This window comes from Chryseobacterium cucumeris, from assembly GCF_016775705.1.
Lineage (GTDB): Bacteria > Bacteroidota > Bacteroidia > Flavobacteriales > Weeksellaceae > Chryseobacterium > Chryseobacterium cupriresistens.
On the sequence record NZ_CP068760.1, the window covers coordinates 2,652,890 to 2,768,232 of the forward strand.

Annotated in this window: 97 protein-coding genes and 1 pseudogene (2 of these 98 running past the window's edge); 43 read left to right on the plus strand and 55 right to left on the minus strand. The window is 35.5% G+C overall.

Annotation, left to right across the window (positions count from 1 at the left end):
- The 8 genes in view from traM to JNG87_RS11975 are tightly spaced (at most 24 nt apart) and all read right to left on the minus strand, a layout consistent with a single transcriptional unit that may run on beyond the window.
- Positions 1-841, minus strand: partial view of a conjugative transposon protein TraM gene (traM, locus tag JNG87_RS11940; RefSeq protein WP_202838634.1) — the 5' portion only. 461 nt of this gene lie to the left of the window's left edge; only the first 841 of its 1,302 coding nucleotides appear in the window; its start codon is at positions 839-841; the stop codon falls past the left edge of the window.
- Positions 822-1,106 carry a hypothetical protein gene (locus JNG87_RS11945; protein ID WP_202838635.1) on the minus strand — a complete coding sequence of 95 codons (285 nt, stop codon included), beginning with the start codon at positions 1,104-1,106 and terminating at the stop codon, positions 822-824. The genes traM and JNG87_RS11945 overlap by 20 nt, the downstream gene beginning before the upstream one ends.
- Positions 1,107-1,116: 10 nt before the next feature.
- Positions 1,117-1,740, minus strand: a complete 624-nt coding sequence (gene traK / locus JNG87_RS11950) for a conjugative transposon protein TraK (protein WP_202838636.1) — start codon at positions 1,738-1,740, stop codon at positions 1,117-1,119.
- Positions 1,741-1,755: 15 nt separating this feature from the next.
- Positions 1,756-2,748, minus strand: a complete 993-nt coding sequence (gene traJ, locus JNG87_RS11955; protein WP_120231302.1) for a conjugative transposon protein TraJ — start codon at positions 2,746-2,748, stop codon at positions 1,756-1,758.
- 1 nt (position 2,749) lies between these two features.
- Positions 2,750-3,382, minus strand: coding sequence for a DUF4141 domain-containing protein (locus JNG87_RS11960; protein ID WP_120231301.1), 633 nt, complete (start codon positions 3,380-3,382; stop codon positions 2,750-2,752).
- A gap of 24 nt (positions 3,383-3,406) precedes the next feature.
- Positions 3,407-5,917, minus strand: a complete 2,511-nt coding sequence (locus tag JNG87_RS11965; RefSeq protein ID WP_202838637.1) for a TraG family conjugative transposon ATPase — start codon at positions 5,915-5,917, stop codon at positions 3,407-3,409.
- Positions 5,914-6,246 carry a DUF4133 domain-containing protein gene (locus JNG87_RS11970; RefSeq protein WP_120231299.1) on the minus strand — a complete coding sequence of 111 codons (333 nt, stop codon included), beginning with the start codon at positions 6,244-6,246 and terminating at the stop codon, positions 5,914-5,916. Before JNG87_RS11970 ends, JNG87_RS11965 begins: the two co-directional genes overlap by 4 nt.
- A 10-nt stretch (positions 6,247-6,256) precedes the next feature.
- Positions 6,257-6,553: a DUF4134 domain-containing protein gene (locus JNG87_RS11975; RefSeq protein WP_120231298.1), complete on the minus strand. Its 297-nt coding sequence runs from the start codon at positions 6,551-6,553 to the stop codon at positions 6,257-6,259.
- 306 nt (positions 6,554-6,859) lie between these two features.
- On the opposite strand from JNG87_RS11975, the gene JNG87_RS11980 reads away from it, so the two are divergent.
- A complete protein-coding gene (locus tag JNG87_RS11980; protein WP_120231297.1) occupies positions 6,860-8,242 on the plus strand; it encodes a T9SS type A sorting domain-containing protein in 1,383 nt (460 codons plus the stop codon).
- Positions 8,243-8,547: 305 nt separating this feature from the next.
- On the opposite strand, the gene JNG87_RS11985 is transcribed toward JNG87_RS11980, so the two are convergent.
- The 3 genes from JNG87_RS11985 to JNG87_RS11995 are packed head-to-tail and all read right to left on the minus strand — an operon-like array spanning position 8,548 to position 10,362.
- Positions 8,548-9,180, minus strand: a complete 633-nt coding sequence (locus JNG87_RS11985) for a conjugal transfer protein TraD (protein WP_120231296.1) — start codon at positions 9,178-9,180, stop codon at positions 8,548-8,550.
- Positions 9,181-9,183: 3 nt separating this feature from the next.
- Positions 9,184-9,582 carry a DUF3408 domain-containing protein gene (locus JNG87_RS11990; RefSeq protein ID WP_183037383.1) on the minus strand — a complete coding sequence of 133 codons (399 nt, stop codon included), beginning with the start codon at positions 9,580-9,582 and terminating at the stop codon, positions 9,184-9,186.
- Positions 9,583-9,597: 15 nt separating this feature from the next.
- Positions 9,598-10,362, minus strand: a complete 765-nt coding sequence (locus tag JNG87_RS11995) for a ParA family protein (RefSeq protein ID WP_120231294.1) — start codon at positions 10,360-10,362, stop codon at positions 9,598-9,600.
- Between the two features lie 599 nt (positions 10,363-10,961).
- Here JNG87_RS11995 and mobA point away from each other — a divergent pair.
- Both mobA and mobB read left to right on the plus strand, forming a co-directional pair.
- Positions 10,962-11,393 (plus strand): conjugal transfer protein MobA, encoded by a 432-nt coding sequence (mobA, locus tag JNG87_RS12000; protein WP_202838638.1) that lies wholly within the window; start codon positions 10,962-10,964, stop codon positions 11,391-11,393.
- A 7-nt stretch (positions 11,394-11,400) separates the two neighbouring features.
- Positions 11,401-12,690, plus strand: coding sequence for a conjugal transfer protein MobB (mobB, locus tag JNG87_RS12005; protein WP_202838639.1), 1,290 nt, complete (start codon positions 11,401-11,403; stop codon positions 12,688-12,690).
- Positions 12,691-12,698: 8 nt separating this feature from the next.
- On the opposite strand, the gene JNG87_RS12010 is transcribed toward mobB, so the two are convergent.
- Positions 12,699-13,706 (minus strand): YhcG family protein, encoded by a 1,008-nt coding sequence (locus JNG87_RS12010; RefSeq protein ID WP_202838640.1) that lies wholly within the window; start codon positions 13,704-13,706, stop codon positions 12,699-12,701.
- A 177-nt stretch (positions 13,707-13,883) separates the two neighbouring features.
- On the opposite strand from JNG87_RS12010, the gene mobC reads away from it, so the two are divergent.
- Positions 13,884-15,884 (plus strand): conjugal transfer protein MobC, encoded by a 2,001-nt coding sequence (gene mobC / locus JNG87_RS12015; protein WP_202838641.1) that lies wholly within the window; start codon positions 13,884-13,886, stop codon positions 15,882-15,884.
- 198 nt (positions 15,885-16,082) lie between these two features.
- Here mobC and JNG87_RS12020 read toward each other — a convergent pair whose 3' ends face one another.
- From JNG87_RS12020 to JNG87_RS12035, 4 genes are all read right to left on the minus strand, one after another.
- Complete coding sequence (locus tag JNG87_RS12020) at positions 16,083-18,152, minus strand: type IA DNA topoisomerase (protein WP_202838642.1); 2,070 nt, start codon at positions 18,150-18,152, stop codon at positions 16,083-16,085.
- A 22-nt stretch (positions 18,153-18,174) separates the two neighbouring features.
- Entirely contained in the window at positions 18,175-19,572 is a 1,398-nt protein-coding gene (locus tag JNG87_RS12025) for a DUF3945 domain-containing protein (protein WP_202838643.1), read from the minus strand.
- Between the two features lie 239 nt (positions 19,573-19,811).
- On the minus strand, positions 19,812-20,030 hold the full coding sequence (locus JNG87_RS12030) for a hypothetical protein (RefSeq protein WP_202838644.1): 219 nt from the start codon (positions 20,028-20,030) through the stop codon (positions 19,812-19,814).
- Between the two features lie 30 nt (positions 20,031-20,060).
- On the minus strand, positions 20,061-20,840 hold the full coding sequence (locus tag JNG87_RS12035; protein WP_202838645.1) for an XRE family transcriptional regulator: 780 nt from the start codon (positions 20,838-20,840) through the stop codon (positions 20,061-20,063).
- A 61-nt stretch (positions 20,841-20,901) separates the two neighbouring features.
- Between JNG87_RS12035 and dinB the strand changes: the two genes are divergently transcribed.
- The 3 genes from dinB to JNG87_RS12050 are packed head-to-tail and all read left to right on the plus strand — an operon-like array spanning position 20,902 to position 25,761.
- Entirely contained in the window at positions 20,902-22,050 is a 1,149-nt protein-coding gene (dinB, locus tag JNG87_RS12040) for a DNA polymerase IV (RefSeq protein WP_202838646.1), read from the plus strand.
- A gap of 19 nt (positions 22,051-22,069) precedes the next feature.
- Positions 22,070-25,123: a DNA polymerase III subunit alpha gene (locus JNG87_RS12045; protein ID WP_202838647.1), complete on the plus strand. Its 3,054-nt coding sequence runs from the start codon at positions 22,070-22,072 to the stop codon at positions 25,121-25,123.
- A 26-nt stretch (positions 25,124-25,149) separates the two neighbouring features.
- Positions 25,150-25,761 carry an alpha-ketoglutarate-dependent dioxygenase AlkB family protein gene (locus tag JNG87_RS12050; RefSeq protein ID WP_232720565.1) on the plus strand — a complete coding sequence of 204 codons (612 nt, stop codon included), beginning with the start codon at positions 25,150-25,152 and terminating at the stop codon, positions 25,759-25,761.
- A gap of 312 nt (positions 25,762-26,073) precedes the next feature.
- Here the strand turns inward: JNG87_RS12050 and JNG87_RS12055 are convergent, their stop codons facing one another.
- The 4 genes from JNG87_RS12055 to JNG87_RS12070 are packed head-to-tail and all read right to left on the minus strand — an operon-like array spanning position 26,074 to position 34,562.
- The gene (locus JNG87_RS12055; protein ID WP_202838648.1) at positions 26,074-26,442 is read right to left on the minus strand and encodes a hypothetical protein; all 369 of its coding nucleotides are present in this window, start codon (positions 26,440-26,442) and stop codon (positions 26,074-26,076) included.
- A gap of 1 nt (position 26,443) precedes the next feature.
- Positions 26,444-29,998, minus strand: a complete 3,555-nt coding sequence (locus JNG87_RS12060) for a DUF6443 domain-containing protein (protein ID WP_202838649.1) — start codon at positions 29,996-29,998, stop codon at positions 26,444-26,446.
- Between the two features lie 2 nt (positions 29,999-30,000).
- Positions 30,001-32,985 carry a hypothetical protein gene (locus JNG87_RS12065; RefSeq protein ID WP_202838650.1) on the minus strand — a complete coding sequence of 995 codons (2,985 nt, stop codon included), beginning with the start codon at positions 32,983-32,985 and terminating at the stop codon, positions 30,001-30,003.
- On the minus strand, positions 32,982-34,562 hold the full coding sequence (locus JNG87_RS12070) for a T9SS type A sorting domain-containing protein (RefSeq protein WP_202838651.1): 1,581 nt from the start codon (positions 34,560-34,562) through the stop codon (positions 32,982-32,984). The genes JNG87_RS12065 and JNG87_RS12070 overlap by 4 nt, the downstream gene beginning before the upstream one ends.
- A gap of 325 nt (positions 34,563-34,887) precedes the next feature.
- Here JNG87_RS12070 and JNG87_RS12075 point away from each other — a divergent pair, with 325 nt between their 5' ends.
- The 4 genes from JNG87_RS12075 to JNG87_RS12090 all read left to right on the plus strand — a co-directional run bounded on the left by JNG87_RS12075 (position 34,888) and on the right by JNG87_RS12090 (position 39,773).
- Positions 34,888-36,318, plus strand: a complete 1,431-nt coding sequence (locus JNG87_RS12075) for an exodeoxyribonuclease VII large subunit (protein ID WP_202838652.1) — start codon at positions 34,888-34,890, stop codon at positions 36,316-36,318.
- A gap of 186 nt (positions 36,319-36,504) precedes the next feature.
- On the plus strand, positions 36,505-37,050 hold the full coding sequence (locus JNG87_RS12080; protein ID WP_202838653.1) for a hypothetical protein: 546 nt from the start codon (positions 36,505-36,507) through the stop codon (positions 37,048-37,050).
- A 988-nt stretch (positions 37,051-38,038) separates the two neighbouring features.
- Entirely contained in the window at positions 38,039-39,319 is a 1,281-nt protein-coding gene (locus JNG87_RS12085) for a DUF3945 domain-containing protein (protein WP_202838654.1), read from the plus strand.
- Positions 39,320-39,359: 40 nt separating this feature from the next.
- Positions 39,360-39,773 (plus strand): hypothetical protein, encoded by a 414-nt coding sequence (locus JNG87_RS12090; RefSeq protein WP_202838655.1) that lies wholly within the window; start codon positions 39,360-39,362, stop codon positions 39,771-39,773.
- A 99-nt stretch (positions 39,774-39,872) separates the two neighbouring features.
- On the opposite strand, the gene JNG87_RS12095 is transcribed toward JNG87_RS12090, so the two are convergent.
- Complete coding sequence (locus JNG87_RS12095) at positions 39,873-41,072, minus strand: hypothetical protein (RefSeq protein ID WP_202838656.1); 1,200 nt, start codon at positions 41,070-41,072, stop codon at positions 39,873-39,875.
- A gap of 403 nt (positions 41,073-41,475) precedes the next feature.
- Here JNG87_RS12095 and JNG87_RS12100 point away from each other — a divergent pair, with 403 nt between their 5' ends.
- Positions 41,476-43,107 (plus strand): reverse transcriptase domain-containing protein, encoded by a 1,632-nt coding sequence (locus JNG87_RS12100; protein WP_202838657.1) that lies wholly within the window; start codon positions 41,476-41,478, stop codon positions 43,105-43,107.
- A 94-nt stretch (positions 43,108-43,201) separates the two neighbouring features.
- On the opposite strand, the gene JNG87_RS12105 is transcribed toward JNG87_RS12100, so the two are convergent.
- Complete coding sequence (locus JNG87_RS12105) at positions 43,202-44,341, minus strand: DUF3800 domain-containing protein (RefSeq protein WP_202838658.1); 1,140 nt, start codon at positions 44,339-44,341, stop codon at positions 43,202-43,204.
- Positions 44,342-44,562: 221 nt separating this feature from the next.
- Between JNG87_RS12105 and JNG87_RS12110 the strand changes: the two genes are divergently transcribed.
- The 4 genes from JNG87_RS12110 to JNG87_RS12125 all read left to right on the plus strand — a co-directional run bounded on the left by JNG87_RS12110 (position 44,563) and on the right by JNG87_RS12125 (position 51,307).
- The gene (locus JNG87_RS12110) at positions 44,563-45,462 is read left to right on the plus strand and encodes a COG2958 family protein (RefSeq protein WP_202838659.1); all 900 of its coding nucleotides are present in this window, start codon (positions 44,563-44,565) and stop codon (positions 45,460-45,462) included.
- A gap of 356 nt (positions 45,463-45,818) precedes the next feature.
- Complete coding sequence (locus tag JNG87_RS12115; protein ID WP_202838660.1) at positions 45,819-48,212, plus strand: restriction endonuclease subunit M; 2,394 nt, start codon at positions 45,819-45,821, stop codon at positions 48,210-48,212.
- On the plus strand, positions 48,199-49,707 hold the full coding sequence (locus JNG87_RS12120; protein WP_202838661.1) for a restriction endonuclease subunit S: 1,509 nt from the start codon (positions 48,199-48,201) through the stop codon (positions 49,705-49,707). The genes JNG87_RS12115 and JNG87_RS12120 overlap by 14 nt, the downstream gene beginning before the upstream one ends.
- Positions 49,708-49,729: 22 nt before the next feature.
- A complete protein-coding gene (locus JNG87_RS12125) occupies positions 49,730-51,307 on the plus strand; it encodes a hypothetical protein (RefSeq protein WP_202838662.1) in 1,578 nt (525 codons plus the stop codon).
- A gap of 224 nt (positions 51,308-51,531) precedes the next feature.
- Here JNG87_RS12125 and JNG87_RS12130 read toward each other — a convergent pair whose 3' ends face one another.
- Positions 51,532-51,840, minus strand: coding sequence for a helix-turn-helix domain-containing protein (locus JNG87_RS12130; protein WP_202838663.1), 309 nt, complete (start codon positions 51,838-51,840; stop codon positions 51,532-51,534).
- A gap of 701 nt (positions 51,841-52,541) precedes the next feature.
- Here JNG87_RS12130 and JNG87_RS12135 point away from each other — a divergent pair.
- The 3 genes from JNG87_RS12135 to JNG87_RS12145 are packed head-to-tail and all read left to right on the plus strand — an operon-like array spanning position 52,542 to position 59,707.
- On the plus strand, positions 52,542-55,730 hold the full coding sequence (locus JNG87_RS12135) for a SusC/RagA family TonB-linked outer membrane protein (protein WP_238349579.1): 3,189 nt from the start codon (positions 52,542-52,544) through the stop codon (positions 55,728-55,730).
- Positions 55,731-55,755: 25 nt separating this feature from the next.
- Positions 55,756-57,159: a RagB/SusD family nutrient uptake outer membrane protein gene (locus JNG87_RS12140; RefSeq protein ID WP_238349580.1), complete on the plus strand. Its 1,404-nt coding sequence runs from the start codon at positions 55,756-55,758 to the stop codon at positions 57,157-57,159.
- Positions 57,149-59,707 carry a S9 family peptidase gene (locus JNG87_RS12145; protein ID WP_202838664.1) on the plus strand — a complete coding sequence of 853 codons (2,559 nt, stop codon included), beginning with the start codon at positions 57,149-57,151 and terminating at the stop codon, positions 59,705-59,707. The genes JNG87_RS12140 and JNG87_RS12145 overlap by 11 nt, the downstream gene beginning before the upstream one ends.
- 87 nt (positions 59,708-59,794) lie before the next feature.
- Here JNG87_RS12145 and JNG87_RS12150 read toward each other — a convergent pair whose 3' ends face one another.
- The 6 genes from JNG87_RS12150 to JNG87_RS12175 all read right to left on the minus strand — a co-directional run bounded on the left by JNG87_RS12150 (position 59,795) and on the right by JNG87_RS12175 (position 65,428).
- Positions 59,795-60,916 (minus strand): aspartyl protease family protein, encoded by a 1,122-nt coding sequence (locus JNG87_RS12150; protein WP_202838665.1) that lies wholly within the window; start codon positions 60,914-60,916, stop codon positions 59,795-59,797.
- A gap of 93 nt (positions 60,917-61,009) precedes the next feature.
- Complete coding sequence (locus JNG87_RS12155; protein ID WP_202838666.1) at positions 61,010-61,258, minus strand: hypothetical protein; 249 nt, start codon at positions 61,256-61,258, stop codon at positions 61,010-61,012.
- A 1,002-nt stretch (positions 61,259-62,260) separates the two neighbouring features.
- On the minus strand, positions 62,261-62,944 hold the full coding sequence (locus tag JNG87_RS12160; protein WP_202838667.1) for a hypothetical protein: 684 nt from the start codon (positions 62,942-62,944) through the stop codon (positions 62,261-62,263).
- Positions 62,945-63,200: 256 nt separating this feature from the next.
- Positions 63,201-63,464 (minus strand): hypothetical protein, encoded by a 264-nt coding sequence (locus JNG87_RS12165; protein WP_202838668.1) that lies wholly within the window; start codon positions 63,462-63,464, stop codon positions 63,201-63,203.
- A gap of 26 nt (positions 63,465-63,490) precedes the next feature.
- Positions 63,491-65,002: a DoxX family protein gene (locus JNG87_RS12170; protein ID WP_202838669.1), complete on the minus strand. Its 1,512-nt coding sequence runs from the start codon at positions 65,000-65,002 to the stop codon at positions 63,491-63,493.
- A 207-nt stretch (positions 65,003-65,209) separates the two neighbouring features.
- Positions 65,210-65,428 carry a hypothetical protein gene (locus tag JNG87_RS12175; RefSeq protein ID WP_202838670.1) on the minus strand — a complete coding sequence of 73 codons (219 nt, stop codon included), beginning with the start codon at positions 65,426-65,428 and terminating at the stop codon, positions 65,210-65,212.
- Between the two features lie 282 nt (positions 65,429-65,710).
- Between JNG87_RS12175 and JNG87_RS12180 the strand changes: the two genes are divergently transcribed.
- The 3 genes from JNG87_RS12180 (at position 65,711) to JNG87_RS12190 (ending at position 68,768) form a co-directional block, all read left to right on the plus strand.
- Positions 65,711-67,417 carry a helix-turn-helix domain-containing protein gene (locus JNG87_RS12180; protein WP_202838671.1) on the plus strand — a complete coding sequence of 569 codons (1,707 nt, stop codon included), beginning with the start codon at positions 65,711-65,713 and terminating at the stop codon, positions 67,415-67,417.
- A gap of 44 nt (positions 67,418-67,461) precedes the next feature.
- Positions 67,462-68,307: an RteC domain-containing protein gene (locus tag JNG87_RS12185; RefSeq protein WP_202838672.1), complete on the plus strand. Its 846-nt coding sequence runs from the start codon at positions 67,462-67,464 to the stop codon at positions 68,305-68,307.
- Positions 68,308-68,471: 164 nt separating this feature from the next.
- The gene (locus tag JNG87_RS12190; RefSeq protein WP_202838673.1) at positions 68,472-68,768 is read left to right on the plus strand and encodes a helix-turn-helix domain-containing protein; all 297 of its coding nucleotides are present in this window, start codon (positions 68,472-68,474) and stop codon (positions 68,766-68,768) included.
- A gap of 103 nt (positions 68,769-68,871) precedes the next feature.
- Here the strand turns inward: JNG87_RS12190 and JNG87_RS12195 are convergent, their stop codons facing one another.
- A complete protein-coding gene (locus JNG87_RS12195) occupies positions 68,872-69,279 on the minus strand; it encodes a winged helix-turn-helix transcriptional regulator (RefSeq protein WP_202838674.1) in 408 nt (135 codons plus the stop codon).
- A gap of 82 nt (positions 69,280-69,361) precedes the next feature.
- Here JNG87_RS12195 and JNG87_RS12200 point away from each other — a divergent pair, with 82 nt between their 5' ends.
- The 3 genes from JNG87_RS12200 to JNG87_RS12210 are packed head-to-tail and all read left to right on the plus strand — an operon-like array spanning position 69,362 to position 71,121.
- Positions 69,362-69,616, plus strand: a complete 255-nt coding sequence (locus JNG87_RS12200) for an NmrA family NAD(P)-binding protein (protein ID WP_202838675.1) — start codon at positions 69,362-69,364, stop codon at positions 69,614-69,616.
- Between the two features lie 44 nt (positions 69,617-69,660).
- The gene (locus JNG87_RS12205) at positions 69,661-70,242 is read left to right on the plus strand and encodes a hypothetical protein (protein WP_202838676.1); all 582 of its coding nucleotides are present in this window, start codon (positions 69,661-69,663) and stop codon (positions 70,240-70,242) included.
- A 12-nt stretch (positions 70,243-70,254) separates the two neighbouring features.
- Entirely contained in the window at positions 70,255-71,121 is an 867-nt protein-coding gene (locus JNG87_RS12210; RefSeq protein ID WP_202838677.1) for an alpha/beta fold hydrolase, read from the plus strand.
- A gap of 765 nt (positions 71,122-71,886) precedes the next feature.
- Here JNG87_RS12210 and JNG87_RS12215 read toward each other — a convergent pair.
- The 5 genes from JNG87_RS12215 to JNG87_RS12235 all read right to left on the minus strand — a co-directional run bounded on the left by JNG87_RS12215 (position 71,887) and on the right by JNG87_RS12235 (position 76,731).
- Entirely contained in the window at positions 71,887-73,248 is a 1,362-nt protein-coding gene (locus tag JNG87_RS12215; RefSeq protein ID WP_238349581.1) for a chloride channel protein, read from the minus strand.
- Positions 73,249-73,567: 319 nt separating this feature from the next.
- Positions 73,568-73,900, minus strand: a complete 333-nt coding sequence (locus JNG87_RS12220; RefSeq protein ID WP_202838678.1) for a hypothetical protein — start codon at positions 73,898-73,900, stop codon at positions 73,568-73,570.
- Positions 73,901-74,126: 226 nt separating this feature from the next.
- On the minus strand, positions 74,127-74,801 hold the full coding sequence (locus JNG87_RS12225) for a DUF6973 domain-containing protein (RefSeq protein WP_202838679.1): 675 nt from the start codon (positions 74,799-74,801) through the stop codon (positions 74,127-74,129).
- A 33-nt stretch (positions 74,802-74,834) separates the two neighbouring features.
- Positions 74,835-76,034, minus strand: a complete 1,200-nt coding sequence (locus JNG87_RS12230) for a LicD family protein (protein WP_202838680.1) — start codon at positions 76,032-76,034, stop codon at positions 74,835-74,837.
- Positions 76,018-76,731, minus strand: coding sequence for a 2-C-methyl-D-erythritol 4-phosphate cytidylyltransferase (locus tag JNG87_RS12235; protein WP_202838681.1), 714 nt, complete (start codon positions 76,729-76,731; stop codon positions 76,018-76,020). Before JNG87_RS12235 ends, JNG87_RS12230 begins: the two co-directional genes overlap by 17 nt.
- Positions 76,732-76,856: 125 nt before the next feature.
- Between JNG87_RS12235 and JNG87_RS12240 the strand changes: the two genes are divergently transcribed.
- Both JNG87_RS12240 and JNG87_RS12245 read left to right on the plus strand, forming a co-directional pair.
- Positions 76,857-79,073 (plus strand): peptidase domain-containing ABC transporter, encoded by a 2,217-nt coding sequence (locus JNG87_RS12240; protein ID WP_202838682.1) that lies wholly within the window; start codon positions 76,857-76,859, stop codon positions 79,071-79,073.
- Positions 79,033-80,325 (plus strand): HlyD family efflux transporter periplasmic adaptor subunit, encoded by a 1,293-nt coding sequence (locus JNG87_RS12245; RefSeq protein ID WP_202838683.1) that lies wholly within the window; start codon positions 79,033-79,035, stop codon positions 80,323-80,325. Before JNG87_RS12240 ends, JNG87_RS12245 begins: the two co-directional genes overlap by 41 nt.
- A gap of 642 nt (positions 80,326-80,967) precedes the next feature.
- Here JNG87_RS12245 and JNG87_RS12250 read toward each other — a convergent pair.
- From JNG87_RS12250 to JNG87_RS12330, 17 genes and pseudogenes are all read right to left on the minus strand, one after another.
- On the minus strand, positions 80,968-81,642 hold the full coding sequence (locus tag JNG87_RS12250; protein ID WP_202838684.1) for a hypothetical protein: 675 nt from the start codon (positions 81,640-81,642) through the stop codon (positions 80,968-80,970).
- A gap of 333 nt (positions 81,643-81,975) precedes the next feature.
- Positions 81,976-82,391: pseudogene (locus JNG87_RS21690) on the minus strand (transposase); the annotation flags it as partial.
- Between the two features lie 607 nt (positions 82,392-82,998).
- Positions 82,999-83,295 carry a hypothetical protein gene (locus JNG87_RS12260; RefSeq protein WP_202838686.1) on the minus strand — a complete coding sequence of 99 codons (297 nt, stop codon included), beginning with the start codon at positions 83,293-83,295 and terminating at the stop codon, positions 82,999-83,001.
- A 138-nt stretch (positions 83,296-83,433) separates the two neighbouring features.
- The gene (locus JNG87_RS12265) at positions 83,434-83,790 is read right to left on the minus strand and encodes a hypothetical protein (protein ID WP_202838687.1); all 357 of its coding nucleotides are present in this window, start codon (positions 83,788-83,790) and stop codon (positions 83,434-83,436) included.
- Positions 83,791-83,843: 53 nt separating this feature from the next.
- Positions 83,844-85,022, minus strand: coding sequence for an SIR2 family protein (locus JNG87_RS12270; RefSeq protein ID WP_202838688.1), 1,179 nt, complete (start codon positions 85,020-85,022; stop codon positions 83,844-83,846).
- Between the two features lie 22 nt (positions 85,023-85,044).
- Entirely contained in the window at positions 85,045-85,269 is a 225-nt protein-coding gene (locus JNG87_RS12275) for a hypothetical protein (RefSeq protein ID WP_202838689.1), read from the minus strand.
- Between the two features lie 50 nt (positions 85,270-85,319).
- Entirely contained in the window at positions 85,320-86,801 is a 1,482-nt protein-coding gene (locus JNG87_RS12280; RefSeq protein ID WP_202838690.1) for a caspase domain-containing protein, read from the minus strand.
- A 96-nt stretch (positions 86,802-86,897) separates the two neighbouring features.
- Positions 86,898-87,926, minus strand: coding sequence for a hypothetical protein (locus JNG87_RS12285; protein WP_202838691.1), 1,029 nt, complete (start codon positions 87,924-87,926; stop codon positions 86,898-86,900).
- A gap of 83 nt (positions 87,927-88,009) precedes the next feature.
- On the minus strand, positions 88,010-88,801 hold the full coding sequence (locus JNG87_RS12290) for a DUF2971 domain-containing protein (RefSeq protein WP_202838692.1): 792 nt from the start codon (positions 88,799-88,801) through the stop codon (positions 88,010-88,012).
- 277 nt (positions 88,802-89,078) lie between these two features.
- Positions 89,079-89,489, minus strand: a complete 411-nt coding sequence (locus tag JNG87_RS12295) for a hypothetical protein (RefSeq protein ID WP_202838693.1) — start codon at positions 89,487-89,489, stop codon at positions 89,079-89,081.
- Positions 89,490-89,993: 504 nt separating this feature from the next.
- Positions 89,994-90,695, minus strand: a complete 702-nt coding sequence (locus JNG87_RS12300) for a hypothetical protein (RefSeq protein WP_202838694.1) — start codon at positions 90,693-90,695, stop codon at positions 89,994-89,996.
- A 30-nt stretch (positions 90,696-90,725) separates the two neighbouring features.
- The gene (locus tag JNG87_RS12305) at positions 90,726-92,234 is read right to left on the minus strand and encodes a hypothetical protein (RefSeq protein WP_202838695.1); all 1,509 of its coding nucleotides are present in this window, start codon (positions 92,232-92,234) and stop codon (positions 90,726-90,728) included.
- 52 nt (positions 92,235-92,286) lie between these two features.
- Positions 92,287-93,483 (minus strand): hypothetical protein, encoded by a 1,197-nt coding sequence (locus JNG87_RS12310; protein ID WP_202838696.1) that lies wholly within the window; start codon positions 93,481-93,483, stop codon positions 92,287-92,289.
- Positions 93,484-93,547: 64 nt separating this feature from the next.
- Positions 93,548-94,303, minus strand: a complete 756-nt coding sequence (locus JNG87_RS12315) for a hypothetical protein (RefSeq protein ID WP_202838697.1) — start codon at positions 94,301-94,303, stop codon at positions 93,548-93,550.
- 9 nt (positions 94,304-94,312) lie between these two features.
- A complete protein-coding gene (locus JNG87_RS12320; RefSeq protein WP_202838698.1) occupies positions 94,313-95,221 on the minus strand; it encodes a hypothetical protein in 909 nt (302 codons plus the stop codon).
- A gap of 682 nt (positions 95,222-95,903) precedes the next feature.
- Positions 95,904-96,065 carry a hypothetical protein gene (locus JNG87_RS12325; RefSeq protein ID WP_202838699.1) on the minus strand — a complete coding sequence of 54 codons (162 nt, stop codon included), beginning with the start codon at positions 96,063-96,065 and terminating at the stop codon, positions 95,904-95,906.
- A 169-nt stretch (positions 96,066-96,234) separates the two neighbouring features.
- Positions 96,235-96,495: a helix-turn-helix transcriptional regulator gene (locus JNG87_RS12330; RefSeq protein WP_202838700.1), complete on the minus strand. Its 261-nt coding sequence runs from the start codon at positions 96,493-96,495 to the stop codon at positions 96,235-96,237.
- A 1,371-nt stretch (positions 96,496-97,866) separates the two neighbouring features.
- Here JNG87_RS12330 and JNG87_RS12335 point away from each other — a divergent pair.
- The 12 genes from JNG87_RS12335 (at position 97,867) to JNG87_RS12390 (ending at position 109,710) form a co-directional block, all read left to right on the plus strand.
- Complete coding sequence (locus JNG87_RS12335; protein WP_202838701.1) at positions 97,867-98,433, plus strand: hypothetical protein; 567 nt, start codon at positions 97,867-97,869, stop codon at positions 98,431-98,433.
- A gap of 89 nt (positions 98,434-98,522) precedes the next feature.
- Positions 98,523-99,791 carry a hypothetical protein gene (locus JNG87_RS12340; protein WP_202838702.1) on the plus strand — a complete coding sequence of 423 codons (1,269 nt, stop codon included), beginning with the start codon at positions 98,523-98,525 and terminating at the stop codon, positions 99,789-99,791.
- Positions 99,792-99,909: 118 nt separating this feature from the next.
- The gene (locus tag JNG87_RS12345; RefSeq protein ID WP_202838703.1) at positions 99,910-100,347 is read left to right on the plus strand and encodes a transposase; all 438 of its coding nucleotides are present in this window, start codon (positions 99,910-99,912) and stop codon (positions 100,345-100,347) included.
- A gap of 12 nt (positions 100,348-100,359) precedes the next feature.
- Complete coding sequence (locus JNG87_RS12350; RefSeq protein WP_202838704.1) at positions 100,360-100,686, plus strand: helix-turn-helix domain-containing protein; 327 nt, start codon at positions 100,360-100,362, stop codon at positions 100,684-100,686.
- Positions 100,687-101,023: 337 nt separating this feature from the next.
- Positions 101,024-101,566 carry a peptidoglycan-binding protein LysM gene (locus tag JNG87_RS12355; RefSeq protein WP_202838705.1) on the plus strand — a complete coding sequence of 181 codons (543 nt, stop codon included), beginning with the start codon at positions 101,024-101,026 and terminating at the stop codon, positions 101,564-101,566.
- 203 nt (positions 101,567-101,769) lie between these two features.
- Positions 101,770-102,315, plus strand: coding sequence for a peptidoglycan-binding protein LysM (locus JNG87_RS12360; RefSeq protein WP_202838706.1), 546 nt, complete (start codon positions 101,770-101,772; stop codon positions 102,313-102,315).
- Positions 102,316-102,514: 199 nt separating this feature from the next.
- A complete protein-coding gene (locus tag JNG87_RS12365; protein ID WP_110011201.1) occupies positions 102,515-103,060 on the plus strand; it encodes a peptidoglycan-binding protein LysM in 546 nt (181 codons plus the stop codon).
- Between the two features lie 334 nt (positions 103,061-103,394).
- Positions 103,395-103,940 (plus strand): peptidoglycan-binding protein LysM, encoded by a 546-nt coding sequence (locus tag JNG87_RS12370; RefSeq protein ID WP_202838707.1) that lies wholly within the window; start codon positions 103,395-103,397, stop codon positions 103,938-103,940.
- A gap of 85 nt (positions 103,941-104,025) precedes the next feature.
- Positions 104,026-104,571, plus strand: a complete 546-nt coding sequence (locus JNG87_RS12375) for a peptidoglycan-binding protein LysM (protein WP_202838708.1) — start codon at positions 104,026-104,028, stop codon at positions 104,569-104,571.
- An 80-nt stretch (positions 104,572-104,651) separates the two neighbouring features.
- Positions 104,652-105,452, plus strand: a complete 801-nt coding sequence (locus JNG87_RS12380) for a WxL protein peptidoglycan domain-containing protein (protein ID WP_227944132.1) — start codon at positions 104,652-104,654, stop codon at positions 105,450-105,452.
- Between the two features lie 9 nt (positions 105,453-105,461).
- Positions 105,462-108,266, plus strand: coding sequence for a hypothetical protein (locus tag JNG87_RS12385; RefSeq protein ID WP_238349582.1), 2,805 nt, complete (start codon positions 105,462-105,464; stop codon positions 108,264-108,266).
- A gap of 10 nt (positions 108,267-108,276) precedes the next feature.
- Positions 108,277-109,710 carry a hypothetical protein gene (locus tag JNG87_RS12390; RefSeq protein WP_202838709.1) on the plus strand — a complete coding sequence of 478 codons (1,434 nt, stop codon included), beginning with the start codon at positions 108,277-108,279 and terminating at the stop codon, positions 109,708-109,710.
- Between the two features lie 49 nt (positions 109,711-109,759).
- On the opposite strand, the gene JNG87_RS12395 is transcribed toward JNG87_RS12390, so the two are convergent.
- Positions 109,760-109,897: a hypothetical protein gene (locus JNG87_RS12395; RefSeq protein WP_202838710.1), complete on the minus strand. Its 138-nt coding sequence runs from the start codon at positions 109,895-109,897 to the stop codon at positions 109,760-109,762.
- A gap of 415 nt (positions 109,898-110,312) precedes the next feature.
- Between JNG87_RS12395 and JNG87_RS12400 the strand changes: the two genes are divergently transcribed.
- Positions 110,313-111,047, plus strand: coding sequence for a sensor histidine kinase (locus JNG87_RS12400; RefSeq protein WP_202838711.1), 735 nt, complete (start codon positions 110,313-110,315; stop codon positions 111,045-111,047).
- The gene (locus JNG87_RS12405) at positions 111,044-111,691 is read left to right on the plus strand and encodes a response regulator transcription factor (RefSeq protein WP_228406558.1); all 648 of its coding nucleotides are present in this window, start codon (positions 111,044-111,046) and stop codon (positions 111,689-111,691) included. Before JNG87_RS12400 ends, JNG87_RS12405 begins: the two co-directional genes overlap by 4 nt.
- A 275-nt stretch (positions 111,692-111,966) precedes the next feature.
- Here the strand turns inward: JNG87_RS12405 and JNG87_RS12410 are convergent, their stop codons facing one another.
- Positions 111,967-112,971 carry a terpene synthase family protein gene (locus JNG87_RS12410; protein WP_137906124.1) on the minus strand — a complete coding sequence of 335 codons (1,005 nt, stop codon included), beginning with the start codon at positions 112,969-112,971 and terminating at the stop codon, positions 111,967-111,969.
- A gap of 47 nt (positions 112,972-113,018) precedes the next feature.
- Positions 113,019-114,032, minus strand: a complete 1,014-nt coding sequence (locus JNG87_RS12415) for a terpene synthase family protein (protein ID WP_137906123.1) — start codon at positions 114,030-114,032, stop codon at positions 113,019-113,021.
- A gap of 332 nt (positions 114,033-114,364) precedes the next feature.
- On the opposite strand from JNG87_RS12415, the gene JNG87_RS12420 reads away from it, so the two are divergent.
- Positions 114,365-114,940, plus strand: coding sequence for a Crp/Fnr family transcriptional regulator (locus JNG87_RS12420; RefSeq protein WP_202838712.1), 576 nt, complete (start codon positions 114,365-114,367; stop codon positions 114,938-114,940).
- A 64-nt stretch (positions 114,941-115,004) separates the two neighbouring features.
- Positions 115,005-115,343 carry the start of an NAD-dependent epimerase/dehydratase family protein gene (locus JNG87_RS12425; protein WP_202838713.1) on the plus strand. Its footprint extends 672 nt past the window's final position, so only the first 339 of its 1,011 coding nucleotides appear in the window; the start codon lies at positions 115,005-115,007; its stop codon lies beyond the right edge, outside the window.

Genomic DNA, 115,343 nt, shown 5'->3' on the forward strand with positions numbered 1-115,343 from the left:
TACTGTTTCTGGATTGTGATTCCTGGAACTGCCATTCTTCAATTCCTGTAAATCTTTGAGCATAAATACTGCTATGAGTGATGCTGTCTGAGATACCGCGGTATAAACTTGAAACAATAGGATGAATGACAGGCTTTGCAATGGTAACCATAGCTTGAGCAGAAGCTGGTCCTTCTTTTATTTCACTTCTATTTTCTGAAACTTCCGGTTTAGAAGTTGGAAAATATTTGGCCGCCATCTGGTAAGATTTCTCCATCAGTTCCAGCTGGTTATTGATACTGGTGCTGGCCGGTATTGGCTCCCGCTCCGCAGCTTCTGTTTTTAACCGATGGATTTCTTTTTTAAGATATTCCACTTCCTGATCATCCCTGCTGTAAAATGAGCCTAAGACTTGCCGGGTATTCTGATAACTGCCCATCGAATTCCGGGTGGATAAAATAGATTCAGATTTACCTTGTAAAGATAGTGGGTCCGAGGGTAATATTTCTGAAGAAGAATCCGTCCAATAGTCTGATAAGGTTGTGAGAGCATTTTTTTTCTCTTCATTTTTCTGTTCAAGCAACTGCTGTTCATACGCTTTTTGCTTATCAGACTGCAACTGGCCGTCAGACGCCTGCGGAATAACTGAATTGAAGCCCGCCTTTTCTACATTAGCATTCTCTTTTTCCGGTTTAAAGAGTAAGAACAGGAAGCCCGCACATGCAATAGCCATTAATAGGTAAATGAATGGTTTTTTCAACTGCTCAATCGTGAGATTTCGGTTTTCAGGCCCGTATTCGGTACTATTGCTTTGGCTGCCTTCCGTGACTCTGATATTGGTGTTATTTTGGACTTTCATCATGATTATTTTGTGGGGAATAGATTGAATTGCCTGCCTGAGGTTTGATTTTGAGATCTGCAGGTGCAGTATTGATATGCCTGATGAGTGGTATATCTTTGCCGTGAGGTCCTTTTGCCCATAGTCGAAAGATAATCAATAGGGTCAAAAGTGTATATCCTGTAAAAAAGAGTTTTGTCAGTACGCGCTGTTTTTTTATAGGAATTGCTTTCCACCGGCTTTCCGTTTTTTCTATCCACCGGTCAATTCGTAGGGTTAATTTTTTCATGTTTGTTCATTTATCGGTTAACGGTTTCCAGATCTTTATTTTCAAGTACATTGAATTTTTCAATTGTAAACCCCTGTGGATTACTGTCAGATCGTACCGAATTAACTAGGAAGCAGTTGGTGATCAGGTTTCGGATCGTAAGGTTACTGGACCGGATAATAAACTGCCTGCCATAAGTTTTTACGGCATAAGGATAGCTGCTGAAATCCGCAGCGATACTGTCAACTTCAATTCTTTGCTGTATATTTCCGCTGATTATCCGGTTATAATATCCTTTTTCAGAAAGGTCTTTGTAGTAGTTGAATGCGGATTGATCAGCCAGATTAAATGCCCTTTTAACATTGCTTTCAATTGCATTTTTATCGGGGGCAATCGTAAAAAACAGTTCATGAAAACGTCTTACGTGCTCCCTTGCTTCCACGGGTCTGTTAATGGACATATCCTGTGACAGTGCAAGCATAAGTGATTTGCCGTTATCGAGGACATATATTTTTTGCCTCTGTTCTTCGGCAAAGCTATATGATTGATAGACAACAATGCCAACCACCCCAAAGCATAGCAGAGCGAAAATGAAGGTGAATAGCCTGATCTGCTTAAAGCTGTTTTCTATATTTCTTAAGATTTTAAATTCCATGGTTTGATGATTTTGTTATTTAAGAAGCCTTCCTGATATATTACCCACTGCAGAACCCGCCGCCGCACCGGCAATATTTCCTGACCTTTGTGCCATCTGACTGACATTACGCATAAAGTTACCAGCGCCGCCAGCCTGAATGACCCAACCTGTCACAGTAGGTACCGTAAAATATCCTATAATACCAATAATCATATAGATGATATACACCGTATTGGATGTATCAGGAATGAAATTGGGATCAGCAAGCATTTCCATATCTTTTTTGATAATCAATGACTGGATCTTGGCAAGGATCGCACTGAACATATCTGCCACCGGAAGCCATAAATAAACACTGATGTATCGCGTCAGCCATTGCGTCAATGTAGATTGGAATCCGTCCCAGACGGATATTGCAAATGCAATCGGCCCGAGAATTGATAATACGATCAGAAAAAATGTCCTTATAGTGTCAATAACCAATGCGGCAGCCTGAAAGAGTATTTCCAGAAATTCACGGAAACCGTCTCTGATTTCCTTTTTGATAGCAAACATCTCTCTTTCAATATACATTCCAGACATCGTTACCAGATCTGATGGCGACCAGCCAAGCTCTTCCAGCTTTCTATCAAACTCCTCGTCCGAGATCAGATAGGCCATCTCAGGGTTTCTGAGCATCGCTTCTCTTTCCAAAAGATCTTTTTTCTGCTGCAATTCGTTGAGGTCTAAAACCTGGCCCTCCAACATTGCATGGCTTCCCTGGACAATCGGATTCAACACACCATTGATGCTTCCCAGTACAATAGTGGAAAAGAACATGATACAGATACCTATGGCAAATGGACGTAACATAGGAAAGAGGTCAACTGGCTCGGCTCTGCTTAATGACTGCCATACCTTTAATGAAACATAAAACAATGCTCCAAGCCCTGCCAGACCTTTGGCTACCCCAGCCATATCAGCACATAATGGCAACATCTCTTCATATACTGAGCGAAGGACCTCATGTAAGTTATCTGACTCCATCTTACCAGTATTTTTGATTAGCAGTTCCATACAGATCCAATACCCGCTTGGTATTATTCTGCTTTTTAGCTCTCAGATAGCTGACAGAGATATTCTTATTGGTATAATACCGTACCAGATTATGGTAGTCCTTCACTTCTTTATATACCCGGTCAATAATATCCATTCTTTCTTTGTCATTCAATGATAAATTGGTTGAAGTGACAATCTGCTTTAATTCTTTAAGCAGTTCTGTGCTCTCAGTGAGTAATGTGGAGTAGCCATTGGCAATAGCAGTCAGTTCCTGAGCATTGAAGTTGGGGTCGCTGAGCATTTTCCCGAAATTTTTCACATACATCTCAGAAACATCACCCACCAGTAAAACTGTCTGCTGAACCTTTCTGGCGTCCTTAACCAGATTGTTCACTGCTTTAAGCTTATCATAATATTCTTTGCCTTGCTCGTACACCTTTTTCACCTCGTTGAAGTTCTTCACCACATTGGATACTGTCGAGGAAGTCTGTACAATTTCATTGGCGGAATTTAAAATACCTGAGGCGAGGTTCGCAGGGTCAGTAACTACAAATTGTGCTTTAGCAAATGATGTTATGGTAAGTACCATAACCATAGCTGTTGTAATGATTGAATTTTTCATTTTTGTAAAATTTAAATTGATTTTTTAATCTTGTTTTTTGCTCGGTTTGATTTTCCTGAGCGCAATTCTCTTGATGGCATTTTCAATATTGCCGTCAAGCTCCACGGCAAGATTCATAACTTCCAATTTTTCAGTTTCTTCAGTAGTATAAGTAAGGTATTCTTCTGTAGATACTTCTGTAGCGTACACTGCGGAGTGGGTACCGCCTAATCCGATCCAGACTTCTTTATAGAGCCTTTTAGGATCATTGTTCATATTGATCGATAAAACCTGGGACTTTTCTTTATCAGTTAACCCCAGCATAGCCTGGATATCATCAAACTTGTTCATGTATTTACGTTGATCCAGAAGGATCTTACAGTCTGAATTATTGATAATACTTTCCTTAACAATAGGCGAATGAATGATGTCATCTACCTCTTGCGTTACAACAATCGCCTCCCCGAAGAATTTTCTTACCGTTTTGAACAGATACTTAATATACTCTGCCATACCTTCTTTGGCAATGGCCTTCCACGCTTCTTCGATCAGAATGAGTTTTCTGGTTCCTTTGAGTCTCCGCATCTTGTTGATAAAGACTTCCATAATGATGATGGTGACAACCGGAAAGAGGATCTTATGATCTTTAATAGCATCAATCTCAAAAACAATGAAACGCTTGTTCAGAAGATCCAGCTGCTTGTCGGAATTCAGCAGATAATCATATTCGCCGCCTCTATAGTAAGGCTCCAGAACATTGAGGAAATTAGCAATGTCAAAATCTTTTTCCCTGACCTTTTTCTCTTGCAGTACTTGCTGATAATCATTTTTTACATATTCATAAAAACCATTGAAGGAGGGATTCTGCTCATCGTTTTTGATCTGCCCGATATATCCGGCAACTGCATTGGATAAGGCAACTTCTTCGGAGCGGGTAGGTGGCTCATCATCTCTTTTCCATAGGGTCAGAATAAGCGTTTTAATGCTTTCCCTTTTCTCAATGTCAAAAACACCGTCATCGGTATAGAAAGGATTAAAAGCAATAGGATTGTCTTCAGTATACGTGAAATATACACCATCTGTGCCCTTGGTTTTTCCTTTAATCAGTTCACATAATCCCTGGTAGGAATTTCCGGTATCGACTAAAAGAACATGAGCTCCCTGTTCATAGTACTGCCTCACCATGTGATTGGTAAAGAAAGATTTACCGCTTCCCGAAGGACCAAGAATAAACTTGTTTCTGTTGGTAATAATTCCCTGTTTCATGGGAAGATCAGAAATGTCCAGATGAATGGGTTTTCCGGTCAGCCGGTCAGCCATCTTGATGCCTAAAGGAGAGGGCGAATTCTGATAGTTGGTTTCTTCTGTAAAAAAGCATAAAGCAGGTTCTATAAATGTGTAAAAGCTTTCTTCACTCGGGAAATCTCCCGCATTTCCGGGAATGCCTGCCCAGTATAAGGTGGCGGTATCGGTAGTGTTATGCCGGGGTTTGCATTCCATGAGTGCCAAAGCGCTCCCGGTATCATTTCTTAGCTGCCTGAGTTCAGCCGGATTATCCGACCAGGCCATGACATTGAAATGGGCACGGATCGATTGGAGCCCGTAAGAATGGGCTTCATTCAGATATTTTTCGATCCATTCCTTGTTGATCTGGTTGGCCCTGCTGTACCGTGCCAGAGAATGCATATTTCTGGCTGATTTTTCAAACTTCGAAAGGTTTTCATCGCTATCGTCAATGAACAGATACTGATTGTAAATGTGATTGCAGCTTAGCAGCAGTCCCAACGGAGATGCAAATGAAAGCAGACAGTCACTTCTGTCCGTGCTGAGCTTTTCATACCGGCTGTGAGACGAAACGGTTCCCGGAAGATCATCGGTATCAGATAAGGTATGCATACTGATGCGGTTGTTTCCAATTCGCATTTCTTCGGCCCCCAGATGTAAATCCTGTAAAGAAGGATTAACTTCTCTGGAAAGCGTAAGGTATTGTTCCAATAGTCCTGACTCTTTGTCTCTACCGGTAATTTCATCTGCAGTCATTCTTTCCAGAAATAGATATCCACTGTCGTTGATGATCCTTTCAAACTGATCCACGGCTTCCATAAACCGGCTGACCAGTTCTTTATCCCTGATTTCTTTGGGAATCAGGACTCCTTTGCATAGAGACGAAAAATTACTCTGTATTTTCATTCTTTTTTTAGTGGTTTTAGTAATGAACAAATAGCAGTAATGATTCAAAAAGGGTCTTTCATTAAAATGCCGCTCAAAAGATTTGGAAAGGAAGCTTTGATGATCACTGGACAAATCAGGTCGGTAGTTTTCTTTGATAAACCAGTCCTGCTTATGCACAATACTGTAGTCCGGTAATGTTTTTACGGCTTTGAACCAGGCTGAATGTATGGCTTCATATTCAGCTGAAGCAACGGTAAAAAGTTCTGGCAGCCTGACTTTAAAGCACGCCGTAACATCAGCATCTTTTGAGATAATACAGTTTTCCTCAACTGCCAATAGCGGAAACCTGCTCTCCAGTGTAGCTATTTTTGATTGGTTTCTCATAATAAAGCTTTTTGGGGGTTCACTTTCAGAAACCTGAAAATTGATTTTCTGCTGATGATATATCGGGGATGCTTCTTTTTCGCACTGAGTTTCATGAGCCCGTACTCTCCATATTTTCTGTTAAAAGAGAAGGTTAGCCATATCAAGATACCGGCGCCGGCACTTCCCAGAAAAAGACAGAGATACGTTTGTACACCAGCCATATACATGATCATTACCAGTACAAATACAGCCAATAATCCGCCTGCGAAAATAAACAGGTATTGCGCTTTCAGCCCTTTGAACTCAACGGTTCTTCCTATGCCTTTGTTGATGTGATAGGTATTCATTATTGATTGTTTAAAGGAAGAATGAGCGTAGGATTGTAGCTGCCACTATTAAGAAGATACATGCTCCGAACCAGCTTGCAGCAGTTTTACTGGTATCAGGATCTCCACTGCTGAATTTGTTGTAGACTTTGACGCCTCCGATCAGGCCTACCACAGCGCCAATAGCATAAATAAGTTTTGTGGCAGGATCAAAATAGGAAGTAACCATCTGCGTGGCTTCAGTGATTCCGGCGGAACCGTTGCCTTGTGCATTGAGACTCCAGCTGATTACCAGGAGCAATGTTGTGAAGATTCTTTGTCTTTTCATAATGATAGGTTTTTGATTTTGGAACCCGTGCTTTACGGGTGGTGAGACAAAGATCTAGGGTAGAAGAATAGTTTATCGGAATGTGGAGTTGGGAGGAACTGTTTAGCGTTGAAAAGCTTTAGAGTATAAAGTAGCAGAAAAATAATTATATGTGATGATTGTTTGATGCAAGCACATTAAATATTTAATGTTTTTTCTACAATATTTTATATATACATAAAATAGCATTTTGCTTTCAATGCTCATTCTTTGGCATAAATATTTATTTCGTTAATTTTGTAGTTGTATATAGTACATAATAATTATATGAAAAATAAATTTATCTATTTGTCTGTTCTATCCTCAATGGCTGTCAATTCTTTATTGTTTGGACAATGCTTTAAAAAAATATCTACACAATGGGAAACAGTAATTGCTTTAAATGAAGATGGAAATATATGGGAATGGGGAAGCAATAATGACGGGCAGTTAGGATTAGGAACCTACAACTATACAGATAAAAATATACCATTCCAATTGACGACATCCAATGACTGGAAAGATGTAATAAGTAGTCACAGCGGTACGATGGCTTTGAAAAATGATGGTACACTTTGGGGGTGGGGATATGGAGGACATGGCGAGCTTGGGAATAATTCAGCATCATATGTTTTTATCCCTTCTCCTACGGGAACTAATGAATGGGATAGGATATTTGCTGGGCTGTTTACTAATTGTGGCATCAAAACCAACGGAACTTTATGGATGTGGGGTACAGGCTTTAATGGGCAATTAGGAAATGGAGCTACACCAATTAATACATTAGTACCAGTACAAGTTGGAACAGACACAGATTGGAAATTAGTTGCAATGGGCCAATACCATACCATTGCTTTGAAAAATAATGGAACTTTATGGGCATGGGGAGGTAATGCACTGGGGCAACTGGGTATAGGAAATAATATAGATGTATCAATTCCCCACCAAATAGGAACAGAGAATGATTGGAAGGCAATCTCAACAACAATATACCACAATCTTGCCTTAAAAACCAATGGAACTTTATGGGCATGGGGAGGTAATGCCTACGGTGAAATTGGAGATGGTTCTACTGTACCTAAAAATATGCCAATACAAATTGGAAATGACAATAATTGGAAAGCTATTGAAACCTCATCATACGGTAGCTTTGCTATTAAGAATGATGGAAGTTTATGGGCTTGGGGCGACAATAGTTTGGGGCAACTAGGAGATGGAACAACTATATCAAGGTCAGTGCCAGTGAAAATTGGAAATTCTAATGATTGGAAAAGCATTGAATGTGGAGGTGGTAATTGTATTGGAACTAAACAAGACAATTCATTATGGACATGGGGTTTCAATGATGCAGGACAATTGGGAAATGGAACATTTGTTAATAGTGGTACACCTAGTATGATCATGAATGCCTGTTCTTTTCTAGGTACAAAAAATTCGATTTCCTCAGATCAAAATATAATAATTTACCCAAATCCTGTTTCAGATATTTTATATTTTTCTAAAGAGATTAAAAATCTTAAGATTTATACTGTGACCGGAATATTAATAAAAAATATTTTGAACGTAAATAGCCGTACTATAAATCTGCAGCCACTTCATTCAGGAATATACTTTATAGATGCACTTACCACTGAAGGAAATAATATGAAAGAAAAAATTATAAAAAAATAACGCTATATTCTCGCCATTCAGAGTTTCTTGACTTTGATCCAATAAATAAACAATATCTATTTTCTCTAATGAGTAATGGTTTATCAATGTTTCCGTAGGTTAATATGTAGTGATTATGTAAAGTTGAAACTTTTTATGTGCATATTATATTGTGATTTCAGATTTAATACAAGACGTATCATATTTTAAAATCTATTGATGGGAAGATGGATTTCTGCTTGCGGGCATTTATAACCATAAAATCTAGTAAATAAAAAATATAAATAAGTTTTATATATATAATTGTATCTAATAATATTGGAGAGCTAAAGAAACTCTCCAATATCAAAGTTCTTTATTTTACTTTTCCGCATATTGGAAGAACCGTTTACTTCTACATCATTAAAACTATAATCTAATAGTTCAGCTATTTTATGGGAAGCATTTTCCATAGAATTTTCCAGTAAGGTGTATAATTCGGTTCCGTATATTTTATGAGCTGCCGCTGCTGCTGGTCCCTTTTCAGACATTTCACAGACTTCCTGCTGTAAGAATGTTGTCACAGCGCTTAGCTCTTCAAAGGTAGCTCCCTGGGCAAAACCGTTATCTTTACCAATTATTCTATATTTCTTCCATTCTTCTTCCTCTTCAGTAAAATCAAGGCTGCTGCCAAAACCATATTCCGGTTCTTCCTGCGGATTTTGAATATGGATATTTTCACCGATATCATATTCTATCTCTAAAGTAAAAGGATCGAACAGAGGTTCTTCTTTTTGTTCTTCTGGAGAAGCTGTTGTCACTGCATGGCTTAGTGATGTTTTGGTTTCTCCCATAATAGGATAGGGTGTATCACTATTTTTTTGTTTTTCTATAGAAGGAGGAGGTCTTTTAATAACAATTTTATCTTGCAGTAATAACAAAATGATGACGATTAAACCTATAATGATGAGAATATCCATGGCTTATAAAATGGGTTTGAAATGTCTATTAAAATACTCGGTAATGTCATTTCCATATTCAAGGAAATGCTGTTCCAGAATATTGTCGATATAGGAGTATAACGTTGTTCTTTCCTCCCGGCTGAGTTGCACGATTCTCAGGAGTCTTTCATGATATTCCGGACGTATATAAACTACCTTTCCATTGCGTCCCGAAGGAAATCTATTGATAAGGAAAGTTTCTTCATAGCCCGCTTTTTTAGATGAACTGGTTTTTGCTTTTTCCCTCGGCTTTTGATGAATCGGTTCTTTTGTTTCATTGTTGTTAGCCTCAGAAGAAGGCTGTTCCCCACTGATTACCCGCATCAGGTACTCTTCGTCTACATAAGGCTTTTTAAAATCATTTTTTTTATCAGTTGTCATGATGTATTCGGGTTTTTATAATTGTGTGATGCTTAAAAATTCGTCAATAAACAGGTTCATTCTGGTCGCTTTTAATAATGAAAGATCTGCAGGTAATAGCGTAGATCTGAAAATACTATTTTGGATATCATCCAATTCCTTACGAAACCGTTTGCTGTCCATAATCCTGGTATCCATGATATTGAGCCGGAGCGCTGAAATAGCCTTTTCATAAATTTCATATAGACCTGTTTTTTCTCTTCCGTCGGTTTGATTCCAAAACAGCCAGATGCTTTGTTCTTTATGATTCGCAGAAGAAGGAAGCCCCAGGAATGCTTTGGTAAAGCCCAATGTACTTTCCACAACCAGCCGGTCAGCGGTTAAAGGGGCAAAAATAAAATCCATGTCTTTTAAGGTTGTCAGAACCCCTTTGGTATTGGCGGTACCCGGCAGATCAAACAAAATAATATCAGGAACCGCATCAGTTTCGTGTATGTATTCTGAACTTTCTTTGAGTGCATTCTCTGCTTTACACCGTATAATAGGATAAGCTTTCTTATTGATCAGATGAAACTGTTTCATGGCGGCCTTTTTATGGTATTCATTCAACATGATCGTTTTTTTATCCCGTTCCCTCATATTGCTTATACTGTACTGAGGAAAATCGCAGTCTATGACTACAACATCAAAACCTAGCCGGTAATGGAGCACACTGGCCATTAATGTGGTTATCGTTGATTTTCCAGCACCTCCTTTTTGAGTGGAGAAACTTACTTTTAAAGTTTTTTTTGTTGCTTTCATGATGCATATTTTTATTGTTGTTTTATAATTTTTATTGTTAAGAATCAGTATAAGTTGGTGTATATATAGGAGTATTCCTGTATTATCTTATCTAATGATGCACAGGTTTACATCATTTTAACTGGTCATATTTGCAACTGCTTTGTTGAGAGTATACCTTTTTTTGAACATGTTTAACTGCTTTTTTGCTTTTGCGCTTTTATAGTTTTAAAACTTTACATTTTTATGATTTGCCCGTTTTGTCATCAGCTTTATATTTTGCTATAAAGGAAAGAATCTTCAAAACCAGTGCTGATTTTCAGGTAATTGATGGTCTTATTTGGCAGCAATTGGAAGGCTGTAATATTGTATATATCCGGTTGCTTCTGTTTACCTTGTTATTGATTTTAAGGAGAGCTGATGTTTAATATAACATCTGAAATCTGTCGATCACTTGTTATAATAATTTTTGTAACGTGGTAATATGGTGTTCACCGGAACACGGCAAGTTGTGTTTTGAGTGCCTCATAACTGTTTTTGGTGCCTCAAAACAACTTGCCTTGCCGGGAGCCTGAAAACGCTCTCCGAAGTCGAGGTTATTAACCATTAATACATATGCAATGAATGATCAGAGTAAACGACAAAAGAATAAGGGTGGGAGAAAGCCGAAGACAGATCCCTGTGTTCACCGGTATGTTTTTCGGCTGAATGACAACGATAACAATAAATTCCTGTCTCTTTTTGAAGCGTCTGGAATGGATAATAAGGCTCAATTTATAACATCTTTACTTTTTTCAAGAGAAATAAAAACAGTAAAAATAGATAAAGGAACCGTTGATTTTTATATGAGACTGACTTCTTTTTACGCTCAGTTCAGAGCCATTGGCGTCAATTATAACCAGGTAGTGAAATTATTGTATACGCATTTTACTGAAAAAAAAGCAGCAGCATTTCTGTATCGCCTGGAAAAAAATACTGCCGAACTGGCGGTTTTATGTCATAAAATTATGGAGCTGGCTCACGAATTTAACAGCCAAAACTTAGAAAAATAACATTAGCATGGTTGCAAAGATTGGCAGGAGCAATAATTTGCATGGAGCATTAGTTTACAATCATAATAAGGTTGAACAGGAAAAAGGAAAGATTTTATTCATGAATAATATGATAGAAACTCCAAACGGCAAATATACCGTACATCAATTAACAAGCTCTTTTGAATCTTATTTAGCCGCCAACAAAAATACGGAGAAACATACTGTACATATATCGCTTAACCCGGATCCCGGGGACACGGTCAGCAATACGGATCTGGTAAAGATGGCAGAAGAATATATGATGGAAATGGGCTACGGAAAGCAACCTTATATTGTGTTTAAGCATACCGATATTGAACGCACTCATGTGCATATTGTTTCCGTCTGTGTGGATGAAAATGGCCGTAAAATCTCTGATATATTCGAAAGAAGACATTCGATGGAAGTATGCAGAAAATTGGAAAAGACCTATGGATTATTGCCGGCAACAGAGCAGAAGAACTCTAAAAAAGACATGATTTTCAGTCCTGTTGATTATCATACAGGAAATGTTAAACATCAGTTGACCTCTGTAATCCGGAAGATATCGGAAGGGTATTCGTTTAAGACATTTGGAGAATACAATGCTTTACTTTCACTTTTTAATATAGCCGCTGAGAAAATTGAGGGCGAACTGCACGGAAAGCCTCAGAAAGGTCTGGTTTATTTTGTGCTGGATCAGAATAAAAAGAAGATCGGATATCCTTTCAAGGCTTCTAGGATTGGAAGGTACGTTGGACTGGCTGCATTGGAGTTGCGCTTTTTGAAAAGTAAAGAATTGCCTCTGAATCATTCATATAAATCAGAACTAAAAAAGGTCATTGATAATGCCCTCAAATCCGGTATTAATGAAAACAATTTTGTTCAGAAGCTAAAGTCTAAAGGTATTGATACCGTTATAAGAAGAAATGAATGCGGCCGCCTCTACGGAATTACATTTATTGATCACCGTTCAAGAACGGTTTGGAATGGTTCCAACTTGGGAAAGGAGTATTCAGCTAATGTTTTTAATAACTTATGGAAGGGTCAGCAAAACCTGAAAGAAACTTCTGAGTTAAAACTTCCCGCAGCTGAGCCTTTGTCCGGGGATCAGTTATTGTCCGATCAACTTCATCCTTTATTCGGATTTTTGAAAGTTGACGATAGCGATGATCCGTGTAGTGGAGAATCTTCATACTTATTCCCGGGATTGCTGCCGGCGATTCAAGGAGAAGACTATGAAGAAGAGATTTTTGCCCGACAGATGAAAAAGCATAAAAGGAAAAGAAAACCCTAAAGGAACGTTTATCCTTCTTTTTCCAGTATCGCCTGAACCTTGCGCTGTAACTCCTTTTTATCCGGTAAATACAACTGGTATTTGGAAACAAATATTTTATTGGAAATTCCGCCAGTGGCATATTCTACCAGAACCTCATCTTTTTCTGCTGAAAGAATAATTCCTATAGGTTCGTTGTCGTCAGCAACATTTTCCTCTGATTTAAAATAATTAAGATACAGGTTCATTTGCCCGATATCATTATGCTCAACCTGCTTTATTTTTAAATCAATCAGAACAAAACATTTTAAGATGCGGTGATAGAAAACGAGGTCAATATAAAAATGCCGGTTACGAAGTGATATCTTATACTGTCTTCCCACAAATGCAAAGCCTTTTCCCAGTTCTAAAAGGAACATCTGCAGATTGTCAATAATCTTTTGTTCCAATGCTTTTTCCGTGACACGGTGGCTTTGTGGTAATTTAAGAAAATCAAGTACATAAGGATCTTTGATGGCTTCAGTGGAATCTGTAATGATATGGCCTTTTTCTGCCAGCTGCAATACACCTTTCTTATCCTTGCTAAGGGCAAGCCTTTCAAAAAGAGAGGAGTTAATTTGTCTTTCCAGTTCACGGTATCCCCAGTTTTCCAATACAGCCTGTTTTTCATAGAATTTTCTGGCCGTATCGTCTGAAATTCCCAGTAAAGTAACTAGGTGAGTCCAGCTTAATTTGGCAGGCACTGCCTGCCATTTTTGATAGGTCAGATAAAACCTGCGCATATCCAGAATATTACGCCTGCCAAAACCTTTGCCATAACGCTGTCTCAGGTCTTTTGAAAGTGTGGCTAATAGGTTACTTCCGTACTCGGCACGTTCTTCACCATGCTGTTCATATTCAACAATGTGCCTGCCAATTTCCCAATTCGCCTTCACCAGCTCAGTATTGACTGCTTTCACTGCATTTTGTCTTGCAACTTCAATAGTAGATCCTATACTGTCGAGCAGATCTGTGTATTTTGACGGAATGGGTTTCATAGGCATTTTGTTATAGGGCAAATTTATAAATTCCTGATACAGGAATCTATATTGATCCTGATAAAATCGATTTTCTTACGGAGCCAAATGATTCCATCCAATGCCATTATATACCACTTTTGAAACAAGAACTCAACAGACCGGTACATTCATGGTCCCAACCAATACGAATTGTTTATGCAAGGTGAAGATGATCTCAGAGGACTGGCCAGAATTATGGCATTCATGCGGGCGGTCAGTATTGTCATACTGCTGATGCATTACTATTGGTACTGTTACTCCTTTTTTCTGGACAATGGGTGGACACTGGAAGTCATGAATGCCATACTGAAGAATTTCCAGAGAACGGCAGGACTATTTTCTCATCCTTTATATACGAAGGTCTTCATCATTCTCTTGCTCGCTTTAAGCTGCCTGGGAACCAAAGGGGTAAAAAATGATAAAATCACACGGACTCAGATTATGGGTTTTCTGGGAATGGGTTTCGTTTTGTTTTTCTTCAGTACCTTTCTTTTAAGGTGGCCTGGAGGTATAGGAAACATCCTCTACATGATTTCAATGTTGGAAGGGTATATCTTTTTGATGATGGCAGGGACATGGGTAAGCCGGTTATTAAAAAATAATCTGATGGAAGATGTCTTCAATAATGAGAATGAAAGTTTCATGCAGGAAACACGGCTGATGAAAAATGAATACTCAGTCAATCTTCCGACTAAATTCTATTATAAAGGAAAATGGAATCAAGGCTGGATTAATATTGTGAATCCATTCCGGGCAACCATAGTCCTGGGGACGCCCGGATCCGGGAAATCCTTCGCCATTGTCAATAATTATATCAAACAGCAGATTGAAAAGGGTTTTTCTATGTACATCTACGATTTTAAGTTTGACGACCTCTCGACCATTGCCTATAACCATTTACTTAAACATCATAACAAGTATAAAGTAAAACCCAGGTTTTATGTGATTAATTTTGATGATCCCCATCGAAGCCATCGGTGTAATCCTTTGCATCCCGGTTTTATGACGGATATATCGGACGCTTATGAAGCAGCATACACCATCATGCTGAATCTGAACCGGAGCTGGATCCAGAAGCAGGGGGACTTCTTTGTAGAATCGCCCATCATTCTCTTGGCAGCGATTATCTGGTTTTTGAAAATGTATGAAAATGGCAAATACTGTACTTTTCCGCATGCTATTGAACTGCTGAATAAAAAGTATTCCGATGTTTTTACCATTTTGACTTCCTATCCTGATCTGGAAAATTATCTTTCCCCTTTTATGGATGCATGGCAGGGCGGGGCGCAGGATCAGCTCCAGGGACAGATTGCCTCTGCCAAGATTCCTTTATCACGGATGATATCCCCTCAGCTATATTGGGTAATGACCGGTGACGATTTTTCACTGGATATCAATAATCCTGAAGAACCTAAGATATTATGTGTCGGAAATAATCCTGACCGCCAGAATATTTATTCAGCGGCACTAGGGTTGTATAACTCCAGGATTGTAAAACTCATCAATAAAAAAGGAAGGTTAAAAAGTTCAGTCATTATTGATGAGCTTCCCACTATTTATTTCCGGGGACTGGATAACCTCATTGCTACGGCAAGAAGCAATAAGGTAGCGGTATGCCTGGGGTTTCAGGATTTTTCGCAGCTGACAAGAGATTACGGGGACAAAGAAAGTAAAGTGATTCAAAATACCGTAGGCAATATATTCAGCGGACAAGTGGTAGGAGATACTGCTAAAAATCTCTCAGAACGTTTTGGAAAGGTCTTACAGAAAAGACAGAGCATGACCATCAACCGGAATGATCAATCCATGTCCATATCTACTCAATTGGATAGCTTAATACCAGCATCCAAAATCTCAACATTAAGTCAGGGAATGTTTGTAGGAGCTGTATCTGATAATTTTGATGAGCGTATAGAACAGAAAATGTTTCATGCCGAGATTGTTGTTGATCATGAAAAAGTAGCTCAGGAAATGAAGTCTTATCAGCCGATACCTGAGATTTTATCATTTGTGAACGAAAAAGGAGAAGATATGATGAAACAGCTGATTGAAGAGAACTATAAAAAAGTGAAATTTGACATTTTTAAGATTATTGAAAAAGAAATGGAACGAATTAAAGCTGATCCTGACTTACAGCATTTGATACCTAAAGAATAAAGTAAAAATCCCCGGATACCGGGGATAAAAACTAATAACCATGAAAACTCAAATTAAACATGAGAATCAGGTGCAAATTTAAAACAAATAATTCTTTTTTCCGATTTACTGTATCTATGCGTTGTATTGTTAATCAGGTTTGCTTTTTGTTAGATTGTTTTGAGATTAGAAAATAGGTAGTATTTAATTGCTTTTTCATCATTTTTCTTCAAACTCTAATACGCTTTCAGCTTTTTCATTAAGGATGATACAAGCATTGAAAGTTTTACCTGATCTGCTTTTCATATTTTTGATCAGTGAGGTTCTGCCATTTTTAATAAGCCTTTCGACATCGGATATTTCGATCCGGACACTACAGATATTTCGGAGTTGATGCCAGCTGCAATGCATATCGGGACATTTAACAATGTGATCATCAATAATCAGTGGCTGGGTTTTACATTTGGGACATACAATGCCGGGGAGCTGAGGTCTTTCAATTTTTATCTGCAGTAGCTCTTCCGTAATAGTCTTCGTGTGATTTTCTATGTTCTTTTGAAATTCCACAGCACTTAGCTTATTATTCTCAATATTCTGCATGAACAGTTCCCATTCTGCAGCTATCGAAACGTCTGCGATTTGTTTATCCTTTACTAAGTCATAGACCTTTAAACCTTTGTCAGTTGGAATAAGCAATCTTTTTTCTCTTCTGATATAATCCTCTTCAATCAGTGTTTCAATAATGGAAGCTCTTGTTGCCGGAGTGCCGATTCCGATATTCTTTACAACTTTTCGTTTTTCTGTGCTTTCAATGTCTTTTCCTGCACTTTCCATGGCAGCAAGCAAGGCTCCTTCGGTATAAAGGCTGGGAGGCTGGGTTTTATTTTCCAGAATCACCATTGTTTTGATTTTTAGTTCTGCTCCTGCCTTTAATTCAGGAAGTTGCTGGAGCGGTTCAATGTCATCAGAAAAGATTCCATTGATGCTGCGCCAGCCCGCTTGTAATATTGTATATCCTTTAGCAGTAAAGTCATAATGAAGTACCTGTAGGCTGACCGCTGTGGTTTCCTTGATACAGGATTGTGAAAGGGACTCAAGTAACCGAAAAGCAATAAGATCATAGATCACCTTTTCTTCTGCAGTAAGTGCTGAAGGAATTTTTTCTGTAATAAGCAATCCATGATGATCGGTTACTTTATCATCATTGACAATGTTTTTATTGAAGTTTCCCGAGATAATACAGCTTCTGATTTTTCTATAAGGCTCTTGTTCCTGCAGTATTCTTACAAGGTCGTGGATGTCCGTCCATAGATCTTCCGGAATGTATTGGCAGTTCGTTCGTGGATAGGTAATGAATTTTTTTTCATAGAGGCTTTGGGCAATGTTAAGCGTTTTTTCAGCACTAAAATTGAATCTTTTATTCGCTTCTTTTTGAAGGCCGGTCAAATCAAACAAAAGGGGAGCATGTTCGGTTATAGTTTGTGAATGAACGGAGTTGACTGTTGCTGTCACTCCGTTTCTTTCTAATGATTTTACAAAGTCTTCAGCTTGTTTTCTCCCGCTGAATTTGAGCACTCCAAAACTTTTGAACTCCATAAAATCTTTTTGATGCATGAGCTCAATCTGCCAGTATTGCTGGCTTGTGAACTCTTTATGTTCCTGGTAACTTTTACAGAGTAGGGACAGTGTCGGAGTCTGAAGCCTTCCGAGTGAGTACAAGCCATCACCTGCTGCTATAGTTAATGCATGCATGGTATTGATTTCTAGTAACCAATCGGCTCTGTTTCCGCACCGGGCGGCATGAAACAATCCATCATACAGATGACCCGGCTTCAGGTTTTGAAAACCTTTTTTTATGGCTTTTTCGGTGAGGGAACTGATCCATAATCTTTCAAATGGCAGTGTACAGTCCAGGTACTCATAAATGTACCGGAAAATCAGTTCCCCTTCTCTTCCTGCATCTGTAGCAACAATGATGCTGTCGCATAATGTAAACAGTTTTTCTATGACTTTTAGCTGTTTGGATGCGCCAGGGTCAGCTATCAGTTGTTTACCCTTTCTTACTTTTCTGATGGTCAGCTTGAAGGGATCAGGTAAAATAGGTAAAGTCTGTTTTCTAAACGCTGAAATACCATAATCTTCAGGCATACCCAGTGTAATCAAATGACCTAAAGCCCAGGTAACGGCAAAGCCATTACCTGTCAGATATCCATCTTTCTTTTCTGTTGCTCCCAGGACCATCGCTATTTCTCTGGCAACACTTGGTTTTTCTGTTAATACTGCTTTCATATAATATTAATTGAAGTGGGTATTATAGGCGTTTTCTTGCGCGGGGCTGAGCTTTGCCCTGTTTTATCTGGCTTTTGTCTTTAGGTGTCTGCTGGCCTTTCTGTAAAGGCTCTTTCAAATGCTTGGTCGCTTCGTTGGTTTTACCTTCCGAATTCACTGCTGTCTGAGTTGCATGCTCGTGAGTAGGTTTCGCCTTCTGTTGGATTTTATCAGGGTTCTGAAATGAGAAGTCGATCTTTCCGTTCTCCTTATTAAGGGTGATATACCCTTGGTATGGTTGACTCTTTTTATCCAGAAGCCCATCAATATAGATCGTTTGCCCGGTTTTAAGTCGTTCATATTGATCGTCATCTAAATTTTTGCCTCTGAATGTTTTTGGAATCTCAGTCTGTGAATAGATTTGAGATTTTTGCTGATCCTGATTATGATCAAAAAGAAATTCGACATACTTTTTATCAGCATTAAACTGGACATGGGCATTGAAAGGTTCCCCTTTAGTAGAGATCATCCCTTCCAGATATAATGCTTTGCCCTCTATCAGCGTTTGCTTTTGGGCTTCATCTAACCGGATTCCCTTAATTTCATCAGGAATTCTGATGTTTTCTACTTTGTAGGCAACGAGTTCATTTGTCAGCCGGTCCCTGCTGATAAGGGAAGGGATGATTTCTTGGGTCTTTGGATTGACAAGATCCACAACACGTCCCATATTTCCGGTTTTCATTAAATTTTTCCGGTCTTCAGGGGTAAATTCATGACCCAGGAACTTAAAATTGAAATTAGGCTCTTTTCTGATACCGTGGAGATTAATCATAACATCACCGGCTTCATTGGTATTGAGCGAAAGGCGGGCATCTATCCGGATAAGCGCTGTTCCGAGATTAAGACTGATGGGAACGAGCCCATTGGTTTTGAATCCTCTTAACATAGGTTCCAGGGCATTAGCCTTTTCTAATTTTTCCTGTGTCAGTCCAAATTTTGACATCATATCCCAGTCAATCTGCTCCGGGGAATACTGATATTCTTTTTCTGAGAATTGATTTGTACTCATTGTATTGGTGTTTGGGTTTACTATTGTATAGGTATTCAGAAATTTCTCACCCTCAGTGCTGGGATGTTTGAGGTGATGCTCAATTTGTTTTCCAATGTTTTCAGATTCTTTGAGTGGAGAGGTAAAAAAGGAGAATGAAGTCGGATTTTTGAGCTGGCTGAGGAAGTTGGAGAAAAAATTGGAGAACAGATCGCCTTGTTTATCAATTTTTAAAAACTGATTTTGGTTTTTCTGTGTATTGGGTACTGTTTTCAGATCGCCTTTTTCATCAACTGTCTTTACTGCTTCAATCTTGTGGGTCTTAGGGTTTAAGACGAGTAGAGTATTGATTAATGCAGGATCAGGATTTTGAGTATTTGCTATATCTTCCATAATGTTAAATATTGATTTAACATTGAAGTTAGGGGTATCAGATGGTATAAGCTTAAAATGGAAGTGGGTGGGAATATTTGGCTGTAATTGTCTGGTAAATAGAGGTAAGTACTATTTTATTTTACTAGTATTTTTTGTTATTATAAAAAAATAATTAATTTTAAGCTGTCTCGATCGAGACGTTTTTTTTCATCATTTGTGTTTTTTTATCCTGTTTCATGAATAATGAAACAGGATTTTTATCTATACCTGGAGTGCTTTTCAAAAAGATTCATACCAATAATTTTATTATGAATGTTGTCATAGATCAGCTCTACCGAAAAATTTGAAATTTCATACAAAACATATCTTGATTGGGAAACCATTCTTTCACTGATGATGCGTCCATGAGTTAGTACAAGTTCATATTGTGTCTGACGATCGGTTAAATTCTGAAAATCGTAATAGGAGATATTCATAGTTATAATAATGGGATAGTGTAAATTGTTTTAATCTAATTTTTTTGAAAACTTTTCATCAAGTATCTGGATATCTTTTTGAATCCCAAGCAGTATTTCCTTCACATTATAGTTTTCAAAAAGCTCAGGTTCAAAATCTTCAGGAAATATTCCAGAAGCATACTGCCATACTTCAACGATTTCTCCGAAAGGAATATCATAAGGTGTATAAAATGAATTGTCAGCTGCTACGGTTATTGATTTTTCATTCAAAGAGATAAGTCTTTTATAAGAGATCCCATCATTCAGGGTGACGAAAACATAACTTTTGCCGGACTTTAAATCCTTGATATTTTCTATATATTTCCCGACAATGTAAGAACCGTCTTTAAAGGGCGGCATGGAATCGCCTTTTGCCGGAAACGCTCTGTATTTTCCGTTGGTCAGAAAGGGTAGTGAAATTCTCTGTAAGCTTTCAATATATTCAGGATCACTGTATCCTGATAAATATCCCATGGAGGCTTTTTGGGGAACAATTTCAATACTGTTGTTACCTAATTGATCAACGACAACCGGTAGAACAATTCTATTATCCGGAAGTCTCAATACATCTTCTAAAGGATATTTCCTGATATCCACTGTAAGGAGCAGATCAATACTGAGATTGAAATATTTTGAAATTCTGATCAGTATTTCGTAGGGGGCTTCCGAACGCCCGTCCTCATATTTTGAATACCGGACCCTGCTCAGTAAAATTTTATCCGCCAGTTCCTGCTGGGATAATTTTTTCTGAGTCCTTAAAAACCTGATGTTATCTGAAAAAATTGACATTGATACAAATTGTATCTGCAAATATATAAAAAATGATACAATTAGTATCTAATTTTGTAACGTGAACCGGGCGATTGTACATATGGACCTGGATACTTTCTTTGTATCCTGTGAGAGACGTAATAATTCTCAGCTTAACGGAATCCCCCTGATTATTGGAGGTGGTGACCGTGGAGTGGTAGCATCGTGTTCCTATGAAGCAAGGAAATTCGGAGTGCGTTCTGCTATGCCGATCCGAATGGCACTCCGGTTGTGCCCTGATGCAAAAGTTATTCGGGGAGACCATGAGCTGTATTCCAATTTATCACATACGGTGACTGAAATTATCCAGGAAAGAGTTCCGGTAATGGAAAAGGCGAGTATTGATGAATTTTATCTGGATCTTTCAGGTATGGATAAATTTTTTGGCTGCTATCAGTGGACACAGGAAATTGCGTCAGCTGTTACCAAAGAAACAGGACTTCCCATAAGCTTTGCCTTATCTGCCAATAAAACCGTTTCAAAGATAGGCACAGGAGAAGCAAAGCCGGTGGGCAGGCTGGAAATTAAAGATTTGGAGATCAAACCTTTTTTAAATCCATTATCCATTAAAAAGATTCCGATGGTGGGAGACAAGACTTTTCAGTTACTATCAAGAATAGGGATCCGGACGATTCACACGCTATCTGAAATGCCTGTTCTGGTTTTACAACAGATGATCGGTGTTAATGGGAAAGAACTTTGGAAAAAAGCCAATGGAATTGATGAAAATCCTGTAGTTCCTTATTCTGAAAGAAAATCCATTTCTACGGAAAGGACCTTTACGAATGATACCATGGATGTCCTGGAGTTGAAAAGGCTGATATCGGGAATGGCGGAACAGTTAGCGTATCAGCTTAGAAAGGAAAAATGGCTGACATCCACAGTAGTTGTAAAAATTCGGTATGCCAATTTTGATACCGAAACCAAACAATGCAAAGTTTGCTACACTTCTGCAGATCACACTCTGTCAAGAGTGGCTCTGGAATTATTTAATAAAGTGTATACCAGAAGAATGAGGCTACGCTTGGTGGGACTTCGTTTTACAGGCCTCGTTCATGGAAATCACCAGATGAATCTGTTTGAAGATACCGAGGAACAGATGAATTTATACCAGACCATGGATTATCTGAAAAACCGCTATGGTATGGGAGCAGTTGGCAGAGCATCAGGTTTTGATTTTGAAAAATAGAACTTTAAATTTTTAAGCAATGTTTTTGAATTGTCATTCTTTTCATAGCCTCCGATATGGGACCTTATCCATAGAGGAATTAGTGCAGCAGGCTTTTGTATCAGGGTGTACAGAGCTGGTACTGACGGATATCAATACCGTTACTGGTATTTATGATTTCAAGAAAGAATGTGAACGGGTGGGTATTAAACCTATCGCAGGCGTTGAGGTGCGCAAGGAAGGCAAACTGCTGTATATTGCTGTTGCAAAAGAGTTTTCAGGAATAGGAGAGGTCAATAGGATTATTACTCAGCATAACTGTGACGGCAAGGAACTTTCAGAAACAGCGCCGGAATTTAAAAATGTCTTTGTTGTGTATCCTATGAGTAATATTCCTGGGTCATTAAAGGAAAATGAATGCATAGGAGTAAGAATCGAAGAGCTGAATTTTTTAATAAGACCCGAGTACCAGAAACTGATTCCCAGGATGGTGGTCCTGCATCCCGTTACTTTCAGTACTGGTGAGGAATATAAGCTGCATAAAATACTCAGGGCCATTGATCATAATACCTTATTGTCAAAACTCACTAAAAGAGATATTTGCAGAGAATCGGAATATTTTATTCCTGAAAAGGAGATTGTAAAGGCATTTGAAAGATATCAAGAGATTGTTTCAAGAACAAAAGCAATGCTGGCACAATGCAACTTTGAATTTGATTTTAAGAAGGTAAAGAATAAACAGTTTTACACAAAATCAAAATCAGATGATGTAAAATTACTTCGTAGGCTGGCGTATTCAGGACTGGAAAAAAGATACGGAACTCATCATGAAATGGCCAGATTAAGAGTGGAAAAAGAACTGAAAGTGATTGATGAACTGAATTTCTGTTCTTATTTTTTAATAACCTGGGATATTATCCGCTACAGCAATAGTTTGGGACTTATGCATGTGGGAAGGGGAAGCGGTGCCAATTCTATCGTAAGCTATTGTCTGGGAATAACCGACATCTGTCCTTTGGAATTGGACCTGTATTTTGAACGTTTCTTAAATCTTAACCGGAAATCTCCTCCTGATTTTGATATCGACTGGAGCTGGCAGAACAGGGATACGATATTGGAGTATATTTTTGACCGGTATGGAAAAGATCATGTAGCCTTTTGCGGAACCAATGTGGAGTTTAAATACCGGTCTATTTTCAGAGAAGTGGGAAAAGTGTTTGGACTGCCTAAAGAAGAACTGGATGATCTGGCGACAAAGCCTATGGAAGACCATGACAGGAACAAGGTAGTGCGGATGGTACAAAAGTATGGTAAGCTGCTGGAGAAATTTCCCAATCTGAGAAGCATGCATTCCTGTGGAATTCTGATTTCTGAAGAACCCATTACAAGTTATACGGCACTTGAAATGCCTCCCAAAGGCTTTCCGATTGTTCAGTTTGATATGAATGTGGCAGAAGATATCGGGCTGGAAAAATTTGATATTCTTTCCCAGAGAGGACTGGGCACCATCAATGATACGGTAGCTCTTATTAAGAAAACAAAAGGAATCGCTGTGGATATCCGCGATACATCACTGTCAAAAGATGAAGCAAAAACCAATGAATATCTGGCGATAGGAAGAACCATCGGCTGTTTTTATATAGAATCTCCTGCGATGCGCGGTCTTTTAAGAAGACTGAAATGTGATAATTACAGAACACTGGTCGCTGCTTCCTCCATTATCCGCCCGGGAGTGGCTCAGAGCGGAATGATGCGGGAATATATTTTCAGGCATAACCATCCGGATCAGTTTGAATATTTTCATCCGGTATTTGAAGAGCATCTGAAAGAAACCTATGGCATTATGGTATATCAGGAAGATGTGATTAAGATTGCCCAGTACTTTGGAGGATTATCATTAGCGGACGGGGATATCTTACGAAGAGCCATGAGCGGAAAAGGAAGATCAATTAAAAAGCTTCAGCAGGTGAAGGATAATTTCTTTGCATCCTGTAAAGAGAAGGGCCATTCAGAACTGTTGACCGCTGAAGCCTACCGGCAGATTGAATCGTTTGCAGGGTATTCTTTCTGTAAGGCCCATTCGGCATCGTATGCAGTAGAGAGTTATCAGAGTTTGTATTTAAAGGTATATTATCCTTTGGAGTTTATGGTGTCAGTGATTAATAACCAGGGAGGATTTTACAGAACTGAAGTCTATATTCATGAAGCAAAAATGTCAGGCGGAAATATCCAGGTTCCCTGTATTAATACCAGTGAATATCAGACAACACTGAAAGGGACGGATATCTACCTGGGATTAATGCTTTTGGAGGGGCTGGAAACAAGGATTGCCCACGGAATTATTGAGGAAAGGGAAACCAATGGAGTATATACCTCATTGGAAAACTTTATAAGGCGCGTTCCCATTGGTATTGAAACTGTACAGACCTTAATTTTTATCGGGGCATTCCGGTTTACAGGTAAACCTAAAAATGAACTCCTTGTGGAGGCGAGAGTCCTGCTTGTTAACTTTAAGCCTGAAAACAGAGGGCTTATGCTGATTGAGGAACCGGTTCAGGAATTTAAGCTTCCTGAATTAAAACGGGAGCAGTTTGAGGATGCTTTTGATGAAATTGAACTCATTGGGTTTCCTGTTTCATGCAGCCCTTTTGATCTGTTACAGAGCCGATACCGGGGTTCTGTTTTGGTGAAGGATTTATTGAAGTTTCATAAACAGCAGGTTAAAATGCTGGCGTATCTGATTTCAAGAAAGCATGTACCCACGAAGAAAGGCACCATGTATTTTGGAACATGGATCGATGTTAACGGAGATTATTTTGATACGGCTCATTTTCCTGACAGTCTAAAGAAATACGATTTTCAGGGCGGCGGATGTTATCTGCTCCTGGGAACCGTGGAAGTCGATTTTCATTTTCCTACCGTTACCATTCATAAAATGGCAAAGATGCCCATGATTCCTGATCCAAGGTATGCTTATGATAAAGAAAAACAATATGATATCCACAGGCAGATCAGGGAAGATGTAAGCATGACCTATAGAGAACCTTATCCGCAGGCCCATGAGATTGGATTGCCAAGACATAAGATACAGTAGTAATAGTAAAATTTTTGATAATAAGAATGATGAATCAGTTGAGTTTATTCGATACAGAAGCGTTCTATGAATTTCCAAAGGATCTTTTGGAATACAGGGAGCATTTTCTAAGTAAAGAGCAAGCTGATCAGTTAAAAGATAAGCTGCTCAATACCGCGCCATGGGAACAGCGTACACAGAAAATGTATGATAAAATGATATTGACTCCACGGCTAACAGCATGGTATGGGGATTCAAAAGATTATAGTGCTCAAGAAAAACAAAGGGCGAGGAATCCATGGACTCCTGAACTGTTCTTGCTCAAGGAAAGGATAGAAAAAGAGTTTAACTGTAAGTTTAATGGAGTTTTATTAAATCTCTACAGAGACCATAATGATTCGGTGGCATGGCATAGAGATAAAGAAAGCCGGTATGGCAGACGGCCTGTGATTGCCTCTATCAGCCTTGGGCAAACCAGAAACTTTGATTTCAGGAAAAAAGATCATCATGCCAGTAAATATAGTTTACCGCTTCCACATGGTTCTCTGCTTATCATGAAAGGCGATTTGCAGGAGAACTGGGAACATCGGATAGCTAAATCTATAATACCCATGAAAGAGCGGATTAATCTTACGTTCAGGTTAGTTCTTGATTCTTAATTTTGCTTAAATATTGAATTAATGCTTCATTATTAGTTCCGTCTGTTTTCAAGATAGAAGCCTTGAGATTGCTGCTTGACAAATTGCTTCAAAAGATACAACGATATTGTGCAAGATAAATAAAATGATGATAACTGTTTTTAAGTATCATCAATATGCCTATATATAAAGTCCTATAGAAACAAGATGTCTAATTGTCAACAATGAAGGATGCTTTTAGGCACCCCTCATTTTATTGATCTCTTCCGTGGATTTCTCTGCTGAAAAACTGCTATGTCACTCCATTAATTAATGTTATAAATAATTAAGATATTAGCACCATCTCGATAAGTTTTGATCTAAACACACCATAATTTGTTCAACACTATTGTTTAGTACAGAGATTGATTCATCAGGGATTTTTTTTGTTAAATTTTGCCAGGAACTAGGATTAAATATTACAAACACTATCTCCTCACTATTGGATAACTCATCTTTATCAACAAAAATTGATGAGATATCAACAACCCCAGTATCCCAAAACATAATATTAATACTCAATTTATTAGACTCATATTTAAAATTAAATCCTGAACTCCCAAGTATTGTTGTATTTAATGTCTTGATATTTGCTTTTTCTGTAATGCTATATTTATTTATATAGTCCATTAGGTTTTGAAGTGTCTTTAAAGCTTCATCCATATTATTTTGTAATTAGTGGTGGTGTAATATTAAAAGCTGGTGGAGTAACAAAGCCTCCTTGTTTTTGAAGTAAATACATTTGACTGCCTCCTGCTTCTGGATGAACTGCTTTTAACCAATTAGCCTGGCCTCCATCTATTAATGCACTTGAAGGTATATCCATTTCCGAATACACCCATCCTTTTGGAGCAGCATTCCAACCATTAGGTCCATCGATAGCAAAAAATGTCATCCCTCCATCTTCTACAATGGTTGAGCCTGAAGCAACCATTTGATTATAAGATGATAAAGGAGACCAATGTCCAACCCTTGTTGTTCCTAAAGGAATACGCATTTGAACTCCTAATCCTTCCAGCGCTCCACCTCCTGAACCAGTAAGTAATGCTGTAGGTGCTGGCTTATAAAGCAGGATACTTCTTAATCCGTTAAATGCAGATTTACCCGCCAGATAATCTACATAATATCTGAACATTTTTGCACTTGGGTCCATTAAGGCGGGGCTTGGAAGCCGAAATGGTGATGGTTTTTCATATTTTGTTGTATCAAAGCTTGAAAGAAAAACATTAAATCCTTTTGTACTGATTATTGGTCCTCCCATAGCTGCATTTGACATTTTACTTGGTAAAAGCAATAAGGATGTAACCCCTCCTTCTGTAACAGTACCATTTTCATTAAGAACTGTTAATCCACCATTGACATTAACATATGAACCTGACTTTCCAAGTCGATTAAGAGTTTCTCCATTACTGCCAGTGATTTGATCCTCTTGGCTATCATGCCAGGAGACATTTCCCAAACTATCATTATACCAGTCATCAACCATTCCTGTAGGATCATTGGCATTAATGGGATTATTAAAGCTATATCTGAAAGGAGTCATTTCAGGATATTTTTCAGCTAACGGATCAACAACACCCCATCTTCCTATATCAGGCATATAAAACCTAGCACCGTAATCATACATTTTTGTGTCTTGTAATTCTTTTCCATTAAACATATATTTGTAACTGCTATTTCCATTTAAATTATTATATCCTTCGTGTCTTAAACCGAAAGGATAATAATTATTTTCACTTAGAACGTCTACTCCTGTTCCATTAGCATTCTTTGTATAGCTAAGTCTGATATTGCCAAGATGATCAGTATAATTATAAATATACTTATTCTTTACAAAATCATAATATCCTTCTGAAGTAGGAATAAATTGCAATATTCCATTTTCATATTGAAAAGCATCTATGTAATCTCTGGTTGTAATTTCATTGGTTTCAGTCATAATATTCATTGAAGATAATTTCTCTCCATACGCTGAATAAATATACGTAACAGCACCTTCAAATCTTTCAATATCATAAGGAAGATTTAAATGGTTATATTTTATTTTGTAAATAAAATGTGCATTATCTGATATCATATTTCCGTTGTCATCATATCCCATCATATCTCCTCCGTCAAGACCTAAACCATTACCACTGGAATCCCAAACATCGCTTAGTTGATTTCCGCTGTAAGTATACGCTATATCATCAATTCTCATTTTATTCCCATTATCAGTACCGCCAAACCTTAACATTGTTTTAATGTTTCCATTAATATCATAGGTAGCACTTTCATTATAATGTTCACCAGGAGCAGTCGTTATAGTAGGCTTACTGTATGTTGCCTTTAGCAGTCTGTTTAGTTTATCATATTGAAATCCATATCGTCTTTTCGTATCATCATTTGAAGTACGCCAGTCAATTTCCGAAATTAATCCATTAAATTTTGATGGACCCGAAACATTATTTTCTGGATTCTGATATTTTATGGAGTAAGCAAAAAGTTTACTATTTAAATCATTGGTGTTATTAATTTGCGTCAGAAGTCCATGTATATTATATTTGTAATCAATATCTTGTAAAGGGGCTGATATTGTTCCTCCAACTTTCTTATTGGATAGCTGCAAAATATCATTATATGTATTTTGAGTTAATATCTCTTCGGTATTGTTTCCAACCTTATGTTTATGAACAATCAATCTATTTTGATTATCATAAATAAAAGACTCATTAATAACGACTTCTGGATTAGAGGGCCTTAACTTGTGAGTCGTCGTCGTATGGGTAGCTAATCCTGCAAAATTAAGTTCGCTTTCTGTTTTAGTATAACCATCCTGATAATTTATACTATATCTGCTGATAGGACGGCCTTTCACGTCATAGTACATATAGTTTTTAGTCCAGCGGTCATCCTCAATATTTTTAACAAAGCTCATTACAGGAAAGCCTTTAGTACTTATTTTCTTAAGCACAAAATCATCTTTAACGGCATTGGATGGAGTAGGAGGATTAAAACTATACAAAGGGTAGCTGTCATAATAATTAATAGTTAAAAGCGAGGTAATGGAATTTGGATAGCTTGCAGAATTATTATAATAATACACATCCATACCGGTAGAAGTAAAGCCGACAGTACTGTTTGAATAGGTCCTTGAAGTGTTATTACTGCCTCGGGCATCAACATTAGCCTGTTCTGCTGATCTTCCAGTGCTGTTATAATTTTGTGTACTTGTATAAATTCCAGTATAAACAACCCTTCCAAACTGATCATATTTTTTAAAAAGCCATTTTTTTTCAGCCCCTAAATTTGCATCCTGAGTTAATACCAATCTATCCTGCCTATCATATACCATATATTCCCATCCTTTACCAGGTAACTTTTTCTCTACTAAACGACTCTTATTATCATACCTGTATTGATAACATAAGCTGTTTAGTATATCGGAAGGAATTTCTTCATCTCCTCCTGCAGACATCTCCTGAAAGAATTTAAATGCGGCATTGGGAGGAATAATAAAAGCCAGCTGATTATATTCATTATAGACATAGTAAGTGTCGGCATTTTCTGTTGGAGATAATACTTTTCTCCTTAAAATTATCTGACCTGATCCATTTTTGAATTCAATTATAACATTTCCGTCTTCATCTGTTATGGAGGTTTTAGTTAATTGTCCTGTGGAATATATCAAAGTATCACCAGTCTTGACGATTGATTTTGTGGCATTATCTGGCCAGGTACTTAACGTGATAAGTTTCTTTACACTGTCTCCATTACCATTCGTATCATAATTGTATTGAACAGGGTGTGATTGCCAATCTAGACCTGGCTTCTTTTTAGACAAGATGCGATCTAATGGAGATTTTTCAACATCCAAATGAGAAAAAGAAAAACTATCTCCATAAAAAGCTGCTGCCTGTCCGTCAACTCCCGATTGAATTCCTCCATTTAAGGAATTCATCGGAACGGGAAACCAAGTATCTACTTTTCGCCCAAATTCATCATACGGTACTTTCACCACTAAATCTTTTCCTGATGGGGCAGATTTCACACTAACAATTTGTTTCGATCGGCCTAAACCGTCAAAGTACTGTACAGTCTCTTCTACTTTGGCATTTTGGCCCGCAGGATAATCGAGGTATGTTTTAATCTGAACATAATTTTCAAGAGGAGAAAGTTGTCCATAGGCAAATTCATTCACTAATAATATACCTATAGGAATTAATATTTTTTTCATCATTGTTAGTTTTTATAATGGTAATTGAATTCTTGTGTTGTCCTATAGGTATAATTATTATCATTATTTATATCTCTTTCCAGAACCTTGATTTCTTTAAGTTTATTTGCAGAATCATAAATATATCTTTCTCTTGTACCTGACGGTAATGTTTTTGAAGTGATACCAACAAGAGGATCATAAGTAAATGTCGTAACTTGGGTACCTGTTAAAAATTGGTTCTGACGTATATTATCTAATGCATAAATTAGGGCATCTTCACTAGCGTTATCAATGTCATTATTTGATTTCTGACAAATCTCAAGATTATTATAATTTACAATGTTATCATCCATTCCCAGAACATCCATCAAGCCCGTATAAGAAATCCCTTCAACTTTAAGGATTGGCAGGGTCTGATTATAACCATAAATTATGGTTACAGGGATACCATCTTTGGTCGTATACTGCAATAAATTACCTTTAGTATCATATTGGTCATAAGTAATTTCATTTTGATATACTTCGTTGGAACCATTAATTGTATTTAATAAAACTGATTGCTTTTGTAGTGGCAATAACTTTTCGTGTCCTAACCAATCCTTACTAAAGCTTACTTTTGATTTTGAAATAGGAACATTATTATGGTAGTTAGTGGTTACAATTGGTAATCCTATCATATTCCTTTGTACCAGATCTCCCGTCCCATAGAGATCCTTCGCATATTCATATTGTTCCTTATCGGTGCTTCCATCCTGATAAGTAGTCGTCTGGCTTTTTAAGTTGTTGAAATTATCTGCGTTAAAGTACTCTTTTACACTGTTAGTAATAATTTTATTTCCATTATCCAAAATTACGGTTTCTTTTTGACCAACATTATTGAGCCATCTGCTTGTTAAATTGTACCTGCTTATTGAAAAAGCGTCAAAATTTAAAAAATAATATTGATCAGAAAAATAAGTTTCAGGAATATAATCACGATCAACAACATAGTTTTCAATATTCAAAATATCTGTATAATTATAACTGTAATCAGTAGTTCTTTTAATAAGATAATCTCCATTATTAATTTCTCCCTCAATTTTATTAAACATTAAATTAGCATTCCAATGGTTAGCATAAGAAGGAAGATATGTATTACTGAACCCCAACATTGGTGCAGCAGGAAAATCCTCCATTACAGCAAATTTTTTTGTTTCAAACCGGGTATTATTAATGATTTCGGTAACTGCTTGATAAGCAATAAAATCACCTTGGAAAGCGTTGATGTCGTATCTCTTATCTGAATTCATTTTATAATATTTATATTTATAGAAACATGGAAATCCACCTTGGTTACATGGCCAGTATCCTGTAACATAACCTTCTGTCAGATACCCCCCAAAGCCGTCATCTTCGGAATAAAAAGATGAAATATTACCTAATTCAAGTTTATTTGTTGAAGGATTAACTTCAGCTTTCTTATACAAATACGATTTAATTGTTTTGTTTCCGGTTAAATCACTTATTTCAATTCTCTGTGGACGAACTCCGTAGTGAATACTCTCTATTGTATCAGGATCCTTTATAATGGTATTGGGTTCGTAAAAAATCTCTTCCGTTCCTTTGGTAGGATAGGTAATACGGCTTAAAAGCCCATATTGGGAATGTGGAAATTGAGTTTTCCTTATACCTGTTGCAAAATTTATTTGTTGGGTAGTTGGGTTTACCTGTCCTAAAACCTGGGAATAATATTCTTTGGGTAATAAACTTTCATTGGTATATCCATTATAAATACCTGCCATATCCTGACCTCTTGTAAATCGTGGTGCTAAACCACCGGGATTGTTATAATCAAATGTGTAAATTTCATCCTGATTTAAACCTAATATTATATTCTGTAAAAAATATCTTACTGGAGTAGAATTCCCCAATTCCGCGATCTCAACATTTTGAAGGTAATTTCCAACCTTCAAATAATTGAATTTTACCTTATCTACTATGACGCCGTTGGTATTTTTAATTTCTATTTTATCAAAAAAGAACCCTCCTATTTCATCCCTGCTTTTGTAGGAAAAGTCTACAGTAAAATCTGGAGATTGAATTTTTTTGATGTACTTAGTTTTAACATCTTTTATCGTAACACAATGACCATCTCTTAAAAAATACTCTAGATCATAGCCATATGGATATCCAGCTGGAATATCACCTCCATATACTACAGTTTTAATATTTTTGGATTCTGAGTAATTCTCAGGATAATTACTATAGAAAGTATCGTATGTAAAATTGATACTTTTTGCTAGATTTGTATCTTCTATTTTAGTTAAAAACCAGGCTGTCTTAACAGGAGTCTGTGGGCTTGAGTCAGGATCACAATATGAAGTTATGGAAGCATATTCTGCACAGTCATTTTGTCCATAATAATACTTTCTGCCCTGTTTGTCTGTTATTATAAATGATTCAAGATTTGTTGCTATTTCTATTTTGACTTTTTCACTGTAATTCAGCAAATAAACTTGACTATTTTTAATAAAAAAACTCCCCTTCAGATTATTTATATTGTAATAAAAAATATCACATTCACCATCTTTGCCTGAAATATTATTATTTATTTTCGCTTCGTAGATATCGCGTATGGCATGATACTCATTTAAATTGAAGGCTCCCAGATAATCTACTTTCTGAGAGTTGCCATCGGGGATTCCCCGAACGACTCTATAAATCAAGGACGTAAACTGAGGTTGCCACAATAATCCCAAGGCACCTCCCCAATCATTAAGCCTTAATCCGTTGCTCGAATAAGAAACAGATAAGTCGTAATTCAAATCACCGCTCTTTAAACTCGCGATATCAATTATTTTATTAAAACGTCCTTTATTATCTACAGTTGAATAATTATTAATCTTTCCAAAATATTCTGTAGAAACTGATGGCTTTAAGGTATTATCTGTAAAGACTTTAATTTGTGAAAATAAATAATTCGTTGCTAAAATAGATATGATAACTAAAATGCTTATTTTATTTCTCATTGTTTTATTAATTTGGCGTTAGCAGTTTTATTTATATCGGTTTTAATAACAACCAGATAGGCTCCCTGAATAAGTGCCTCAGTATTAATCTTGGTCACCCTGTTCTTTGTTTTTATATTTTGAAGTTGTCTACCACTCATATCATACAAAAGAATATCTGCTTCTTTGAAGTCAAAGCCGATTTCTACATAAGCATAATCAGAAACAGGATTTGGATAGATCTTGATATCGTATTTTTCAATCAGCTGATCCACTTGTTTATCTCCTAACTTTACAATTTTCCAGTTCTCTTTTCCTAATTCCTCACCACTAATACCTGCTAAAATAATTGAGCCATCATTATTCAGTTTTAAATCAGACAGTCTTTCTTTTCCTTTTCTCGATTCTCCAGTAACATATTTTCTCCACTGCTCTGTACCATTTTGATCCACATATAATATCCAAAATGTTTCATCATCATTTTCTATATTATTTTCAGCCTGAGTATAACCGCCTAACAAAATACCTTTTGAAGATGTGTTATCAGAAGAGTATAAAATACTCATCCCCATCAATATATCACGGTTTCCAAAATTGTAGGATTTTTGCCATTGTTCTTCACCGTTATCATTCAAAGAAATGAGCCAAAGATCTGTACCTTTTTCAACACCTGTCGTCTTATTTCCTGACTTTTCTGACCGGGACTCTCCACCAATGATGTAGCCTGTTGAAGTTAAGGACAACGTTCTCAAATGATCATCACCAATTCCTCCAAAATTTCTTTCCCATTCAACTTTTCCGTTTTTATCCAATTTCACGATCCAGTAATCGCCTTCTCCAAAATTTTCTGTCTTTTTGGTACCTCCGTCATTACTTCTGGAATAAATTCCCAATAGCGCTCCTCCGTCCTTTGTGGGGATCATTTTTTCTACTTCATCTAGACCTTTTCCTCCCATTAGAATACGAGATAATTCTTTTCCATTCTTATTCATTCTTATAATTAGGATATCTTTTGAACCATATCCTTTTTCTGAATTTTGAACATTTCCGGCAATAAAGAATCCCAGATCTGTAGTTTGGATAACCGCTCTGGCTTCTTCATCAGAAGGACTGCCTATAGTTTTTTGCCATTGTTCTTCTCCAAATTCATTGATCTTTATAACCCAGATATCAGATCCTCCTATAGAATCTTCCATTTTATCAAGTCCTTTTTTTGAATATGAAGTTCCTGCAAGGAAAAAACCTCCTTCCTGAGTGCTCACAGTTGCAGATAAAAAATCGTGATTATTACCGGAAAAAAATTTTTCCCACACTTGCTCGCCCTGCTGATTGAGTTTTATCAGGTGGAAATCATAGCCATTATTTTGCTTTGGAGTTTCCAATTGAACAGGCCTTACATTTAAACTGCGGTTTTTTATTTTCTGACTGCCTCCCTGAATTGAGCTCCCGCTAATTAAATGTTGCTTGTCAATTGTAGTTGTAATCTGGCTTAAAAAATCCTGGGTAGAGGATTGTATATCTTTTTGCCAAATTACTTCTTGAGCAGATAAGCCCAAAATTGTACACAAAGTAAGTGTACTTACATAGAGTTTTTGCATGGTTAATTCTTTTCAATGTTTTTCCGAAATTAACACTTTGAAAAAAGATTGAATGAAACCCAATATTATCTTTCTTTTAAGACAATATTAATTCTTAATATGTAGGAAAGTAACAAGCTCTGAGATAGATAGAGCTTAGAAAAGAGAGGGTTGAAATTATTAAATGATGATGATTTGAAATTTTAATCTTTGTTACGCTCAATAAGTTGATTGTCCTTAGATTCGAAAATCAATGTGTTAATAAAAGCACTAATTACAATTATATGATCTAGGTTGTATTTGATAAAATAGTAATACCTTTGGCATCATTTAATTTTGAGGATATATGCACGGAAATGAACCCACTTATCAGATTTATTCTCCGGGATCAGTGCTGGGACTATTTAACAATGCATTAAAACTGAATGCAACTGTTAATCTTATTTATCTTAAGGGAAGATATTCATTCGGAGGGGGAAAAGCCTATGGGAATTACTATTATGATCATCTGTTTTCGGAGTCTGATACTATTTCTATTGGTATTAGAATATCAGCATTACTCAGGAGTAAAATTGAAAATAATGATATATATACTCTTAGAGGATATATTGAAAAAAGCATTAAAAACTCATCTGTAGAACTGCGCTTCGTCGTGGATGAGATTATCCAGCAGGAAGAACGGGCAATTTCAGAAGAAGAACTACAGAGATATGAACTTATCCAGAAAAAGCTTGAAAAAGGATCTAAAGATCTTGAGTCAATCATCAGGAACAAACTTCTCAAAGATGAGCCGATCAGAATTGCTAATATTTATGGAAATAATGCCATTGTACAAAAAGACTTTGCAGAGGGATTGGATATTTCACAGAAGTATTTTCAGATCTCGGAATATACCTGCAGTATAACTTCATCAACATCCATTGCTGAAAAAATTGAGGAGGTTTCAGAGTCAGGATATGATATTATTGCGCTGGTAAGAGGTGGAGGCGACCGGCAAAGTATGGAGGTTTTCAATGATATAGTGCTTTCAGAATTGTTCATTACTTTGGAAGCGATTACTGTAACTGCAATAGGGCATACAGTAGATGAAACTTTGCTGGATAAGCTTGCAGATAAAAGATTTCATCTTCCGCATGATTATGGAGCAGGGCTGCATTCCATTGCTGAAAAATTATCTCATGAAAAATCAAATTCAAGGGCATTACTGATTGATGAAGTTAAAAAGGATGTGAGCAAACAGTTTGCACAACAGGTATTGACACTGGAGAAGCAGCTTAAAAAGAAAAATGATGAATTCACAGAAGCTCAGAAGACTTTTAAAGAACAATCAGAAAATCAGGTGAAAGCTTTTACTGAGCAGCTTAAAGTTCGTAATGAGGAAGTAGAAAGGTTAAAAAAGGATCTCTCTGAAAAGCACGGTCAACAGGTTAAAACCTTGACTGAACAGCTTTCAAAAAAGAATGATGAATTCCAGAAGTTTCAGGAATCTGCATCTAAACAGCTTCAGGAAATGCAGAAAAATTTTTCAGAACAACAGAAACAGAGACAGCAGGAAATGGAAGATTATAAAAAGGAACTTGCGGTATTGCATGAAAAAAATTTGCAGGCCCTCATTAATGAGAAGACAGCAACTTTAATGGCTGGAATGGAATCCTTGCACCAGGAGAATGTAAGACTGAATACAGAGGTTAAAAATCGTAAGACAGATTATATAAAGATTGTAATCGCTGGTGTTATAGCTTTAATGACAGGGTATTTATTGGCAAAGATATTTTAACGCCACAGACTCATTATGGAAAATAGTAAAATAACAGAAGTTAATAGTATTATTAATACATATTTAAATTTTGAATCCCTTTCAGTCAAGTGGATAATAAGTAAAACATTTTATTCATAACCTTTTGACAATATATCAAATAGATGATATCAATACAAGAAAGGGTAGGATGTATATACGATAATTATGAGAAATATTAAAATCTTAACAGTACTGTTATTCTCAGTTGTTTTGTATCAATGTCAGAAGAAAGACTCCCAAATAGAAGGAGTTTCTTCAACAATCAAGAAAAGCGATCATAGTCTTGTCCTAAATGTGGGCAAAGATCTTTTTTCAATCGCCGTACATTATATGAAACTTTATAAGTTTAATGAACAAAACTATTGTAATCAAAATAAGGCGGTTTCAGTAATCTACGATAATCAGCTATCTTCTTGCTTTGATTACGTAAAAACCATTAATGGAAAAGATATTGATGATTTTCTGGGAACTATTAAAAATCCAAAAACCTACGGAGGAGAAGATGTAGCATGTTTTGATACTGATTATTCATTGATCCTTTATAATATAAAAGATGAAGTTGTAGGATATATAAATATAAGTGAAAGTTGCAATAAATTAATTTCTAATCCTGAGATTAAGGAAAGAGAGTTTTATTCTAAAAATGGATTAAGAAAAGTTGGATTTTCGAAAAAAGGAAAAGAAAAAATCAAAAAGATTTTAAAGATCTAGTTTTAAAATGCAAAACCATTGATATTGTTCGGCTATTATTGTTGCTTAAAAAGAAACACTCCACTATTTAATGTGGAGTGTTTATAATATAAATTAATGTCTTCCCTGCTCTTTTTTATTCCCCTTATAGTAGATGTTTCTGATTAAGATAATACTACTTATGGCAAAAGGGCCAATATGTGATAGCTGTTTAAGTAAGGCAGTACCGGAATAAGCTTTCTCCTCTATGATAGTTTCAATACCGAGCCCTATAAAAAAAAGGGAGATCAGTAATAATACAAACTGTATTTTTAAACTTATTTTTATCATATTATTTATTTTTTTCTGCATGCAGCAACCCATTCTCCGCTAGCCCAAACATATCCTGCACATGTTAATACTGTTGCAGAACCCCAGGAACCAACTTCAACAGTGGCTAAGCAGGCAGCAGCAATTCCAAAACCAATTGTGGCAGAGAGGCATGAAATAGTCTGCCAGTTGTAGAAGGAGCTACCTCAAAATAACCAGGGGTATTATAATTTATTAATGTTAAGGCATCAACAAAATTAGCGAAAATTTCTTTTTTCTTATCTGATAATTCCAATTTTATGGCGAGCCTGTTTGCCAGGAAGAATCATATAAGGGTTGCAAATTACTAAATACTTTGTTGGCTTCTTCAAGATCAGAATTACTTATTCTTTGAGCGTTTAATTATATTTTTTCACTTAATATTTCCACATTCATATCAATCGATGGCTAAATGCATAATGTGTACATTGTTATGTTTGATATGTTGTTATTTGTATTACAAACATAACAAAAAGATTATTTATTTTATTGAACTATGATTTTAATTCATATTTAATATGTGTTAAAATTTGTTGTCCTTTGGCTGTAATATTATACAGAAGAAGCAGAACCTTTACTGCCAAATAGAGCCTTCAGCTGCCATCATTTTTAAGAAACTTGCCTGACTTTATATCTTACGAGTTACGTAGTAATTGAAGTCATGGATAACAATATAAACGAGAAAATGGATATAGTTGAAAGGACTGGCGATACCTTACTGGTGCTTCATCATGAAACGGGTACCGTTGGGATTGTTAAGGGATTGGATGATCATGGGGAAGTAAATAGAATAAGTCCTGAAGATCTGAGCGGTGATGAAATGCTGAGTATTGAGCGTAATGAGAATTCTTTTACTGAGTTTTATTCGGTGTTTTATCATCAGCTGAAGGAGCCTTCGGAGTTTTCGTTTTTTAAGGTAACAGAATATGAAGCAAAGCAGACGGCTGTAAACCTTCAGAAGTATATGGATAAGGCTACGGATGAAGAGAAAAAAGAGCTGAAGAAGTATGAGATTTCTATTGATGTGGTGGAGGCACATAGAAAGATGGGAGAGGAGAAAACAGCAGGTAAGGGAGAGGATGTTCGAAATAGTTATCTATATAAGACTGAGCAGGTGGACTGGAAGATGATGGAGAAGCTGGGGTGGGATAAGGAAAGATTGGAAGAGCTGGGTGCTTTGGACCCGATGCTGAAAGGATATAAAACTCCAATGCTTGTTCCTGTACGCATTGAACTGGGAACAGTATCGGGTACAATTGAAGCGAGGCTCTCTCTTCAGGCTAATGATTTTGGAGAAGTGGAACTCAGGTTTTATCCGGTAAGAAGAATGCCTGATTTTTCCAAGCCTTTCTTTGGACATACATTTTCAGAAGAGGATAAAAGAAATCTGATGGTAAGTGGGAACATGGGAAGGGTGGTGGATCTGGTGCATGGGATTACAGGAGAGATCTTGCCTTCTCTTATCAGCAGGGACAGGCTGACCAATGAGCTGGTGCAGGTAAGGGCAGACAGGGTAAGGGTTCCACTCGTGATCAAAGGAGTGACTTTGGATGAAGAACAGAGAAAGATCTTAAGGGAAGGAAAACCGCTGTATATTGAAAATATGCTTTCAGCTCGGGGGACCTTGTTTAATGCTGCGGTTCAGTATAATGCGGATAAGAGGTATGTGGAGTTTTTGCTGGATAAGAAGGTAAGGAGGATGGGAGTGGGAGATTTGAGAGAGGTTCCGGAGGTGTTCAGAGGGAAGAGGCTTAAGAAATGGCAGGTGGAGAAGTTAAAGAACGGGGAGGTGGCATATGTGGATGGACTGGTGGATAGCAATGGGAAGGGGTATCAGGGATATTTGAGGTTTGATAAGGGAATTGGGAAGTTTGAGTTTTCTTTTAAGAATGTGTGGAAGGAAACAGCTGGTCTGTCGAAGAAAAGGAGAAGAGGTATTTAATTTTAGTTAATAAAAAACATTTCATATAATTGTAAAAAAAATGGTAGAAATACAAAGAAATAGCACAGGCCTTTCTGGCGAGTACTTTGTCGCGGCTGAACTTCTTAGGAGAGGATTCAGTGTAGGAATTACTATGGGTAATGCCAAAGCAATAGACATTCTTGCAGAGAAAGACGATAAAAAGTTTGTCATTCAGGTTAAAGCAATTTACAAACGAAAAAATAACGGTTGGCCAATAATGAAAGAGAGGATTAACCTTAATCACTACTATATATTTGTTAACCTGAATGCTGATCAAATGTCAGCACCAGATTTTTATATCGCAACGGGACAGGAAGCATATGATCAGTGTAGACAATATTCGACAAGAGGAATTATTACAATTTCAACACTTAATAATCCTCTATTTCTTTCAAATTGGGACAAACTTAATAAAGATTCCTTTACAATATAGTAGACATTAAATAACATCTATTGAATTAATCATTGACCTGACAATTAAATCAACAGTTTGCTTTTCAAGAAATAACGAGAGATCCACATTTACAAAATATTATAGTAGAAATCTTTTGACCGAAAGAATATTTTCGTGATTCAAAATAAAATGACGTTTATCACCATTTCTCAAAAGACAGTAGGCCTCAATATAGCAATGCAAATCATGAAGTGTTTGTGTTTTCGATCTTTGAGTAGGAGTCAATGTTACTTTAGTAAATGATTTATTAAAAGCTATGATATCAATTACGTATATCATTCTTTCTGTTATTTTACCCATTTTGTCTTTATAAACGATTTTATAAAAAGCTCCTTTTTTAAATGTTGATGGTGTTAATTGTTTAAATATCCTTTGAGGATTTATTCCAATAAGTTCGCTTGAAAAAACATCTTCTCTTGGTATTTCTTGAATCGCAGAAATATTATCTTGTGTCAATATCATATTATTAATTTTTTGAGTAAAAATGTTTTTATAGACAAACTCATAGTAATATGTATTAAAGGAGATATTTAACAATTCAACAATATCTTGTACTTCATAAACTTTGTCTTTCACTGTGCTTTCCGGAAAAAGATAATAATTATCTTTATCAAAGGAAAATTCACTCTTTGAAATATCGAATTGTTCCACATTTGTAAGTACATTTGAGGGGATAAGGTCTTCTGAAAATGTTTGTTTAGTGGCGTTAAACCATTTACATTTAAAAAGGATGGCAGAACGTAATTTTGTACCAGTTATATTGTCGAAAACTTTTTTATTTTCATTTGAAAGAACTTCTAAAACTGTTAAAATAGGTGATACAAAATCTAAATGTGCAGTGATTTTAGTTTTAACATTATCAGTTTTTTCAAAATTAGATTTTAATTTTTTAAGCTCAACATCTACTGATTTTAGTATAAATTTTTTATTAACATACTGCTGAGCGTCACATAAACTTATAGTTTCAAATTCATTACCACTACCATTTTCATGATCTGAAACAAATTTTAGCTCAGTTTCTTTAAACCACTTTCTTTCAAACAAACATGTTTTGCTATTAAAGAAAATACAATTATACTGAACGTCTTTTTTGCCTGTTTGTTCATTAAAATTTTTAGGATTAGTGATTTCAAACACCACCAAAACTGGAGGTGTGTATTCAGACTTTGCCTTAAGAACTAATTCATTAACAGACTTTAAAAATGGGTTTGTTAAATATGTTACCAAATCCCCTAGTTTGTATAAGGGTTCATTCGAATTTGTTGAGTTTTGTTTCAAGTTATTAATTTTATTACAAATATATAATTATATTTGTAATGCTTACTTCTGATCGAGGATTTTTACAACTAGGAAGGATAGAAGAATTTTAAGAAACTTAAAATTTTACTTACCGTAAAAAGACGGTATTGGACTATGATTTACTAATCAGCAGCATTAACCCACTTAGGGGGTCAGGCAATAAGCCTACCAGTTCTGCCGAAAGAAGAATTGTTTCAAACCATAAATCTAGTGAATTTGAATTAATTTCTACCATATCTTTTGTATTAGATGTTATTTTGCTATAAAGGTTAAACAATAATTTAGGAAAAATAAACAATGACTCAGTATTGGGTACTTATCCGAATAAATATGTATGTAAATATTGCATCCTCTATTGTAAATTTCAGAAGTAAGTTTATTTATGATTAAAAAGAAGCCTGATTGGTTAAAAAGTAAAGGATATATACATATAACTCCATCATTATCGCTCGAAAACGATTGGAAAGCATATGAACAAAAGATTACTAATAAAAAGTATATTGAAAAATATGCTTTTTTTCCTTTGATGCACGATTCAATTAGTGAGAGAAAATATAAAAGATTTGATGAGAGAAAGCATCTAAACACCAATCGGTCTGGTCGTACACATTGTTTTAAGATTAGTAAAGGAAAAAGTAAACAAACTGTAAAATCTCGACCCATTCATTACGCCAGCCATTTTGATTCATTGATCTATAGTTATTATGGAAATATTTTAAATTCAAAATATTTAGATATAATAAAAGAAGATATTGAGCTTGATAAATGTATAATCGCCTACAGGAAGATTGATTTAGAAAATGAAACAAGAGGTAAAAGTACAATTCATTTTGCTAAGGAAGCATTTGACGAAATTGAAAATCGTTCACAATACAAAAATGTAGCTGCATTGACCTTTGATATAGAAAATTTCTTTTCTGGATTAGACCACAAAATATTATATGGCAAATGGTGTGAAATAATAAACAAGAATTATCTTCCTGAAGACCATTATAAGGTTTTTAGAGCTTGTACGAATTTTAGTTATATTTTACGAGATGATCTAAGAGTAAAAAACACACTTGGTCTTAGAAGATCTGGCTTTGATGAAAAAAAACTCCATCTGATAAGAAAATCTAAGGGGTACAAATGTTTTTATCACGATATAAATGAGTTGAGAGACGAAATTAAGAATGGTCGTCTAAAGATTTATAAGAACCCTTTTAGCAAAAAACTAAAAAATGGGAAACTTGTTAAAATTGGAATACCTCAAGGTCTTCCATTGAGCGCAGTATTAGCAAATATTTATTTACTAGATTTTGACAGAAATATTATCAAAGAAGTTGTTAGAAAATATGGTGGATATTATAGAAGATATTCTGATGATTTATTGATAATCTGTGATTCAACCCAAGTAAACGAAATAAAACAATTTGTATTGTCTGAGATTTTGAAGTATGGTTTAAATATAAGTAGTCATAAAACTGAGGAGTTCTTGTTTGAAAATCTAATTTATAACAAAAATTCTGATAAAAGACTGACGTCAGTAAAAATTGAAAATAATCAAAGAAGAATTGCAAAACCTCTTATTTATCTAGGCTTTGAATATAGAGGATTTAATACCAGTATTAAGTCTACCAACTTATCGAAATATTTTAGAAGACTTATTTATATTGTAAAAAGGCGAGCAAAAAGAGCGGGACAAAATATGACCCCTGAAAGCAGAAGGGCAATTTTTAAGCACCAAATAAAAAAGCTATATAATGCACCATTAAAAAATTTTGATAACGATTCTAAAGAATTAAAACAAAAGTTTAGAATAAGATATAAATTTGTAAAAAATGAAATGGACGAGTATTATTTAGAGCCCGTGAAAATGCCTATAAAACATCAATCTAACTATATATCTTACCTAAAAAGATGTGATAGGATATTTAATAGAGATGTAGATAGTTCTTTCTTGAAACAAATAAGAAAAAGACATAATGTACTGAATCATGCAATCAAAAAAAATCTTAACAAGAATTTCAACTAATTTTTGATATAGTCTATTTCGGTGATTATAAAAATTCTATTGTTTAAAACTAAAGATTTATTATTTATAGTAATTTCATAATCTCCTAAAAATGCTAGATGCCAGCTACCAATTCCTTAAGTTTTTGCATGTTAGGATCTTTTTCGATAGGATTAATATCATTGAAAGAATTTTGTGACAATGTTTGATTCAAAATTTTTACCTTTTGAAGCATAGGTACAACATATTTTAAAAAGTGATTAAAGTGCTCAGAAACATCAGAATATTTCGTAGCAAGTTTGTAGCCGGGCTTTCCTGAATGACTTACAATAAATAATCCTTCATATCTAAGATCTCTTATTAAGGTTCTTATCCTTTCATTTTTTATATTTGGAAAGAAATTATTGAGATAGATTAGTAATTCTCTTGTTGATACTAAGCGGTTAGGATTTAATTCAGACTGAAATCTAAGATATTCTAATAGCCTTGCTTTTTCCTTGCTTTTCTCACTTTTTGAAGAGTCAAAAAACTTTTCTATCAACTGATAGTTCATTTTCATAATTTGCCTATCAAGTTCGGGCTTATTCTCTATTTCTTTCGTGATATAGCTCTCAAAAGGAAAGTAAGAAATTGAGGTTCTTGCATGCAGCAAATTAAACAGTTCAATGTATTGTTTATCAAAGTGGCTTGTGCAAAATACTTTTCCTAAGCAGCCAGAGATAAAATCAGAAATTTGAATCAGTTTTTCATCTTTGTCATCAAATATTTCAAAATTTCTGTCAGGGTTAAATAAATCACGACTAATGCTTTTCTTTCTCACATAATCCTGGAGTTCAATTTTAAATTCTTCTCCAACTTTATCTGCATTAATTGAGTAGCTCTCATATATATTATTATATTTTTCAACAAATAAAGACTGGAAATATTTGTAAAATGTTTTTTTAATCTTTAGTCCATCACCAGATAAATTTGACTTATCAACTACCATTACGTCCACTACAAAATCTAACTTTTCAAGAAATTCTATTAAAATATCTTTTCTCTTTTTAAAGTTTTTACTTTTAATATTCTTTGATTTTAAATCATCACCTAATCTATATTTGAAGCATATTTCTTTCAGAATTTTTCTTGCTTTTTCTGTGTCAGTTTCTTTGATGATGACAGAAGTGTAGATAAAATGTGAAAATGTACCTTTCTTGGATAAATCAAGATGTGTATTACCAAATTCGTCAATAAAAATTTTAGCGGGAATCATCAGTTTAAGTGAGTTTTATATATCTAGATAGTAAAGTTACGGATACAATTTGTATATTCAATGGTAAAGAATTTTTTTCAAGGTGCTTTAAAACTCAAATCACTGTTGTAAGTTTTTTGTGTAGTAAATCTCACTAATTTTTATTCTTTTCTTATTTTAGCATAAAATTATAATATTACATAGTGATATCTATGTTATTTGGGAAATAAAGACAAACTACCATGACCTTTCTAGAGCTAGCTCAATCCATATTAAAAGAAGAAAAGAAACCATTGACAGCCACTGAGATTTGGAACCTTGCTGTCGAAAAAGGATATAATAAAAAATTAAATTCACAGGGAAAGACTCCATGGTCAACATTGGGAGCTCAGATCTATGTGAATAGCAAAGATAATCCGAAATCAGTTTTTGCTAAAACAGATTCAAGACCTAAAAGATTTTATTTAAAATCAATGGAAGGGGTATTGGAAGATTATGAAAATACAATTCCAGAAGATCTTCCACCACTGAAAAAAAAGAAGTTTGATTTTTTAGAAAAAGACCTTCATAAGTATCTAAGCTACTTTGTTTATTATCATTTGAATTGTTATACCAAAACAATAAGGCATCATATTTCTAGTAAGAAAGAGTTTGGCGAATGGGTACATCCTGATATGGTAGGCTGTTATTACCGTATGGAAGACTGGAAACAAGAGATCAATGAATTTAGCAGGGCTGTTGGTGTAAATTCAGTCGTTTTGTATTCATTTGAAATCAAAAGAGAGTTGAGCTTTGCTAATTTAAGAGAAAGCTTTTTTCAATGTGTTTCTAATTCCTCTTGGGCAAATGAGTCTTATTTGGTGGCCGCCAGAATATCAGAAGATGAAGATTTTATGAATGAATTGTCTAGGTTAGCAGCTTCCTTTGGTATAGGTGTGATAGAGCTTGATCTAGACGATCCACATTCTTCAGATGTGATTCTTCCAGCAAAATATAAGAAAGATTTGGACTTTGAAACAATGAATAAACTTGCTATGAATAATGATTTTAAGGACTTTATTGAAACGGTTAAGATTGATTTAACGAGTAAAAAGATTCATAAGAAGGAATATGATGTCGTTGAAAAGATTGAGAATTTTTAATTGTTTAGTTTTTAGCTAACTGATATTTGCAGTACAGATAAATCTATGTAAATACTAAAACAATTAGTATTGAGCTCCAAGCTTTCGTATCTTTGAAGGTTAGTATTATACAAAATAAAAGACGATATATAAAGATGAGATTATCTGAGTTTTTAAAGGATTCTAATTATAAATTATCTCAGTTTGAAGGAGATATGATCAGCAAAATTGAAGATTCTATTTTTTTAATTAATCTAAGATAACATTCATAGGATGGCGTCATAATTAATCTAAACCATACTTTGTAGACTATCATGGCTAAAATTGCCAACTTACTAGTCAAAAACATTAAAGAAATAAATTCAATAAAATAAAACATGAGTTTACTACAAGAAGGAATCAATAAAGGTTTGATTTCCATTTCAGAAGATCAAAGAACTATAAAATATTTATTCCAAGATAAATCAAGAAATTTTTCAAATCCTGAAGAAAAAGTTCAAGCAGAGATTTTTCTACGTTTGGTGTTAGAGTATGGTTATCCTGTAGAACATATAGAGCAATTCAGGATGGTTACAATGGGATCTGATAAGAGAGAAGCAGATATTATAGTTCATGAAGATAAAAATTGGGATAGTCCTAAAATTATTGTTGAGTGTAAAGAACAAAAAGTTTCTCAACAGGAATTCAACCAAGCCGTAAATCAAGGATTTAGCTATGCAAATGCACTTTCTGGAACTATCAAATATATTTGGGTCACTTCAGAATTATTAAACTCCATATATCGTTTTAATAAGGAAAAAGATCTTCGTGAGGAATTGCCGGATTTACCTCACTATGGGTCAGATGAAGTTGCTCCATATCAATTTGTTAAAGGTGGTGGGGTTCACGAATATGTTGATAATAAAGACGGAAAGAAAAAAAAACAAATTTTCAAAGAATTAAAAACTGTTTCTGAAGAAGAGTTAACCCGTCGTTTTAAACAAGCACATGATGCTTTATGGGCGGGTGGTCAACTAAATCCTTCTGAAGCATTTGATGAATTGGATAAGTTAATCTTTTGCAAAATTTGGGATGAGCGGTATAATGTTGAAGGAGGGCAATTAAAAAGAAGAAGAAAAGGAGAAGTTTATCAGTTCCAAATTATAATTGAAAAAGGAAAAAACAAAGATGAAATAGAATACAACACCAATAAATCACTTGCGAAAAGAATAAAAGCAATTTATAGTGCAGGTAAAAATTTTGATAAAGAAGTTTTTAAAGATGATATTCGATTAAGTGATGAGCGGATTCGTACAATTACCAACTATTTGCAAGAAATAAATCTGAATGAAACAGATTTAGATAGTAAGGGTCGTGCTTTCGAGACTTTTATGGGATCATTTTTTAGAGGTGAGTTCGGACAATATTTTACACCTAGAGTTATTGTACAATTTATAGTTGAAGCCTTACCAATTAAAAATACTTCTTTAGTATTAGACACCTCTTGTGGCAGTGGTGGTTTCTTGCTTCATGCATTAGACAAAGTTAGAAGACAAGCTGACTTAGAGTTTCCCGAACATAAGGATGATAAGGACGATTATAATGGTTGGCATGATTACTGGCATAATTTCGCAGAGAAAAACCTATATGGTATTGAAATAAATGAACAGATTGCCAGAACTGCAAAAATGAATATGATTATCCATGATGATGGTCACACAAATGTTGTGGCTGTTGATGGACTCGTGGATGATTCAGATATCTTCAAATTTACCAGTAATAAAGGATTTAAGTATAATAAATTTGATTTTATTATCACTAACCCACCTTTTGGTAGTGCTATTAAGCAAAACGAAAAAGCATACCTCAAAAAGTATTTTTTGGGTAACAAACAACCTGATTGGCTCGATCTTAAAAAATCTAATACTTTTAGTAAAGTGGAATTAGATGATGATTCGGAAAATAAATTGAAGCTTGAAACTCGTAATAATCAAAGTACAGAAGTTTTATTTATTGAGCAATGTTACAATTTCCTTGCTCCAAATGGATTTTTAGCTATTGTTATACCGGATGGTATTTTAACAAATAGTTCTCTACAATATGTACGTGATGCAATAGAAGATTGGTACCGTATTGTCTCTGTAGTTTCCATGCCGCAAACTGCGTTTGCTGCTACAGGCGCAGGGGTGAAAAGTTCGGTGGTTTTTCTACGTAAACATAAAGTTAATCATACGGAATATTTACGAGAAAAAAAAATAGAAATTCAAAACCAGCTGTTGACAAAATTTCAGTATAAGGAAACAATTGAGCGTTGGGAAAATGAGAAAAAACAAATCATCAAAGATTTAGAAGGTTTTTCAAATAGGACTGGTTTGGTGAGTATGAAAGCTATTAAAGATAGTGAGGAATTTAAAGAATGGAAATCAGAAATCAATCAACAATTTGCAGATAAGATAGCAGATTTAAAAGAGCAATTAAATGAAGCCTATCAGGAGGCTCGTGCTAATGAGTTGCCTGACTACCCAATTTTAATGGCTATTGCTGATAATATTGGTTTTGATGCGGCAGGAAAACGTTCAGCAAATTTAGTCTCAAAAGAAGAAATTATACAAGGTGCATACAAAGATATTGTTGAGCATCTTTCTCATGATTTGTTTGATGAAATAGTAACTCGCCGTTACGATATCCATGATGATAAAAATGAAATAAGTACTAAAAAAACTATTTTAGAAAAAGGGATTTTAAAAGCAGTTGCTCAATTTATAAAAGACATAGAGAATGGAACAATATAAATTGAAAGAATCACTAGATACAAAGAAAGTTTTTTTGATAAAACGCTCTAAATTGGAGAATGTGATTGACTCTAATTTTTATACACCTTTCTTTGTTGAATTGATTAAGAAATTAGAAAATTCAACTACTAGTAAATTCATTAAATTAAGCAAAGTATTATCAAAGGTTACTGATGGATCACATCATTCGCCAGAAAGTAATTTTATTTATACTAACAATTATATTACTGTAAAAGATTTAAATGATGATGGCGAAATTGATTTGATAAATTGTTTGAAAATTTCTGATAAAGATTTTTCACAATTAGTGAAAAATGGTTGCCAACCTAGTATTAATGATATCTTATTTTCTAAAGATGGCACGATAGGTAAGACTCATTTAGTTAAAGAAAATAATTTTGTAGTATTATCATCTCTCGCAATTTTGACCCCTAAACCAGATAAGGTTTTACCTCAATATTTGGAGTATATCTTAAAAAGTAATATTGTTATCCATTTAATAAAGCGATCTATGGGCGGATCGGCATTAAAAAGAATTATATTAAAAAATATCAGTGATCTAAAAGTTCCTATTCCTTCAAAAGAAATCCAACAACAAATTGTAGACATTTATAATAGTGCTTACACTCAAAAACAAACCAAAGAAGTTGAAGCCAAAGACTTATTAGCAAGTATAGATAGTTACTTGTTAAACGAGTTAGGCATTACTTTACCCGTAAAAGATAGCAGTTTAGAAGCACGTATTTTTACGGCTATGTTTAGTGATATATCTGGCGGTAGATTTGATCCTAAGCTGTATGATAGAACAACCACAGATTTAAAACAAGCAATCAAAAATATAGATAGAACAAAGTTTATAACTAAAAGACTGAAAGATATTTTAATAGAAAGTGTTGCAGGTGATTGGGGGATTGAAAATGAAGGAATTGATATAGAAGGTTATACAAAATGTTTGGTAATAAGGGCAACAGAGTTTAATAATGATTATAATTTAACTCTTGATAATTCTAGGGTAAAATTTAGACTAATAAAGGATGAAAAATTATCTAAACTAAATATTAAAGAAGGAGATTTGTTAATTGAGAAGTCAGGAGGAAGTCCAGATCAACCAGTTGGTAGAATTGCTTTAATAACTAATGATTATCTAGATAAAGGAGCTTTAGCTTTTAGTAATTTTATTCATAAAATTACCGTCGATGAAACAGTAGTGAATTCAAATTATTTATTTTCATTTTTAAAAACAGTTTATAATATCAAATTGACAGAATCTATGCAAAGTCAAACCAATGGAATCCGCAATTTGATAATGTCCACATATTTAAATCAGAATATTGTTCTTCCGATTGATTCAAATGGAAATATTGATTTAAACAAGCAAATCGAGATTGCAGATTATGTTGCAGAGATCCGTTCCAAAGCAAAAAAATTGCAAGAAGAGGCAAATTCAATTTTAGAAAAAGCAAAACAAGAAGTAGAACAGATTATATTAGGATAACAAACTAAACCAAATTAAACAAATGATAATCAGAGGAATTTTAGATAGATCTTTAAGTAGCCAAATTTGTATTAGAGGTTTTGCTCCAATTAAAGAGCTAGCAAGGATATCTATTGCAGATTATAGCTATCAGAGAAACCCGATATATGCGCAACAGCAAGAGATCGCTACATTTTTAGATAGTGAGGAATTTTTATTTTTTCCAGAAGTAATTTTAAGTCTCAAACTTAGAAAGGATTTAACTAGTCTCAAGCCGAAAGACTCAAGACTTGGTGCAGTAGCGGAATTAGAATTAACTTCAAAATTTACATCAAACATTGATAAGTTTTCTTTAAAAATAAAGAAACAAAAGTATACATCAGTTAATGATGTACGTAACAAAGATTCATTGGATCTAGTTGAGCTAATATTAGATGATGATTATTTATCTGATTTAATAAAAAAAAATAAGCATCCATTTCATCGTATAGATGGTAACCACAGGTTAAAGGCAGCAGAAGTTGCTACAAGTGGTAAGGTAAAAGAGATGATTTGTCCATTTTGCATTATTTTAAATGATGTATTAATTCAAGAAGAATTTGATCAAGATGGCAATAGTAAAAAAGTTGAAAATAACTCAAATCAAAAATTTGATAAAGTTGTATTTCACAACATCAATACAAAAACAATTCCTCTAACTTCGGAAGAAAATTTAAAAGTAATTATTGATGACGAACATAATTTTCAAGATCAGTATTTAAGAGACAAATTTGGTTGGGAGTATTTAGCAACTAGAAAAATTTATAAAGATTTACCTGAAAACATAAAAGAAGTATATCCAAATTTGGGAGAATTGTTTGTGAAAAACCCTCGAACATTTACGATTGGATTAGTTAATTTACTACTTGAGAAAAAAGAAATTTCAAAATCGGAGAAAAGTATCCAGAACCTGAAAAAAAGTTTTAGTCAAATTAATCAAGTATTTGGCAATGATGATTTATTGAAAAATTTAGATGGTTTCGAAATTACCATAGCATGCGTTTATCTACAAATATCTAGAGCTGCAAATGTTAAATTGTTTATCAATTGGGTGAAGAATAACCAAATTTATAATCTTAAGGGGATCAATCCAAAATCGTTAATTGATATTTATTCAAATATTGCCGAAGCCAAGAAGAAAGAAATATTTGTTTCGATGGCATTTTCTAATGAAACAAAATCTCATTATGATGCAATTAAAAAAGCAACTGAAGAGATCAATAACACATATGATTTAGAAATTAAACTGCGAGAATTGCGAATAGATAAATTTGAAGCAGGATATTCATATGATATCAATGATGAGATTTTGAAGAAGATAGAAGAGTCTGGATTGTTGATAGTTGATATTTCTAAACATAATGGTAATGTTTATCATGAATTGGGTTATATGATGGGGTTAAATCAAGCAAAAGGATTAAATCAAGAGAATTTCATTATAATAAAAAGCAATGATCAAAAATTTAAAGATGATAAAGTGGGGTTTAACTTAACAAGCATTAAGCAGTTAAGATTTGATGATACTCTACAATTAGTAGATATGTTAAAGGATAGCTTAAAGAAATACTACAATTTAATTTAGGTTATGTCTAAATCTAGATCAAAAAAATAGCAGAGAAAAACCATATCTACAGCTTTATCTATTTCGAACGATAATGATAACAAAATAAGAGAAACCGTAAAATTTCATGAATACGAGAGTCAAGTTTTGAAAAAACAGGTTAAATATTTTAGAAATAAGTTCACCAGTTTTAAACTGATACTACAAAGAAATTGATAAGTAAATACAAATCCTAAATTTTTAATTTAGGATTTTCTCTTATTTTTATTTTTAAACTCTTTTTGTAAACAATCAATTTCTAATTCTATTTTTTGTAATTCTTTTGCGTCCAATTTTGTGAAAAGAAATAATATATCTATGCCTAAAAAGTTGCTAAGTTTTACTATATTTTCAATTGTTGGATTTGTCAATCCTCTCTCAATTCTACCTACATGATCTTTTGAAATATTTAATTCCAATCCTAATTGGAATTGGGATAATTCTCTCCTTAATCTATAGACTTGAATTAACTTACCAATTTGAAACTTTAAATCTTCTACGTGCCATTTATACATGTAGTAAATTTTGATGTTTTAATTACATTTCATGAAGATATATATGTCGTCTATTGTTTTTTTTATTATATTTGTAAAATAGGTTACAGATAATGTAACTTTGCGATACTTCAACGAAATATTAGAAGCTATTGCTTAGAATCTCGAAGCAGAAAACTGGTAATTTTCAAATAACAACGAGATGATAGGCCTGAAGCTCACGACCTAGGCGTGGGCTCTCTTATCTGTTGTTATGGGTATACCAGTGCCTCTGCTCGGATAATGTAGAGTTCCATGCCATTTTATTTCATGCTGTTCGCTTTTATCTCTACACTACAATCTAAGCCCGCTTACAACATAAGTATCAGAGTGCACGATACAATAGGAGGGTACAGCCTATTGTGGCTTTTTAAGCTTACATGGGACAAATTTTTCATTCATATGCTTTCCGGTGTCTGAGGTCACTGAGCTCTTTTGGACCACACACCCTTTGTTTACACCATGGGCACCCGGAAAGTTTTAATTTATCCTGATTAAATACAATCTTAAACGACGAAAATTTACGCTTTTGTTTTATAGGAACCCTATCATATTATGACTGGAAAGAAATACTGATAAACGAAATATAAATGAAAATATAAAAAAAGCCCTTTCCCTTACAGTTTGACGGCAGCGGGAAAGAGCGTGAGAATTTAAAGTTAATTAAAAACCTTTACAAAGCTATGAAAAAATCCTATATCAACATAGGAGGCATTGGTCTTACCCTGATGTTAACATTAGTGTGCACGCATGTGAATGCTCAGACTCAAGTTATCTCAGGTAAGGTCACTGCAGGAAATAAACCTCTTTCCGGGGTGACTGTTTCAGAGAAAAATTCCAATCAAACCACCCTAACCAATTCGCAAGGTGTTTTTATGCTCACTTTAAAGATGAGTGATGCTAGTAACAATAAACAAAAGCCTGTTCTTTTGTTTAAGCATCCGCAATACAAAGAGAGAGCGATTCCTGTTATTTTGGATGAGAAAGATAGTAATACTGGTTTAGGAGGCTCAGGACAATTGGTCTTTAATGTTGACCTTTTGCGTGATAATGTAGGTGGTGGTAGTAATGGTAAGCGTGCTGATGCTGATTCCGATTCGCATGTCAGTGCTAATGCTAATGGTAATATTGCTAGTAATGCTGATCAGGATACTAAGATCAAAGGAATTGAGGAAGTGGTCATCAATGCCGGGTATTATAAAGTCCGGGATAAAGAGAGGACGGGGAGTATTGCAAAGGTATCGGCTAAGGATATAGGAAATCAGCCTGTTTTGAATGTGCTCTCTGCGGCTCAGGGAAGGGTAGCGGGAGTGAATATTGTGCAGAACTCGGGAATGCCGGGGGGCGGCTATGATATACAGATAAGAGGAAAGAACAGTCTTCGGGCTTTGGGGAATAATCCATTGTATGTAGTGGACGGGGTTCCGGTAGGAGGCGAGATGGCTTCGCAGTTTTCAGGAGCGGTACTGCCAGCCAGCAGTATTAATCCCCTTAATAGTATCAATCCTGCGGATATTGAGAGTATTGAGATTCTGAAAGATGCGGATGCGACCTCGATCTATGGATCTAGGGGAGCGAATGGGGTCGTGCTGGTCACTACCAAGAAAGGGAAAAATGGGAAAGCTGGTGCAGGTGCAGGAGGAGCAGGGAATCTGGGATTAAATGTGGGGACTTCGTATGCTGTGAGTTCTGTGATCAGTAACCTCACCATGATGAAGACTGAGGACTATCTCAGGATGCGAAGGAAGGCCTATCAGAATGATGGGATTACAGCATATCCGGCTAATGCCTATGATGTTAACGGAGTGTGGGATCAGGCAAAGTATACGGATTGGAAGAGATCGCTCATCGGAAATACCGCAGATGCTTTTACCGCGAATGTTTCCTTAAATGGAGGGAATGAAAGAACAGGTTTTCTGGTAGGATATGGCCACAATGAGCAGTCTACTGTGTTTTCAAAAGACTTTAAGTATAAGACGGATAATCTGTCTGCCAATATCAGCCACACCTCTGAAGACAAGCGTTTTCAGCTGAGTGTCTCCAGCAGGTTTTCCCTTCAGAAAAATAACGTACTTAGTGAGGATATTACCAGACAGGCTTACCTGATGGTTCCTAATGCTCCAGCTTTGTACCTGCCGGACGGGAGTCTCAATTGGGAGAACAATACTTTTAACAATCCGGCAGGGCTCTATAACAGTTCCTATTCCTATGAGAACAAGCAGTTTTTAACCAATATGAATGTGCAGTATGAACTGCTGGAACATTGGTTTTTGAAGCTCAATGGAGGGCTTAATTACCAGTCTTTTGATGAAAGGTCATTAAAGCCCAATACCATGTATAATCCTTCATCCTATCAGGGGCAGTCCAGTGCGAGCTCGCAGTCGTATAAGAGTAATCAGGACCGTTTTTCGTTTATTTTGGAACCTCAGCTCAATTGGCAGATGAAGAAGGGCAGACATGCTTTGGATGTGCTGGTAGGGACGACCTTTCAGCGGGATACAGGCAATCAGGGTTCTATGATCGGGATTGGATTTGAAAGTAATGCTTTTATAGAGAATATAGGAGCGGCAAGGACCAGGATTATTACGGACCAGATTAAAACGGAGTATAGGTATGCCGCTTTCTTCGGAAGGATGAATTACCAGTATGCCGGAAGGTATATCCTGAATGTGACGGGAAGAAGGGATGGAAGCAGCCGCTTTGGTCCCAACAATAAGTTTGCAAATTTCGGGGCGCTAGGAGCGGCATGGATATTCTCTCAGGAAGCATTTTTGAAAAATAAGAAATGGCTGAGCTTTGGAAAACTTCGTAGCAGCTACGGAACTACCGGAAGTGATAATATTGGAGATTACGGGTATCTGGATACCTATGATCTCTCGGAATACCTGTATAACAATACCGCAGGGCTCAATCCTTCAAGGCTGTATAATTCGGATTACAGCTGGGAGAAAACCACCAAGCTGGAAGCGGCTTTGGAGCTGGGATTTCTGAAAAACAGGATTAACCTGACCACAGCTTGGTACAGGAACCATTCTTCGAGTCAGCTGGTGGGATATCAGCTTCCTTCCATAACAGGGTTTCCAAGTGTACTGGCGAATCTGGATGCAGTCGTGGAGAACTCGGGATGGGAGCTGGAACTCGCCGGTAGACCTTTTCCAGGTGGATCTTTTCAGTGGGAGTCGAGTCTTAATATAAGTTTTCCAAAGAACAAGCTGGTTTCTTTTCCGGGGCTTGCAGGGTCTACCTATGCTAATACCTATGTCGTAGGACAGCCGATTACTTCAGTAAAAGTATACCAGTATGAAGGAATTGATCCGGCTACGGGATTGTATCGGTTCAGAGACTTTAATGGTGATGGCAAAATCACAGCGCCTGATGACAGGCAGGCTGTGGAGAATATCGGAGTTCGGTATTTTGGAGGCTGGAACAATACCCTTCGCTTTAAGAACTGGAACCTGTCGTTTCTTTTTCAGTTCGTGAAACAGAGAAACTGGAATTATAACAATATCATGCCTATACCGGGAACCATGAATAACCAGCCTCAGGAGGTATTGGATGTATGGTCTGCTGAGAATCCAGGTGGAAGCTATATGCCGTATTCTTCAGGCGGTAATGGGATCAAGAATCAGCTCCATGTCTTTTTTATGAACAGTACGGCAGCGGTGTCCGATGCTTCTTTTATCCGCCTTAAGAACCTGGAGCTGGGTTATCAGGTTCCGGTAAAAGGAACTTTTAAAAGTGTGAAAATCTATTTTCAGGGACAGAACCTGCTGACCTTTACCAGATACTTCGGGCCTGATCCTGAGTTCAGGAATATCGGCTTCCTGCCGCCTTTAAAAACTTATTCCATGGGAGTGCTGATCACCCTGTAAATCTAAATGCTTAAAAAAAATAATAATGAAAAATTCTAATATCAATATAAAACAATGGTGTAAGGTGATGGTGTTCTGGAGAAATACGGGAATGATTCTGCTGTTTTGTATCCTTGCTTTCTCCTGTGAAAAGATGCTGGAAGTGGAAACGCCTTCCAATCAGATCGGAAAAGATAAGATCTTTGCAGACGTTCAGACCGCCAATGCTGCGCTGGCAGGACTATATGCAGGTGTAAGAGATAATTCTCCCTTGTCAGGAGAGTCACTGGGTCCTTTTCTGGGTGTCTATACCGATGATCTGGACTCCTATGCCTTAACCGATACCAATGGCGTACTGGCGCTGTATCACAACCAGCAGAGCGATACCAATTCTACCGTGTATTCGGTATGGTCAACCGCGTACCAGCATATCTATGCCTCCAATGCGATTATAGAAGGAGTCAGAGCATCAGCTTTGCCGGGTAATGAAAAAAATAGGATAGAAGGGGAAGCCCTTCTGGTACGTAGCATACTTCTCTTTTATCTTCAGCAGGTCTTTGGACCCGTTCCTTATCCGGTAACAACAGATTATAAGGTTAATCAGTCTTTGTCAAGGATAGAATCCGGGGAGGTGTTGTCAAGGCTGGAAACGGATCTTTCTTACTGTGCAGAGGTGCTCCCGGATCAGTACCGGGATGCAGAAAGGGTATATCCCAACCGAAAAACAGCAGAGCTGATGTTGGCCAAAGTATATATGGTAAGGAAGAAGTGGGCAGAGGCAGAGCAGGTGCTTAAGACCATTTCGGGAAGTCCGCTGTACAGCTTTCAGAATGACCTGACAAAAGTATTTCAGAAGGATTCAAAGCATATTATATGGCAGCTAAAGCCGGCGAATCCTGGGGATACTGTGAAAGAGGCGATGGTATACTACTTTTCAGGAGCGGCGCCTACAGGGTACGCGCTATCTGAAAGCCTAGTGAATTCATTTGAAGTAGGAGACCTGAGGAAGCAGCAGTGGATGGCTGCGGTAACCGTGGGAGGGAATACGTGGTACAGAGCGGATAAGTATAAAAATATCACCATCAATGATACGGAAGATTCTATCGTCTTCCGTCTGGAAGAAGTGTATTTACTGCTGGCTGAAGCGTTGGCTCAGCAGAATAAGACTGGGGAAGCATTGCAGTATATCAATCCGGTGAGACAGCGGGCAGGCCTGAGTGCTTTAACAACACTTTCAAAGGACATTTTGCTGAGTGAAATCCTCTTGGAGAACAGAAGGGAATTCTTTACCGAAATGGGACATCGCTTCCTGTACTTAAAACGCAATAACAGACTCTCTGATGTACAGGCGGTAAAGCCCAACTGGAAACCTTTCCACAGCCTTTGGCCTGTTCCGCAGAAAGATCTGCTTCTTAATCCTAACCTTAATCCGCAGAATAATGGCTATTAATATCAATAAACTGATTATTCTCTTGCTTATTCTGCTGGGAATGGTCTGTTATGGACAGGCCTTTAGGGATTCATTGAAAGATGAAAGTTCTCAGTATTACAACATTGCCGTTAATAAGGTGTCGGATGACAGCAAATGGATCGTAGCCACAAAAGTGTACAGGAATAATTATGATACCGCAGTGGTACTGGCGGCAGGAAGATCAGGAGTAAAATCACTGGTTGGAACGCTGACCAAGAAATACCAGTACTCTTTTGTAAAAGGCAATCAGCTGCTGGCATTGGGGCAGGGAAAAGCCCTGTTATGGAATCTGGTCACAGGAACGCAGAAAGAAGTAAAAACAGGTCAGGCTGGCAGTGATTCAGGAAGCATTATACAGAGCGGGATCATGGAGAAAGGACAGAAGTATTTTGTGCAGACCAGCGACAGTATTCTTCATATCTATAATGCAAAATCTGCTCTGCTGGAAAGAGTAGAGCGGGTGCAGTATTTCAGGGTAGGCAGTTCAGGAACTGCATTGTATATTGTGAAAAAAGATGGCCGGGAGAACCAGCTCGTAAGGTATTCCGGTGATAAAGTGGAAAGCGTATATTCTGCATCCGGTATGATACGGAGCATGGAGGAAACACCTTCAGGAAAATTGATGATTCTTAGGGAAGAAGTTGTATTGGGTGGTGACAATGATAATGCAGAAAGAAGAACTCAGAAAGTTGTTTTTGTAGATACAGCGAACTTAGAATTGCTGTTTCCGGATATCGGAGAAATAAAGCACGAGGAATACCTGCGGTTTACGGAAATGCAGAAAGGAAAAGCGGTTATGATTACGGGAATGACGCATATTGCGGCTGAAAAAGGAACGGTGGATATCTGGTATGGAAATGACGGGAACCTGGAGGCTAAGCAGGAAGGTTCTTTTGTAAAAAGATACTGGATATGGAAAAAAGAAGAGGATAAGGTCATGAGAGTTCCGTCTGAGCGATTTTCAACAGTGGTAAGCCTGAATAATACCGATCACTTCTTAATGTTTAATAGGGAGGAATTACAGAATTATTCAACCTTGTTTCCATTGATTCATGGATATCTATATGATCTGAAGAACAATAGCTATGAGGATTTGGGAGTTATGCAGGCAGAAGTTTCTGTATCAGATCATGGAAACCATTTTGTGTATAAAAATACGGAAGGAATATGGGTATTGTTGGATACAGAAACCTTAAATAGGGTGGTGCTTGAAAAAAAGGACTTGACAAAAGCGTATTTCAGTCCGGATGGCAAAAAAATTTATTTTGAAAGCAGCAGTGATCTTTGGAGATATGAAATCAATAAAGGGAAGTTTACGGCGCTTACTATCGATAAGGGAAATGAAGTAAAGGTGGTCACTAAAGATGAAACGGATTTATATCCTGAAACAGGTTATAATTTCAGAAGAAGCATACTGGATATAAATGCTCCGGTGCTTTTGTCAGTAACCCGGAAAGGAACCATAGAGAAGACCTTTTTGAAATGGCATAAGGGTCTTGTAGAAACACTCATGGCGTCTCCTGATTCTAATATTACATGGTATAAGGCGGATGAGTCTTTAAAAAATGTGGTGTATGTGGCGGAGAGTCTTCATGTGCCGCCGAGGATCGTTTATAAAGAAACAGGAAAAGAAAATAAGAATGTAGTTTTTCAGAGCAATCCGCAGGATCAAACCTCCATTTTGATAAAAATGGAGACGATCAGTTTTAAAAATAAAGAGGGGATATCTTTAAAAGGACTCCTGTACTATCCGATCGGATTTACTGAAGGGAAAAAATACCCGATGGTGGTTCATATCTATGAAGTGCAGAGTAGAAATCCCAACCAGTATTTATCGCTACTCAATAATTTTCCGGTGGGGTTTTCTATTAAAAAGCTTCTGGAAGAAGGGTATTTTGTTTACCTGCCGGATATTGTAAACGGAGCATCCGGGGTAGGACTCTCAGCACTCGACTGTGTGGAAAGTTCTCTGGATGCCTTACAGAATTATCCGGGGATTGATCTTATGAATGTCGGACTGATAGGCCATTCTTTTGGAGGGTACAGGACGAATTTTATAGCAGGCCATTCCCGTCGTTTTAAGACCTATATTTCAGGAGCAGGAGCCAGTGATCTGACAAGAATGTACTTTTCCTATAATGAGACGTCATCCACTCCCTTTTACTGGCAGTTCGAGGAAGGGCAGTATAATATGCATGCTTCCTTTGCAGAAAATAAGAAGCTGTATCTGGAGAATAATCCGATTGATAATGTACATCAGGTGAATGCTCCGGTGCTTTTATGGACAGGGATGGAGGATAAAAGGATTGTATGGGATCAGACGATGGAATTTTATATAGGATTAAAAAGGAATCAAAAAGATGTGGTGGCTTTGTTTTATCCGGGTGAAGCCCATGTTTTCACAACCGGTTCCAAAGCAGAGAAAGATCTGGCAGTAAGGATACAGGATTGGTGGGATTATTTTCTGAAAGGGAAGAAGGGGATTCCATGGATAGAGAAACAAATGGAAAAAAATATACCGTTTTAAGAAGTACTAAGTAGTAAATAAAACTAAAAGCTTCAGAATATTCTGAAGCTTTTAACATGATAAGTGCTGTTACGTGATTATATAATTCTAATGCAGATACTGTAAAACATCTTTTTTTTCTAAAGTGAATGTTTGATGAGATTTATTCTCTATGGTAATAGACTGATTTTGGTCAAGGAGTTCCTTTATTTTACAAAAGGTGTCGCCTGATGTCTTTGTAATATCAGTGTTGTTGATTTTAATAATTTTATCCGTCAGTTTTATTTCTGATAATTGAGGAACTTCCAGTTTGTTAACGATAACCATACTGTTGTCAACAGGAGCTAATGCGATTCCGAAACTTTGATATTGAGGCTTTTTCCCTTCATTGGCAAGAAGAATTTTTTTGCTGATAAAATCAAGATCTACCAAGTAGTTTTCAATAAATTTTGTACCAATGAGATTAGGAGAATCTGAACTGCTGTCAATAATTTGAGGACCAAGTTGGGTATTATTAAGCTCGACTTCCATTAGATCAACCTGTCTTTGCCCTTTTACAATACTATTTAAAGATTGTGATAAGAGTCCTTCAAAAGTCAGATAATCTTTATCTTTTATTTTATCATACACCTTTTGATTCACTGTAAAGCCCATTCCTGAGCCGGTGTCAAAAATGAATTCTATATTTTGATTTCTTATTTTAGCATTAAGTTTGGGAACACCCGTGAAGCTTTCTTCGGAAAAAGGGATTGCTGCGACAGTACCAGGCTGTTCCTGAGGTTTATCAAAGACTGTAATAGTCTTTGACTTAAAATCTAGCCGCCAAACCTTATCCTTCATCATATTGGCACCAAAAATACCGCTGATCTTTTTGCATGCCCTACCACTCATCCAGCTGATGTCAGCAAATGAAAAATTGATGTTTTTCAGTTTCAGATCTGCTATTTGGATATAATCTGTTGAGAAAACCTCCATCTTTGACTTTGCGTTATTTGCATCTATGCCTTCGAAAACAGTTGTACTTTTCTTTTCATCCAGCTGGTTTTTTAGTTCTGCTGAAATGATGGTAAAAGCTCCTGAATCAAAAATAAAACTATGTCTATTATTTTTAATACTCACATCCACAACAATTTTTCCATCGATAAGCTCAAAAGGTATGGTTGTAGCGTTAAAAAAGAAAGGGGCTAGTGTTAATAGTAATATAAATAAATGTGATTTAATATTTTTCATTTTCTTATTTATCAGGAGGTCAGGTAAATATAATTAAAAAAATAATGAAGGCTGCCCCATATGACAGCCTTATTGTTCATAAGCCTGGGTAAATTACCAGGTCCACTTGATACCTACTGAACCTGGTACAGTCGTAGCACCGGTTTGTGGATTGGTTGTAGTACTTACATTGGTTGAAAGTTCTTTCTTTTTCTTTCCTCTTGCAGCGAAAGCTGAAGGAGTTGTTGTATCCTGCATCTCAACAGGAATCTGTCCTAAGAATCCGATGGCAAGGCTGAATCCTGTGACTCTGATATAGACCAGGTCAAGTTCTTTTAAATATACCTGCTGCTCGTCAGACATCTCAAAGTTTTCAGAAATGAATTCAACAGGATTGCTTGATGCATATTCCGCAATTTTTAATCTCTCTTAAAGAGATAATGCATTCAGTTCTTCTTGTTTTGCCTGTACTCCCTCTGGAGTAAATGGGAATTTGTTCATAATGATTTGGTTAGGTTAATTGGTTAATAATGAGTAAAGTTTGGAAGAGCTCTTATCCTTCTTACTGATAAAAAGATAGTTTCGCATAGCGACAGAACTCGTCGCGTTAAAAATTAAATGAAGAAAAATTTTAGTTTTCTACAAAAAAACTATCAATACGAATATTCTTGTGAAGTGAAAATGGATGACTCAAGGAGAGGTATATCATTCATAAAGATTAATAGCAGCGAGTAAAAGATATCAGCATATAATGCAGGAATATGGCGGTTGTTAATATGCAATATCTAAGAGAAAGGCTTCTGAAGTCATTATCAGCATAAATTAAAAAGGGGTGCCCCAGGCATCCTTTCTCTGCTTTGTATAGTTATTGTAGAATGACATATAAATGGTAACGGTGAATTAAATTACTAAGCATGTCAATGACTGTTATTGTTTGTAAGAAATAGTTCTATAAACAGAAAACTCCTGTTAACAGGAGTTTTCTTATTTTTTATTACTTGTTTTTCCACAAGTATTTCCTAACTAAAAAAAATAAAAGTGATATAAATAAAACAATAGCAGAAGGCCATAAAAACACATTGTTTACTATATATATAGTTACAATAGCTACAAAAGAAATGATAATAATGGTTAAGAATAATCTTTCTTTTTTCAGATTTTTCAAAAAATGATAAATAAAAAACATAGTAAAGCTGCAAAAAGCAAATTGTCCAAAATTATTTCTCAGATAATCATAATTTGAAACGTCATTATAAGAGGTGCTTAACCAAGTGTAGCCAAAGAATAGTACTCCTAAAAAGGACATAATCATTATTACGGCATTCTTTAATTTATATGATTCCATTCCATTGTTTTTTAGTAAAATTAACAACCAGCTGCTTCAAGACAATCGACAGCCCCCCAACCGGCACTTGCAAAACCAATTACAGCCCCAGCCCATCCAGAGTAAAGACTTCCTGCTCCACCTCCAAGTATACCTCCTGCAACGGCGCCAAAGATTGTCGAAACAATCATTCTAGGCTTCCATTTTTTCACACATGCCTGACAAGCAGCCAGATTTCTATTTGTTGTTTGATTATCTAGTTTTGCACAAGCTTCATCTACAATGTACTGAATGAATTCTCCGTTACTACCATCGTAGCGCAATTCAGGATATTTTTCCAGAACATTGGTCAACTTTTTATCTATGTTAGTTAGTGCAAATCCTACCTGGTCATTTGTATAACCAGTTAATTTTAGAAAATACTGTTCGCCTCCAGCCTCAAAATCTGCATCTTTGTAGTTAGCCAGGAATTGATCTTGATTAGGAATATCAGAAATGAAATTAATAAGGTCATTACCTAATCCAATAAAATCTTCATCTTTAGATAAAAGGTCAATAAGTTCTTCAGATGTTGCTGCTCTTCCCGCAACATTGCTGTGCTTTTGAAATTGTTCCTGTGGAACAGTACTGTTAGAATCCAGCTCGCCACTACAAGCGAAAAAAACTATTAAAATTGCTAATGCTGAAAAAAATAAATTGATTTTTGTGAAAACGTTTTTTCTCATTTTTTAAAGTTTTTATTGTTGATTATTATGTTTTTATGGAGTAAAATTAATAACAACGTTTTTATTCTGGAAATAAATTGTTTTTATGGCAATTATTTATTTTGTCAATCATAATAAATAATTTTTAAATATGTTGAAGATTTATCTTTGTAAGATTGTAAGAATTATACGACTATATTACTATCCGACTTACAATTGAATTGGGAAAGAGGCTGCCCTCTCGGACAGCCTCTTTTTGCTAATTTAGGAGTGTAGGTTAAGGTAAAATTTCAAACAAATCTCCGAAACACTGGGAACCGCTCATTCTTTTTAGGTTGTGAGGGCCTGTAGCGTCGGTATAGGTGCAGAGCACTCCTGTATTGACTGTTTCACAGTTTTTAACGGCTACACAGGTGGGTTCTCCGAAATTACCGACTCTGTATCCAATAGTAATTACTTTGGATGAACTTTCGATGTTTGATGCTAGTGCACCTCCTGTGCCCATAATCACCAGGGCGGCAGGAATAAGAAACTTTTTCATAATAATTGAAGTTTTGGTTAAAATGCCTACTCTTTGTTCAGGTTTTCAGCTTCCCCTGTTGTAAAATATTTTACATAAGATGTTCTGTACCGATAGCGGATCAGTTTTTTTCCTGCAATGGCATATAAGTATTGGTTAGTTACCATGAACTGGGATACCGGCTTATTGTCGATATGCTCTATATAAAAACTTCCCAGGTATTCTTTCCTGTCAGTACGGTATATATCAATCACCGTTGCCGTTTTCCACCTGTCTTTAGGCTCGTGCTTTCCGATCAGATGGGAATGATTGAACAGAAACGGGCCGTTTGTTGTCATTCCTGAATTAACTTTCAGCGGACGGGTTTTTAGCTTTGTATTCCCATTGGACAGGGTAATGGGATCAATCTGAGCTTTTGAGATGGTATCAATGGTTTTTAATCTGTTTTCCAACTGAAGTCTTTCATTAGCAACCAGAAACTGATTTCTGTAAGTGTACATATAGATAACTTTCTTGGTTTTCGTGTCATAGGTCAGCTGCCCGTCAGCGTCAAATATTCCGTCAACCTGCTTTTCCAGCAGTTGATCAAAAATTGTGAATTTTGGCTGCCGGTTAAGAGTAAGCGATCCCAGCTCATATTCACCGGTTGTACTGCTTCGTATTCTAACCACAAAATTTAGGGAATCGATAACAGCAAGCTGGTTGAAGTATACATTATTGTAACTGATCGTATAAGCCAGAGAATCCGTTGTCTTTCCTTTATAAATAATGGGAACGCTACCGTCGTAGAGGTAATAATCAGAACCTGCTGTTTTTAACTGCAGATTGGTGTAATAAAAGTCAGTCCGATCAGGGTAAATCCGCATGGAATGTAATGTGGTAAATGCCTTTTCAACGGAAGTGATCTGCAATGGAAATGATTTGTTACCCAGAAATAAATGATCCTGCTGGATTCCTGCAAAATAATAATGCTCGTTGTCAAGTTCCAGTACTTTGTCTTCGACAATAGGGTGTGGAAGAAAACGCCTGGTAAAGTTATTCTCTTTTCTGACTGTATTTTCTGAACTGAAATAAAGGAGGATAACAATAAGCGAGCTTCCTGTAACCACAGCAGCTGAGTTGATGAAAACTTTATTTTTGTTTACCTGTTGGTGGGCAGATGTAGATATTATTGCTGCTAAAGCCAGTACAACACATATGATATTGAAAATAAGATGTTGATCCCAGTCCATTTTTTCCAGGATACCTCCACAAGAGCAAGGAATTGAATCACTGTAATGAAGGATCATATAGATATAAACGGTAAAACTGGTCATGAGCCCAAGGGAAAAAAACAGGCCCGTTGTTCGTAATTGAGGGCTCAGCAACAGAATCACAGTTATTAATTCGACAGTAATGACTAAATAGGATATCATTCCTGCATAGCTGGTTAACAGCGGAGACTGTGCGATCTGGACCTGGAAATTTTCAAAGTCGAGGATTTTGCTCACTGCGGCATATACAAATAGTAAGACGAAAAAATAGCTTATGATGCTGATCAGTGTTGTTGATGTCTTCATAGTATAATTTTTAATTTATATAGCCTGGATTAAAATCCATTTTATTTTTTCTCCACAGTAGTCAGGCATTTTGGAACCTTTGAAAATTGTACAGGTTGTTTTAAAATTCCCCATACTTTCCCAAATACCGCTTTTGGGACATGGTAAGCCTGTACTACAGACTATGGGTTGGTAGTGGGGAATCATAGCTTCAATTTTTTTAAATTATTATTTTAATGGCCGCCAGTCGTGAGTGTCTTTGATCGGCGGATCTGATGCAGGGTTTATCTCATTTCTAATCGTATCTTCAGTTTTTGCTGAGAAGTCTTTACTGGTTTCAGCAATATAATTTGGAGATATGGGATCGTCCGCGATATCACTTTGTCTGCAGCTTAAAACTGTTAAGCCCAGCAGTGATAAACTGATAAGAGGAATATACTTTTTCATATTGATTTTGATTTAAGTTATTCCCAACCGGTAGGGGTGTGATTTAGAATTCTTAAGCCAAAGGTATTTTGAAAAGGTGCCTAAAAAAACTGTTTTTGGGCTTGCTTTTCAAAGTAAGACGTCGCCATTTATAAATAATGACCATTGGAAATAGTATATTTCCATTTATAGATAAGGAATCCGCAAGTAATTTTGTTTACTGTTGTTAATTAGTTGGTTGCGTGGTAGGATTTGGCTTTTTTTGGCTAAATTTGACCGTTCCAGCTAAAAAACCAAATCACCATGACAGGCTCAAGGCTTATTATAATCTTGCTGCTTCTTTTTTGCAGCGCTGATTTTGATGCAAAAGAAAAAAGGGACGATTACCTCTGGCTGAGAAGTCAGTATGAAAATCTTAAAAAAAATGATTCTTCAGCATTTAGGTATTTAAATGTCTATATATCGAAAGCAAAGAAAAATTCTGATTATATAAGGCTTTCAGAGGCGTATAAGTTTGCGGTCTATTTCTCGCCGTCCAATGAAAGAAAGCTTTCATATGCAGACAGTACTATCCATGCCGCATTAAGGTCAAAAAAAGCGGAGCTCATTAGTGATGCTTATCTGGGAAAAGGAATTTTCTATTATTTTAACCTTAAAAAATATGAGCCTGCATTAGCAGAATATCTGAAAGCCTTTGAGTATTCCAAAGAAGGAAAAGATGAATATGTGCATCAGAAAATTATTTACCATATGGGAGTGGTTAAAAGTTATCTCGGATTTTACGAGGAGGCGATTGAGCTGTTTAAGGAGTGCGGTGAGTTCTTCGAAAGAAAGAGCAGGGGAAAAAATCATCCCAATATGCTTTTTAATTTTAAGAAGGGGTATTATAATTCACTGCATCAAATGGTGATCTGTTATCGGAATCTCAGGCAATATGAAATAGCGGAACATCTTATTGAAAACGGATTGCAATCTCTTACCGGTAATGACGAATTTTTACTGGAAAGAAGTTACCTGCTGAAATGTAAGGGTATCGCCGCTTACCATCGCAGGAACTATGCGGGAAGTATTCACGATCTGAACGGAGCTTTAGAAGAGATTGTAAAATCGAATGACTTTTCGTGGCTGTCCGTTATTTATTATTATCTCGGGAAAAGTCATATGGCTGGTAATGAAAGCAAGGGAATTTATTATCTCCAGAAAGTAGATTCCATTTTTAACAAGCATGCTTTTATTCTTCCCGAAGTAAGACCTGCCTATGAAGATCTGATTGCCTATTATTCAGAAAAAAATGACAGGGAGAAGCAGCTTTATTATACCAAACAGCTACTAAGTGTAGATAAGCTTATCGGAAAAGATTTTACATACCTGTCGTCAAAAATACACAGAGAATATGACACCAGACTGCTTGCCGAAACTAAAAACAGCCTTGAGAAGACAAGTTCCAGGCGGATGGTATATATCGTGATATTTATTGTGTTGACCTTATTCTTTCTGGGTATTTCGTTGGCTAGATATCGTAAGGAACAAAATATAAGGTTGAAGTACCTTTTACTGCAGGATAAACTAAACAATAAAAAATACGAATCATTGGTTATTAATCAGGATCATATAAATAGTGATCCTGCTAAGACCGTTCTACCGCAAGATCTTTACAGAGAATTGGAGCAGAAACTGCAACAATTTGAAATGAACAAAGGGTTTATACAGAAAGGGTTAACGCTGAGTATGCTGGCGACTAAAATGAATACCAATACCACGTATCTGTCGACTTTCATCAATGAAAATAAAGGAAAAAATTTTAAAACCTATATTAACGATCTTAGAATTTCTTATATCACTAATTTACTGAATTCAGAGAGGAAGTATCTTTTATATACTATTGAAGCGCTTGCGGAAGAATCCGGAATTTCTACGCGACAGCATTTTTCCGATTTATTTTATGATATCAACGGACTAAGGCCGACAGATTTTATCCGTAAAAGAAAACAGGAACTTAAAATAGAATAGAAATCCCATATTGGTAATCTTCGTAATTTTCTAGAAAAAAGGACATGGTAACAAAAACATTTTTTAGAAAAGTTGAAGAAATTCATCGTAAACTGGAGGTAGAATTAGCTGCCCTTGCAGAAGAAGAGAAGAATATAATTATTCTTGCAGAACGCTCATTAATGAAAATTGATTATTCCATACGCGTCCTAAAAGATATGTTGAAAGAGTTCAATTTTGAGAGCATTGCTGAAGAGGTTTGTTTTTTTAAACATCATAAACCCTTGTTCATTTCGAAGTTTGTTTATTTTTCTAGGCTTCTTGATATCGAAAGTACAAAGCCTGGGTTAGGGGGAAAGAGTCTTAGGAAATATTATGAAAATGAACTCCTGAAGATAAAAAAATATTATTCTCAGGAACATGAATTGTACAATTACTATAGAAGAAATGCTACCTATCTTGACCATAAGTATTTTATCAGAAGAGCCTATGATCTGAAAATGAAACTGTCATCGAACCTTTATGATTTTGATGACGAATTTACTACTGTAAATGATCACAAAATTGCTGTTTTCATGGCATATTCATCGTTGGAAAAATATCTGATGCTTTGTTTAAAAGAATATTCCGGCAATGGTGGTCATAGTGAAGAGAAATCCAAGCTGCAATGGACATCGTCTAAGGTATCATTGTTGGAATTACTGTATGCATTACATTTAACGCACTGCTTCAATGGAGGTAATGTTGATTTTATTGAGATTGTGCGCCATACGGAAAAAACCTTAAGCCTGAACCTGGGTAATGTCTACAAAACAGTAGGAGAGATTAAAAACAGAAAATATAAAAGAAAGCGTTTTTTAGAACTCTTGAGCGATAATCTGGAAAAAAGTTTTGAGGTAGATGACCGCTAAAATCCTGAATAAATAAGCCGATTCTCTGATCAGCTTATTTATTCTATTTTATGATCCTGTTATGGATACATATTAAGGGATTATCATTGGGTACTACCTATGAACTACCGTAAAAAATTACAGTGGATTGCTGATGTTTGTCGTGAATACCAAATCTATGAATTATGAATATCGACAGAACAGAATTTATAACGTGGATGGAAAGAATCATGACCCGTTTTGATATCCTTCATGAAAAAATACATGTGAAACAAAATGAAATCACTTCTATTGACGGTGAACAGTTACTGGATAATCAGGACGTGCTCCAGATGCTTAAAATAAGTTCGAGAACATTGCAGAGATACCGTTCTGATAAAAAACTTCCTTATTATACAATTAGTGGGAAATTGTATTATAAATTATCAGATGTTCATCAACTGATCAGAGAGAGCTTTAGTAAGTTTTCCCGAAATCTTTGACCGCTGAAAGTGGATGATATGATGTTGTGAGTAACATATTTACATATTTATAGCTGGTGATTGTAAAATACTTCCGTGTTATAAATGTTCTCCTACGGTAGTGCTACACAGATTCAATTTCGGGGAAGTCCTTCATCTGCTTTGTAAACTGGGATTGATAAGATTCGCCATGGTTAGTAGCCCAGATTGCCATTTCGCGGAGTACGGGATATAATTCTTTACCCTTCTTTGAGAGTTCATAGGTAGCATGTGGTGGTATTACGGGTCTGGATTTTCTAATCAGGAGGCCATCTCTTTCCAGTTGTTTTAACTGTTGAATTAAAACCTTTTCTGTTATCGTATCAATTGATCTCTTAAGCTCACTGTACCTTTTTTCGCCTGATAAAAGATTGAACATAATAATTGGTTTCCAATAACCGCCTATTTTTTCCATAACAAATGTTACAGGGCATGATATGTGAGCATTACCTTTGTTTGCCTGTATTACGGAAGTCTTCTTTACTGCTGTCATTTTATACCTACTATGGGGTCAGTACTTATACAAAAGTAAGTATAAATCTAGATTTGTACAATAATATTAAACCATTATTAATATGAAAATTACAGTTACAGGATCTTTAGGAAACATCAGTAGAATTCTGACAGAAAAATTAGTTAGTAACGGACACCAAGTAGCCGTTATCAGTTCAAGACAAGAGAATACAGCAGCTATAAATGCTTTGGGTGCTGAAGCGCTTATTGGGCGGTTGGACGATGAGAAATTTATTCATAATGCATTCAAAAATGCAGATGCTGTATATACAATGATTCCGCCGAGCTACGGAACCACAGAAGAAATAAAAAAGTAGGATCGGTATATGCCAGGGCAGTTACCGGCAATAAAGTTCCTTACGTGGTAAATTTAAGTGGGATAGGGGCACATCTTTCCGATGGTCCGGGACCGGCAGGAGCCAATTATCATAACGAAAGAGCATTTAATTTAATTGGTGATACACATGTTTTACATCTAAGACCCGGATTGTTTTATTCTAACTTTTATGCAGCTGCCGATATGATCCGTTATCAGCATATGATCGGAAATAATTTTGATGAGAATATAAGGCTTGCTCTTTCTCATCCAGCTGATATCGCCCATACAGCATTTAAAGCAATACATTACCAAGCTTTTAGTGGAAAAGACAGTGTATATGTGGTAAGTGCTGAAATCACGGGAAAGGAGATTGCGGAAACCTTGGGTAAAGCTGCAAATATTCCGGATCTGAAATGGGTAGAATTTCCGGACGAGGTACTGTTTGAAAACCTCTTAAAGCAGGGAATGACCGCAGAAATGGCTAAGACCTATATTATCGATATGGGAATAGCTTTAAGGAGCGGAACATTGTTGGAAGCATATTTTAATGAAGGTGAGGGTGCAATAGAAGGTGCTGTAAGCTTTGAAAAGTTTGCAGAAGATTTTGCAGAAGTATTAAAATAACACGTATTCAATATGAAAAATAAAGAAAATACGGATTGGCTGGACCGGAAACAATATCCCTTTAAGTCTCATTTTATCGAAACGAAGTATGGAAAAATTCATTATATCGATGAGGGTGAAGGGGAAGTATTAGTGTTTGTGCATGGTAATCCAAACTGGTCTTTCGGTTATCGTGAACTGATCAAACATTTTAGCAAAACACATCGGTGTATTGCGATTGATCATATCGGATTTGGCCTTTCGGACAAACCCTATGACGTTTCTTATCCGAAGTTCCATGCTGAAAATTTGGAGTCGGTGATTATAGCACTGCAACTCCATGATATCACGCTGGTACTCCATGACTGGGGAGGGCCGATAGGAATATCCTATGCAGAGAATCATCCGGATCGTGTTAAAAGACTCATCGTTTTTAACAGTTGGTTCTGGTCGGTCAAAGATGATAAGACCTTACGTACTTTTAGTAAATTTATGGGCTCAGCATTAGGTAGAAACCTCTGTAAATACTTCAATATCTTTCCTCGGGTACTTATGAAAATGGATATGGGCGATAAAAAGAACCATTCAAAAGCCATACATCAGCATTATATAAAACCTTTTCCACATGCCGGGACACGAAAGGGAACCTGGATTTTCCCAAAATCTTTCCTGGTTGAAGATCGATGGCTAAATAGCTTGTGGGATAACAGAAACAGGATCAAAGAAATTCCTATACTGATGCTTTGGGGTATGAGAGACAAGGCTTTTCCGGAACATTTCCTTACCAAATGGGAAAGTGTGTTTCAAAACACAAGCAAAGTAAAATTTGATTATAGCGGACACAATTCACCGGAAGAAATTGGTAAGGATGCCATAAAATACGTGCAGGATTTTCTTTAGGCTAATGTACAGATGCATTTCATTTTAAACAACAGTATCAATTTTGCCCTCTAAAAAACTAAGCTATGAGCTTTTTAGGCAGACCAGGCAAAACGAAGAAGAGGATTTTTAAACTGCCTCCGCTCTCACAAGTCGAGCTTCAAGAAACTGACAATGATAGCCGGTTTCAAACCCGTGAATCCTAGCAAGCTCAGGCTGAAAATTCTGAATACTTACCATGGGGCAAAAATAAGAGGATTGACTATTTATACAATGGCAAAATTTTGTGTTTCTGTAGGGATTTTTTCCAATTTTATGCATATGGCCGTCACAAAAAATATAGAACACAAAATTATTCAAGCTATATAATTTAAATTGCTGTTTTATATATCAGCATCGTTAGCAATGAAATCAAACCTATAAGGCAACGGTATTCAGGCAGGTCAATGTTATTACTAGCTTAGTATCCAGTTCAATGTACGCTGGATACTTTTGTAATTAATCCTAAATAAAAAAACATATTTTCCTGAAGGACTGGCTTTAAAAAAGTGATCTTAGAAATCCACCTCTATATTTTTTAGGGGCAGGAGCAGCATCAATAATGTTCTTAAGTTTTTGAAACTTCTTTTGAAATTGCACTACCTGCAACTTTACAATCCTGTTAGTTTCATTAAAGTTAATTATGATGTCAACAACTTACTGCCTTAGGAAGCATTGATTTTGTGTTTGAGATTTGTTATAAATTAGAAAATGTTTATTAAAATTAAATTTCTGTATATGTGTTATTTATTTAGCGATAGCTTCTTCTTTATATGTATATACGTTATATGGATAGAGATTTTTCGCCAATACTTTTGAAACTAAACTGCTAATTAGTAATGGTAGCAGCAAAACATGCCCACCAGGAACAAGACTTGCAATAATAAATACTGCTGTAACAGGTGCATGGATTGCAGCCGAAAGCATCGCCGCCGCACCAAAAAGAGCAAAATTAATAGTAACAAGTTGTGTTCCGAGATAATGGTTGCAAAGCTGAGCAAAAAAAACTCCCAATAATGCACCTGTTACGATACTAGGTGCGAAGACACCACCGTCACCACCAGCTCCTAATGTAAGTGAGGCTGCAAGGGGTTTTAACAGAACGAGCAGAATCAGCGGAAAGAAGTACAATAGATCAATAGAGTTATCTAAACTATTTCTTAAAATTTCTTCAAGACCGTGATAACTGTCACCATATAGTGCTGGCAAGAAAAATATAAAAGCTCCTACCGTTATTGCTCCAATATTAACTCGGATAAAGTTGTTTTTTATGCCTGCAAAATAGGATTTTGCATAGATAACAATTTTAGTAAAATAAAGTGCCAAAACTCCTCCTGTCAATCCTAAAATAATCACAAAAGGAATTGCCTGCCACCGCCATTCTTTTACTGGAAAAGTAAAGAGGGGAGTGGAATCAAAATAATAAACAATAATTGATGCAATCAACATCGAAGTTAATGAACTAAGTAGTAAAGTCCTGCTGTATCTTCGTGCAATAACCTCAAATGCAAAAAACAAACCACCCAGCGAACTTCCAAATAACAGTGTTACGCCAGCAATGACCCCTGCACATATCAATTCGGTTTTGTAAGCTCCTGCAGGTTGTAATCTCTTATAAGCTTGGTTGCCTACTGTAGCCGTTGCAACAACGGTTGAGACTTCAACTCCCGTTGATCCTCCAAAAGCAACAGTTAGCAAGCCATTAATGTAGTGTGAAGGAATTTTAAAAAAGGGCAGGTGATCTTTCCTTGTTTCCAATGTCGTATAGATTTCCTTTATCCCCTTATTCTTTCTGTTCTGAAAAGCATATTTTCTCAGAAAATATATCAACGTAATGCCAATACTAGGTGCGATAATAAAAAGTCTCGGATCAAAGCCAGAAATTTTTTCAGATAATTTTTCCTGTATGTAAGATGTACAATGCTTCAAGCTATAAGCCAGTACACAACAAATTATACTGACCAAGACTGAACAAGCAATTAATTTTAGATAACTATATCGAAGTACTTTTTTTCTATATATCGAAGTGCTTTCCATAATAATAGACATTAAATAAACGCAAAGGTACGTGATATTTGCTTTATAATTTTGTGCTGTCAGCGAGTGCATATTTACACATTTTAATTAAAGAGTATCACCGAGCGTTTAGTATGGAATAGCGAAGATTCTTTGTATCAATTATTCTTTACAAGCGGTCGCTTCAGTTCTCAACTTGAAGCTGCCATTATTTTTTTCTTTCTGAAAAAGTATAGTAGAGAAAGGCACTCATGATGAGCTACTTGAAAAAAAGGACTATTATGCTAGGCTTTGAGAATCGGATAAAAGTTAATCCCAATAGTAAAGAGATTAATATATCGGTTCATTAATTAAAAAGGCTGTCCTATGGACAGCCTAGTAACAAAAAGAATGTGAGTAAATTGCTTGGGTTCTACCTTTTCACCCTTATTCCAAGACCAAACTTTGGGTTGCTCGTCTTTTGACCTTTTGCATCATGATAATAAATTTGATAGGTTTCAAAAACAGCTTTCTCCTTTGGAATTTTTGCGTATGCATTATCTCCGGAGTTGTTCACCAGCTTCAGGAAATCATATGCCTTGATTGATTGGGCAGCATCAAATGTCTGCTTATCAACGGAAGGCTTCTGAAGAATATAGTGGACAACAGTGTTGCCTTTTAAAAATAATAACATCGCTGTATTATCACTTTCCCAACTGTAGTCGTAGTTTTGTGGAATTTTAATGCTAAGCGCTTTCTCAGTCATTTCTTTAGGGTTTATTGCCATTTGGACGACTAATGTATCCCAGTCGAAACAATTTACTTCATCTCGAACATTTATTATCTCACCTACTTTGTTATTTGTATTAATTTTAGGAGAAAGTTTTTGTTCAAGCTTTGTTAAGCACTCCGTGTTGGTCTGTGCATGGCATGAAAATGTAAGAGATGCTAATAGTATTAGAATCAAAAAATTTAGCCTTTTTATTCTCATTTTATGGGTGGGTTTGTATTTGTCCGCTTGCTACTGCTGCATTAAAGTCATTGATGAACTGTTGCATGTTGTTGTCAGGATTTCCGTGCTGGGAAAACCAATTGAACCCCCAGTCATTATTATGCAGATCCATTGTATTATCGTTTCCTGGATTTACGGTTTCATGTAGGGTGTGAAATTCTTTAGCTTTATCCAACCCGATATCTGCGGCATCCATTGCTGACCACATCGCATGTCTTAATGCATCATAGACGTTGTCAACCTGTCCTTTTCCATATTGAGCTGCTAAGGCTGCATTATGTCGCATCTTGTCACGGTCTGCCGCTGATGTGTTTAAAAGTAGCCATAGGATTTCTCTGGCTGTAGGGGTTTCTAGAATTCCATCTGCCTCACTTGGGTTACTACCATCTGGATCACCGCCTCCATCGGGAGGAAACGGATCATCACCATCACCCCCATAAGGAGGATCATCATCATCCCAGGTTGGAGGGTTACCATCATCGTTCCCACCGGGATCATTTCCCCCGCCATCATCTCCTCCGGGAACAGTAATAATGACTTCCGGAATTTCATGTTCGCTCTGTCCGCCTTCAAGACCTCCCTTGAAGGCATACAATTCATTTTCTGTCAACAGTTCCAATGTACTGTTGAGCTCGAGTACTTTCGAGTTTCTCATGTATTTAAATTTTAAAAAGGTTATTAGTTTTGTTTAATAAGGTTTAATAAGCCGGCCCTTGCCGTCAGTCTGAATAGGGGCAATAATACTATCAATGCAGTTTTCTTTTTTGCGGTGAGACCATGAGAAAACTTTAATGTATTTGTCCCAGTTTTTATACATTTTTTGTAGAATTGATCCATGATTATGGGGAACAAGGATAGGAGCCTTATAAAGTTCATAAGCCTTTGCCGGAAAGTAATCGGTAGTGGGTACCTCATATCCGTCTGAAGTCATATATAAATTTTCTTGTTTGTGAAAAAGCAGCCAGATGTCCACAAATGGAAATGTGTAATCATAACCTTCCTTGTATTCGCCATCTTTATAGAAAAATTTGTAATATTCAGATCCTGTTTTATGCCAGTTACGCTTTGTAAATTTGATCATATTGTCATTTTCCACTGCACGCAGTAGAAGCTCAATTTCATTCTCATCCATGCATAAGTCTATATCATCATCCCATGGCATAATATCATCATGTCTTATGATCCCCAGTAGCGTTCCTGCATGAGCAAAAAGACTCAAATCGAGTTCCTTTGCTTTTTCACCCAGGTATTTGAGTATTTCTACTGCCTGTTCTTTATGTCTTTCTTCCCATAGATTAATCTGCCGTATTTTCTCAATAAAAAATGATCCTCTGCTTTTGTAGATAGGGCAGTTCACCTCATCATATTCGAACCAGCCGGTGTCAATCACAAGTGTTTTTAAAGAGTTGTTAAAGGAACACTCCAGTATTTCTTCATCGATTGGCTGTTTAATACTTTTTAAGCAGTCCATCGATGTAATTTTTTCTCTATTGATGACGTAGATATAACTGCCCCAATAATAGCCCAGTCTGCTGGGGAATATCTCGTTTCTTGGGATGGTATCCTCTTGCAATTTATTGTATGGAATGATCAGATCCCATTCATTTTCAAGTGAATCCATGTCGGTACAGAGTTCTTCGTAGGTATGCTTTAGTTTAACATCATTCTCAAGAATAATACAGGGTGCTGTTATGTCATTTTTTAAAATATACTCCCAAATAAAAATGTGGGCGGCGTAATTCTTAATATCTGTCGGAGACATTTCAAACCCATATTTATCTTTGTGGAAATTTTGATCATAAGGTGATTCCGTTATATTGGAATTGATTTCAACTGTCTCATTGCCGGTGGTAAAGTAAACGGCTCCTTCTTTAATTTGAAATATCATGTATTAGTTTTGTTTTTTGTAAGGCTTTTGCAGTAAGGTAATCAATGGGAAGTGTTATTTTTATATTTTCCTCATTGCCTTCAATAAGTTTTATAGTCTGTCCGTTAAACTCAACCACTGTGGCATCATCAAAAAAAGTTGACTGATAGGGAGTTTGATAAGCCCTTTTTATAATTTCAGACTTGAAGACCTGGGGTGTTTGAACAACTTTGAAATCGCTGCGGTTCATGCTCCGGTTATTTTTACCATCTGTTATTCTTATAGTAGGAATCATAGCCACAACGGGAACAACAGCATCATGTTCAATTACTTCTGAGAAAGCACGCTCAATTACCGTTTCACTTACGAATGGCCTGACACCATCGTGAATTCCGATATAACATTCATGATCGGTAATGGTGTCAATTGCATTCTTTACGGAATGAAACCTTTCCCTGCCTCCGATGACAATCTTAATGGGCTTGAGATAATAGTATTGCTGGCATAAAGTGTCCCACATTTCCAAATGAGAGTTATTAAGAACCAGGATTATGTCAAAAATAAGAGTGGGGTGGTTTAAGAAGGTATCGATGGTATGGATTAGAATTGGTTTACCATCAAGGAGAAGGAACTGTTTTGCGTTTTCAGCGCCCATTCTGTTACCCTCACCAGCTGCCACAATTATAATGTATTTCTTCGTTCTCATCAATCGTTTCATTTAACTGAGGTCAAAACTAGAACATAAAAATTGCACGGGTGTGAATGGATTGTGAACATTCTATTAATTGTTGAGTTACGGTTTTTTTTATATTCTTAGAGGTTATTATTTTGCAAAAAAAACTAATGATCAAAAGCTTTCCGCACGAAAGGCAGTATGATAAAATGGATTGTGGTCCAACATGTCTGAGGATAGTAGCCCAACATTACGGAAGATATTATTCGTTACAATTTCTGAGGGATTTATGCAGCATTACAAAGGAGGGAGTTTCTCTGGCTGACCTTATATATGCCTGCGAAAAAATCGGAATCAAGTCTCACGCAGTACGTTGTACTTTTCAGGAATTAAAATCACAGGTTCATCTGCCCGCGATTCTTCACTGGGGTGAAAGTCATTTTGTTGTTATCTATCGAATTAAGGGTGATAAGATTTATATATCGGATCCGGCAAGGGGGAAGGTTACGTACAGGTTGGATGAATTTCAAAGGAAATGGAAAAAAGACAATGAAAAGGGGATTGCCCTTTTGATTGAACCTGCCCATAATTTTAAAACTGTCCATATTGCAGAAGTTATTGAGCAGAAGAATACATTGTTCGATTTCCTCAGGTATTTTTCAAACTACAAAAAAATACTGTTTTTATTACTTGTAGTAATGACTATAATTACGGGATTGAATTTATTTCTTCCGTTTATCTCCAGATCTGTAATCGATATCGGAGTGAACAAAAGGGATTTACAGTTTATTAAGATGATCCTTATTGCTAATCTGGCGCTTATTATCTGTTCTTTTTTTTCAACGATTATACGGGACTGGATCATCCTGCAGGTTTCAAACAGAGTAAGTGTTAATATTATATCAGATTATCTATCGAAGCTTTTAAAACTGCCTTTCAGTTTTTTTGAGAATAAACATCCGGGAGACATCCTACAGCGGGCCCATGACCATGAAAGAATAAGAAGTTTTATTATGGGAAATTCTTTGAATATTATTTTTTCCCTTTTATCATTTTCTGCTTTCATTTTTGTTCTTGTCGTTTACAGCATTCCCGTTTTCCTCATTTTCATAGCAGGTACTGCAATTTATCTTACCTATATATTTCTTTTTTTTAAAGCCAGAAAACAGGTTGATATGAATTATTTTGCTTTAATGGGTAAGGACCAGGGATTCTGGATTGAAACGATTAATAATATTCAGGAAATCAAGATCAATAACTATGAGGTTTCCAGAAAACTGAAATGGGACGAAATACAGGCCAAAATCTTTAAGCAAAATCTACAGATGCAATCCATTACGAACAGGCAGAACGTGGGAGCGCAGGTTATTGATAATCTTAAAAATGTATCAATTACTTTTTATTGTGCAGTACTTGTGATTAATGCTAAAATGACCCTTGGAGAGCTTTTGTCCATTCAAATGATACTGGGAATGTTGAATGGTCCGATTCAGCAACTGGTTCAGTTTTTTCTGGGTTTCCAGATGGCGAAATTAAGCTTTAGTCGAATTCGCGAGATCAAGAGTTTGCCCGAAGAAGATAATTATGAAAATAACAGCTTTACGCTGCCTTCCTCGGGAACCTTAAAGTTTTCAAATGTTTACTTTCAGTATTCTGCTCGCCAGCCCTACGTATTACAGAATCTAAATTTTGTCATCCCCGAAGGAAAGACTACTGCTTTTGTGGGAGACAGCGGTAGTGGCAAATCTACAATACTAAAACTTTTACTGCGATTATATGAGCCTTCGGCCGGTGATATTACAGTGGGCGAGATGAATTATAAGAACATAAGTATTTCTAACTGGAGAGATCAGTGTGGGAGTGTTTTCCAGAACGGTAAGATATTTAACGATACGGTATTAAATAATATTGTCCTCAACACAAATAATATTGATTATAAACTGCTAAAAGATGTCGTTGCTATTGCAAACATGACACAAGAGATTGAGAATATGCCTTTGGGGTACAAAACTAAAATCGGTGAAAACGGAAGGGGGATAAGTGGTGGACAAAAGCAGAGAATACTTATCGCAAGAGCTTTATACCGAAATCCGAAATATATATTTCTGGACGAGGCGACCAATGCACTTGATTCAATTAATGAAAAAAATATTGTTCATTCCCTCTCCGGAGTATTCGTCAATAAAACGGTTGTAATAGTTGCCCATCGTTTAAGTACCATTATGGACGCAGATCAGATTATCGTAATGAAGGACGGTAGGATTATAGAAAGAGGAAATCACATGACCCTTATGAATCAAAAGGGACATTATTATAAGCTTTTTGAAAGTCAAATAAATGTTTTAAATGGAGCCGAGAAATTACATACAGAGACCACCACAGCCTAATTCGGAAGAAATTACTTTTCTAGTATCACGAATACCGAGTAATATCAGTATACGGATTCTTGTTCTGATCAGTTTACTTTTATTAGTACTTATCATCGCCTTATTTGCGATAAAATATCCAGATTCTTATAAAGGATCTGTCACGATCGTTGCAGATAATCCATCCATATCTCTTGTAGCCAATCATCAGGGACCGGTCGTTATTTTGAAAAAAGATCACGATGCTGTTAATAAAGGAGATATTGTAGCTTATATTGAAAATGAAGCATCTTTTCAGGAAATGTTAGCGCTGGAAAAAACAATGCTAAATTTTAATGCGGATACAGATTTTGCTTCATTTTACCATTCCCTTCCTAAAATTGTTCATGTTGGAGAGATCAATAACAACTATTTTACTTTCCTTAATGCCTTACAGCAATATGTCCTTTTTTCCAAGAACGATCTTTATGACAAACAGCAAAAACTGTTAGACAATCTTGCAAGTAAACAGGAGAAGCAGCTGCACTTACAGAAAGACAGGGTTAAACTGATCAATAGGAATGACAAATTGGGGTACAATAAGCTTACAAGAGATTCTCTGCTTAGGGATGCCCAGATCATTAGCCAGCAGCAATTCGAAGATACAGAGCAAAACTATCTCAGCGCGCTACAATATAATAATACCACTAAACAGGAGATTCATAAACTGGATCAGGAAATTCTGAGTACAAAAAATAAAAGCACAGAAGCACGGATCCTGAAAACGGAAAAAGAGGAAAAACTTATCTCCGACTTGTATAATAGCTATAATGACCTTATCAATAAAATCAGGGCTTGGAAAAGAGCTTTTTTGATTATTGCTCCTATTGGTGGAAAGGTGCAATTTTTAAGCTTCCTGAAAAATAATCAATATATAAATCATCAGGATCCCATCTTTGCTATTGTTCCCGCATCCAATAAAGTCAATGGCCAGATGCTTATCTCAGATTTTGGATTGGGTAAAATTAAACAAAGCCAGGATGTACTGATAAGACTCAATAATTTTCCCCATGAAGAATACGGAGTCATAAAAGCAAAGGTGATAAAAGTTTCGTTTTTGGGAAACACTGTTAAAACGGTAAACGGTGATGAAAAGAAGTATATGGTAGACTTGGCGATCACAGCTGCAGGCGGTACGATTCTTTCGGATGGAGTAGTCGGAGAAGGAGAGATTTTGACTGACAACAAAAGACTTTATGAAAGGGTTCTCGAAAAAGTTATTCTGAACTTCTAAAAATAATGGTAAATGATTAAAATGAATATGCTATCGATGTTTATCTTATAAAGGTCTTAGGATCCCTTTGCACGTTCCAATGAGATTCCCATAGCAAAGTAATTTTTGTGAACTGCCAGAACGATCGTACGTGGAGGGCGCTTTCTGCATATTTTGTTTTTGTTATTTATTTAGAATTAATAAAAATAACATATCTTTGCAATCCACTTTTCTGAAGAGCCCAAGAGAAAAAAGCCGAACTATCCGCCTAGTTTATGTTCGAATTACGGTAGATGGAATTTCAAAAGAATGTTCCACCAAAAGACAGTGGGATGTTACAAGATGGAACCAATAGGAAGAAAATGCTATTGGTACTAAAGGAGATGCTAAAGAACTGGCCTTTTAAATAATGATAAGCTTATTACTGCTGTTGATCTTATAGATTTCGTGAATGGTAAATACAAACGACATAACTCCGGATTAGAGGAATTTCAGGAACATAATGAGGAAATAGTTGCTCTTGTAAAAACTGGAGAGTATTCAGATGGAACACGCGAAAGATATGTGACCGCTCATTCTCATGTAAAAAACCTCTGATCCGAATTTTGCAATTTTCCATATCAGAGGTTTTATGATTAAACCATATAAGAAGCTAAAAATTTTCTATTCTTTCAATAGTTTAAAGGTATCTGTAATTCCCTCAATAAATGCTTCGGGATTTTCCCATGGCCCGAAATGCCCACCTCTTTTAAATGCTTTTGCATAGATGGTATTAAACTGGCGAGCCATTGGACCGTTTTTAAAAATATCAACTCTATTTTCTTCTGTAGCAAGGGGAGGATATGCGTCACCTGCAAGGAAGGTAAATCCGGCAGGGGCTTCTACAATTGGGGTTCTGTTATGTGATGGTTTCCATGGATATCTATTGGCATTTGAATACACTCTGATCGAACTGCCAATGGCCTGGTTGACCCAATAGATCATGGCAAATGTGATAATATCGTCTTTTGAGAAAGTATCTTCAAATTTTCCATGTATATCGCTCCATTTTTTCCATCGTTGTAATATCCATGCTAACATCCCTACGGGAGAATCATTTAATCCATGGGTGAGTGTCTGTGGATCAAGCATGTGTACGGCTACATGTGAAGCATAGGTTCGCTGAAATCTTATGATGCCATCGCGGAGTTCAGGAGATGCATCAGCTGGTACCATATGTCCTTCGGTAAGGTCCCAAGGACGTTCACTTTGGAAAATCGTCAACGGCATTTCCTGTCCTAAATGAATTCCAATCAGTTCATCTGCAAATTTGTGTCCAAGCTGGGCAGTAACAAGCATGCCATAATCGCTTTTCCTTATGAATCTATAGAGTTATTCCAAATAGCAATGAATAGTAAAAAAAGTAATGAGAAAAATCTGTCTTATCGAATTGAAGAAAAATGTATCAAATTTATTGTCAACGCATACAATAAGCTTAGTCAGAATACAGAAGATAACAGACATATAAAGATTTCAATTTTAAAGTTATTTGACAAACTATTATGCGATTATCGATTTACAAAGAGCACAGATATAATTCTTGAGGAATTGTTGTAAATTATTATAGATTAATTAAATTTCTTATTTTTTACAGTGAAATTAAAATTGAATAAAATTTATAGAGATCATAACTTATTTATATACTAAATCAGTTTGGTAAATTGGCTCTCTCTTAACCATTCTTTTTATAATGTTGTTAAAGATTGTCTACTTAGATTTAGAGAGGTTAATTCTGAGACAAAATTCACTCAAATACCTGTTGATATTAAACTCTGAAACCCAAGAATATGTTGTTCTCAACCAAGATTCCAGCTGGTGAATCATTTTGTGAAGTACCAGAAAATTTTGCCCAATATTACTTTTGGTTTGGTTGATGTTAAATTCTTTATTGGTCGATACCCTTTCCGTCCATCAGTGACTATTTGAGCTGATTTGTCAATATGTTTATCAAAAATCGTTTGTAGTGATATGGAAGAAAAATCATTAATTTTCAAAGCATAAAAACGTTTTACATTTCCTTCATCTGTAAGTTCCACGGCACATACTAGTAGTGTGACTGCGATTCCCAGTTCCCTTGCAAGTTCTGACACATTAGTTCGTTCTTTGCTTAGCTGAACAGCTTTGGCTTTAAAAGCAGAATCGTAGATTTTTCTATCTCGTTTCATAGGCTAAAATTAAAGTTTTATGCTTAACTTTAACTGGAAGCTAAATTAGTACATCTACAGATTATGAAGTTGTTTCCTGTAATTTCATCTGTCTTTACTAAAGTAAAGAACCATTTTCTTATGCTAGATCTCGGTTCTTTAATTGATTCCAGATTTTATAATTAGTAAATTACTGTTTGTGATTGCAGGACTAATAAAATCCAGATTTTTTTGTTGCAGTCTGCTTTCACATCCCTTACTAAACACCGAATAAGATAAAATTAGTAGTATCGAAGTAATAACTATTTTCACTAGTGCTAAAATCTGTTTTTAAATGATAACCATCATTTATAAAACTTATTATACTTGATGATAAGTAAAGTTAGTCAACTTTCCTCAAAAAAATCCCGGCATTTGCTGAGATTTTCCTGAATTATAGAACCTATAATTTATTAATTTAAATATCATTTTGATAGGAGATTAAGGATAATTAAATCTTAAAAAAAATCGATTATTTAATCTCCGTGACATCGTTTAATTTTGATAAAATATCATTATCAATTTGATCTAATGATAACAACTCGCAAAACGTAATTCCCGATAAAGTAATACCTGCCGCTCCCAAAGGAATTGGTGATGACAAATCACTCGCATTCATTCTATTGTCAATGCTTATTAATCCTTTTTGCTGTAGTTCCCGCGTTTCTGAGATAATATCTATCTCTTTAATTTCCCACTTCCCATCAAACTTTAGTTTGGGTACTTTAAGCGCTTTGGTATCTTCTAGTCTTTCATAAAATAATTGCAAAATACAAAACTGTCTAAAGGATAAAGTATCGGCATTTTTAATAATTTGGTTGGCGTGTTCACGACTGATTTCAGGGCGAAAACAAAGATTTGCATATAGATTGCCCAGAAATTTTAATTTTAATTCTTCCGATTCCCGCTAGGCACATAAAATTATGGCTTCCAATAACTCCTCTGAAGCGGGACGGTTATTGGCAATAGGCTCAAAAAAATCATCATCCCTTAGTGTATATTCTTCAAGTTCATTTTGACGTATCCTATCAAGTGCATAGGTGTATGCGGCCCCTGTTCTCAAAACTTCCCTTGAACTTAAATATCTGTTTTGTATTTCTGTACCAATATCAGTAAATATCTTTGTCAATATGGGAGCTGCTGCGCCTCCTAAAATAATTCCTGTAGTTCCCGGAATTATTGTACTAAGCAATGCGCTTCCTATGCTTCCCGAAATTTCGGAACCTGTTTCAATTATTGATTTGATGACATTTTTCTTTTTCATTTCAAAGCTTTTATTTTAAGTGTTGTAACAAATGAAGATGATTGCTTTTAATTCTAAATTTTTGGAAACTCATCATAAAATGACTGACCTATCCCATTAATAAAAATTGAAATTTTCCCATCATCACTATCAACGGTATGATTTAATCCGCTTCTTATTTTGTAATTGGAAAATTGGCTGTTAAAAATGTAGCCCACTTCATGCATTATCCGATGTAAATCACTTGCTTGATCGCCCAGCGATGAATAATCATAATACAAGACAATTATTATTTTTGAATCTTTATCGATGAACTGAAGATTGTTGTTGACATGTGGATCGCTAAAACTGTAACCAATGATCAATACTTTTTTTGATTTGATACAATCTGATGTAAAAGAATGGAAAATTTCAAGAAAAGGACTAGAATTGATTCTGGTCAATTTATTATAGCCGGAAATGATCGGAGAGTGGAGGAGTGCCTCCCGTGAAATGGTATACGGATCAAAACTTTGAATATGTTTTCGCTCTTGAGGCTCTTTATTTTTTTGAGCTGTCCGCCATACTTCCCATAAAATACAACCATGTAGATTATAATAACAATCAATTGACCTGTTGTTAATTACTTCATTAGAATCAAACACATCTGTTATAAATCCATCAAAGTAATCTCTAAACTTATTGAACCAATTATCGTAATTCAGTGTGTAAATTCTTCTTGTATAAGAATTTTTGTCAAAGGCTACATCCAGAAAATTACTGAAGCTAACCATTCCTTTATTATCGGACTGCTCATTGAACGGATTTATCTGCCTTGAAATTTCATCTATAAGGTGATTGTAAAATTTTTCAAGAAACATAAAAATCAAATGTTTTCCTTTAGGGCTGCGAACTCTGTCTATTTGGGTGATTAGTCTTTTATTTAAATAGAAAATAGTGTTTTTTACACTATTCTGGTATTTTTTAAATCGATTTGATCTTTCATAGTCTTCAACGTAAGAATACAATTCTTCAATCATTTGAAGAATTGTTTCAAAATTGATTTGGTGCAGATTATCTTCGATTTTTGTGTCGTCCAGTTTATTCCAGTAGCAGAATTCGTTATAGATAAATTTGACCAATTCTTTGTCATCAGTAAGATCAGGATGGCTATATGAAATAAAGTCTTTTGTTAAGGATAATGTTGTAATTCCAAAAAAATCAGGCCCTGCAGTTAAACCAGCACCTGTCAGGATAAGAACGTTCTCTTTCATAAGATTAGCTTATTGACTCAATCTAATATGTTATTTTTTCAATGTTGAAAATATTGACATTTCTTTGTTCTGTACCTAAATCTAAGGTTATACTATGTGGTTTGATATCTCCTAAATTAGTTGGATGGATCTCGATAAGATACCCTGAAATTGTTTCAATTTCACCTTTGTAATTTTTATATTCGATAGTAATTTTACTTTTCAATAATCCTTCAAAATCTTGAAGTGAATAATTAAGTGGGTGCATAGCTCTAGTTTTGTTTTTAAATTATTGTGCAATTTTATGTTTCTATTATCTTATTCTAAGAGTTTTAATTCAGGATTGTGCTGTAAAGCTGTACGGGTTTCCTGGAAGGCTGATACGAGATTACTAGGATTGGTATGGTAGGGATAAGTAATTTTTATGGAAGAAGGATCAACAAATATTTCGTATTCTAAACCTTTGATTTTTATTTGACACGAGCTTAGATCTGCATCGTCATAATATACTTTAATTGCAGAATCATTTAGATCTTCAATTCTATCAATTAAATCATTTATATTGATCTCTTTCTCAGTTTCAAAGGATAGTTTATCAAAGTGCCTACTGAAAATTTTACTTAGGGCTGTACTTGATGCAAGATTCGGGTCGGTTAAATTCTCAAGTCTTCTGATTAGAATATATTCACTTGGTTCATCTTCTGACTGCTCAACAGTAATACTATAATCAAAATGCGGGGTTTCGATAGATCCGCCACCACTATCTGCAGTAGCTCTGATATCAGCTCTTTTGTATTCAATGTTATCTCGGATCTTTTTACTTAAATCACTTATGTCTTCTTTTATTAATTCCGCCGCAATTCCCCTAACAAAATTTCTTGTTGCATGTCCGATATATTTTGGAACTTTATGGCTTCCACTCTGAAATCCCGGTAATTTTTTTACCGCATCAATCTCCTCGCCCAATAAAGAAACTTTCAATAAAGCAATGTCGGTATTTTCTGCTTTTTTTGCCTGTGCATTAAAAATAGGATTAAGGTTTGCGATGATAAATCTGCTTGTTTCTGTTCCAAATTTTACAGGTGTCTGATCTAATTTTTTCACCGTGTTTAATTTCGCAAACTCTGATGTTGTTTTATTAAGATAATCTTGTAATTTGTCACTGAATAATAAGTGTTTTTCGTAAATACCTGTAGCTTCCCCTGTCAACGCTTTAATTAAAAAATGTGTCCAAATGCCATTCCTTAAACCGGCATTAGAGGAAGAAGTCTGGTGATTCTGACAGCTTGCAAATCCGACAATGTATTGTTCTTGTCTAAATTGATAAATAAGTTCATCTATTTCAAAACTATCAGCAGCCGAACGAATACCTCCTCCTTCGAAGCCACTGTGACAGCAGTCAAAAAATAATATTTTCTGAGTTGATTCAGATTTTTTCAAATACCCCAAAATAACTCCAACCGAGGCACAAGTATCTTTTTTAGCAGTTTTTCTTGCATCAACAGGGGCAAGAAGATTTTCATCATCTTCATAAAACCCATGTCCTGCAAAATAGATTATAATTCGATCGTCTTTCTGCGCTAGTTTACTTACCTTTTTTGTCTCTTGAAGAATATTGCTTAAAGTTGCTCTTTCATTAATGAGTTCTGTGAAGACGAATTTATCTTCTGAATTTAACTTTTGAAAAGCATCTATAAAATCTCTTGCATCTTTTTCAGCGAAATCAACTCTGTCAAAGTTTTTACTTTCATGATAATTTTCAACCGCTATAACAAGTATATAAGTTTGCCCTGCATTCATGTTAAATGTTTTATTTTCAATGGTATATTAAACCAAATATAAGAATTTAATCAGAATTCTTACCATTTTTAAAGCAACTAAATCGAATGGTTTAAGTTATTTGATCTTATCTTCTAAATCTCTAATGAGGTCCTTAACAAGATCATCATCAATATCATCCGTTCTGAATAGTCTTTCTCTACCCAGCTTTGCCGTTTTTTCATTCATTTTTGTTATGAAATCCTGTGAATAGATCTTAGGATAATCATCAATTGGAATAAGTGATACTTTTGTATTGGATGTTCGTATATATGACCCCAATTTTGGAGAAAGCAAATCGAACAATCTTGAATCTTTCGTAACAAATATTGGTCTGACATTTCTGCTCACCAATTCAGATAACAATTCGTTATTGGTACTCATTTTTGCATGATATATATCCCAAGCACTCTTCATTGATTCTTTTAAAATGATCTCTTTTTTTGAGCCTAATCTTAACATTTTCCAATACTCTGAATTTCCTCCGAAGATCTGCAGTGCAAGACGGTATTCATGACCAATCATATATCCTAAATCATTTTCCATCCAATGATAAAATTCTTCAACATTTTTTTGTGCACGATTTTGCCCCATACCTCTTTGTGCAATTTCACAGATTTTTAAAAGCCCTGCGTAATAAGGATTAACACGACTATCAATTATTGACTTTACAATATTTTTATCAATTTGGATGTCATTTACGAAAGGAAAATCCCTGTAGAAGTCAAATTCTAATTTTCGAAATTTTTTTATAGGGGTGTTGAAGGCAAAATTTAGTTTATTGTAATAATCATCAAACATGTCATATTTTATCTCAAGGTTTTCACGATTATATGACGATTCTAAAAGACCCCAGATCGCAAAATACTCTACATTATTTTTTTGGCAAAATTCAATTAAATTAAAAATTTTTGATTTTTCAGCTTTAGAGTTTTTACCCCAGCCAATTAAGCTGACAATATCAAGACATACTGAGGTGTCTAAAACGAATATATAATCCTCCCCGGTTTCGTCAAAATGCTTTTGAAGTTCCTCTTTACTTGGAAAATTTATTTTTCCAAGGTCAGATACCAAATTAAAATGTTCAGTATTGTTTTTTACTTTCATTGGTTATTTTCTTCTTATTGAATTAGAGATTGTCATGATCATTCAGGGAGTACCTAAAATGTAGTCTCTGAGTATTTTCATAGTTAAAGTATAGGAATGATGTCTAATTTAAATTCAGACAAATTCATAGTAGACTCGTAAAACTTGGCCTGAGAATATTTGCTGCGGGCTATGCTAAGTATTTCATCTTTTTCCTCTTCTGTTAATTTTAAGCCTAAAATGATTTCTTTAACAGCCTCATTGGGAAATTCGTGAACTGTATCTGCTTCAAAATGTTTTGTGATTCGGTATTCATCCTCATATTCCCATTCGCTTGATTTTGCAAATAAAATGGTCTTTGCACCAATCCCGCTCTCATCAAACAACGGAATGAAAGGCATTTCTTTTGTATAATTGATTCTTCCCAGTGATCCTCCAAGTAATTCGAACAGTATCTTTTTATCAAAACCAATACAATAGCCTTTATGAGAATTTGAATAATGCGACCACATTAATAAATTATTACGATTCGTAGTCAGGCTTAGAATTCCAAATCTTGCATCAACTTCGGCAAGGTATTCGTCATAATTATCTTTCCAATATTCGCCAGTCATAAATCTGTCGGTTTTTTGAATTTCGTAACAACGATTTATTATTTCGCTTTCTGACAGGTGGGGGTATAACTTTTTTTCTATTTCCCTGATCTTCAGGAAAACATTTGCAGGAGTTAACTCATCGTCGTTGTATCTGTATGGTATTGAAGAGTCGAAAGGATCGTTGAACCTTTGCCTGGATGCTAAGAATAATTCATTTTCAGTAATCACTTTCTTATGATACTCGTCCCTCCAATCTCTGTACTTGTACAGAATGTCAGGAATGCCTTCTAAGTATTCCATTTTTTTATTAGTTTTTTATGGTTAATGATTAAACGTGTTTTTAGCTGATTTAATTGAAAGCTGAAACAGACATCTAATTGATTTTCTTCGTCTTATATAGAAATTTGGATTGATTTTATTTATTTCACAATAATTAGATATATTTGCAGTGATTCTCATTATAAGAGTTTCATGGTTATTAGTTTTTAATCCCCAATCTAGTGGGGATTTTTTTACTAAGACACCTTCCTTTCTGCAGAATATTGTTAAATGTGTGATAAATTTCAGGAATCTGGTTCTAAGAGATTTCAACACAGATCAGAACACCTTCGTTATAACTGTATCCATAACCAAACCCATAACTTCCTCCGCCGCTTACTTTTTCTGTTTCTGAAAAAACTCTTCTGGAACTTGATATTCCTTCCGAGCTGTACTGGTAATTATAACGACCCGAAGTAATAGGTACAACAGAAATGATCCTGGCATTTTGTGAAGCCAGCTTTTCAAGTTCAGTATTTACATCAGAGGATAATTTTTCACCATCAATTTCCGAATCTGACCATCCTACAATTTTTGGGGATATGATCCTTTTAGTAATTTGTTTTTCTTGTCCTAACCAGTTCCTTTTTGTCTCTCCTGTTGGTACATCATCTGCTAAATTTTGTATTATAGCCTTGAAATGTGCAGGAACGAATATGGTTTTTATCATGTGATAATAATTTAGAAAATTAAATTCAAAATTTGGACTCATCTTGATTCGATGAACCAAAATATATATATTGTAAGTTACGAAATTTTATGACAAATTTTTCTATATAGATGTTTTTAATTGTAAGAAAATTCACATTCTAAGTTATCCCGAAATGAAAATTGAATTATTTCACAGAATATATTTGAAGCATTTCTAGAAATGACTTTTTGATAAAAAAAGCCTGAATAAAACTTCAGGCTTCAATTAAGTTCGATAAGAATCATTTTTTAGTTGTAGAAGGCTTGCTTCCACCTCCAGAAGTTTTTGGAGGATTGTTTCCTCTATTATCTCCCGATGGATTTCCGGTTTTACTTGGCCAGTTTTTGTTTGAATTACTCATTTTTTAGTTTGTTTTTATGCCTACTACTTTTAATGTCACTGTTGGGCTGGTTTTGACAATATCATTCAATTCGAATAATATGCCAAATGTTAAAAAATGTTAAAATAATTTTATCTGTCAGTTTAGTCATTATAATCAAAATCCGCTAACGGATGCTTAATCTTTTCATTTGAAGGAATCATTGAATTCAATCTAATAATAACTTTCAACACTTGTTCAAAGAGAAGAAAAAGGTTTTTCGATGAAATATTGTTAGTCTGATTCTGAATTAGCTCCAGCTTAACTTTTGAGGTATCAACTATCGAAGTTTTATCTTCAATATCTATTGCTTGTTTAGGTTTGGTATTTATTCCAAAATTATGCATGGTATTTCGCAGGTAAAAAAAGTATAGAATCACTTTCTTCTCATCTGCACTTATACCGTTAAATAAACTAATGGTCTTAAGTAAATTTTCGAAAGTTATTTTAATTGAAGTGTTATTTATATCATTAACTTTTGCCTCGTAATGACGAGCTATTGCTCTGATGTTGCTTTCAATTGAAATAAAAAGAGCATTGAAAAGAGCATCTTTGATAAAGCCTTGATAGTTATAATTTACGACCTCAAGTTCTTCTACAGCGAATTCCTCTGAGATGTTAGCGTTGACAAATTTGATGTCCTCTAATTTTTCGGATAGTATCAGTGAAATGTAATAGTTCTGAATGCTCTGCGAGATTGAATGCATCGTAATACTTCTGATATCCTCTTCATCAGCATGAAGGTTATTTAAGCTTGCAAAATTCAATAATTTGAAAATAAGATCAATTTTTTCGTTAAGTTTCATAGTTCAGTTTATTATGTTAATTACGTGAGGTTAATTTAATTCAAAATATCTAACTACTTTTTCTCCTAATAAACTATAATTGGTTAAGTTGACAGGATTCCAATCCAAGTCTAAATTTGCAACTGCTGTTTGAAAATTCGTCAAAGTATTGGTGCCGAACGACCAAAAATCGTGCTCATGCTCTGCCTTATTATTATCAAGAATATTAAATAGAATATCATAAAATTGCTGGATTAAAGTGTTGTCCAGCAGATTTAAGGTCATAATGGCAAGATAGCTTTTTTCACGATCAAATCTTGGCTCATCCTTCAATGAAATAAAATGCCCAAGAATTATTCCCATTAGAATTTCATTACTCAAAAGTGAACTCTCGAAATTCTTTAAATTAACCAAAGGTTGTGATTTCCAATGCCCCTGGTCTGCTGATGCGTATAAAACTCTGCCAAGATAAATACTTTTTTCCAAATCAAAAGAGTTTATAGTTCTAAGTCCTAGATCGCTGTTTATGAATTTTACTACATTATCTTGCTGGGAAAACTGCCAGCTTATAAGCTCTTCTATTATTCTCTCGTACTGCTTTTCAGAATTACCATAGTAGTAAATTGAATTTAAAAAGGATAAACTATCCAGCTTAGAAAAATACTTTATTTTATATTCTTCTTCTAAAATATTCAAACTCTGTAAATTTTGATAGATACTGCTTAACTGTAATAAAGCTTCTTTATCTTCCAGAGTGCTATAGTAATTAATTAAAATATCTTTAATACGATTGTCAGATTTATTCCAGAAGTTTTCATCAATAACGCATAGGGAGAACTCCAAAGGATAATCAAGTGCCTTTTTTTCAAAAAGCCAGTTGCTGTCATCGAAACTGAGAGAAGTTTGGGACATTAGATTTTTTACAATCAATTCTATTTTTCTTATTTCATTTGGCTTGTCCTTATTACTACCATAATGAAAAAACAAACTTTTAAAATAGTAAGGGTGCAGCCTATCCTTTATTCTTACAAGTGTGTTATTAGCTAATTCCAAAATTTTATTTTCATCACTATCTACTAAATGAGGTTTAAGAATTAAATTACTGCAAAATTCATCAATATAATTCCTATTAAAATCAACCTCGTGGGCTAAGACGATATTTACGGCTTGAGCGATTATGAAATCTAATTGTTCTATCGTTGGATTGGTATTATAAGGATGTGCAAAAAGACATCTTTGCCCCCATAGAAATTCTATTGTAGCTGCCTGAGTTGGTAGAATAATTTCACAAGTAGTACACTGCTCAAATATCTTTCTGTCGGTCGACTGTCCATTTCTTTCCAGGTTCTCAATCTCTGTAACTGCTGTCTTCGCCCTGCTGTCGTCTAACGCAGCAAGTTGATGTAATTTGCTTTTTAGAGATTCAATGATATTAATCCAAGCCATAATATATGAAGAGCGGTAGTGACCGCTTTCCATCGTTGCTATAACTTCATCAAATAAAATAAAGTCATTGGGGTTTAAAATTCTATCTCGTAATGCTGCGTATTTTTCGTCCATAAATTATGATTATTAGTTTTTTTAATGTTCTTAAATTTACACAAAAGTGCTCTTATTTCTCATTTAACAAGAATTCTATGGAGAATACATTCATTTTTTGTTCATGAGATTTTATCTGATTAACTATGGTGCTTATTTTATCATTATCCAAAGTTAGAGTTTCATTTAGCAATGCCTTTCGCAGCTTCAGATCCTCTTCGAAATAGCTTATCAATTCTAGATGTACACTATTCTTATGTACTGGTGCCGTGATAGATTTTAATTTTGTTATCGTATCGTTTAAATATGAAATACGGGAGGACAAGTTTTCCTGAATCATCAATAACTTTTGTATAACATTGGCTTCATTGCTGATCTCCGTATCATTATAAATTGATTCAAATCTTCCCTCAATCATTATTTTCTTTATTTTTCTTTTCCAATTTTCAGTTAAAAACAATGATTGAAAAAATTTTAGGTCAAGTAGAATACCGGCTAACAGATCTTCATGAAGTCCACGTAGATTTTCGAGATTCACATTTGATATAGCTCTGTTATGAGCCTCTTCTCTTCTTAATTTATTAAAATCATCCATCAAACTTTCAAACTGGATAGAACTTTGAAAATAGGATTTGAATAATTCGTAGTTACTTAGAATAATTTCTTTCACTTGGTATATAAATGTGTAATCAATAAGAATATCGCCATCAGTACAATCTACATCAAAATTGTTAAAATAGATTTTCTTAACATCTCTTGCTATCTTATTGTCTACGCCTGTTTCCCACCAGTCATTTCCAAAATTGTCTCTAAGCTTGATCTTAACGATTTCTCTGAGACCATTCTCAATTTCAGAAATTATCTGCTTTGCCTGAACAAGTCGAGAATCTTCCGTATTTTCCTGAAAAAAAGCTGATGAAAGCCATTCTATCGATCCTACTTCTCCAATCAGTTCCGCTTTGGTTTTACTCGATATAGCATATAGAATTTCATTGTCTTCCTCATCATAAGCTCTGACAGCATAGTTTTTCAGATTAATATTCTCATATTGATTATTTCTGAAAAAACTATTAAAGCAGCCTAGGATAGGAGCCATTTCTAATTTTATGTCATACGAATTTCTTGAGACGGGATAAAAATCGCAGCAGAGTGTATCTTCGTTTATAAGGTATACATCTCTAACATTTATTTCTTTACAAGCACTGTTAAAAAAATGAAGTGTTTTAAGTGCTCCAGTAACCATTTTGGTTAAATTCTCTATAGTTATCATTCTTATTGTTTCAAAATTAATTTGCGTTAATACTCAAATATAAAAAGTGGATTTTTTAGAACACCTAAGATTTTTCCTTTGCTTTTAGATTCTTACTAAATTCCTCTAAAACTTTAAATTGTAAATGGTTTATTATATCAAGAACGTAGCTTAAATGCTTTTCAGCATTATGAATAGCAAAATTCATCACTTGTATAGATTGGTACTGTGGCAATTTTAAAGTTGTCTCAAAATCTGGGTTATCTTGCAATGAAATATTAGTCAGTAATTGCTCTCCTTTTAAAATATTTAGCGGAGTAAAATGGGAGAAACCATCGCGAAATTTTAATTTATGTTCACTTACTTCGTCTGCCTCTTCTGTAGTGAGTATTTTGTATTTTATACATTTCTGAATATTTTTCTCCATACTTTTTCCGGCATACTGTCTATCTGCCTGCAAGTATTTTTTTATAATTTCCTCATCATCATAATTAATAACACTTCCTACCTCAAATTGTATCAAAGTCAGTTTCACTGCTCTTTCAAGAAGTAAATTAGTATTTGTGATGCTCGGAATATATGCACCAATAATCAAACAGTTGACTGAATCTTTTATATGTTGTTGCAGATCGCTGAATAAAAACAGATTGTGTCCATATAAGTACTTTTTATATTGTTCATATGTCGTTTGAATTGCTTTATCGAAGGTTTCTTTAAGATCATCCTTGTTAGCATTATCAATAACTTTTGCCAATTTTTTAAATTCCTCATCATCTTCTTTGAAAGAATTTAAATTATGACCTTTATATTTCCATTTCTGGTTTTTTTCGACTTTATCCATAATTATATTTTAACATTTACAAGGTTTTTTTTCTAGAAAATCCGGTTCTCCATAATATGTAAATTTAACTTCACAGTCAGGACATTCATAGACCATCATCTTATTACCACATTTCATACAAAGTCCATTTATACTATGATTATTATCATGAATATTCAATGTATCATATACTACTGATTTTTTTCCTTCACAAGCTTCGCAGTTAATGTATCCAGCAGCATTAAAAAGATCCAAATTACAACAATAACATATTTCATTGTTTGGAGAAAACGTCCGATTAAAGCAATTTATACATTCATACGCTAAACCAGAATATTCTATTGCCATATTATGCATTTCATCAATATATGGTCGAAATGAAATTAACTTGTTGAAGTCTTCTTTGTCTAAATACTCTTCGTAGAACTCTGAAGGACTTTCAAATTCAAAGCTTATATCTGTTAATAAAGGCATCAATAAATGTGTAACAGCGAAGATCAATTCTTTTTTGAGATTAATTATTTCTTCATCAGATAAAAACAAGTTGAGATGTATTAGTTTGTTTCTATATAATTGAAATCTAGTGAGATGCTCGAAATGGACATCAGAAAAAAATACTAAATCCCTATTATCATTCAAGATACTTTTTAGCTCTTCATAAGTTTTAGTTTTCAAATGATTTTGTTTGAACTTTTCCAAAAGCTCTTCATTGGATAAAGTTCTGTTACTTTTTAAAATCGCGTTGATATCAACTTCTTTTATTAAGTAAGCTTTTAGTGATAATTCAATTGATGTCTGAATGTGTAGGCACGAAATAATTGCAATTTCCGTATCAAAAATCTTTCGGTCATTCTGTATAATTTCTTTAATTCCACGTTTTAAAAACAGAACTGCATTTTTATAAATTGTCGAGTATATTTCCTGAATGTAAGTATCCATTTTGAGATGATTTAATTATATTATTTGTTGATGGTTATGGTTTTCTATCATACAAAATAAACAAGTAAGTACGCAATGATTTTACATACTTAAAAATAATTGTAATTTAATTGAAATAGTTAAGTTTTAAGAGCGTAATTTATGACCATTTCTTTAAAATTTCAGCGGAATTAAAGGCTTCTATAATTTCTGATCTGGAAACCAGAGCAAATATTGAAATTGAACTTTTGAAGAACAACATTGAAATCGAGAAGAGTAAAGATATTGTAGATATTGCTTTTGTCCGTAGAAAACACAATGACTTTCTGAAAGTAAAGAAGATAGTGTGCAAGCTTAAGATTCATATAACAATAAGAACAATTTAAGAAAGTAAAAAGCTCAAAAATAACAAAGAGAATTTATCAAGATATTCTTTTATAATTAACTAAATCTTTTATCTGATTATTCTTTAGATTTCAATCTGATATGAGGTAATCCGAAATGGAATTGCATATAGGAGTTAATATTTTATTAGATAATGAGTGATGAGAGTTTAGCAATTTTATCTAAATCTTCTACAAAAGTGTTCGGAAAATGCACCGCTGAGGTCACAAAGACGGACGAAACATTTTTTTTAATGTTTTGTCCGTCTTTTTTTGTTTGCAAACTATTGTTATATGTAAGATGTAGGGTAGTGCAAAATTTAATTTGGTGTCCGAAACGCATTTTCTTCAAACTCAAGTTTTTCCGCTAAAATAGACTGTTTTGTTTCTGTATTTCCTTCTGAGTATAGCTTTGATAGATTCGGTATCACTTCTAAAACTTTTTCAACCCAATGTTTTATTTCCAGGTCTTTTCTTGGCATCTTCTGATTTTGCAATTCCATTTCTAAGCTATCAGGCTCCATCGATCTTTGGGTGAACTCATTCTCAATATGAGAAAGCCACCATATTCCAATTTTTTCAAAAGTGTAGAAAATTCTTTTTGAGCTTTTATTGATTTCTAATAAATAACTACTGCTAAAATAAGGGAAATTAGAAAGTATCTATCCATTTGTAAAGATCTGTATCAGAAGAGATTCCAAATGATTTCCTCAGCCTGCTTTTCCTTGACTGAACTGTACGTATTGAAATATGATTGTATTCCGCAATATCTTTTGTAGTGAAATTCAGCTTGAGAAGAGCACATAGTTTAAACTCTTCTGATGTAATTTCCGGATTTACATGCATGAGGTTTTCATATAATCCGGGAAATGATTGTTTTATTTTTGGTATGAACGCGATGTCGTCATTCATAGCCATTTTTACAAGATTTTCTAAATCTATATCGTCTTTCTTATCCAGCCTCGTACGTATATTAGCAATTATATTCTGGCTACGAAGGACTTTTCTGTACAGCTCCAAAACAGTAAAATGTTTTAGCAGAATAAAATATCCGAAAATTGCAAACCATATAAATACTTGTAAAAAAGTAAAAAGTCTCTGATTTCTTGAAAATTCTAAATTTCCGGCATTTTTAATCCTGAATATTCTAAAATCATAATAATGGCTTATGAGAAATAAAACAAACGCCGTAGCAAAAACAGCTATAATATACTTTAATTTTTTCTTTGTGTTAAAAATAAATAACGAAGTCATGAGCAGCAAAAAATAATATAATGACAAGCCATTTTCAAAACCTGAAGTGGATGAAAAGAAGAAAACCAATAGCATAGCAAGCTCTATAACAATAAAGCATATCATGATATTTTGCCGGGCCTTAGTAAAAAAGAAAAGAATAAGAAAAATACTGCCTAGCACAAACAATAACAAAAAATAGCCCTCAAACCCAAACAGCAAATCTCTGAATCCGCTTACAAGCAAAACTATTCCTATAGAAAATGCGAATAAATTTAATATTTGGGCATCCAGACGTTCAAATCTGTCAGCAGTGGGATCAATATGCAGATTCTGTATATAATTCCAAATTTTACGTAACATTGGTCATAAATATTTGTTAAAAGATACTACTTATTTGTAGTTGAAAATTATTTCTGTAAAATTAATTTTCCATAAAAATGTAAGCTAAAATATACCAAGTGATTAAGTAATGTTAAATCTTTATAGAGGCTTGTACAAAATACTGAAATTAGTAGGTCAGAAATTGTAGTTTTAAATGCTCTGAATGTTTTTTACTACAAAAAGGTAAACTATATCATCTGCCATTTTTAATACCATAATAAAAGTCATAGTCATATTTTTGTAGACACTTCACACAATTTCATTTATACTTTATCCTCAACGGATTTTTTAGACTATTGGTTTTCTGTTTTTTTATCTGCATCAGGTTTTGAAAATGGTTTGTCATTGTGTTGTTTTTTTGGTTCTCAGAACTTCATACAAGGTTAATGGTAATTGTAATATTATCAGATTTCCATTTGCGTAGCACAGGAATTTCTGGTTTTTAATGCTGTTAATTAAATGATCTATTATTGTTTATTGTAATGTATTGAAAATTAGAAAATTAAGTGTGTTTTGTTCTTTTGGTGGTATCTATGCCGTATATTTTACCGTGTTGATAAGGTATCTGTAGCGTATGGTATTTCTTTATTTAAGCTTAAAATAAGATCAATTTTACAGCTCAATTCCAATGAGGTGAAAATGTATTTTAAGAATAAGAGTTACAATATGACAAAGGCATCAGGTATGCTTCTTTTGCTTTGCTCTTTTTGTAAGATATATGCTCAATTATATATTGGAAAAAGTTGTGATCTCTATATTAAAGACAGTATTATTATTTCTTTGTTAGAGAGAAAAGATAGTCTGGTTTCATTATATATTAAAGCCAACACTAAAGTGCATAACCTGCAGCAAATGTCCAATATCAAGATTGTTGTACTTTCTTCTTCTTACTTACCAAAAACACAGCAGAGTTCTTTTAGTAATACTATAAAAAAAGCTAAAAAAAAGCAAGAAGAAAAAAGAGTTTTAAAATTGATTTCTGAACAGAAAATCTCCAGAGCTGAAAATGGTAAGTCAACTATCATTTTTTATGGAAAATCAGAAGATATTGCTATTATTATAACCAACACGTTGAAAGAAAAACAAGGAATATTACATAGAAAGCATAAGATATTTATCCTGTACGAAAAACAGTTTTGTCCAGAGCAATCTCTTAAAACCGATGTGTACGAAAGGGCTTTTCTGGCAGGACTACAAATCCGGTCTCCTCCCTCTTTCAAAATCATTTTATAGCAAAATAACAGGAACACAAATTCAAAATATAGTACTATGGAAAAGAGTACTCATAAGACTCTTTTCCGTTTTCCAAATTATCAAACAAAATGAAAAATAAATTTTATACAATTCTTGCCTTAGCGTTTGGCACATTAGCTTTCGCTCAAGTAGGCATCAATACGCAAAATCCACAAGGGATATTCAATATCGATGGTGGTAAAAACAATGCTGTAACAGGAACTCCAACGGCCGCACAATTAGCCAATGATTTTATTGTAACCAATTCAGGATCTACAGGTATTGGTGCAATTCCCGACGCATCTGCTATTCTGGAGCTTAATGTAAGTCAGCTTGCATCGGGCAGCCAAAAAGGGTTTTTAGGTCCACGAGTAGCTTTAACAGTATATAATGATGCGTCTACAATACCTAATCCTGCAGTTGGCTTATTGGTTTACAATCTGGGAACTCAGTCTACTTTTACCTTTAAGGGATATGTTTATTGGGACGGAACCCAATGGAGACCTTTGGATGGGCGCTCGTTACAGTCGGGAACGATAAGCGGTTTGAGATGTACTGACGTAACACTAAGCCCGCTTACCTATACCGCCGGAACTCCTTATCAGGGTACCATGTCGATTCCTTATTCAGGAGGCAATGCAGGAATATATGGTCCACAAACAATAGGACCTGTCAATGGTCTTACCGCAACACTTCCACAGGGTAATTTTGCGCAAGGATCAGGTACTTTAAATTATACTGTTTCCGGAATACCAACAGTATCCAGCCCCAATACAACAACATTTCCCATTTCGATAGGAGGGCAGAGCTGTAGTGCAACAGTAGGTGTTGGGAAAGTACTTGCACCTGGAGAGTATCAGTTCTTTACTTATACATTACCGGCGACGTATATAGGATTGCTGAGCACACAGGTTGGCGGTACTTATGATGCTATTTTAGGAGGAAAGTTAAAATTGGACCTTGATTTTAATGCAAGTTCCAATCAGGGTTCAGGAGCCGTTACCTACAATCCACGTTTGGTAAATGCCTCCAGTTCTAATATTAAAGTATGGTATTCGGCATTATCGAGCGTAGACCGCTTCCGCCGCTCGAACGTTTTATTAGCGCCTGGAGGTTATATGGAAACGGATAATGGAATTTATCTTAACTGGGGAGACAATATGAATAGCAGTTCTACTCCTGTAACAGCTACAAACTCCAGTGATAATTCTCAGGAGATAGAAACGGTAGATGTAATTGTTGACGGAATCTGGTATAGAGTAATCGTTTTTGTTTCTGTAGATAATTTAAATGATACTGATCCCAGCAATAATATCCGACGTGTCTTTATGACAGCACAAAGAATGTCATCCTATTGATATGAAATGATAAAATAGAACGGATGAGCTCACCTTAAATTCATTGTATCCGGCAGATGAATTCCGTCTGTCGGTTTATAAATACCCTTCAATTATAAGATTCTAAAAACACGGACTAATGAATTTTAAAGAGATTCCAATAGGGACATTGATTGAAAAAGAAGTTGCAGAAAGCGGGATAGAACTATCCCGTATCTGTAGCTTTATGAAATGTACTGAACAGGAAATAAAAGGAATGTACAAATCTTCAAGTATAGAAACAGAAAATCTGTTGAAATGGAGTAAATTATTAGAATATGATTTTTTCAGGCTGTATTCTCAGCATTTGATATTGTATGCCCCATCAATAGCAGGTAAAAGCATAGAAAATAGACAGAATAAAAAGCCAGGCTTACCTCAGTTTCGTAAAAATATTTACACAAGGGAAATCATTGATTTTATTCTGAGACAGATAGAATCAGGAGAAATGTCAAAGGCTGCAGTAATAGAGCATTATAAAATTCCTAAAACAACTTTGTATAAATGGATATATAAGTATAAAAGCGAAATAAATTAAATACAACATTTTATGGAAAAAATAGTTCCCGATTATAAAAGAATTTATAATGACATCATCGTAAAAGAGTTTCCGGAAAAAAGAGATTCCTGTCAACGATTATTAGAGAAAGAAAGTTTATCCGTTATGGATATTATGGAACTTAATGAAAAAATTTTTGGGATTCCGGATAAGGAAACTTTTGCTGCCAGTCAGAAGCATCGTTCATTTATGAAAAAGGATATACTTAAAATGCTTGATTATCAGAAAAAAAATAAACTTAATAACACTCAACTCGCCATTCACTTTAAATTAAGCCCAAACACAGTAACCAAATGGAAAAAGAGTTTTTTAATATAAAATGTTTTATAACAAACAGATTGGTTAACAAATAGGTACTAAAGATTAAATAAGGAGTCCTTTTATGGTAATGATGGTCGGAAGAAAAATCTTCCGACTTTTCTATTTTTTGACGTGTTTAATCGAATTTAAAATCACTTATTGTTAATTAAATTAATTGATGTTTGTCTTGTATACTTGCAGTTTATAATCAATTATTTATACTGCTTTAAGATGGCAGATTCTTTATATAATACACTCAACAATGAAAAAAGTCTTGGTAATGTCATATAATGTTATTAGCTTTATAATGAATTCCGAATGACAATATTATTACACCTCACTAAATTTATTAATCATGAAAAAGCAAATCTTTATCGTTGCGTTGTCTCTGGGAACAACCGCCTTAGGAACCCACCGGGTTATGGCACAACATTCAGAGCATGTGAGTACATCAGTCAATATTATTTTATCAGATGTTATTGCAATGGATATTGGCTCTGCTGCTTCAGAAGGCGCTGTAGATTTTAATTATGGGAACACAAAAGATTATAATTCATCAAAAAATGTGACCGTTCCCAATAGTTTAGTCATTATTTCCTCTAAAAATTTTGATGTAAAAGTAAAATCTGAAGGTGCACACTTTGTAAGTGGCGCAAATGTCATTCCTGTAGATATATTACAGGTAAAAGCAATACCAGGCGGAAGTATGGTGGGAACCCTGAATGAGGTCACTTTATCTCCAAATGATCAGGTGCTGGTGAGTAATGCAGGTTTAGGTACCAAACAGTCTTTAAATATTGCTTACTCTATTTCTGCGGAAAATGCATCCAAGGTACTTTTAGGAAAACCACAGGGAACTTACACACAAAAAATAACTTATACTGCCACTGCATTGTAAGTCAATACCAATTTTAAATAGAAAAGCCCTCGATACTACAAAAGTATCGAGGGCTTTCTCATTTATCATATGAATAAACCTTGTAGTGATTTTACTACATGAACTTCCTTTTTCCACTACAAAGAAACTTTTAGTACCACTATAAATTTGCAGTATACAAAAGATAACAATTAAGTAAAAAATAACAATAAAATATTACCATCATGAAAAAGCAAATCGTAATCACAGCCTTAACTTTTGGAGCAATGATACTGGGAACTAATAATGTTCAAGCTCAGAATACAACCGCAACTACAACCGTAAACATCACCCTGAACGATGTGATCTCTATCGACGCAGGAAGTACAGCCATTGGTAATACGGTAGATTTTAACTATGTTACTGCAGCAGACTATAACTCTGATCAGACAATTACTAAAGCCAACTCTTTAAAAGTTACTTCCACAAAGAATTTTAATGTTAAAGTAAAAGCAGGAGGGGCTAATTTTATGAATGGAACGAATTTAATCCCTGTCAATGTTCTGACAATCAAAGCCGCTACAGCTGCCGGAACCATGGGCGGAACAAAAAATACTGTAGTTTTATCTGCAACGGATCAGAATTTAGTTACCAACGCTCCTCTTGGAAGTGCCTTAACATTGAATCTGGATTACACTATTCCAGCGGCAAAATCATCATCTTCTGATATTTTAGGTAAGCCGGCCGGAACTTATACTCAAACAGTAACTTATACCGCGACGGCTTTATAATAAAAAAACACATCAATATATATGCCCTCAGCACTTTCCAGGTACTGAGGGTTTTCTATTTATCATGTGAATAAACTTTGTAGTGATTTTACTACACGAACTTCCTTTTTCCACTACAAAGAAAATTTTAGCACCACTATAAATTTGCAGTATACAAAAGATAATAATTAAATAAAAATAACAATAAAATATTACTGCCATGACAAAACTAATTACAATCACAGCCTTAACTTTTGGAGCAATCATATTTGGAACTAATAATGTTCAAGCTCAAAATACAACCGCAACTACAACCGTAAACATCACCCTGAACGATGTGATCTCTATCGATGCAGGAAGTACAGCCATTGGTAATACGGTAGATTTTAACTATGTTACTGCAGCAGACTATAACTCTGATCAGACAATTACTAAAGCCAACTCTTTAAAAGTTACTTCCACAAAGAACTTTAACGTTAAAGTAAAAGCAGGAGGCGCTAATTTTATGAATGGAACCAACTTAATTCCTGTCAATGTTCTGACGATCAAAGCAGCTACAGCAGCCGGAACAATGGGTGGAACAAAAAATACTGTAGTTTTATCTGCAACGGATCAGAATTTAGTTACCAACGCTCCTCTTGGAAGTGCCTTAACATTGAACCTGGACTATACTATTCCAGCGGCAAAATCATCATCTTCTGATATTTTAGGTAAGCCGGCCGGAACTTATACGCAGACAGTAACGTATACTGCAACAGCTTTATAAATTAATTTTTCATATTAATATTTTGTGATTTGGTGTTTCGAAGGCTTCCTCAGGGGGCCTTTGATTTTGTATGTATTGAACCGAGATAGCTAAAATTCAAAATCCGGTAATTTATATTACGACAGCTTTATAATAGAAATAGCAGTAATTTATATATGCCCTCAACATTTTCTAAGTTTTGAGGGCTTTTTCATTTATCATATGAATAAACCTTGTAGTGATTTTACTACACGAACTTCCTTTTTCCACTACAAAGAAAATTTTAGCACCACTATAAATTTGCAGTATACAAAAGATAACAATTAAATAAAAATAACAATAAAATATTACTGCCATGACAAAACTAATTACAATCACAGCCTTAACTTTTGGAGCAATCCTATTTGGAACTAATAATGTTCAAGCTCAAAATACAACCGCAACTACAACCGTAAACATCACCCTGAACGATGTGATCTCTATCGATGCAGGAAGTACAGCCATTGGTAATACGGTAGATTTTAACTATGTTACTGCAGCAGACTACAACTCTGATCAGACAATTACTAAAGCGAACTCTTTAAAAGTTACTTCCACAAAGAACTTTAACGTTAAAGTAAAAGCAGGAGGCGCTAATTTTATGAATGGAACCAACTTAATTCCTGTCAATGTTCTGACGATCAAAGCCGCTACAGCAGCCGGAACAATGGGTGGAACAAAAAATACTGTAGTTTTATCTGCAACGGATCAGAATTTAGTTACCAACGCTCCTCTTGGAAGTGCCTTAACATTGAACCTGGACTATACTATTCCAGCGGCAAAATCATCATCTTCTGATATTTTAGGTAAGCCGGCCGGAACTTATACGCAAACAGTAACTTATACCGCGACGGCTTTATAATAAAAAAGAAACTTTTATCATCGCTGTAGATTTTTCGTGTTCATAAAGAACAATTAAATTAAAATAACAATAAAGTATTACTGCCATGACAAGACTAATCACAATCACAGCCATAACTTTGGGAGCAATCCTATTTGGAACTAACAATGTGCAAGCTCAAAATACAACCGCAACCACAGCTGTAAACATTACCCTGAATGATGTCATCTCTATCGATGCAGGAAGTACAGCAATTGGTGGTATAGTTTCCTTTAACTATGTTACTGCAGCAGACTATAACTCTGATCAGACAATTACCAAAGCGAACTCTTTAAAAGTTACTTCCACAAAGAACTTTAATGTAAAGGTAAAAGCAGGGGGACCGAATTTCGTCAATGGTTCAAACTCAATCCCAGTGGATGTTTTGACAATCAAAGCTGCAGAAGCTTCCGGAAGTATGGGCGGAACAAAAAACGACGTGGTTTTATCCCCAGGAGAAAGAACTTTAGTATCCAATGCTCCTCTCGGAAGTGCCTTAACACTGAATCTGGACTACACCATCCCGGCAGCAAAATCATCATCTTCAGATATTTTAGGTAAACCGGCCGGAACTTATATACAAACAGTAACGTATACCGCGACTGCTTTATAATAAAAATTTTAGTTTAAAAGGTTCCTTTTGCTATGTTTTCAGTAGTTTTGGGAATCTTTTATTATTAAACTATTTACGCCATGCACAAATTCATTCCCCTTTTCATTTTCTTTATCCTTACAGGATCTTCTTCACTTCTGGCACAAAGTATTTCTATGTCGCCTACACGTTTGTTTTTTACCGGCAATCCGGGAGAAAAAGTAACAAAGACAGTCACGCTTCAGAACAGCTCGGATAAGGATTATGTCTTTAATCTCAACTCTAAAGACTGGTTCAGAGAAGAAGACGGAAATAAGGTTTATCTTGAAGCAGGCAGTTCAAAAACGTCTAATGCTTCCTGGGTATCTACCTTAGAAAACACTGTAACAGTTCCTGCGAAAAGTACAAAGGAGATTGCAGTAACCATGCAGATTCCTGCAAACGCATCACAATCTGCCGTTACGAACAGTATGTTGTTTTTTACCCAGCTTCCTCAGCAGGCAGATAAGGCACGTGTTCAGAACGGTATTGGTATTATCACCTTATTTGAGGTGGGACTTCACATCTTTTATACTCCACCGGGAAACCATGTAAAAAGTCTGGATATTACCAATATTGCAGAAGTGAGCAATGAGAATGCAGCGAACAGAAAAGTCGCAGTAAGCATTCACAATGATGGAAACACCATTAATGATGCTACCGTTGAGTTTGAACTCACCAACACAGACAGTGGCAAAGAAATAAAATTACCCGCAATTTCAATCTCCATGCTTCCGGATACCAATCAGGTCGTTCAGTTTTCTTTACCGGAGAACATTTCAGGGAACTTTCTTGGCGTGGTTATCGTCAAAATGGCAGAATCCAATGATTTACGTGTAGGAGAAAAAAACTTTAAATTTTAATAGTAAGTCTTGAAACCACAGAATGGAATATCAACCTCAGTACTAAGAAGAACAATCTTATTTTTTATATTTGTTCTTCTGCACTTTTCGTGGGCCTTTGCGCAGGAAAAAAAGGATATTCAAATCCATTTTGAAAACGACAGTTTAGCTGTTGAAAAAGGTTCTACCTTTACTAATTTCCTGGTCATTGAGAATAAAAGTTCTGAAGAGATTATTATTCAGAATATTATTCCTCAGGAAAACTATCCGGGGTTGCTTTTCTATCCCAAAAATGACTTTACCTTAGGCGCTGGTCAGTCTAAAAATCTTCCTGTGAAACTGATTGCCAACGTGGATTTTATGAAACTTAGATCCAATAAGATCCAATTCCAGGTTTCGTACGCCACTCCAACGGTCACCAGAACTGAAAGCGCCTCGTTCTTCGTTGCTAAGGGCGAGAACAAAAACATCGCAGTTTATACCGCCAGCTACGAAAATTTCATTAACCCTGCTTTACCTCAATCCTCAATTCTGCTGACTGTAGAAAATCAGGGGTATAGTAAACGCACCGTTAAAATTGATCTGCAATCCATTCCTGATGGTTTGGAAATTTTGCCAAAACAACAGACTGTATCCCTGGAAGGTTTGGAAAAACAAACGGTTGAGATTAAAATTGCAGTCAGAAAACAGAATACACTTTATCCGGAATTTAATATTAATGCAATTGTCACAGACCTTCTTGATAATAAAATCGTGGGAAGCAACACGCTCTATTTAGTCATTTTATCGCACAACAGACAGATTGCCCGTGGAAATGAAGCGGTGAGCGGAAGTAACTTTGCGGAAATGAGCTATAATGAAAACAGTTCAGGTTTCAATTATCTCCAGTTGAGGGGAAACACAGCATTTCGTGTTACTGATAATGTAAAATCGCGCTTCAATATCGGTGCAGATTACTATGTTGAAGACGGCCTGTATAATCTCTATGATACCTGGCTGGAACTGGAGAGAAAAAATACGGTATTACGCTTGGGAAATGTTAACAGCAGCGATTACGATTACCCGGTTTTCGGAAGAGGCGGGAAGGTTTCTACCAGATTTGGTAAAAATAATCAGATTGAAGTTCTTGCGCTGGAAAATAATTATAATCTGTATGGCACTTTTTTCCAACAAACAGAAGGATCTACCATGGTAGGTACAAAATATGCTTTTGGGAATGCTAAATCTTTTAATGGGAAAGTGTCTTATATATTCGACCATGATCCGCGCTTTAACGTAGATACGCAGGTAGCGAATGCGGTAACATCATTGTTAGTCAGCGATAAACACACCATCCGAACGGAGGTGGGAGTCAGCCAGGAAAAAGGTCTTTTGAACAACGATGAAAATGCAGGAGCTTTACTGGGAGCCAATTACGAAGGGAAAATAGGGAAGTGGGATATACAATCTGTCAATTCCTTTGCGACCAAAAGTTATGCAGGGATCAAAAGGGGATCCTTTTTCTCAAATCAGAGGATCGGCCGCCAATTTTCTGCTGCTCAGCGCGCTTTTATACAATATCAGAACTCGCAGATAGAGCCTGAGTTTCTGAGTTTCCAGAGCGAGCCAATCCAACCTGGGAACACCGCTAATTTGCGTTATTATTTCAACAGTACAGAAGCTTTGGGACTAGGATATCAGTTTTCTTTAAAGAAATGGAATTTTCTACTGTCTCCAAAGGTTGAAAAGCAAAAAACAGCTAATTTTTACACATCACAGGAACTTTTTTCCTATAGGTTGGAAGCCAACATCAGTACTACTTTAGGTGCTCACGGATTGAACCTTACGGCGGAATATTCTTATTCAAAAGAGAATGATAAACCAGACTGGTTCAACAGTTTGAAAACAACCTTGTCTTACAGATATAAGTCATTCTCCCTCAACGGAACGGCCCAATGGAACGCAACAAGTGTCTTTGATTTAAATTCTTATTATAATGTAAACCGTAATTTCGCCAACTACAATGTATACGCCTCTTATAATTTCCAGATGTTTAACCATAATCTGACCGGATCTTTTTCAGCAGGAACCTTTTATTCGCAACTGTATCAAAATTTAAACAGCAATATCACAGGTAATCTGGAATATAAGATTTCGCCTTCCTGGTCCACCACAGGCTATTTTAATCTTTCCGGGTATAAATCTACCGCTGAATACGCAAGCAGCGGCAGTTATTACCAGTTCAGAGCGGGGATTAAAAAATATTTTACCACCGCTACGGCTCTTGGAAATCATAAAGTGGCTTTCCAGTTCTTTGAAGATAAAAATTTCAATGGACTTCTGGAATCCGGCGAATCGGTACTTGCTAATGAAATTGTAAAACTGGACAATTATGTAGCGATGACGGATAAGAATGGAAAAGTAGTCTTTCAGAATGTGCCCGAAGGTACTTACACACTGAAAGTGAACGAAAATGCAGGTGCCCGGTTGATGATGGATCCTTCCATTATGGTCCATAACAATATTAACCGCAAAGTGGGCCTGGTAAAAAACATCAGGGTAAGCGGGAAATTAACAGAGATCAGGCAGGCCTATGATGTTTTGGAAACGGATGTAACAGGAATAGTGGTGTATGCAAAAGGTGAAGATGGTGCAATCTATACTGCTGTGGTTAACCAAAGAAATGAGTTTGAGTTTTTCCTGAAAGATGGAAAATACAACCTCTATATTGAAAATGACAAATACAGCTATACACAACCTACCCAAACGATTCTGGTAACAAAAGAAGGGTATTCAAAAACCGTGGTTTTTGAATATAAGAAGAAAGACACCACCATTAAGGTGAAAAAGTTTTAAATTTAAAAGTATGAAAAAGATGAGGGCTTTTCTAATAGGAATTTTTATTGTTTTCTGCGGGTCTGCAGTCTCGAAAGCTCAGGATGTGTACCTGTCGGTTCCTGAAAGTAATATTTTTAACAGGACCGAATTTACCTCTGTACCTACAAGGGTAATGACGAACGCCAACAGAACCAACTGGGATTATGCCTTTTTGGGATTACTCCCAACCGCACCTACATTTACCTCTGTTTCAGGACCAACTTTTACTCACTCTTCTTCTTCACTTACTTTACCTTCTTCCACGCTTTTGTGGCAGTTGGAAAGTATGGGCGGCCAGCTGCCCTATACCGGAATTTCAGGCTATTTGCCAGGTTTTCAGTCGTTCAGTACAAGCGCTGTAAAATGGTTTGAACCGCCATCGATCAGTCTCGCGGGAGGATTCAACCGGGGAAACATCAATTTTACATTTAAAATTCCTGCCTCACAATTTACGGCCAATGCTTTCCGTGCCGGGAATTACTCCATGGATATCACTCAGAATTATAATGACTTCACACCCCGTAATTTTAAAACAATTTTAATTATTCCTTCATCTATACGATGGGTTGCAAACTCTTTAACAAAATACATAGAAATTTCTTCTTTGAATGACTATCGGAATACAAGCACTCGGGTGTGGGATTTGGGAAATACGGAAATCGCGAATACGGTTGATTTTAATTTTGGGGCGAAAGCTGCTTCCGCAAACATTCAGTTTACTTCTTCTAAAGGGGTTCCGGGAACCAGAAATATTGCCAGCATTAAATTGGGGAGTAACGGATCTGCACTTACCACCAAAGCTTTATCTGCCGATTTTCAGAATTTTTCCGCGGCTAATTTCAGTGTTGCAGCGGGAAACCGAAACAGCTTCACTCCCCAGCTTTATGTGTCTGCGGAAGATTTTAAAAACTTCTTTTTTGAAGCCGGAACCTACACGTTTGAATTGAACTTCAATGCCAGCAGTACAGATAACTCCATTAACAGCCTGCAAAATACGGCTGTTCAGTTGAAGGTGCTTCCCCTGTCGGAGATCACCATTCCCAGTTCCGGGCGCAATGTCAACTTCAATTTTAATACTGCTGCCCATTACACGGATGGTCAGTCACAAATGATTTCCAACCAGATTATGTTGTCTAATAATGAAAATTTTGAGCTCTATGTAAAATCGGACGAAAATTATTTCAAGAAAGGCGGTTTACAGACCAACATTAATTCCAATATATTACAAATTGGTGTGGATGGAAGTTCTGTAAGTGTACCTTTATCCAAAACTCCTCAAAAAATACTCTTTAACGGAGCTCCGGTTCTGGATCGGGGACTAAATGTAAGATACACCATTTCGCCTGCGGGTGCCCAAAGTTTGGTAGGGAAGGAAAATACCACTTACTCTGTCAATGTGTATTATAGTTTTACGGCAATTTAACCCTACTTTCTGAAATAGTTTTCTTATAGATCCGTTTAATAGCGATAATTCATTCTGAGCGTATTTTGTCCGGGCATTTTACAGCTGTACTTCCGTGATAGCAATTGACCGAAACCACAAAACTTTCCAAAAGATTTCCTGAAGTATCTCCATAGATGCGTTTTCTTCTTTGATGAGTTTCCTTCATCAGCCCTATATTTTTAGTACCTGTGGATGTATTTTGGTAGTCTGGCTATCAATGATTGCCACTTCAGGCTGCCATTTTTATCCTGTATCATTCAGCTTTTTGTGATCAGTAATCTGTTGATACTGTTCTATATTTCACCTTTTCTCTATTTTCGATACTACCGGTAAACAGTCTGCCAGAGTCAAAATTCTCATGGAATCTGACACAGTCTTTTTTGTGAGATAAAACAGGACCTGTATTATTTCAGGTAAATCCCATTTGATTTTTTTTTCACTAATATGATATTTTTTATAACTTGCCAGCTCCTGGAAGAAAGGTCTGAACTATATGTTTTTATTCGTATTTAAACAATATAACTCTTTCTGCCTTCTTTCAAAAAACAATTCAAACAGCTTCTAACCGTGATACTGAATTTATGAATGATTTTATCAACGAACTACAATTAAAAATCGAAAGACTTGAAAACGAAATTAATTTCAAGAACGGACTGATTTCGATATTGTCTCATGACTCAAAAGAACTGTTTGGAACCTTTCTTTGGCTTATCGAAGAGCTGGAGCAAAAGACTATAAGTGAGGAAGATTTTTTTAAGTTATTGCCGCAGATAAAACGTGATGCCCGGAAGAATCTGCAAACGATTCAGGACAGCATTACCTGGCTAAAAACACAATACGGGGAATTTAAGATTAAACCCGTTACAATCATGGTGATGGACCTCTTTCACTATTTAGAAGAAAAATACACTGTTAAATTAAAAGAAAAAAACGTTAAATTTTATTTTAAAGGAGATCACAATGCATTTCTTACAAGCGATCGCCTGTTGCTCGAATATGTTTTGGATAAAATTTTTAACAACGCGGTAAAATACTCCTTGCCGGGTCAGGATATTTATTTTCAGGCTGTTACAGAAGGTGATCAGGTTGTACTTTCTGTAATTGATTCCGGAACCGGAATAAATGAAAAGTATTTATCGGGGATCTACAATTATGATAATCCCATATTTCTGGGAACTGCAGGCGAGAAAGGAGTTGGATTAAGTTTGAAAATTGTAAAAAAATTTATATCCTTGCTGCATGGAAACATCCAGATCATTTCCGCTAAAAATAAAGGTACTACGGTTTCTCTTTTTTTACGTAAATTTATAGAATGATGGGTTCAAAAGTAAACATTCGCATTGTTGTAGCAGACGATCATGGTATCGTCCGGATGGGTTTGATACAAACAATCAAACGATTCAGACCCGATGCCATAATTTCAGAAGTAGAGGATTATAAATCACTGTACAAATTGATTCTGAAAGAAGAATTCGATCTGGCCATCATGGACGTTAATATGCCCAATGGCACTGTTCAGGAAGCAATAGATTACATAAAATTACATCAACCTGAATTAAAAATTCTAATATTTTCTTCACAGGATGAAGAGCTGTATGGAATGCGTTATCTGAAAATGGGAGCTGGCGGCTATCTAAGTAAGCTAAGCTCCACTGAAGTCATTGAAACTGCTTTGGCGGCTATGCTCAGTAAAGGACGGTATGTCAGTGATAATATAAAGGAAGCTATTTTTTTAGAATCCTTAAATGGCACGACGAAAAAATCTCCCTTTGAAGCGCTCTCAGACCGCGAATTGCAAATTGCCAATAAGCTTGCGGAAGGTCTTCCCCTCAAAGAAATTTCTAATCAGCTGAATCTCCATTCATCGACGATCAGCACTTACAAAAACAGGTTATTTGAAAAACTGAAAATACGATCCCTACCCGAATTGGTGGACATTCTCAGGCTGTATAATCAGTAAAAATGCTATCACAGAAGCTTTAGACTAAATAGTTGCAGACGGGCCACTTTTTGCTCCGGTTCGTAAGTTTTGGAACCTTAGAAGACATCTCTAAGGTCTGTGCTTTGAGTCATATATCGGTATATCATATCATTCTGTCTTTCAGGTTGATTTTTAATATGCTGTTTCATTTTCTTCCCTTGTCCCTGTTAACACAATTAAATAATAATACAACAATGTTGCTGTTGCATTAAGAATAGTATATTTTATCTTATTTTCTGATATCCTGAATGATTTTAAAGAAGATCTTTTTCATTTACAATTTTTTCCGGCCAGGCAAAGCCTGCTCCTCCGTGCAGATATCTTTCCGTTTCGAGGTAAAAAGTATTCACTCCCTGTAGTCCCACTCCTGCATAATAAACGAATTGGTCTACGTGTTCCTGATATTCTCCAAACTCACGGTATTCGCTGTGTAAAGTCATGAAACCTGCCATTTCTTCGTTGTGAATACGAAAAGTTTCTGAACAGGCTTCTGCCAATGAAAGATTGTATTGTTGCTGTAAAACAAAAACGAGATTAAAAACCTCAGTTCCTTTCGCCATTTCTTTAGGCAGAGAATGAATATCGTTCTGCCATGCCACAGTTAAGGTCATATGAGATATCATTTTCTGAAAAACAATGTGTTCAAATATATGTTCAGGTAAAACGAGACCTGACTCTATCTCACCAAAAATCAGATACGGCCGCATAAGAACTGAATATTCGCGGATGGTTTTGAAAAGATGGAGTGATGGTGGCCGTTCAGCCTTCTTGTAAGGATATTCGAGCTCAATTCCATACCGGAACGATTGATAAAAATAATGTATGAAACGTTCTACCCATATCGCAGGCATTAATGCACGGAATTCGTCCCTTATTAATGCTATGTGTTGATAAAGTGCATTTTCTTCGGGTTTTGGCTGCTCTCCTCTGAGAATTGCTGTACATCGATTCCTCATTTGTTCCATTTCCTTGGGAGATGAGTGTTCTACCTGATCGTCGAGCGCAACATATTGCAGCATGAATCTATTGCAAGGGATACTTTGCTCATAAGTGAGGTCTGGCCACATACGCGCAGTACACATATGTAACCTCATTTTCTTGTATTTTTCACGTTGTTTTTCTGTCAGGAAAGTATAGTCGTTATCAATCCATCCTTCCATATCTTTTCCCATTTGTTCAGCATGCGGGCTGATAAGGTCCGGCCATGGATAATAGCCGCGTGGTAGGTAATCTTTTGAATGATATTCTTCGGGTTTCATTTTATTAAAGTTTAAGGTTGTTCTGGATTTACTTTTTTACAGCTTGTTTATATCTGATTTAATTTGTTTTTCATCTCTTCTGCATCCGGAAATTCCATGGCATTATAACGGGCTAATTTGGTAGAAATATTTTTCCAGCCGCTTAATACCATACTCATATAATGCACCCAGTTGACTACGGCATCCTGCCATTCTCCAAAATCCGGAAGAGAAGCCTGTAAGGTGATAAACTCTTTCAGGTCTTCATTATGGAGACGCAGATCCTCCAGACAGGCTTCTTTCAAAGACATTTGGCGTTCGTGCTGTATCACTTTCACAATATTGTAATAAATACTCTCTGTGGCTTCATCTTTCATTACAGACTGTACTTCATTGAAAAACGTTACCAGATGGCACGCTAATGCCTGTAGACGACGAATAACCGGATGGGCATGAATTTCAGGAGGCAGAATGACTCCGGTTTCAACTTCTGTAAGCTGCAGAAAAGGATACAGGCATATAGAATCTTCTCTCAGGGCAATACACTCGGTGATTGTTGGGAATGTTTTATTTTTTTTATACTGCACCTCTGTTTTTAATCCATTAAAGTACCTGCTGATCATTTGTGTGAACCGGGAAATTGATTCCTGTGGAATGAACTGCTGCAGTTCCTGCCTTAATGAGCCCAGCATTGAACCTAAGGGAATTGGAGACTGTGCCGCACTGAGTTCACCATTCAGAATTGCAATTGATTGCAAATGCACATAATCGATGTCATCAGGTTCACTTTCCTCATATAGATCATCATTGTACAAAGTCCAGAGCATAAGCCTGCAAATAGGTTTAAATCGTTCGGCTGATGCGGTAGGAAACCACTGCGCTGCAATGTGGGCCGTTTTTGTTTTTTTGTATTTCCTGCGGACATCAGGATTTTTTTCATAGAGCCAGAGATATTCTCCGTCGATCCATTGATGCTCTGTTATTTCCTGCAATTGATCTGCATAAGGATTTTTTAAAGTGGGAAACGGGTATCTGAACTTTCTGTGAAGCAGTTCAAGCGTGTTAAAATTTTCATTACTCATGATTATATGTTTTTAATGGTTTATTTTTTAGTTTATCATTTTTTAACTCAATAGAGGATATCATAAAAAATGATAAGCTTTGCCCAAAAAATGATATACAGTAAAACCAGCTGTATATCAAAAAGATACAATCATAAATAATGAAATGAAGTTACAAATTAATTATAATTAAACTGTAATTTTATTTAAAAAATTACTGAGAGATCATTTAATTAGTGTGGGAATCAATTCCATTAGAGGTAAATAAACTGGTAACAGATCCTCTTGTTGGAAAGTAGCCAATTTCAGATGATAGTGGATTTTAACCCGGAAGTTTATATTTTTGTAATGCTATGCACAATCAGCTGAACCAACTTATTTCAAAAAATGTAAAACTCTCAGATTCAGAAAGAGAGCTTTGTAATCGGTATTTCGAACCTGTATTGTATCCAAAAAACAGAATAATTGAGGAAGAAGAAAAAATACCAAAGTACCTGTATTTTGTGGTTTCAGGTTTTGTGCGGCTGTTTCATTACAATGATAAAGGAGATGAGATAACCACACATATCAACTGTCCTCCTGGCTTCATTACATCATATACCAACTTTGTCAATCAGAATAAATCTGAAGAAAATCTCGAGTGTATTACCGAATGTGAGCTTTTACGCATCACAAAAGCTGATCTCGACCTGCTTATCCACCAGAGTCCTGCATTTAAGGATTTCAGTTTTTTGGTATTTCAGCAATCCTTGTCCTACAATGAAAAACGGGCAAGGGATGTTGCAACATTGACTGCTGAAAAGCGTTATTTAAAGTTGATAACAGAAAATCCTGAAATTCTGCACAATGTCCCGATGCAGTATATCGCTTCTTTTTTAGGGATGAATCCTAAAAGTTTGAGCCGTATCCGCAAGCAAATTATTAGGTAACATTTGTGAATTGATTTTGAATGGGCATGAGTGAAATTTGCATTATCATTTAAAATCAAAAGATATGACACGCAAAAACTTAGTATTGGTATCAGGTGCGAACGGCCATCTGGGCAATAATCTGGTAAGATTACTTATAAAAGAAGGATTTCATGTTAGGGCCTCCGTTCGCAGCATCCAAAATAAAGAATGTTTCAAGGATCTGAACTGCGAAGTAGTTCAGGCTGACATTACGGACAAAGTTTCCTTTGTTAAGGCTCTTCAAGGGGTTCATACATTTTATGCTGTAGGTGCATCATTTAAATTGTGGGCTAAAGATCCAAAAAAGGAAATCTACGATGTCAATATGAACGGAACCCGAAATACGATTGAAGCTGCTGCTGAAGCGGGCGTGAAAAGAATC

Bases quoted from the DNA above. Each gene is read 5' to 3' on its own strand.
- JNG87_RS12190 (WP_202838673.1), top strand. From the start codon at position 68,472: ATGAATATCGACAGAACAGAATTTATAACGTGGATGGAAAGAATCATG.
- JNG87_RS12185 (WP_202838672.1), top strand. From the start codon at position 67,462: ATGGTAACAAAAACATTTTTTAGAAAAGTTGAAGAAATTCATCGTAAA.
- traJ (WP_120231302.1), bottom strand. From the start codon at position 2,748: ATGGAGTCAGATAACTTACATGAGGTCCTTCGCTCAGTATATGAAGAG.
- JNG87_RS12210 (WP_202838677.1), top strand. From the start codon at position 70,255: ATGAAAAATAAAGAAAATACGGATTGGCTGGACCGGAAACAATATCCC.
- JNG87_RS12320 (WP_202838698.1), bottom strand. From the start codon at position 95,221: ATGGATACTTACATTCAGGAAATATACTCGACAATTTATAAAAATGCA.
- JNG87_RS11960 (WP_120231301.1), bottom strand. From the start codon at position 3,382: ATGAAAAATTCAATCATTACAACAGCTATGGTTATGGTACTTACCATA.
- JNG87_RS12370 (WP_202838707.1), top strand. From the start codon at position 103,395: ATGACAAAACTAATTACAATCACAGCCTTAACTTTTGGAGCAATCCTA.
- JNG87_RS12395 (WP_202838710.1), bottom strand. From the start codon at position 109,897: ATGAAGGAAACTCATCAAAGAAGAAAACGCATCTATGGAGATACTTCA.
- JNG87_RS12300 (WP_202838694.1), bottom strand. From the start codon at position 90,695: ATGAAACTTAACGAAAAAATTGATCTTATTTTCAAATTATTGAATTTT.
- JNG87_RS12145 (WP_202838664.1), top strand. From the start codon at position 57,149: ATGGCTATTAATATCAATAAACTGATTATTCTCTTGCTTATTCTGCTG.
- JNG87_RS12215 (WP_238349581.1), bottom strand. From the start codon at position 73,248: ATGCACTCGCTGACAGCACAAAATTATAAAGCAAATATCACGTACCTT.
- JNG87_RS12240 (WP_202838682.1), top strand. From the start codon at position 76,857: ATGATCAAAAGCTTTCCGCACGAAAGGCAGTATGATAAAATGGATTGT.
- JNG87_RS12235 (WP_202838681.1), bottom strand. From the start codon at position 76,731: ATGAAACGATTGATGAGAACGAAGAAATACATTATAATTGTGGCAGCT.
- mobC (WP_202838641.1), top strand. From the start codon at position 13,884: ATGCAAGGTGAAGATGATCTCAGAGGACTGGCCAGAATTATGGCATTC.
- JNG87_RS12155 (WP_202838666.1), bottom strand. From the start codon at position 61,258: ATGTCTGACGAGCAGCAGGTATATTTAAAAGAACTTGACCTGGTCTAT.
- JNG87_RS12410 (WP_137906124.1), bottom strand. From the start codon at position 112,971: ATGAAACCCGAAGAATATCATTCAAAAGATTACCTACCACGCGGCTAT.
- JNG87_RS12055 (WP_202838648.1), bottom strand. From the start codon at position 26,442: ATGGATGAAGCTTTAAAGACACTTCAAAACCTAATGGACTATATAAAT.
- JNG87_RS12340 (WP_202838702.1), top strand. From the start codon at position 98,523: ATGAAAAATAAATTTTATACAATTCTTGCCTTAGCGTTTGGCACATTA.
- JNG87_RS12070 (WP_202838651.1), bottom strand. From the start codon at position 34,562: ATGCAAAAACTCTATGTAAGTACACTTACTTTGTGTACAATTTTGGGC.
- JNG87_RS12080 (WP_202838653.1), top strand. From the start codon at position 36,505: ATGAGAAATATTAAAATCTTAACAGTACTGTTATTCTCAGTTGTTTTG.
- JNG87_RS12120 (WP_202838661.1), top strand. From the start codon at position 48,199: ATGGAACAATATAAATTGAAAGAATCACTAGATACAAAGAAAGTTTTT.
- JNG87_RS12035 (WP_202838645.1), bottom strand. From the start codon at position 20,840: ATGTCAATTTTTTCAGATAACATCAGGTTTTTAAGGACTCAGAAAAAA.
- JNG87_RS12380 (WP_227944132.1), top strand. From the start codon at position 104,652: ATGCACAAATTCATTCCCCTTTTCATTTTCTTTATCCTTACAGGATCT.
- JNG87_RS12135 (WP_238349579.1), top strand. From the start codon at position 52,542: ATGAAAAAATCCTATATCAACATAGGAGGCATTGGTCTTACCCTGATG.
- JNG87_RS12280 (WP_202838690.1), bottom strand. From the start codon at position 86,801: ATGAATGCAGGGCAAACTTATATACTTGTTATAGCGGTTGAAAATTAT.
- JNG87_RS12025 (WP_202838643.1), bottom strand. From the start codon at position 19,572: ATGGAAGATATAGCAAATACTCAAAATCCTGATCCTGCATTAATCAAT.
- JNG87_RS12230 (WP_202838680.1), bottom strand. From the start codon at position 76,034: ATGATATTTCAAATTAAAGAAGGAGCCGTTTACTTTACCACCGGCAAT.
- JNG87_RS11990 (WP_183037383.1), bottom strand. From the start codon at position 9,582: ATGACAACTGATAAAAAAAATGATTTTAAAAAGCCTTATGTAGACGAA.
- JNG87_RS12010 (WP_202838640.1), bottom strand. From the start codon at position 13,706: ATGAAACCCATTCCGTCAAAATACACAGATCTGCTCGACAGTATAGGA.
- JNG87_RS12250 (WP_202838684.1), bottom strand. From the start codon at position 81,642: ATGCTTGTTACTGCCCAGCTTGGACACAAATTTGCAGATGAACTGATT.
- JNG87_RS12325 (WP_202838699.1), bottom strand. From the start codon at position 96,065: ATGCCAAGAAAAGACCTGGAAATAAAACATTGGGTTGAAAAAGTTTTA.
- mobB (WP_202838639.1), top strand. From the start codon at position 11,401: ATGGTTGCAAAGATTGGCAGGAGCAATAATTTGCATGGAGCATTAGTT.
- JNG87_RS12400 (WP_202838711.1), top strand. From the start codon at position 110,313: ATGAATGATTTTATCAACGAACTACAATTAAAAATCGAAAGACTTGAA.
- JNG87_RS12060 (WP_202838649.1), bottom strand. From the start codon at position 29,998: ATGATGAAAAAAATATTAATTCCTATAGGTATATTATTAGTGAATGAA.
- JNG87_RS12360 (WP_202838706.1), top strand. From the start codon at position 101,770: ATGAAAAAGCAAATCGTAATCACAGCCTTAACTTTTGGAGCAATGATA.
- JNG87_RS12405 (WP_228406558.1), top strand. From the start codon at position 111,044: ATGATGGGTTCAAAAGTAAACATTCGCATTGTTGTAGCAGACGATCAT.
- JNG87_RS12330 (WP_202838700.1), bottom strand. From the start codon at position 96,495: ATGAATGACGACATCGCGTTCATACCAAAAATAAAACAATCATTTCCC.
- JNG87_RS12050 (WP_232720565.1), top strand. From the start codon at position 25,150: ATGATGAATCAGTTGAGTTTATTCGATACAGAAGCGTTCTATGAATTT.
- JNG87_RS12225 (WP_202838679.1), bottom strand. From the start codon at position 74,801: ATGAGAAACTCGAAAGTACTCGAGCTCAACAGTACATTGGAACTGTTG.
- traK (WP_202838636.1), bottom strand. From the start codon at position 1,740: ATGGAATTTAAAATCTTAAGAAATATAGAAAACAGCTTTAAGCAGATC.
- JNG87_RS12195 (WP_202838674.1), bottom strand. From the start codon at position 69,279: ATGACAGCAGTAAAGAAGACTTCCGTAATACAGGCAAACAAAGGTAAT.
- JNG87_RS12200 (WP_202838675.1), top strand. From the start codon at position 69,362: ATGAAAATTACAGTTACAGGATCTTTAGGAAACATCAGTAGAATTCTG.
- JNG87_RS12065 (WP_202838650.1), bottom strand. From the start codon at position 32,985: ATGAGAAATAAAATAAGCATTTTAGTTATCATATCTATTTTAGCAACG.
- JNG87_RS12270 (WP_202838688.1), bottom strand. From the start codon at position 85,022: ATGAAAGAGAACGTTCTTATCCTGACAGGTGCTGGTTTAACTGCAGGG.
- JNG87_RS12030 (WP_202838644.1), bottom strand. From the start codon at position 20,030: ATGAATATCTCCTATTACGATTTTCAGAATTTAACCGATCGTCAGACA.
- JNG87_RS12160 (WP_202838667.1), bottom strand. From the start codon at position 62,944: ATGAGAAAAAACGTTTTCACAAAAATCAATTTATTTTTTTCAGCATTA.
- JNG87_RS12345 (WP_202838703.1), top strand. From the start codon at position 99,910: ATGAATTTTAAAGAGATTCCAATAGGGACATTGATTGAAAAAGAAGTT.
- JNG87_RS11995 (WP_120231294.1), bottom strand. From the start codon at position 10,362: ATGAAAGCAACAAAAAAAACTTTAAAAGTAAGTTTCTCCACTCAAAAA.
- JNG87_RS12090 (WP_202838655.1), top strand. From the start codon at position 39,360: ATGGTAGAAATACAAAGAAATAGCACAGGCCTTTCTGGCGAGTACTTT.
- JNG87_RS12275 (WP_202838689.1), bottom strand. From the start codon at position 85,269: ATGCACCCACTTAATTATTCACTTCAAGATTTTGAAGGATTATTGAAA.
- JNG87_RS12085 (WP_202838654.1), top strand. From the start codon at position 38,039: ATGGATAACAATATAAACGAGAAAATGGATATAGTTGAAAGGACTGGC.
- JNG87_RS12310 (WP_202838696.1), bottom strand. From the start codon at position 93,483: ATGATAACTATAGAGAATTTAACCAAAATGGTTACTGGAGCACTTAAA.
- JNG87_RS12390 (WP_202838709.1), top strand. From the start codon at position 108,277: ATGAAAAAGATGAGGGCTTTTCTAATAGGAATTTTTATTGTTTTCTGC.
- JNG87_RS11965 (WP_202838637.1), bottom strand. From the start codon at position 5,917: ATGAGAAACCAATCAAAAATAGCTACACTGGAGAGCAGGTTTCCGCTA.
- JNG87_RS12175 (WP_202838670.1), bottom strand. From the start codon at position 65,428: ATGAAAAAGTATATTCCTCTTATCAGTTTATCACTGCTGGGCTTAACA.
- JNG87_RS12180 (WP_202838671.1), top strand. From the start codon at position 65,711: ATGACAGGCTCAAGGCTTATTATAATCTTGCTGCTTCTTTTTTGCAGC.
- JNG87_RS12285 (WP_202838691.1), bottom strand. From the start codon at position 87,926: ATGAAAGTAAAAAACAATACTGAACATTTTAATTTGGTATCTGACCTT.
- JNG87_RS12140 (WP_238349580.1), top strand. From the start codon at position 55,756: ATGAAAAATTCTAATATCAATATAAAACAATGGTGTAAGGTGATGGTG.
- JNG87_RS12170 (WP_202838669.1), bottom strand. From the start codon at position 65,002: ATGAAGACATCAACAACACTGATCAGCATCATAAGCTATTTTTTCGTC.
- JNG87_RS12020 (WP_202838642.1), bottom strand. From the start codon at position 18,152: ATGAAAGCAGTATTAACAGAAAAACCAAGTGTTGCCAGAGAAATAGCG.
- mobA (WP_202838638.1), top strand. From the start codon at position 10,962: ATGAATGATCAGAGTAAACGACAAAAGAATAAGGGTGGGAGAAAGCCG.
- JNG87_RS11980 (WP_120231297.1), top strand. From the start codon at position 6,860: ATGAAAAATAAATTTATCTATTTGTCTGTTCTATCCTCAATGGCTGTC.
- JNG87_RS12165 (WP_202838668.1), bottom strand. From the start codon at position 63,464: ATGAAAAAGTTTCTTATTCCTGCCGCCCTGGTGATTATGGGCACAGGA.
- JNG87_RS12105 (WP_202838658.1), bottom strand. From the start codon at position 44,341: ATGATTCCCGCTAAAATTTTTATTGACGAATTTGGTAATACACATCTT.
- JNG87_RS12110 (WP_202838659.1), top strand. From the start codon at position 44,563: ATGACCTTTCTAGAGCTAGCTCAATCCATATTAAAAGAAGAAAAGAAA.
- JNG87_RS12415 (WP_137906123.1), bottom strand. From the start codon at position 114,032: ATGAGTAATGAAAATTTTAACACGCTTGAACTGCTTCACAGAAAGTTC.
- JNG87_RS12125 (WP_202838662.1), top strand. From the start codon at position 49,730: ATGATAATCAGAGGAATTTTAGATAGATCTTTAAGTAGCCAAATTTGT.
- JNG87_RS12045 (WP_202838647.1), top strand. From the start codon at position 22,070: ATGTTTTTGAATTGTCATTCTTTTCATAGCCTCCGATATGGGACCTTA.
- JNG87_RS12305 (WP_202838695.1), bottom strand. From the start codon at position 92,234: ATGGACGAAAAATACGCAGCATTACGAGATAGAATTTTAAACCCCAAT.
- JNG87_RS11970 (WP_120231299.1), bottom strand. From the start codon at position 6,246: ATGAATACCTATCACATCAACAAAGGCATAGGAAGAACCGTTGAGTTC.
- JNG87_RS12365 (WP_110011201.1), top strand. From the start codon at position 102,515: ATGACAAAACTAATTACAATCACAGCCTTAACTTTTGGAGCAATCATA.
- JNG87_RS12075 (WP_202838652.1), top strand. From the start codon at position 34,888: ATGCACGGAAATGAACCCACTTATCAGATTTATTCTCCGGGATCAGTG.
- JNG87_RS12150 (WP_202838665.1), bottom strand. From the start codon at position 60,916: ATGAAAAATATTAAATCACATTTATTTATATTACTATTAACACTAGCC.
- JNG87_RS11975 (WP_120231298.1), bottom strand. From the start codon at position 6,553: ATGAAAAGACAAAGAATCTTCACAACATTGCTCCTGGTAATCAGCTGG.
- JNG87_RS12265 (WP_202838687.1), bottom strand. From the start codon at position 83,790: ATGAAAAAGAAAAATGTCATCAAATCAATAATTGAAACAGGTTCCGAA.
- JNG87_RS12295 (WP_202838693.1), bottom strand. From the start codon at position 89,489: ATGATAAAAACCATATTCGTTCCTGCACATTTCAAGGCTATAATACAA.
- JNG87_RS12130 (WP_202838663.1), bottom strand. From the start codon at position 51,840: ATGTATAAATGGCACGTAGAAGATTTAAAGTTTCAAATTGGTAAGTTA.
- JNG87_RS12355 (WP_202838705.1), top strand. From the start codon at position 101,024: ATGAAAAAGCAAATCTTTATCGTTGCGTTGTCTCTGGGAACAACCGCC.
- JNG87_RS12220 (WP_202838678.1), bottom strand. From the start codon at position 73,900: ATGACTGAGAAAGCGCTTAGCATTAAAATTCCACAAAACTACGACTAC.
- JNG87_RS12100 (WP_202838657.1), top strand. From the start codon at position 41,476: ATGATTAAAAAGAAGCCTGATTGGTTAAAAAGTAAAGGATATATACAT.
- JNG87_RS11985 (WP_120231296.1), bottom strand. From the start codon at position 9,180: ATGGATATTCTCATCATTATAGGTTTAATCGTCATCATTTTGTTATTA.
- JNG87_RS12420 (WP_202838712.1), top strand. From the start codon at position 114,365: ATGCACAATCAGCTGAACCAACTTATTTCAAAAAATGTAAAACTCTCA.
- JNG87_RS12315 (WP_202838697.1), bottom strand. From the start codon at position 94,303: ATGGATAAAGTCGAAAAAAACCAGAAATGGAAATATAAAGGTCATAAT.
- JNG87_RS12245 (WP_202838683.1), top strand. From the start codon at position 79,033: ATGGAGCCGAGAAATTACATACAGAGACCACCACAGCCTAATTCGGAA.
- JNG87_RS12350 (WP_202838704.1), top strand. From the start codon at position 100,360: ATGGAAAAAATAGTTCCCGATTATAAAAGAATTTATAATGACATCATC.
- JNG87_RS12375 (WP_202838708.1), top strand. From the start codon at position 104,026: ATGACAAGACTAATCACAATCACAGCCATAACTTTGGGAGCAATCCTA.
- JNG87_RS12335 (WP_202838701.1), top strand. From the start codon at position 97,867: ATGACAAAGGCATCAGGTATGCTTCTTTTGCTTTGCTCTTTTTGTAAG.
- JNG87_RS12115 (WP_202838660.1), top strand. From the start codon at position 45,819: ATGAGTTTACTACAAGAAGGAATCAATAAAGGTTTGATTTCCATTTCA.
- JNG87_RS11945 (WP_202838635.1), bottom strand. From the start codon at position 1,106: ATGAAAAAATTAACCCTACGAATTGACCGGTGGATAGAAAAAACGGAA.
- JNG87_RS12290 (WP_202838692.1), bottom strand. From the start codon at position 88,801: ATGGAATACTTAGAAGGCATTCCTGACATTCTGTACAAGTACAGAGAT.